Annotated in this window: 111 protein-coding genes and 2 tRNA genes (2 of these 113 only partly in view); 65 read left to right on the top strand and 48 right to left on the bottom strand. The window is 63.3% G+C overall.

The annotated features are described in order from the left end of the window. Positions 1-637: the 5' portion of a TraB/GumN family protein gene (locus ACXYN8_RS07640; protein ID WP_458888761.1), read on the bottom strand. It extends 296 nt beyond the left edge of the window; only the first 637 of its 933 coding nucleotides appear in the window; it begins with the start codon at positions 635-637; the stop codon falls past the left edge of the window. Between the two features lie 152 nt (positions 638-789). On the opposite strand from ACXYN8_RS07640, the gene ACXYN8_RS07635 reads away from it, so the two are divergent. Genes ACXYN8_RS07635 through ppdK form a run of 3 tightly spaced genes read left to right on the top strand, consistent with a single transcriptional unit; the run spans position 790 to position 6,702 of the window. Beyond that, positions 790-1,701: a glycine--tRNA ligase subunit alpha gene (locus tag ACXYN8_RS07635; RefSeq protein WP_458888760.1), complete on the top strand. Its 912-nt coding sequence runs from the start codon at positions 790-792 to the stop codon at positions 1,699-1,701. Continuing rightward, positions 1,698-3,986: a glycine--tRNA ligase subunit beta gene (glyS, locus tag ACXYN8_RS07630; protein WP_458888759.1), complete on the top strand. Its 2,289-nt coding sequence runs from the start codon at positions 1,698-1,700 to the stop codon at positions 3,984-3,986. Before ACXYN8_RS07635 ends, glyS begins: the two co-directional genes overlap by 4 nt. 55 nt (positions 3,987-4,041) lie before the next feature. After that, positions 4,042-6,702, top strand: a complete 2,661-nt coding sequence (ppdK, locus tag ACXYN8_RS07625) for a pyruvate, phosphate dikinase (protein ID WP_458888758.1) — start codon at positions 4,042-4,044, stop codon at positions 6,700-6,702. On the opposite strand, the gene ACXYN8_RS07620 is transcribed toward ppdK, so the two are convergent. After that, positions 6,703-7,452, bottom strand: a complete 750-nt coding sequence (locus ACXYN8_RS07620; protein WP_458888757.1) for a methyltransferase domain-containing protein — start codon at positions 7,450-7,452, stop codon at positions 6,703-6,705. It abuts the gene before it with no gap. Between the two features lie 54 nt (positions 7,453-7,506). On the opposite strand from ACXYN8_RS07620, the gene ACXYN8_RS07615 reads away from it, so the two are divergent. The 4 genes from ACXYN8_RS07615 (at position 7,507) to ACXYN8_RS07600 (ending at position 11,295) form a co-directional block, all read left to right on the top strand. After that, positions 7,507-8,247, top strand: coding sequence for a ComF family protein (locus tag ACXYN8_RS07615; RefSeq protein ID WP_458888756.1), 741 nt, complete (start codon positions 7,507-7,509; stop codon positions 8,245-8,247). A gap of 357 nt (positions 8,248-8,604) precedes the next feature. After that, positions 8,605-8,961: a phosphoribosyl-AMP cyclohydrolase gene (hisI, locus tag ACXYN8_RS07610; protein WP_458888925.1), complete on the top strand. Its 357-nt coding sequence runs from the start codon at positions 8,605-8,607 to the stop codon at positions 8,959-8,961. 41 nt (positions 8,962-9,002) lie between these two features. Then, positions 9,003-9,464, top strand: a complete 462-nt coding sequence (locus tag ACXYN8_RS07605; RefSeq protein WP_458888755.1) for a MerR family transcriptional regulator — start codon at positions 9,003-9,005, stop codon at positions 9,462-9,464. A 28-nt stretch (positions 9,465-9,492) separates the two neighbouring features. Further along, positions 9,493-11,295 (top strand): acyl-CoA dehydrogenase C-terminal domain-containing protein, encoded by a 1,803-nt coding sequence (locus ACXYN8_RS07600; RefSeq protein ID WP_458888754.1) that lies wholly within the window; start codon positions 9,493-9,495, stop codon positions 11,293-11,295. On the opposite strand, the gene ACXYN8_RS07595 is transcribed toward ACXYN8_RS07600, so the two are convergent. From ACXYN8_RS07595 to ACXYN8_RS07570, 6 genes are all read right to left on the bottom strand, one after another. Beyond that, complete coding sequence (locus tag ACXYN8_RS07595) at positions 11,292-11,990, bottom strand: dienelactone hydrolase family protein (protein WP_458888752.1); 699 nt, start codon at positions 11,988-11,990, stop codon at positions 11,292-11,294. The two genes, ACXYN8_RS07600 and ACXYN8_RS07595, sit on opposite strands and share 4 nt — an antisense overlap. A gap of 11 nt (positions 11,991-12,001) precedes the next feature. Then, complete coding sequence (gene cysK / locus ACXYN8_RS07590; protein ID WP_458888751.1) at positions 12,002-12,922, bottom strand: cysteine synthase A; 921 nt, start codon at positions 12,920-12,922, stop codon at positions 12,002-12,004. Next, positions 12,919-14,211 (bottom strand): MFS transporter, encoded by a 1,293-nt coding sequence (locus ACXYN8_RS07585; RefSeq protein WP_458888750.1) that lies wholly within the window; start codon positions 14,209-14,211, stop codon positions 12,919-12,921. Before ACXYN8_RS07585 ends, cysK begins: the two co-directional genes overlap by 4 nt. Positions 14,212-14,291: 80 nt before the next feature. Beyond that, a complete protein-coding gene (locus tag ACXYN8_RS07580) occupies positions 14,292-14,630 on the bottom strand; it encodes a PilZ domain-containing protein (RefSeq protein ID WP_458888749.1) in 339 nt (112 codons plus the stop codon). Between the two features lie 89 nt (positions 14,631-14,719). Further along, on the bottom strand, positions 14,720-15,949 hold the full coding sequence (gene tyrS / locus ACXYN8_RS07575; protein ID WP_458888747.1) for a tyrosine--tRNA ligase: 1,230 nt from the start codon (positions 15,947-15,949) through the stop codon (positions 14,720-14,722). A gap of 46 nt (positions 15,950-15,995) precedes the next feature. Beyond that, the gene (locus tag ACXYN8_RS07570; protein WP_458888746.1) at positions 15,996-16,574 is read right to left on the bottom strand and encodes a hypothetical protein; all 579 of its coding nucleotides are present in this window, start codon (positions 16,572-16,574) and stop codon (positions 15,996-15,998) included. A 97-nt stretch (positions 16,575-16,671) separates the two neighbouring features. On the opposite strand from ACXYN8_RS07570, the gene ACXYN8_RS07565 reads away from it, so the two are divergent. Genes ACXYN8_RS07565 through ACXYN8_RS07555 form a run of 3 tightly spaced genes read left to right on the top strand, consistent with a single transcriptional unit; the run spans position 16,672 to position 19,782 of the window. Then, positions 16,672-17,148 carry a DOMON-like domain-containing protein gene (locus tag ACXYN8_RS07565; RefSeq protein ID WP_458888744.1) on the top strand — a complete coding sequence of 159 codons (477 nt, stop codon included), beginning with the start codon at positions 16,672-16,674 and terminating at the stop codon, positions 17,146-17,148. After that, a complete protein-coding gene (locus ACXYN8_RS07560; protein ID WP_458888743.1) occupies positions 17,145-18,344 on the top strand; it encodes an exo-beta-N-acetylmuramidase NamZ family protein in 1,200 nt (399 codons plus the stop codon). The genes ACXYN8_RS07565 and ACXYN8_RS07560 overlap by 4 nt, the downstream gene beginning before the upstream one ends. Further along, positions 18,337-19,782 carry a sulfotransferase family protein gene (locus tag ACXYN8_RS07555; protein WP_458888742.1) on the top strand — a complete coding sequence of 482 codons (1,446 nt, stop codon included), beginning with the start codon at positions 18,337-18,339 and terminating at the stop codon, positions 19,780-19,782. Before ACXYN8_RS07560 ends, ACXYN8_RS07555 begins: the two co-directional genes overlap by 8 nt. Here ACXYN8_RS07555 and ACXYN8_RS07550 read toward each other — a convergent pair. Beyond that, complete coding sequence (locus ACXYN8_RS07550) at positions 19,779-20,111, bottom strand: hypothetical protein (RefSeq protein ID WP_458888741.1); 333 nt, start codon at positions 20,109-20,111, stop codon at positions 19,779-19,781. The two genes, ACXYN8_RS07555 and ACXYN8_RS07550, sit on opposite strands and share 4 nt — an antisense overlap. Before the next feature lie 63 nt (positions 20,112-20,174). After that, on the bottom strand, positions 20,175-21,359 hold the full coding sequence (locus ACXYN8_RS07545) for a vWA domain-containing protein (RefSeq protein WP_458888740.1): 1,185 nt from the start codon (positions 21,357-21,359) through the stop codon (positions 20,175-20,177). Positions 21,360-21,550: 191 nt separating this feature from the next. Between ACXYN8_RS07545 and ACXYN8_RS07540 the strand changes: the two genes are divergently transcribed. Further along, complete coding sequence (locus ACXYN8_RS07540) at positions 21,551-22,441, top strand: L,D-transpeptidase family protein (RefSeq protein WP_458888738.1); 891 nt, start codon at positions 21,551-21,553, stop codon at positions 22,439-22,441. Positions 22,442-22,447: 6 nt separating this feature from the next. On the opposite strand, the gene ACXYN8_RS07535 is transcribed toward ACXYN8_RS07540, so the two are convergent. The 4 genes from ACXYN8_RS07535 to ACXYN8_RS07520 form a co-directional block, all read right to left on the bottom strand. Then, positions 22,448-23,299: an AAA family ATPase gene (locus ACXYN8_RS07535; RefSeq protein ID WP_458888737.1), complete on the bottom strand. Its 852-nt coding sequence runs from the start codon at positions 23,297-23,299 to the stop codon at positions 22,448-22,450. 123 nt (positions 23,300-23,422) lie between these two features. Further along, positions 23,423-23,752: a PilZ domain-containing protein gene (locus ACXYN8_RS07530; RefSeq protein ID WP_458888736.1), complete on the bottom strand. Its 330-nt coding sequence runs from the start codon at positions 23,750-23,752 to the stop codon at positions 23,423-23,425. Between the two features lie 78 nt (positions 23,753-23,830). After that, positions 23,831-25,828, bottom strand: a complete 1,998-nt coding sequence (parE, locus tag ACXYN8_RS07525; RefSeq protein WP_458888735.1) for a DNA topoisomerase IV subunit B — start codon at positions 25,826-25,828, stop codon at positions 23,831-23,833. 57 nt (positions 25,829-25,885) lie between these two features. Beyond that, entirely contained in the window at positions 25,886-27,031 is a 1,146-nt protein-coding gene (locus tag ACXYN8_RS07520; RefSeq protein WP_458888734.1) for a penicillin-binding protein activator, read from the bottom strand. 40 nt (positions 27,032-27,071) lie between these two features. Between ACXYN8_RS07520 and rsmI the strand changes: the two genes are divergently transcribed. Genes rsmI through ACXYN8_RS07500 form a run of 4 tightly spaced genes read left to right on the top strand, consistent with a single transcriptional unit; the run spans position 27,072 to position 29,842 of the window. Beyond that, positions 27,072-27,905, top strand: a complete 834-nt coding sequence (rsmI, locus tag ACXYN8_RS07515; RefSeq protein ID WP_458888733.1) for a 16S rRNA (cytidine(1402)-2'-O)-methyltransferase — start codon at positions 27,072-27,074, stop codon at positions 27,903-27,905. After that, a complete protein-coding gene (locus tag ACXYN8_RS07510) occupies positions 27,902-28,252 on the top strand; it encodes a YraN family protein (protein ID WP_458888731.1) in 351 nt (116 codons plus the stop codon). The genes rsmI and ACXYN8_RS07510 overlap by 4 nt, the downstream gene beginning before the upstream one ends. A gap of 10 nt (positions 28,253-28,262) precedes the next feature. Continuing rightward, complete coding sequence (gshB, locus tag ACXYN8_RS07505; protein ID WP_458888729.1) at positions 28,263-29,219, top strand: glutathione synthase; 957 nt, start codon at positions 28,263-28,265, stop codon at positions 29,217-29,219. 23 nt (positions 29,220-29,242) lie between these two features. Beyond that, complete coding sequence (locus tag ACXYN8_RS07500; RefSeq protein ID WP_458888727.1) at positions 29,243-29,842, top strand: DedA family protein; 600 nt, start codon at positions 29,243-29,245, stop codon at positions 29,840-29,842. Between the two features lie 3 nt (positions 29,843-29,845). On the opposite strand, the gene ACXYN8_RS07495 is transcribed toward ACXYN8_RS07500, so the two are convergent. Continuing rightward, positions 29,846-30,748, bottom strand: coding sequence for a tyrosine recombinase XerC (locus ACXYN8_RS07495; RefSeq protein ID WP_458888725.1), 903 nt, complete (start codon positions 30,746-30,748; stop codon positions 29,846-29,848). Beyond that, the gene (gene hemW, locus ACXYN8_RS07490) at positions 30,745-31,896 is read right to left on the bottom strand and encodes a radical SAM family heme chaperone HemW (RefSeq protein WP_458888723.1); all 1,152 of its coding nucleotides are present in this window, start codon (positions 31,894-31,896) and stop codon (positions 30,745-30,747) included. Before hemW ends, ACXYN8_RS07495 begins: the two co-directional genes overlap by 4 nt. A 48-nt stretch (positions 31,897-31,944) precedes the next feature. Here hemW and ACXYN8_RS07485 point away from each other — a divergent pair, with 48 nt between their 5' ends. Continuing rightward, entirely contained in the window at positions 31,945-32,481 is a 537-nt protein-coding gene (locus tag ACXYN8_RS07485; protein ID WP_458888721.1) for a CAP domain-containing protein, read from the top strand. Here the strand turns inward: ACXYN8_RS07485 and rdgB are convergent. Together rdgB and rph are read right to left on the bottom strand one after the other, a co-directional pair. Further along, a complete protein-coding gene (rdgB, locus tag ACXYN8_RS07480) occupies positions 32,478-33,101 on the bottom strand; it encodes an RdgB/HAM1 family non-canonical purine NTP pyrophosphatase (RefSeq protein WP_458888719.1) in 624 nt (207 codons plus the stop codon). The two genes, ACXYN8_RS07485 and rdgB, sit on opposite strands and share 4 nt — an antisense overlap. Next, a complete protein-coding gene (gene rph / locus ACXYN8_RS07475; protein ID WP_458888717.1) occupies positions 33,098-33,811 on the bottom strand; it encodes a ribonuclease PH in 714 nt (237 codons plus the stop codon). Before rph ends, rdgB begins: the two co-directional genes overlap by 4 nt. A gap of 77 nt (positions 33,812-33,888) precedes the next feature. Here rph and ACXYN8_RS07470 point away from each other — a divergent pair, with 77 nt between their 5' ends. The 4 genes from ACXYN8_RS07470 to ACXYN8_RS07455 all read left to right on the top strand — a co-directional run bounded on the left by ACXYN8_RS07470 (position 33,889) and on the right by ACXYN8_RS07455 (position 36,488). Next, the gene (locus ACXYN8_RS07470; protein WP_458888716.1) at positions 33,889-34,419 is read left to right on the top strand and encodes a DUF6438 domain-containing protein; all 531 of its coding nucleotides are present in this window, start codon (positions 33,889-33,891) and stop codon (positions 34,417-34,419) included. A gap of 33 nt (positions 34,420-34,452) precedes the next feature. Further along, entirely contained in the window at positions 34,453-35,496 is a 1,044-nt protein-coding gene (gene hrcA, locus ACXYN8_RS07465) for a heat-inducible transcriptional repressor HrcA (RefSeq protein WP_458888715.1), read from the top strand. A 19-nt stretch (positions 35,497-35,515) separates the two neighbouring features. Further along, positions 35,516-36,106, top strand: a complete 591-nt coding sequence (gene grpE / locus ACXYN8_RS07460; RefSeq protein ID WP_458888923.1) for a nucleotide exchange factor GrpE — start codon at positions 35,516-35,518, stop codon at positions 36,104-36,106. A 91-nt stretch (positions 36,107-36,197) separates the two neighbouring features. Continuing rightward, on the top strand, positions 36,198-36,488 hold the full coding sequence (locus ACXYN8_RS07455; RefSeq protein ID WP_458888714.1) for a hypothetical protein: 291 nt from the start codon (positions 36,198-36,200) through the stop codon (positions 36,486-36,488). Positions 36,489-36,509: 21 nt separating this feature from the next. Here ACXYN8_RS07455 and ACXYN8_RS07450 read toward each other — a convergent pair whose 3' ends face one another. The 3 genes from ACXYN8_RS07450 to ACXYN8_RS07440 are packed head-to-tail and all read right to left on the bottom strand — an operon-like array spanning position 36,510 to position 37,989. Next, positions 36,510-36,992 carry a GNAT family N-acetyltransferase gene (locus ACXYN8_RS07450; RefSeq protein ID WP_458888713.1) on the bottom strand — a complete coding sequence of 161 codons (483 nt, stop codon included), beginning with the start codon at positions 36,990-36,992 and terminating at the stop codon, positions 36,510-36,512. Continuing rightward, on the bottom strand, positions 36,989-37,492 hold the full coding sequence (locus ACXYN8_RS07445) for a vgr related protein (RefSeq protein ID WP_458888711.1): 504 nt from the start codon (positions 37,490-37,492) through the stop codon (positions 36,989-36,991). Before ACXYN8_RS07445 ends, ACXYN8_RS07450 begins: the two co-directional genes overlap by 4 nt. Before the next feature lie 8 nt (positions 37,493-37,500). Continuing rightward, complete coding sequence (locus ACXYN8_RS07440) at positions 37,501-37,989, bottom strand: copper chaperone PCu(A)C (protein ID WP_458888709.1); 489 nt, start codon at positions 37,987-37,989, stop codon at positions 37,501-37,503. Between the two features lie 179 nt (positions 37,990-38,168). On the opposite strand from ACXYN8_RS07440, the gene dnaK reads away from it, so the two are divergent. Further along, positions 38,169-40,094, top strand: a complete 1,926-nt coding sequence (dnaK, locus tag ACXYN8_RS07435; RefSeq protein ID WP_458888707.1) for a molecular chaperone DnaK — start codon at positions 38,169-38,171, stop codon at positions 40,092-40,094. Positions 40,095-40,175: 81 nt separating this feature from the next. Beyond that, the gene (gene dnaJ, locus ACXYN8_RS07430; RefSeq protein WP_458888706.1) at positions 40,176-41,300 is read left to right on the top strand and encodes a molecular chaperone DnaJ; all 1,125 of its coding nucleotides are present in this window, start codon (positions 40,176-40,178) and stop codon (positions 41,298-41,300) included. Here dnaJ and ACXYN8_RS07425 read toward each other — a convergent pair. Then, on the bottom strand, positions 41,297-43,618 hold the full coding sequence (locus ACXYN8_RS07425) for a patatin-like protein (protein WP_458888705.1): 2,322 nt from the start codon (positions 43,616-43,618) through the stop codon (positions 41,297-41,299). The two genes, dnaJ and ACXYN8_RS07425, sit on opposite strands and share 4 nt — an antisense overlap. A 71-nt stretch (positions 43,619-43,689) precedes the next feature. On the opposite strand from ACXYN8_RS07425, the gene radA reads away from it, so the two are divergent. The 9 genes from radA to rnr all read left to right on the top strand — a co-directional run bounded on the left by radA (position 43,690) and on the right by rnr (position 54,696). Further along, a complete protein-coding gene (gene radA / locus ACXYN8_RS07420) occupies positions 43,690-45,057 on the top strand; it encodes a DNA repair protein RadA (RefSeq protein WP_458888704.1) in 1,368 nt (455 codons plus the stop codon). A gap of 12 nt (positions 45,058-45,069) precedes the next feature. Beyond that, positions 45,070-45,591, top strand: coding sequence for a CvpA family protein (locus tag ACXYN8_RS07415; RefSeq protein WP_458888703.1), 522 nt, complete (start codon positions 45,070-45,072; stop codon positions 45,589-45,591). Next, complete coding sequence (locus ACXYN8_RS07410) at positions 45,588-46,016, top strand: iron-sulfur cluster assembly scaffold protein (RefSeq protein WP_458888701.1); 429 nt, start codon at positions 45,588-45,590, stop codon at positions 46,014-46,016. The genes ACXYN8_RS07415 and ACXYN8_RS07410 overlap by 4 nt, the downstream gene beginning before the upstream one ends. Before the next feature lie 35 nt (positions 46,017-46,051). After that, positions 46,052-47,668: an MFS transporter gene (locus ACXYN8_RS07405; RefSeq protein WP_458888700.1), complete on the top strand. Its 1,617-nt coding sequence runs from the start codon at positions 46,052-46,054 to the stop codon at positions 47,666-47,668. Next, a complete protein-coding gene (gene alr / locus ACXYN8_RS07400) occupies positions 47,658-48,695 on the top strand; it encodes an alanine racemase (protein ID WP_458888699.1) in 1,038 nt (345 codons plus the stop codon). Before ACXYN8_RS07405 ends, alr begins: the two co-directional genes overlap by 11 nt. Positions 48,696-48,787: 92 nt before the next feature. Next, complete coding sequence (gene phaR, locus ACXYN8_RS07395; protein WP_458888698.1) at positions 48,788-49,336, top strand: polyhydroxyalkanoate synthesis repressor PhaR; 549 nt, start codon at positions 48,788-48,790, stop codon at positions 49,334-49,336. Positions 49,337-49,426: 90 nt separating this feature from the next. Continuing rightward, positions 49,427-50,971 (top strand): aminoacyl--tRNA ligase-related protein, encoded by a 1,545-nt coding sequence (locus tag ACXYN8_RS07390; protein WP_458888697.1) that lies wholly within the window; start codon positions 49,427-49,429, stop codon positions 50,969-50,971. 41 nt (positions 50,972-51,012) lie between these two features. Next, entirely contained in the window at positions 51,013-52,362 is a 1,350-nt protein-coding gene (locus ACXYN8_RS07385; protein ID WP_458888696.1) for a M28 family peptidase, read from the top strand. A gap of 24 nt (positions 52,363-52,386) precedes the next feature. Beyond that, positions 52,387-54,696: a ribonuclease R gene (rnr, locus tag ACXYN8_RS07380; protein ID WP_458888695.1), complete on the top strand. Its 2,310-nt coding sequence runs from the start codon at positions 52,387-52,389 to the stop codon at positions 54,694-54,696. A gap of 15 nt (positions 54,697-54,711) precedes the next feature. On the opposite strand, the gene ACXYN8_RS07375 is transcribed toward rnr, so the two are convergent. Further along, entirely contained in the window at positions 54,712-55,164 is a 453-nt protein-coding gene (locus tag ACXYN8_RS07375) for a universal stress protein (RefSeq protein WP_458888694.1), read from the bottom strand. A gap of 128 nt (positions 55,165-55,292) precedes the next feature. On the opposite strand from ACXYN8_RS07375, the gene ACXYN8_RS07370 reads away from it, so the two are divergent. From ACXYN8_RS07370 to ACXYN8_RS07345, 6 genes are all read left to right on the top strand, one after another. Next, positions 55,293-56,579 (top strand): pyruvate dehydrogenase complex dihydrolipoamide acetyltransferase, encoded by a 1,287-nt coding sequence (locus ACXYN8_RS07370; protein ID WP_458888693.1) that lies wholly within the window; start codon positions 55,293-55,295, stop codon positions 56,577-56,579. A gap of 14 nt (positions 56,580-56,593) precedes the next feature. After that, entirely contained in the window at positions 56,594-56,857 is a 264-nt protein-coding gene (locus ACXYN8_RS07365) for a hypothetical protein (RefSeq protein ID WP_458888692.1), read from the top strand. 81 nt (positions 56,858-56,938) lie between these two features. Next, positions 56,939-57,400, top strand: coding sequence for a hypothetical protein (locus ACXYN8_RS07360; protein ID WP_458888691.1), 462 nt, complete (start codon positions 56,939-56,941; stop codon positions 57,398-57,400). A 3-nt stretch (positions 57,401-57,403) separates the two neighbouring features. Then, the gene (locus tag ACXYN8_RS07355) at positions 57,404-57,793 is read left to right on the top strand and encodes an acyl-CoA thioesterase (protein WP_458888690.1); all 390 of its coding nucleotides are present in this window, start codon (positions 57,404-57,406) and stop codon (positions 57,791-57,793) included. An 8-nt stretch (positions 57,794-57,801) separates the two neighbouring features. Then, positions 57,802-59,217 (top strand): dihydrolipoyl dehydrogenase, encoded by a 1,416-nt coding sequence (lpdA, locus tag ACXYN8_RS07350; protein ID WP_458888689.1) that lies wholly within the window; start codon positions 57,802-57,804, stop codon positions 59,215-59,217. A 23-nt stretch (positions 59,218-59,240) separates the two neighbouring features. Then, positions 59,241-61,097 carry a cation:proton antiporter domain-containing protein gene (locus ACXYN8_RS07345; RefSeq protein WP_458888688.1) on the top strand — a complete coding sequence of 619 codons (1,857 nt, stop codon included), beginning with the start codon at positions 59,241-59,243 and terminating at the stop codon, positions 61,095-61,097. Between the two features lie 9 nt (positions 61,098-61,106). Here the strand turns inward: ACXYN8_RS07345 and ACXYN8_RS07340 are convergent. Then, a tRNA-Ser gene (locus tag ACXYN8_RS07340) sits at positions 61,107-61,196 on the bottom strand. 137 nt (positions 61,197-61,333) lie between these two features. Here ACXYN8_RS07340 and ACXYN8_RS07335 point away from each other — a divergent pair. The 9 genes from ACXYN8_RS07335 to mazG all read left to right on the top strand — a co-directional run bounded on the left by ACXYN8_RS07335 (position 61,334) and on the right by mazG (position 69,415). Beyond that, positions 61,334-62,353 carry a lytic murein transglycosylase gene (locus ACXYN8_RS07335; protein ID WP_458888687.1) on the top strand — a complete coding sequence of 340 codons (1,020 nt, stop codon included), beginning with the start codon at positions 61,334-61,336 and terminating at the stop codon, positions 62,351-62,353. A gap of 143 nt (positions 62,354-62,496) precedes the next feature. Next, a complete protein-coding gene (locus ACXYN8_RS07330; RefSeq protein ID WP_458888686.1) occupies positions 62,497-63,678 on the top strand; it encodes a D-alanyl-D-alanine carboxypeptidase family protein in 1,182 nt (393 codons plus the stop codon). Further along, positions 63,675-64,307 (top strand): dTMP kinase, encoded by a 633-nt coding sequence (gene tmk / locus ACXYN8_RS07325; protein WP_458888685.1) that lies wholly within the window; start codon positions 63,675-63,677, stop codon positions 64,305-64,307. Before ACXYN8_RS07330 ends, tmk begins: the two co-directional genes overlap by 4 nt. After that, on the top strand, positions 64,304-65,251 hold the full coding sequence (locus ACXYN8_RS07320; protein ID WP_458888684.1) for a DNA polymerase III subunit delta': 948 nt from the start codon (positions 64,304-64,306) through the stop codon (positions 65,249-65,251). The genes tmk and ACXYN8_RS07320 overlap by 4 nt, the downstream gene beginning before the upstream one ends. After that, a complete protein-coding gene (gene metG / locus ACXYN8_RS07315) occupies positions 65,244-66,818 on the top strand; it encodes a methionine--tRNA ligase (RefSeq protein ID WP_458888683.1) in 1,575 nt (524 codons plus the stop codon). The genes ACXYN8_RS07320 and metG overlap by 8 nt, the downstream gene beginning before the upstream one ends. Continuing rightward, a complete protein-coding gene (locus tag ACXYN8_RS07310; protein ID WP_458888682.1) occupies positions 66,818-67,594 on the top strand; it encodes a TatD family hydrolase in 777 nt (258 codons plus the stop codon). Before metG ends, ACXYN8_RS07310 begins: the two co-directional genes overlap by 1 nt. Then, positions 67,591-68,358, top strand: a complete 768-nt coding sequence (locus ACXYN8_RS07305) for an MBL fold metallo-hydrolase (RefSeq protein ID WP_458888681.1) — start codon at positions 67,591-67,593, stop codon at positions 68,356-68,358. The genes ACXYN8_RS07310 and ACXYN8_RS07305 overlap by 4 nt, the downstream gene beginning before the upstream one ends. After that, positions 68,355-68,522, top strand: a complete 168-nt coding sequence (locus ACXYN8_RS07300; RefSeq protein ID WP_458888680.1) for a hypothetical protein — start codon at positions 68,355-68,357, stop codon at positions 68,520-68,522. Before ACXYN8_RS07305 ends, ACXYN8_RS07300 begins: the two co-directional genes overlap by 4 nt. Before the next feature lie 116 nt (positions 68,523-68,638). Further along, positions 68,639-69,415, top strand: coding sequence for a nucleoside triphosphate pyrophosphohydrolase (gene mazG, locus ACXYN8_RS07295; RefSeq protein WP_458888679.1), 777 nt, complete (start codon positions 68,639-68,641; stop codon positions 69,413-69,415). Here mazG and hflX read toward each other — a convergent pair. From hflX to dusB, 7 genes are all read right to left on the bottom strand, one after another. Continuing rightward, positions 69,412-70,710: a GTPase HflX gene (hflX, locus tag ACXYN8_RS07290; protein ID WP_458888678.1), complete on the bottom strand. Its 1,299-nt coding sequence runs from the start codon at positions 70,708-70,710 to the stop codon at positions 69,412-69,414. The two genes, mazG and hflX, sit on opposite strands and share 4 nt — an antisense overlap. Positions 70,711-70,736: 26 nt before the next feature. Then, the gene (gene hfq / locus ACXYN8_RS07285) at positions 70,737-71,291 is read right to left on the bottom strand and encodes an RNA chaperone Hfq (RefSeq protein ID WP_458888677.1); all 555 of its coding nucleotides are present in this window, start codon (positions 71,289-71,291) and stop codon (positions 70,737-70,739) included. A 105-nt stretch (positions 71,292-71,396) separates the two neighbouring features. After that, the gene (ntrX, locus tag ACXYN8_RS07280; protein WP_458888676.1) at positions 71,397-72,779 is read right to left on the bottom strand and encodes a nitrogen assimilation response regulator NtrX; all 1,383 of its coding nucleotides are present in this window, start codon (positions 72,777-72,779) and stop codon (positions 71,397-71,399) included. A 36-nt stretch (positions 72,780-72,815) separates the two neighbouring features. Continuing rightward, the gene (locus ACXYN8_RS07275) at positions 72,816-74,954 is read right to left on the bottom strand and encodes a sensor histidine kinase (RefSeq protein WP_458888675.1); all 2,139 of its coding nucleotides are present in this window, start codon (positions 74,952-74,954) and stop codon (positions 72,816-72,818) included. A 133-nt stretch (positions 74,955-75,087) separates the two neighbouring features. Continuing rightward, a complete protein-coding gene (gene ntrC / locus ACXYN8_RS07270) occupies positions 75,088-76,497 on the bottom strand; it encodes a nitrogen regulation protein NR(I) (protein ID WP_458888674.1) in 1,410 nt (469 codons plus the stop codon). Next, the gene (locus tag ACXYN8_RS07265) at positions 76,494-77,573 is read right to left on the bottom strand and encodes a two-component system sensor histidine kinase NtrB (protein WP_458888673.1); all 1,080 of its coding nucleotides are present in this window, start codon (positions 77,571-77,573) and stop codon (positions 76,494-76,496) included. The genes ntrC and ACXYN8_RS07265 overlap by 4 nt, the downstream gene beginning before the upstream one ends. Then, positions 77,570-78,586, bottom strand: a complete 1,017-nt coding sequence (gene dusB, locus ACXYN8_RS07260; protein ID WP_458888672.1) for a tRNA dihydrouridine synthase DusB — start codon at positions 78,584-78,586, stop codon at positions 77,570-77,572. Before dusB ends, ACXYN8_RS07265 begins: the two co-directional genes overlap by 4 nt. A gap of 80 nt (positions 78,587-78,666) precedes the next feature. Between dusB and ACXYN8_RS07255 the strand changes: the two genes are divergently transcribed. The 3 genes from ACXYN8_RS07255 to ACXYN8_RS07245 are packed head-to-tail and all read left to right on the top strand — an operon-like array spanning position 78,667 to position 80,847. Then, positions 78,667-79,809 carry a bifunctional 2-C-methyl-D-erythritol 4-phosphate cytidylyltransferase/2-C-methyl-D-erythritol 2,4-cyclodiphosphate synthase gene (locus ACXYN8_RS07255; protein ID WP_458888671.1) on the top strand — a complete coding sequence of 381 codons (1,143 nt, stop codon included), beginning with the start codon at positions 78,667-78,669 and terminating at the stop codon, positions 79,807-79,809. A 4-nt stretch (positions 79,810-79,813) separates the two neighbouring features. Continuing rightward, complete coding sequence (locus ACXYN8_RS07250) at positions 79,814-80,350, top strand: hypothetical protein (RefSeq protein WP_458888670.1); 537 nt, start codon at positions 79,814-79,816, stop codon at positions 80,348-80,350. Next, positions 80,347-80,847 carry a CinA family protein gene (locus tag ACXYN8_RS07245; protein WP_458888669.1) on the top strand — a complete coding sequence of 167 codons (501 nt, stop codon included), beginning with the start codon at positions 80,347-80,349 and terminating at the stop codon, positions 80,845-80,847. The genes ACXYN8_RS07250 and ACXYN8_RS07245 overlap by 4 nt, the downstream gene beginning before the upstream one ends. Here ACXYN8_RS07245 and ACXYN8_RS07240 read toward each other — a convergent pair. Together ACXYN8_RS07240 and lipA are read right to left on the bottom strand one after the other, a co-directional pair. Next, positions 80,808-81,269 (bottom strand): type II toxin-antitoxin system RatA family toxin, encoded by a 462-nt coding sequence (locus ACXYN8_RS07240; protein WP_458888668.1) that lies wholly within the window; start codon positions 81,267-81,269, stop codon positions 80,808-80,810. The genes ACXYN8_RS07245 and ACXYN8_RS07240 overlap by 40 nt on opposite strands. Further along, positions 81,269-82,207: a lipoyl synthase gene (lipA, locus tag ACXYN8_RS07235; protein WP_458888667.1), complete on the bottom strand. Its 939-nt coding sequence runs from the start codon at positions 82,205-82,207 to the stop codon at positions 81,269-81,271. Before lipA ends, ACXYN8_RS07240 begins: the two co-directional genes overlap by 1 nt. A gap of 59 nt (positions 82,208-82,266) precedes the next feature. On the opposite strand from lipA, the gene ACXYN8_RS07230 reads away from it, so the two are divergent. Together ACXYN8_RS07230 and ACXYN8_RS07225 are read left to right on the top strand one after the other, a co-directional pair. Beyond that, a complete protein-coding gene (locus ACXYN8_RS07230; RefSeq protein ID WP_458888666.1) occupies positions 82,267-82,920 on the top strand; it encodes a carbonic anhydrase in 654 nt (217 codons plus the stop codon). Between the two features lie 37 nt (positions 82,921-82,957). Beyond that, positions 82,958-83,683 carry an NYN domain-containing protein gene (locus ACXYN8_RS07225; protein ID WP_458888665.1) on the top strand — a complete coding sequence of 242 codons (726 nt, stop codon included), beginning with the start codon at positions 82,958-82,960 and terminating at the stop codon, positions 83,681-83,683. An 84-nt stretch (positions 83,684-83,767) separates the two neighbouring features. Here ACXYN8_RS07225 and ACXYN8_RS07220 read toward each other — a convergent pair whose 3' ends face one another. After that, the gene (locus ACXYN8_RS07220; protein WP_458888664.1) at positions 83,768-85,063 is read right to left on the bottom strand and encodes a hypothetical protein; all 1,296 of its coding nucleotides are present in this window, start codon (positions 85,061-85,063) and stop codon (positions 83,768-83,770) included. Positions 85,064-85,355: 292 nt separating this feature from the next. Here ACXYN8_RS07220 and gyrA point away from each other — a divergent pair, with 292 nt between their 5' ends. Next, on the top strand, positions 85,356-88,196 hold the full coding sequence (gyrA, locus tag ACXYN8_RS07215; protein WP_458888663.1) for a DNA gyrase subunit A: 2,841 nt from the start codon (positions 85,356-85,358) through the stop codon (positions 88,194-88,196). Here the strand turns inward: gyrA and ACXYN8_RS07210 are convergent. Continuing rightward, positions 88,193-88,831, bottom strand: coding sequence for a lysoplasmalogenase family protein (locus ACXYN8_RS07210; protein ID WP_458888662.1), 639 nt, complete (start codon positions 88,829-88,831; stop codon positions 88,193-88,195). The genes gyrA and ACXYN8_RS07210 overlap by 4 nt on opposite strands. A gap of 66 nt (positions 88,832-88,897) precedes the next feature. On the opposite strand from ACXYN8_RS07210, the gene trmFO reads away from it, so the two are divergent. Then, complete coding sequence (gene trmFO, locus ACXYN8_RS07205) at positions 88,898-90,280, top strand: methylenetetrahydrofolate--tRNA-(uracil(54)-C(5))-methyltransferase (FADH(2)-oxidizing) TrmFO (RefSeq protein WP_458888661.1); 1,383 nt, start codon at positions 88,898-88,900, stop codon at positions 90,278-90,280. 15 nt (positions 90,281-90,295) lie between these two features. Here trmFO and ACXYN8_RS07200 read toward each other — a convergent pair whose 3' ends face one another. After that, entirely contained in the window at positions 90,296-90,769 is a 474-nt protein-coding gene (locus ACXYN8_RS07200) for an EF-hand domain-containing protein (protein ID WP_458888660.1), read from the bottom strand. A 26-nt stretch (positions 90,770-90,795) separates the two neighbouring features. Continuing rightward, positions 90,796-91,455, bottom strand: coding sequence for a squalene/phytoene synthase family protein (locus ACXYN8_RS07195; protein WP_458888659.1), 660 nt, complete (start codon positions 91,453-91,455; stop codon positions 90,796-90,798). An 89-nt stretch (positions 91,456-91,544) separates the two neighbouring features. Between ACXYN8_RS07195 and ACXYN8_RS07190 the strand changes: the two genes are divergently transcribed. The 3 genes from ACXYN8_RS07190 to ACXYN8_RS07180 are packed head-to-tail and all read left to right on the top strand — an operon-like array spanning position 91,545 to position 94,719. Further along, the gene (locus ACXYN8_RS07190) at positions 91,545-93,458 is read left to right on the top strand and encodes a TadE/TadG family type IV pilus assembly protein (RefSeq protein WP_458888658.1); all 1,914 of its coding nucleotides are present in this window, start codon (positions 91,545-91,547) and stop codon (positions 93,456-93,458) included. Next, positions 93,458-94,039 carry a TadE/TadG family type IV pilus assembly protein gene (locus tag ACXYN8_RS07185; RefSeq protein WP_458888657.1) on the top strand — a complete coding sequence of 194 codons (582 nt, stop codon included), beginning with the start codon at positions 93,458-93,460 and terminating at the stop codon, positions 94,037-94,039. The genes ACXYN8_RS07190 and ACXYN8_RS07185 overlap by 1 nt, the downstream gene beginning before the upstream one ends. Then, positions 94,039-94,719 (top strand): TadE/TadG family type IV pilus assembly protein, encoded by a 681-nt coding sequence (locus tag ACXYN8_RS07180; RefSeq protein WP_458888656.1) that lies wholly within the window; start codon positions 94,039-94,041, stop codon positions 94,717-94,719. The genes ACXYN8_RS07185 and ACXYN8_RS07180 overlap by 1 nt, the downstream gene beginning before the upstream one ends. A 9-nt stretch (positions 94,720-94,728) precedes the next feature. Here ACXYN8_RS07180 and ACXYN8_RS07175 read toward each other — a convergent pair whose 3' ends face one another. The 3 genes from ACXYN8_RS07175 to ACXYN8_RS07165 form a co-directional block, all read right to left on the bottom strand. Further along, positions 94,729-96,114, bottom strand: coding sequence for a pyruvate dehydrogenase complex E1 component subunit beta (locus tag ACXYN8_RS07175; protein WP_458888655.1), 1,386 nt, complete (start codon positions 96,112-96,114; stop codon positions 94,729-94,731). Continuing rightward, entirely contained in the window at positions 96,114-97,181 is a 1,068-nt protein-coding gene (gene pdhA, locus ACXYN8_RS07170) for a pyruvate dehydrogenase (acetyl-transferring) E1 component subunit alpha (protein ID WP_458888654.1), read from the bottom strand. Before pdhA ends, ACXYN8_RS07175 begins: the two co-directional genes overlap by 1 nt. 120 nt (positions 97,182-97,301) lie before the next feature. Next, complete coding sequence (locus ACXYN8_RS07165) at positions 97,302-97,625, bottom strand: FtsB family cell division protein (protein WP_458888653.1); 324 nt, start codon at positions 97,623-97,625, stop codon at positions 97,302-97,304. A gap of 141 nt (positions 97,626-97,766) precedes the next feature. Between ACXYN8_RS07165 and hppD the strand changes: the two genes are divergently transcribed. Beyond that, complete coding sequence (hppD, locus tag ACXYN8_RS07160; protein ID WP_458888652.1) at positions 97,767-98,864, top strand: 4-hydroxyphenylpyruvate dioxygenase; 1,098 nt, start codon at positions 97,767-97,769, stop codon at positions 98,862-98,864. A gap of 12 nt (positions 98,865-98,876) precedes the next feature. Here hppD and ACXYN8_RS07155 read toward each other — a convergent pair whose 3' ends face one another. The 5 genes from ACXYN8_RS07155 to grxC form a co-directional block, all read right to left on the bottom strand. Further along, positions 98,877-99,413, bottom strand: a complete 537-nt coding sequence (locus ACXYN8_RS07155) for a PilZ domain-containing protein (RefSeq protein WP_458888651.1) — start codon at positions 99,411-99,413, stop codon at positions 98,877-98,879. 69 nt (positions 99,414-99,482) lie between these two features. After that, positions 99,483-99,559: transfer RNA gene (locus ACXYN8_RS07150), tRNA-Arg, on the bottom strand. 38 nt (positions 99,560-99,597) lie between these two features. Then, positions 99,598-100,062, bottom strand: coding sequence for a DUF1178 family protein (locus tag ACXYN8_RS07145; protein WP_458888650.1), 465 nt, complete (start codon positions 100,060-100,062; stop codon positions 99,598-99,600). Then, a complete protein-coding gene (locus ACXYN8_RS07140; protein WP_458888649.1) occupies positions 100,059-100,859 on the bottom strand; it encodes a carbon-nitrogen hydrolase family protein in 801 nt (266 codons plus the stop codon). Before ACXYN8_RS07140 ends, ACXYN8_RS07145 begins: the two co-directional genes overlap by 4 nt. A gap of 26 nt (positions 100,860-100,885) precedes the next feature. Next, a complete protein-coding gene (grxC, locus tag ACXYN8_RS07135; protein ID WP_458888648.1) occupies positions 100,886-101,149 on the bottom strand; it encodes a glutaredoxin 3 in 264 nt (87 codons plus the stop codon). Between the two features lie 178 nt (positions 101,150-101,327). Here grxC and ACXYN8_RS07130 point away from each other — a divergent pair, with 178 nt between their 5' ends. Next, positions 101,328-101,816, top strand: a complete 489-nt coding sequence (locus tag ACXYN8_RS07130; protein ID WP_458888647.1) for an Hsp20 family protein — start codon at positions 101,328-101,330, stop codon at positions 101,814-101,816. 210 nt (positions 101,817-102,026) lie between these two features. Here the strand turns inward: ACXYN8_RS07130 and ACXYN8_RS07125 are convergent, their stop codons facing one another. The 3 genes from ACXYN8_RS07125 to tpiA form a co-directional block, all read right to left on the bottom strand. Beyond that, the gene (locus ACXYN8_RS07125) at positions 102,027-103,664 is read right to left on the bottom strand and encodes a CTP synthase (RefSeq protein WP_458888646.1); all 1,638 of its coding nucleotides are present in this window, start codon (positions 103,662-103,664) and stop codon (positions 102,027-102,029) included. A gap of 86 nt (positions 103,665-103,750) precedes the next feature. Beyond that, complete coding sequence (secG, locus tag ACXYN8_RS07120) at positions 103,751-104,137, bottom strand: preprotein translocase subunit SecG (protein WP_458888645.1); 387 nt, start codon at positions 104,135-104,137, stop codon at positions 103,751-103,753. A gap of 72 nt (positions 104,138-104,209) precedes the next feature. Next, positions 104,210-104,965 (bottom strand): triose-phosphate isomerase, encoded by a 756-nt coding sequence (gene tpiA / locus ACXYN8_RS07115; RefSeq protein ID WP_458888644.1) that lies wholly within the window; start codon positions 104,963-104,965, stop codon positions 104,210-104,212. A gap of 219 nt (positions 104,966-105,184) precedes the next feature. Between tpiA and ACXYN8_RS07110 the strand changes: the two genes are divergently transcribed. From ACXYN8_RS07110 to trpC, 7 genes are all read left to right on the top strand, one after another. Continuing rightward, on the top strand, positions 105,185-107,119 hold the full coding sequence (locus ACXYN8_RS07110; protein ID WP_458888643.1) for a peptidylprolyl isomerase: 1,935 nt from the start codon (positions 105,185-105,187) through the stop codon (positions 107,117-107,119). Between the two features lie 76 nt (positions 107,120-107,195). Continuing rightward, entirely contained in the window at positions 107,196-108,641 is a 1,446-nt protein-coding gene (gene trpE, locus ACXYN8_RS07105; RefSeq protein WP_458888922.1) for an anthranilate synthase component I, read from the top strand. Further along, positions 108,638-109,441: a phosphodiester glycosidase family protein gene (locus ACXYN8_RS07100; protein ID WP_458888642.1), complete on the top strand. Its 804-nt coding sequence runs from the start codon at positions 108,638-108,640 to the stop codon at positions 109,439-109,441. Before trpE ends, ACXYN8_RS07100 begins: the two co-directional genes overlap by 4 nt. Beyond that, complete coding sequence (pip, locus tag ACXYN8_RS07095; RefSeq protein ID WP_458888641.1) at positions 109,441-110,406, top strand: prolyl aminopeptidase; 966 nt, start codon at positions 109,441-109,443, stop codon at positions 110,404-110,406. Before ACXYN8_RS07100 ends, pip begins: the two co-directional genes overlap by 1 nt. Continuing rightward, complete coding sequence (locus ACXYN8_RS07090) at positions 110,403-111,002, top strand: anthranilate synthase component II (protein ID WP_458888640.1); 600 nt, start codon at positions 110,403-110,405, stop codon at positions 111,000-111,002. The genes pip and ACXYN8_RS07090 overlap by 4 nt, the downstream gene beginning before the upstream one ends. Beyond that, on the top strand, positions 110,999-111,991 hold the full coding sequence (trpD, locus tag ACXYN8_RS07085) for an anthranilate phosphoribosyltransferase (protein WP_458888639.1): 993 nt from the start codon (positions 110,999-111,001) through the stop codon (positions 111,989-111,991). Before ACXYN8_RS07090 ends, trpD begins: the two co-directional genes overlap by 4 nt. Beyond that, positions 111,988-112,733: the 5' portion of an indole-3-glycerol phosphate synthase TrpC gene (trpC, locus tag ACXYN8_RS07080; RefSeq protein ID WP_458888638.1), read on the top strand. It continues 43 nt past the right edge of the window; the window shows 746 of its 789 coding nt (coding positions 1-746); the start codon lies at positions 111,988-111,990; its stop codon lies beyond the right edge, outside the window. Before trpD ends, trpC begins: the two co-directional genes overlap by 4 nt.

The following is a 112,733-nucleotide window of genomic DNA, read 5'->3' as shown; positions in this document are numbered from 1 at the left end:
TGAGATACGCGATCTGGTCGTCCAGCTCGAGCCCGTCGAACAGGTCGATCTGGTACTGGATGGTCTCCAGTTCCCCGCGGGTCTTCGCCTCGCCAGCCGCACCGCTCAGCACGGCCTCGGCGCCAAGTTCGGGATTGTAGCCGCCCTTCACCAGCGTCAGCATCGAGAGGTTCATCGCGGCGAACCACGGTTCGAACTTGTCGAAGGTCGCGACCGGCAGGCCCAGGTCGGTGACGACGCCTTCATAGGCTTCGCGGTCGCTCTCCGACAGCATCTCGCGCAGGTTCTGGCCTTCCGCCAGAGTGGCGGCAGCGATCATCGTCGGGGCCATCGCGGTGGCCTGAGTCGTGTCGACTTCCGTCACCAGCGTTTCCGATTCTTCCAGCGCCTTGGCGATCGGGCCATTCATCCAGCCGGACCGGCTTTCCGGCAGAACGTGGACGGTGCCGAACAGATAGATCGTCGTATCTTCGTCCGCGACCTTCCACAGTGCGGGGCCAAGCTCCAGCGTATCGGCCTCTACCGCCTCGACCGGCTGGGGCTGCGGAAGCTTCTGTTCCTGCGCGACGGCAGGAGCCGAAAGGACGATGCCGAGACCGGCAAGGGTTCGCGTAATGCGATTGAGAATGGTCTTCATAGCTGTTGGTGCTGCCCGTATCCGGCTTGAGAAATGATGAACGCTAAGTGGGGCGAGGCGGGCGGGAGGTCAACTCGCCTTGGAAACAGCGCGTGGCAAAGGGCGCGCTGCGGCATTGACGCTGCATGGGCCATGCGTCATTTGCGCCTCCCATGCCGACAGTGCCCGACAGAGACCCGACCACCAGCTTTCAGGACATGATCCTGGCGCTCCACGATTTCTGGAGCGCGCAGGGCTGCCTGATCCTGCAACCCTACGACATGCGGATGGGGGCGGGCACGTTCCACACCGCGACGACCCTCCGCGCGCTGGGGCCGGAGCCGTGGAACGCCGCGTTCGTGCAGCCCTGCCGCCGCCCGACCGACGGCCGCTATGGCGAGAACCCCAACCGCCTGCAGCATTACTATCAGTATCAGGTGATCCTGAAGCCGAGCCCGCCCGATATCCAGGACCTCTACCTGAAATCGCTGGAAGTGATCGGCATCGATCCGCTGAAGCACGACATCCGCTTCGTCGAGGACGACTGGGAATCGCCCACGCTGGGCGCGTGGGGCCTCGGCTGGGAAGTCTGGTGCGACGGCATGGAAGTGACGCAGTTCACCTATTTCCAGCAGATGGGCGGTTTCGACTGCAAGCCCGTCGCGGGCGAGCTTACCTACGGGCTGGAGCGTCTGGCGATGTACATTCAGGGCGTCGACAACGTCTACGATCTCGCTTTCAACGGGCGCGGCGTTTCCTACGGCGACGTATTCCTCGAAAACGAGCAGCAGATGTCGAAGTGGAACTTCGAAGTTGCAGACACAGGCGCGCTGTTCGACCTGTTCAACAAGGCGGAAGCCGAGTGCAGGAACGCGCTCGCCAATGAAGTTCCGATTGCTGCCTACGAGCAAGCGGTGGAGGCCAGCCACATCTTCAACCTCTTGCAGGCGCGCGGCGTAATCAGCGTGCAGGAACGTGCCAGCTACATGGGCCGCGTCCGCGACCTCGCGCGCGGATCGTGTGAAGCGCACCTGGCGAAGGAAGCCGCCGTCTGGGCGGAGAAATACCCGGAGTGGTCGAAATGAGCTCCGACTTCCTTCTCGAACTGCGGTCCGAAGAGATCCCCGCCCGGATGCAGGCGGGTGCGCGCGCGGAACTCGAAAAACTGTTCCGCCGGGAGATGGAAGCGGCCGGGATTGCGGTGGGCGAAGTCACCGTCTGGTCGACCCCTCGCCGCCTCGCACTGATCGCGCGCGACCTGCCGGCAGCGACGCAGGCAGTGAGCGAGGAAGCCAAGGGACCGCCAGTCGGTGCGCCCGACGCCGCCATAGACGGCTTCTGCCGCAAGAACGGCGTCACCCGCGACCAGCTCGAGGAGCGCGACGTGAAGGGCCGCGCCACGTGGTTCGCCGTGATCGAGAAGCCGGGCCGCGCCACCAGCGACCTGCTGGCCGAAGCAATACCGGCAATCATCCGCGATTTCAGCTGGCCCAAGTCGATGCGCTGGGGCGAAGCATCGCTCAGCACTGAATCCCTGCGCTGGGTACGCCCGCTGTCGGGCATCGTCGCGTTGCTGGGCGACGAAATCGTCGATTGCGAAGCGCATGGGGTCACCTCTGGCGCCGTCACGCTGGGCCACCGCTTCCATCACAGCGGCGACATTACCATCGGCAATGCCGCAGATTACGCGATCAAGTTGAAGGCCGCCCACGTCATCGTCGATCACGAGGCGCGCGCCGAACTGATCCGCGAAGGCGCGCACGCTGCCGCGGCGGAAGCGGGGTTGTCGCTGGTCGAGGACGAGGGGCTGGTGATCGAGAACGCCGGCCTGACCGAATGGCCGGTCCCGCTGCTCGGCCGCTTCGACGAGACCTTCCTCGATGTGCCGCCCGAAGTCATCCAGCTGACAGCGCGCGTGAACCAGAAGTATTTCGTGTGCGAGGACGAGCGCGGCAAACTCGCCAACGCCTTCGTCTGCACCGCCAATATCGAAGCGGCAGATGGCGGCGCGGCAATTGTCGACGGCAACCGCAAGGTCCTCGCCGCCCGCCTTTCCGACGCGCGCTTCTTCTGGGAGTTGGACCAGAAGACACCGCTCGCCGAGCACGCGAAGAAGCTGGAACGGATCACCTTCCACGAAAAGCTCGGCACCGTCGCCGACAAGGTCGAGCGCGTGGCGAAACTCGCCCGCTGGCTGGTGGAGGAGGGCATCGTCAAGGGGGCCGACCCCGACCTCGCGGAACAGGCTGCGCGCCTCGCCAAGGCCGATCTCGTCACGGAGATGGTCGGCGAATTCCCCGAACTGCAAGGCCTGATGGGCGGCTACTACGCCCGCGCCGAAGGTCTGCCGGATGAAGTCGCCGACGCCATCCGCGATCACTACAAGCCGGTCGGGCAGGGGGACGAAGTGCCGACTGCTCCGGTGACGGTGGCGGTAAGCTTGGCGGACAAGCTGGACACGTTAGTTGGGTTCTATCTAGTCGGAGAGTATCCAACCGGCTCAAAAGATCCGTTCGCCCTTCGCAGGGCAGTTCTTGGTATCAATAGACTCATTCAAAATGGCCTTCGAATGGCGATGCAATCAGCAATCCACAAAGCCATCACACTTCACCTTCCCCCGACGGACTCTGCTGTTGAGGAAGAGTATCGCGCATTGTTCGAAATCTATTCGCGCGACTTTGAATGGAGTGATCGTTTCAAGAGGGAAGCCAGAGAGATTGCAGGCGACACTCGAGGGCAACTCGCCGCGACCCGAGCAAATTGGTATTATGCTCTAGCCGCGCTCCCCGATTTCTTCGCCGACCGCCTAAAAGTCCAGCAGCGCGAGGCCGGTGTCCGTCACGACCTGATCGACGCGGTGTTCGCGCTGGGCGGCGAGGACGATCTCGTCCGCCTGCTCGCCCGCGTTAAGGCGCTTCAGTCCTTCATGGAGAGCGAAGACGGCGCCAACCTCCTCGCCGGATACAAACGCGCGGCCAATATCCTCAAGAAGGAGGACTGGCGCGGCGGGGCCATCCCCCAGACCGGCGACGAAGACCCGCTCGAGAACGTCGATGATCCACGCATGCGCGCCGTCTATGCCGAAGCGGGGAAGGGCTCCGCTCTTTCCTACACGCCCGAACCGGCCGAAAAGGCGCTCATCGACGCGCTCGACGCTGCCGAACCCAAGGCCGAGGCTGCCGTCGCAGCGGAGGAGTTTGCGGGGGCCATGGCGGCGCTCGCCAGTTTGCGCGGTCCGATCGACGATTTCTTCGAAGAAGTGACGGTAAATGACGAGGAAGAAATCAAACGCTCCGCCCGGCTGGACCTGCTTGCACGCTTCCGTGGTGCGGTGCACAAGGTCGCCGATTTCTCTCGCATAGAGGGCTGAATTTTCTGAGCACATGGACCGTGTTCCATGTGTTCCATCGAACCCGAGGACACGCATGACACAGACGGTCTATCCATTCGGCGGCGCGGCCGATCACTCCGATCCGCGGCAGAAGGACAAGACAGTCACCGGCGGCAAGGGTGCGAACCTGGCGGAAATGGCGGCGATCGGCCTGCCGGTACCCCCCGGCTTCACCATCACGACAGAGGAATGCGTCAGCTACCTTCAGGAGGGCGGCGATTTTTCCAGCGGGCTGGAGGCGGCGGTCGCCACCGCGCTCGAACACATCGAAGCTTCGGTCTGCAAGTCTTTCGGAAATCAGGAAAATCCACTTCTCGTATCGGTCCGTTCGGGCGCGCGGGTTTCCATGCCGGGCATGATGGACACGGTCCTCAATCTCGGCCTCAATGACGAGACGGTGGAAGGGCTGGCGCGATCCTCCGGCGACGAACGTTTCGCATGGGACAGCTATCGCCGCTTCATCCAGATGTATTCCGACGTCGTCCTCGGCCTCGATCACGGGTTGTTCGAGGAAGCACTGGAAATTATGAAGGAAGACAACGGCTTCTTCGCGGATACGGAGCTTTCGGCTGAAGACTGGAAGGCGCTCGTCGCCGAGTACAAACAGATCGTTTCCACCGAACATCAACAGGATTTTCCACAGGACGTCCATGTCCAGTTGTGGGGTGCGATACGCGCTGTCTTCGACAGCTGGGACAGCGAGCGCGCGAAGGTCTATCGCCGCCTCAACGACATTCCCGGCGACTGGGGCACGGCGGTGAACGTGCAGGCCATGGTGTTCGGCAACATGGGGGATACCAGTGCCACCGGCGTCGCCTTCACCCGCGATCCGGCTACCGGCGAAAAGGCTTATTACGGCGAGTACCTCATCAATGCGCAGGGCGAGGATGTGGTCGCGGGTATCCGCACGCCGCAATATCTTACCCGCACCGCGCGCGAGGCGGCGGGTGCGGACAAGGCCAGCATGGAAGAAGCCATGCCCGATGCCTACGCCGAACTGGCCAATGTCTTCGACCTGCTGGAGCGGCATTATCGCGATATGCAGGACATCGAGTTCACCGTCGAACGCGGCAAGCTCTGGATGCTCCAGACCCGCAGCGGGAAGCGGACGGCCAAGGCCGCGCTCAAGCTGGCAGTCGACATGGTCGAAGAAGGACTGATCGACGAGAAGACCGCGATCGGCCGTGTCGACCCAATGGCGCTCGACCAGTTGCTGCACCCGACGCTCGATCCAGACGCGCCGCGTGATGTCCTGACCCGCGGTCTCCCGGCCTCTCCAGGCGCGGCGGCGGGCGCGATCGTGCTCGATGCCGACACGGCGGAGAAGTTCGCGGCGCGCGGCGACAAGGTCATCCTCGTTCGCGTGGAGACGAGCCCGGAAGACATTCACGGAATGCACGCCGCGCAAGGCATCCTGACCGCGCGCGGCGGCATGACGTCACACGCTGCCGTCGTGGCGAGAGGCATGGGGCGCCCCTGCGTTTCGGGTGCGAACGGCGTGACGATCGACCTTCCCAACCGCAAGCTCACCATCGGCGGCCGCGAATTGAAGGAAGGCGACTTCCTCACTCTCGACGGCGGCAATGGCGAAGTCATGGCGGGCGAGGTGGCTACCATCGAGCCGGAACTCGTAGGCGATTTCGCCACGCTGATGGAATGGGCCGACAGCCACCGCCGGATGCGCGTTCGCACCAATGCCGAAACGCCCGACGATTGCCGCATGGCCCGCCAGTTCGGTGCGGAGGGCATCGGCCTTTGCCGGACAGAACATATGTTCTTCGATGCCGCGCGTATATCCGCCGTTCGCGAGATGATCCTGGCCGATGACGAGGCGGGGCGGCGCACCGCTCTTGCCAAGCTGCTGCCCGAACAGCGCGCCGACTTCCGCGAAATCTTCGAGGTGATGGCAGCGCTGCCCTGCACGATCCGCCTGCTCGACCCGCCGCTGCACGAATTCCTCCCGCATGGCGAAGACGAGTTTGTCGCTCTCGCGGATGCGACGGGGGTGGGCGTCGACCACTTGCGCCGGCGCGCGGCCGAATTGCACGAATTCAACCCGATGCTCGGTCACCGGGGGTGTCGCCTCGGTATCACCTATCCCGAGATCTACGAGATGCAGGCACGGGCCATTTTCGAAGCCGCCTGCGAAATTGCGGCAAACGGCGAGGCGCCGGTCCCGGAAGTGATGATCCCGCTGGTCGGCACGAAGCGCGAGTTGCAGATCCTGCGCGAGCTTGTGGATCGTGTGGCCAAAGAGGTCTTCGCCGAGCAGGGACGAAGCGTGGACTACCTTGTCGGCACAATGATCGAACTCCCGCGGGCGGCCCTGATGGCTGGCGAGATTGCTGAAGAAGCCCGCTTCTTCTCGTTCGGAACCAATGACTTGACCCAGACAACTCTTGGCGTTTCGAGGGATGATTCAGCGCGTTTCCTGGCGCAGTACGTCGACAAGGGGATTTATCCGCGCGACCCGTTTGTGGGTCTGGACGAAGAGGGCGTCGGCCAGCTCGTCCAGCTTGCGGCGGACCGGGGACGGGCCACGCGCGATGACATCAAGCTGGGTATTTGCGGCGAGCACGGCGGCGATCCGGGCAGCATCGCATTTTGCGAGAAGGTCGGCCTCGATTACGTCAGTGCATCGCCCTACCGCGTCCCGATTGCGCGGCTCGCAGCGGCTCAGGCGTCGCTCAAGTAATCAGCTTTTCCAGCCGGTTAGCGTCACGATTTCGAAGAATTCGGTAACCCGGCCTTCGGTGTCGGCGCGATTCATGAAGGCCGCTCGGGCCGCCGCGCGGCTCTGTCTGGAGAGCGGGGGCGGCGTGTCGGCCAGCTGGTTTGCCAGACCCTGATCGCGCAGATCGGCTATCAGCCGATCAAAATGACGGTAGCGCACTTGCAGCGTCCTGCTGTCCGCCACCTGTCGCCTGAACCCGGCACGCTGGAGCAATTCGGCCCCGCCACGAACGTCGACCATGGGATGGATGCGCGCCGCCGGCCGCTCGCCGTCTGCCGCCAGCAGGGCACTCCGCAAGACCTGCAAAGAGCCGAGCCCGACGAATTGCGCAATCATCAGGCCGCCTTCGGCCAGTGCCGCGCGGTAGTGCACCAGCGCGCCGGGCAGGTCGTTGACCGTTGCCAGCGTGTTCATGCTCACGATCAGGTCGTAGCCGCCGCGGGGGAAGGGGTTCTCTTCGTCGAGCGTGGTCGGGGCCGCCTGTGACAGGTCCGCATCGGGGAAGGCGTCGGTAAGCGCGCCCGTCATATCACCGATGACCAGCACCCGCTGCGGCTCATGGCGCATGAAGCCGAGGCGTTCTTCCACTTCGTCTGCCATATCGCGCGCCAGGAAATTGGCGGCGTCCGGGCCTTGCCGCGCGACGCTGCGCCGCCAAGCCGCTTTTCTGCGTTGCGGAGAGAAGATAAGCGGGGGCGTGGTCGTCTTCATCCGCTCTCCTCTGTCGCGCTTCGTGCGTCCGCGCAACCGCGCTGGAACAGCGGCATGAAAGTGCTCGGCCAATTGAGAGAATCGATCGCGCCGGTGGTCAACCTTGTCTATCCGCCGCGTTGCCCATTGTGCGGCGACGGGATCGAGGCGCAATCGGGCCTCTGCGGCGCGTGCTGGTCAGAGCTGGCAATCCCGTCCTCGCTTGCTTGTGCAGGGTGCCAACGACCGTTGGTCGCCAAGCCCGATCAGCCGCATTTGCAATGCGGTGCATGTTTCTCGGCGCCACCACGGCATGACGGCATTGCGGCGGCGACGTTCTACAACGACGCATCGCGCAAGCTCGTGCTCGCTTTCAAACATGGTGGGCGAATCGCTATGGCCGGTATGCTTGCCCGCCTGATGGCGGCGCGCCTGCCTGCGCTGGAAGAGCCTGCGGTGCTGGTCCCCGTTCCGCTCCATCGGTTGCGCCTCTGGCGGCGCGGCTTCAACCAGTCGGCGCTGCTGGCGCGTGAGCTAGAGAGGCTGGGGCGGGGCAAGCTGATGGTCGACGCGCTGGTGCGTACGAAGGCGACACCCGCGCTGGGTGGCCATGGCAGAAAAGAACGCGCTGCAATTCTCAGCGATGCGATTGTCGCCAACCCGCGCCGCTCAGCCGACCTGCGGGGCCGTGACGTCATCCTCGTCGATGACGTGCTGACCAGCGGAGCGACGAGCGATGCCTGTGTCGCCGCTCTGAAAAGCGGTGGAGCGAATCGCGTGACCATTTCCTGCTTCGCTCGCGTCGTCGATTGGTAGCGCCCAAACGAAAGCGCCCGGAACATCGCTGTTCCGGGCGCCCTTCGTGACGAATGTTCAGGCCATATTCGCGCCGTTTGCGATCCCCCCGAATCACTCCCGGTTGGCCGCGAGGCCTGTCCCTCATGTTGCGGCAGTCGACCCCCTCAGCCCAACTGCCATCCCCCGGTGAACCTGTGCCATCATGGCGGCGATTTGCCGTTCGACGGTCCCCTCAGACCGCAAGCCTGTTCAAGCATCCTGCGCTCGAAACACAAAGCGTCTCGCAATGTCGCGATGGATTTTGCCGTCACCTTGTGGTTATCTGGCAACAATCGGTCGCACCGCCTGCGACGCTCTTTTCACTAGGAATTTCCCATCGACGATCGCGAAACAGGCTCCGTTTTCCAGCCGAAATTCGATGCCGCCGGCCTCCTGACGGCTGTCGTGATCGATGCCGCTTCCAAGGACGTTCGCATGGTCGCGCACATGAATGCCGAAGCCATCGCCGCTACTCGCGAGACCGGGTTCGCGCACTTCTGGTCACGATCGCGGCAGTCGCTCTGGAAGAAGGGCGAAACGTCCGGAAACATGCTCCGGGTCCGCGAGATCCGGGTGGATTGCGACCAGGATGCGCTGCTTGTCATTGCGGATTGCGATGGGCCGAGTTGCCATACCGGCGCCACCAGCTGTTTCTTCCGTAAACTTGGCACCGACGGGTCTCTTGAAGCTTGAGATAATTGACGCTTACGTAAAGGTAAGCTAGAAGGCTCTGCATGGATCAGAGCAGCACCTCCCGGAAAGCCAGCGCGGGATCGCAGGGTCACGGCCGGTCTCACATAGATCGTCCGGACGAGCTTTCGCGCGAGAGCTTCACCATCTCGGACCTCACCAAGGAATTCGACGTCACGGCGCGGGCCCTGCGCTTCTACGAGGACGAGGGGCTGATCGCCCCGCAGCGCGATGGCCTTTCGCGCATCTATTCCAAGCGTGATCGCGCGCGCCTTGCATGGATCATGCGGGCCAAGAACGTGGGCTTCAGCCTCGGCGAAATTCGCGAGCTGATCGACCTGTACGACCTCGGCGACAACCGCAAGACGCAGCGCGCCGTAACGCTGGACCGGTGCCGCGAGAAAATCGCGAAGCTGACCCGCCAGCGCGACGACATCGATTCGTCGATCCAGGAACTCAACGAATTCGTCGAGCAGATCGAACAACTCGATCTCGGCCAGCGTTAGAAAACCCCTCCTTCAAAGGACCCTCAAGATGCCCGTCTACCAAGCCCCCTCCCGCGATCTGCGCTTCGTCGTCAACGAACTGCTGGAACTGGAAAGCTACAACAATCTGCCCGGATTTGAGGCGGTGAGCGCCGATCTGGTCGACACCATTGCCAGCGAAGCGGGGAAGTTCTGCGCCGAGGTGCTGTTCCCCCTGAATGCCGTGGGCGACCGCGAGGGCTGCACACGGCACGAGGACGGCAGCGTGACTACGCCGACCGGCTTCAAGGAAGCCTTTCAGCAATATCGCGAATCGGGTTGGGGCACTCTGAGCGCGCCGGAGGAATTCGGCGGGCAGGGTCTGCCGCACGTGCTGGGCTTCATGGTCGAGGAAATGGCCTCGTCCGCCAATCAGGCGTTCGGGATGTATCCCGGACTTACCAATGGTGCGGTATCCGCGTTGCTCGCCAAGGGATCGGACGAGCAGAAGGCGACCTACGTCCCCAAAATGGTGTCGGGCGAATGGACGGGCACGATGAACCTGACCGAACCGCATTGCGGCACAGATCTCGGCCTCATCCGCACGAAGGCGGAACCGCAGGGCGACGGAAGTTACGCAATCACCGGCACGAAAATCTTCATCTCTTCGGGCGAGCACGACATGAGTGAAAACATCATTCACCTGGTGCTGGCCAAGACGCCGGGTGCGCCGGACAGCTCGAAGGGTATTTCGCTTTTTGTCGTGCCGAAGTTCATCCTCGACGATGCTGGCGATCCGGGCGAGCGCAATGCCGTCTCCTGCGGATCGATCGAGCACAAGATGGGCATTCACGGCAATTCGACCTGCGTGATGAATTACGACGCGGCCAAGGGCTGGATGGTCGGCGAGGAGAACAAGGGGCTCGCCGCCATGTTCATCATGATGAACGCCGCGCGTCTTGGCGTTGGCATCCAGGGTCTCTCGCAGGCCGAAATCGCTTACCAGAACGCCGTCGCCTACGCGAAGGACCGGCGGCAGGGTCGCGCGCTGACGGGCCCGGCGAGCCCGGACGAGAAGGCGGATTCGATTATCGTCCATCCCGACGTGCGCCGGATGCTGATGGATGGAAAGGCCTTCACCGAAGGACAACGCGCGCTGTCTCTGTACGGCGGGCTGTTGGTCGATCTCGTACACGCCGCGCAGACGGAGGAAGAACGGCAGGAAGCCGACGACCTGCTGGGCCTGCTGACCCCAGTTCTGAAAGGCTACGGCACGGACAAGGGCTACGAGGTCGCAACCAATATGCAGCAGGTCTTCGGTGGCCACGGCTACATCGAGGAATGGGGCATGAGCCAGTTCGTCCGCGACGCTCGCATCGCCCAGATCTACGAAGGCACCAATGGCGTGCAGGCGATGGACCTGTGCGGGCGCAAGCTTGCCGCCAATGGCGGTCGCGCGGTGCAGCTGTTCTTCGCCAAGGTCGACGAGGCTTGCGAGGCTGCCAAGGGTGACGAAGCGCTGGCTCCGCTGGCCGAGAAGCTGGCGAAGGCCAATGGCGAGCTGAAGGCGGGAACGATGTGGTTCATGCAGAACGCGATGGCCAACCCCAACAATCTGGGCGCAGGCGCGCATCACTACATGCACATCATGGGCATCGTGGCGCTCGGGTGGATGTGGCTGCGAATGGCGCAGACAGCGACAGCCAAACTCGCTGCCGGAGACGACACGGCGTTCTACGAAGCGAAACTGACCACCGCGCGCTACTTCATGGATCGCTTCACGCCCGACGCAGGTGCCTTGCGCCGCCGTATCGAAAGCGGTGCCGAATCGATGATGGAACTGCCGGTCGAATCCTTCGAGCGAGCTGCTTAACCGAGCACTTCATCGAAGAAGGAATGCATGGAAGCCCAGCTCTGCCGGTCGGCGCTCGCGTCGTAGGCGGAGTTGGGCTTTCCATCGAGGCCAGTGCTGACGGTGAACCCGTGCGCAACACCGCTGTAGGAGTGGAAGAGCCAGTCGGCCTGGACGCTGTCCATTTCCTCCCAGAACGCCATCACCTGCTGGCGGGGCACAAGGGTGTCGGCATCGCCGTGACAGATCAGCATCCGCGTGGCGATGGGCTCGCTGGCGGGCAGATCCGTCGCAAGCAGGCCGTGAAAGCTGACGACGGCGGCAAGGTCCTGCCCGTCGCGCGCCATTTCGAGAGCTGCCAAGCCGCCGAGGCAGAAGCCGATCGCGAGCTGGGGGACGCCCGGCTCCAGCTCCGCCGTCTTGGCAATGGTCGCACGCAGACGTCGCCGGAAGGCCAGCGGATCGCTGCGGACCCGCTGCATGGCGGCGAAGGCTTCGTCCGGCGTCTTGGGTGAATCGGACCCGTAGAAATCACCGATGAAAACGGCGTAGCCCGACTTCGTCAGCAGTTCCGCCTTCGCCTTTACGCCCGGCGTTACGTTCATGAAGCTGGGGAAAATAGCCACCGCCGCGCGCGCCGGACCATCCGGGCGCTCGTGGTGGCCGAGAAGCGCCATGTCGCCATCGACATAAGCGACAGTCGAGAACACGGTCATGGAGCCGTTGCCTACTCGGTCGGCAGGAAATCGGGGACAGAGAGGTAACGTTCGCCCGTGTCGTAATTGAAGCCGAGAACGCGGGTACCAGGCTCCAGCTCTCCAAGCTTCTTGTCGATCGCGGCGAGAGTGGCGCCGCTCGAAATTCCGACCAGCAGCCCTTCTTCGCGCGCGCAACGCAGCGCCATGGCCTTGGCTTTCTCCGCCTCGACCTGGATGGAGCCATCAATTGCCTGCGTGTGAAGGTTCTCCGGGATGAAGCCCGCGCCGATGCCCTGGATGGGATGCGGGCCGGGCTGTCCGCCGCTGATGACCGGGCTCGCTTCCGGTTCGACCGCATAGGCCTTGAGATCGGGCCAGGTTTTCTTCAGCTCCTCCGCGCAGCCAGTCAGGTGTCCGCCGGTGCCCACGCCGGTAATCATTACGGCAGGCGGAGCGTCCGCGAAGTCGGCAAGGATTTCCTGCGCCGTCGTTCGGACGTGCACGGCGACGTTCGCCGGGTTGTCGAACTGGCTGGGCATCCAGGCGCCTTCGGTCTGGGCAACCAGTTCGGTCGCGCGTTCGATTGCGCCCTTCATGCCCTTTTCCTTCGGCGTCAGGTCGAAGCTTGCGCCATAGGCCAGCATCAGCCGCCGCCGTTCCAGCGACATCGATTCAGGCATGACGAGCACCAGCTTGTAGCCCTTGACGGCCGCCACCATGGCGAGACCGATTCCGGTGTTGCCGCTGGTGGGTTCGATGATGGTGCCGCCGGGCTGCAAGTCGCCGGACTTCTCCGCCGCTTCGACCATGGCGAGGCCGATGCGGTCCTTGATCGAGCCGCCGGGGTTGGCCCGCTCGCTCTTTACCCAGACCTCGTGGTCGGGGAACAGGCGCGACAGGCGAATGTGAGGCGTATTGCCGATGGTGGCGAGGACGTTGTCAGCTTTCATGGAATCTTCTCCTGCAATGTCTCTTCGGGGGTGTGCTCCACCAACTCGTCAGGCGGGTCGAAGGTCCGGGTCGTCCTTAGCACGGGGAACACGCGGCTCCACAATCCCACGGTGATGATCGCACCTGCACCGCCGGTCACCACGGCAGCGACCGGGCCGATAAGGAAGGCGAGGCTGCCGGAAAAAAAGTCGCCGAATTCGTTGGAGGCGGAAATGGTCAGCAGCGATACGGCAGACACGCGCCCTCGCTTTTCGTCGGGCGTGTGCAGCTGGATCAGCGACTGCCGGATGTAGACCGAGAACATGTCCGCGCAGCCCACAATGAACAGCATGGCGAGGCTGAACGGCATCCATGTGGAGAAGCCGAAACCGATGGTGGCCAAACCGAACAGGGCGACGGCCAGCAGCATCTTCGGCCCTACATTGGTCTTCAGCGGATTGAAGCTGAACCACAGCGCCGTCAGCGCCGCACCGACGGCCGGGGCCATCGCGAGCTGCGCAAGTCCGGTCTCCCCCACTTTCAGGATGTCGCGCGCGAATACGGGGAACAGCGCGGTCGCCCCGGCGAGGAAGACGGCAAACAGATCCAGCGTGATTGCGCCGAGCACCATCTTGTTACGAACCACGTAATGCAGCCCGTCGACCATCTGGCGCACTGGATGCTGGTTCGCGGCGCGCGGCGGTTGCGGCACCTTTCCTATGAAGGAAAGTGTGATCATCGACATGGCGAACAGACCAGCAGCCGCGACGTAGGGCAGGGGTGGGGAAATGGCGTGGAGATACCCGCCGACCGCCGGCCCGACGATCATGCCGGTCTGCCAGGAAATGCTGGAAAGGGCGATGGCGTTGGGCAGGATCTCCTTTGGCACCAGATTCGGCGCAAGGGCGGAAAGAGCGGGTCCGTTGAAGGCGCGCACGACGCCAAGCGCCACGGCCACGCCGAAAATCGCGGGGATAGAGATCTGCTCCGACCATGTGAGCCAGGCGAGAACTCCGGCGCACAGCAACTGCACCATCACGGTGAGGCGCGCGATATTCCTGCGGTCGAAATTGTCCGCCACCCAGCCGGAAAATGGCGTCAGCACGAAAAGCGGAAGGAACTGCAGCAGCCCGACGATAGCGAGCTGGCCGGAGGCTTCGGCGACGTTCTGCCCGCTGTCACGCGCGAGGTTGTAAACCTGCCAGCCGATGATCAGCATCATCGCGTACTGGCCCAGCGTCATCGACAGCCGGGACAGCCAGTAGGCGCGGAAATTCGGGATCTGGAAGGGGGAGGTCGGCTCTATCACACCCGCGCAATGGCAGGCCGTCGCGACCTAGCCAAGCGTTAGCATCTTGGCGGGGGTAAGCCCGCGCTTCGGAATGCTGCTCAGCGCGTGCGGCGCAATCTGGGATTCGGCTGGAGCGCGTCGATCAGGCGACGGAATTCTTCCAGACGGATGATGCGTTCGAACTGGAAGCCGGCGCGTTCGTCCTTCACCCAGATCACATGGGCTTCGATATGTCCGATTTCCGGAAGGCGGATGGTGACACGCTCGCCTCTGGTCAGCGAGTCGCAATTGTCGATCATGAAACCTTGCGCAGAAACGTTCACGATATGCATCGGCAGATCGCCGCGATCGCGATGTTCGCCGATTACCGGAAACTCGACCGGATGGCGTGCTGCCTGCCGCATGTCCGTTACCGAAAGTTGTGCCCCGTGTGTCACGGCGTGCGCCCCCCTTTGAGCCTAGAAACTCGAACCGCCGTTCTGGCAGCGAAGTTCTGACAAAGGGTAAACGCGGCTATAACTGCGCGTCAGGCCGATCGCAGGACAGCGTGCTTCTTGCGGCCGAGGCTGAGCTTGATTTCCTGCCCGGCTGGCACAGTGACGAGATGACCGGCATCGCCGACGGTTTCCCCATCCAGCTTCACCGCCCCTTCCGCGATCTTGCGCTTCGCTTCGCCATTGGAGGCAGTGAAGCCGAGGTCGGTCAGCACCGCGCCGATGCGGAGCCCGTCCGAAGGAATATCGAGCGAGGGGAGGTCGTCTCCCGCCCCGCCAGCGAAGGTGGTCGAAGCCGTGGCTTCCGCCGCCCTGGCCGCGTCTGCTCCGCGTACCATTTCGGTCACTTTATTAGCCAGCACGACCTTCGCGTGATTGATCTCGGCACCATCGAGCGACTCGAGCCGCGCAATCTCGTCGAGCGGCAGATCCGTAAACAAGCGCAGGAACCTGCCGACGTCGCGGTCGTCCGTGTTGCGCCAGTATTGCCAGAAATCGTAAGCCGGCAGCTGCGCCTCGTTCAGCCAGATCGCGCCGGACACCGACTTGCCCATCTTCTGCCCGTCGGCCCGGGTGATCAGTGGTGCCGTGACGCCGTAAACCTCGGTCCCGTCGATGCGCCGCGCCAGTTCCACGCCATTCACGATGTTGCCCCACTGGTCGCTGCCGCCCAGTTGCAAGCGGCATCCGTGCGAGCGGCTCAACTTCAGGAAGTCGTAGGCCTGCATGATCATGTAATTGAATTCGAGGAAGGTCAGCGGCTGCTCGCGATCGAGCCGCAGCTTCACCGAATCAAAGGTCAGCATACGGTTGATCGTAAAGTGCGGACCGACATCGCGGAGCAGCTCGATGTAGCCGAGCTGGCTCAGCCAGTCGTCATTGTTGATCAGCAGCGCGCCGGTTTCACTGTCGTCGAAACGCAAGATCTGCTCGAAGCTGCCGCGAATGCCGGCGATGTTGCTCGCCAGCACTTCGTCGGTGAGCATAGTGCGCGTTTCGTCCTTGCCCGACGGGTCTCCGACCTTGGCCGTACCGCCGCCCATGATGACGATGGGTCGGTGCCCTGCCTGTTGCAAACGCTTGAGCAGCATGATCGAGGCGAGATTGCCGATGTGAAGCGAAGCCGCCGTGGGATCGAAGCCGACGTATCCCGTGACGATCTCCTTGCTCGCCAGCGCGTCCAGCGCGACGGGGTCGGTGATCTGGTGGATATGGCCACGCTCTTCGAGCAGGCGCAGCAGGTCGGATTTGTAGGCGCTCATGATGCTGGCGCGCGTAGCACGCGAGCGCGTGGGCGCAAGCGCAGGATTACCTGGCCTGCGCGGCAAAGAAGGCTTCGACCACCTGTTTGTGCGTGTCCGATTCGCAGCTCTTCGAGGCTATGGAGACCGCCCAGGCCGCGCTGTCCCGGCGAATGCTGCCGGTGGTGACGCAGCCCCCGGCGGTTCCGGGCGCGACGCGGAACTGCTCGCCGTCGCGCGCGCTCAGGGTTGCCAGCGAGACACCGAGCGGACCGACGATGGCACTGCGGGGGGTGATTTGGCTCTCGTTCGCTTGCGGCAGGTATTGCCCGGCTGCCTGAAAGGTAATTTTCTCGACGGCGGCGAGCGTCTCTTCGTCCATCTCCCGCGACGGCTTATCGCTTTTGAAGTTCATGTAGCTGACGAGAATTTTGGTCCCGCCCTTTTCCATCCGGGTCTCCGAAGCGCCATTCATCATGTCGCGCATGGCCTTCATCTTCATCGCGGGATTGACGATCTGGTCGTGATCCCAGCCTTGGGGAAGCGTGATCTCAACCTCACCGTCGAGGCTGTATCCCATCGCGCCCTGCGCCTGAGCCGGATTGGCAACGAACGAAGCCACGACCACAAGAGCGAGAATTTTCATTGCGACGACCCCCATCGATTCCGTAGTCCGGTCCGACATGGACCTTCATCCGCATTTCGCACGCAAACCGCGTTCCGTCACGAGTATTTCGTGCACCGTGAACGTGCGTGACGCGCACTGGCTGCAACTTCGCTGGCGCATCGAGGGAACGGGTGATCTGATCGTGCCACCACCGGCGGGAAACCGTCGCCGCGACGGGCTATGGCAGACAACCTGTTTCGAGCTGTTCCTGCGACCCGAAAGCGGCTCATCCTATTGCGAGTTCAACTTCTCGCCCTCCGAAGCGTGGGCAGCCTATGATTTCGACGACTGGCGCGAAGGAATGCAGGAGCGGCCCGTCGAGCGCCCTCCGGTGCTGACGATCCGTCGGGGCGGTTCGGTTGCAATCTTCGACGCGGCCATCCCGCGTGCCATCCTGCCGGACGCACCTTGCGCCATGAGCCTGACAGCCGTGATCGAGGAGGCGGGCGGCACCAAGAGCTACTGGGCGCTCGCCCATCCCGATACGCCCACACCCGATTTCCACGCCGCGCCTTGCTTCGCGGCCCGGCTTGAGGCACCGCGCGGAGCATGAAATTCGGGATCGATCGCCTGCTCGCCGAGCCGGAACTGCGCGCACCGCTGGAGGGCAAGCGCGTTGCGCTCGTCGCGCATCCGGCCTCCGTCACGCAAGACCTCACGCATAGCCTCGATGCGCTGATTGCCGCGGGCATCAACGTCACGAGTGCGTTCGGCCCGCAGCACGGGCTGAAGGGCGACAAGCAGGACAATATGGTCGAGACCGCGGACGAGACCGATCCGCAATACGGCATCCCTGTGTTCAGCCTATACGGCGAGGTGCGCCGTCCCACCGGACAAATGATGTCGAGCGCGGACGTCTTCCTGTTCGACCTGCAGGATCTCGGTTGCCGGATCTACACTTTCGTCACCACGCTTCTCTACCTGCTGGAAGAGGGCGCGAAGCACGGCAAGAGCGTGTGGGTGCTCGACCGGCCTAATCCGGCAGGCCGCCCGGTGGAAGGCACTCTGCTGGTGCCGGGACAGGAAAGTTTTGTCGGGGCCGCGCCCATGCCCATGCGCCACGGTCTGACGATGGGCGAAATGGGGCACTGGTTCATCGAGCACTTCGGCCTCGACGTTGATTACCGCGTCATCGAAATGCAGAGCTGGGAGCCGGACGGAGCCGGACACGGTTGGCCCACGGACCGCGTCTGGATCAATCCTTCGCCCAATGCCGCCAACGTCAACATGGCGCGCGCCTATGCCGGTACGGTCATGCTGGAAGGAACGAACCTCAGTGAAGGGCGGGGCACGACGCGGCCGCTGGAAGTGCTGTTCGGGGCGCCGGATGTCGATGCCGCGAAGGTTTGCACCGAAATGGAGCGCTTGGCGCCCGAGTGGCTCGCCGGATGCGCGGTGCGAGAGTGCTTCTTCGAGCCGACCTTCCACAAGCACCGGGGCGAGCTTTGCAGCGCGTTGATGATCCACGCGGAGGGGCCGTTCTACGCGCATCACGCGTTTCGCCCCTGGCGATTGCAGGCGCTGGCCTTCAAGGCCATCCGCAATCTTCACCCGGAATACGATCTCTGGCGCGATTTCCCTTACGAATACGAGCTGGAGCGGCTGGCGATCGACGTTATCAATGGCGGGCCGGCTCTGCGCGAATGGGTCGACGATTTCGCCAGCACGCCGCACGATCTCGACGCGCTCGCCAGCGCTGACGAAGCCAGCTGGGTGGCAAGCGTGCGCGATCACCTGCTCTATGGCTGACAGCGTCGATCAGCTCGCTCGCAAGGCGGCTGCGCTGCTCAATGCCGAACCGGCCGACGATGGCGCAGCGGCGTACCGCGCGCTGCTCGATGCTGATCCCGACCGGCCGGACGACTGGTACAATCTCGGCTTCTGCCTGCGCCGGGCCCATCGCTTCGAGGAGGCGCTGGAGGCCTACGGACAGGCGCTCGACCGGGGCGCGTCGGGGCCGGAGGAGATACGCCTCAACCGCGCGGTGATTTATTCCGATGGCCTGCGACAACCCGATGCTGCGGCGAAGGAACTGGAAGCAGCGCTGGCGATAAGGCCCGATTATGTGCCCGCCTGGCTCAATCTTGGAAACCTGCACGAGGATCGGGGCGCGCGGGAGGAAGCGGAAGCAGCCTATCGCAAGGCGCTGGAAGTGGAGCCGCACAACCCGCTGGCGCTGCTGCGGCTGGCGGAGGTTACGCGGTTCGACACTGCCGATCATCCTCTGCTGACCCGATTGTCCGGGTATCTGCGGGCACCCAACGTGCCACCCATGGCGCGGGCCGACCTGGGGTTCGCGCTGGGTCGGGGGTATGATCAGGCAGGTGCCTACGATCGGGCTTTTGCCGCTTACGATGACGGCAATCGCGGCACGCGGCAGCTGGCAGGCGCGCCCTATGACCCGTCGGCGCAAGAGCATCTCGTCGATCGCATCATTGCATCCTTCAACGAGCCAGCAAGGACCAATGGCGGTCCGGAACCTGTCTTCGTGTGCGGAATGTTCCGTTCCGGCAGCACGCTCGCCGAACGTATCCTCGGCGCGCACAGCGGGCTAACGGCAGGCGGCGAGCTGGAGTTCATTCCAGCGATGGTTCAACGCGAATTGCAGCCTTATCCGGAGAAAGCCGCGAACCTTGGCACCGCGGATGTCACCCGGTTGCGCGAGCGCTATCTCGACGGTCTGGATCGCATCGGCCTGCCCGGCGATCGCTGGATCGACAAGCGGCCCGACAATTTCCTGCACATCGGGTTGATCAAGCTGCTTTTTCCCCGCGCGCGGATCGTCAACACGGTTCGCAATCCGCTCGCCAATTGCTTGTCGGTATTCTTCGCGCATCTCGACGCGCGCATGACCTACGCCCAATCGCTCGACGGGGCGACGCATTGGTATCGGCAATACCAGCGGCTGATGACGCATTGGAGGTCGCTGTACCCTGACGCCATCCACGACTTCGATTACGACGCCATGGTCGCCGACCCGCACCCGAACATCGAAGCGCTACTGGGCTTTCTGGGGCTGGAATGGGAAGCAGCTTGCCTTGAGCCGCACATCGGCTCTGGCGCCGTCCGCACCGCGAGCGCGTGGCAGGTGCGCGAGCCGCTCTACACGCGCTCTTCGGGTCGGTGGCGCAATTACCAAGCGCACATCGCGCCGTTGCTGAAGGAGTTCGGGAGTCCCGCGGTTTAGTCCAGCGGACGAAGAGCGGCCTCTTGCTCGACCTGTGGGAACGCTTGCTCCTTGCTCGTTTCGCCACCTGTCACCAGCATCGGGCAACCATTCTCGCTGCGATCAATTGCAGGAGTAACCTCGGTTTTTGGCCCTTCGTTGACAGGCGCGGGTTTCTCTCCGGCTTTGATAAGCTCGGCACGGATTTCGCGGATTTGTTCTTCACAAAGCTCTTGGTCCGCCTTGCTCAACACATCTTCCCACGGCGCTCCCGGATATTGATAGCCAGGCATATCGAAGGACTGTTGCGGGCTAAGAGCAGCTGCAACCAGCACGAATATCTTGAGCATCGTTATTCCCCTTCGGCGCCGAAGCTCGCGCGGGCGGCTCGAACCTGCGCTTTATGCTCCGAGCTAGTGACCGGCCTTGCGGCTGAGTTCGCGCATGGCATCGTCAAGCCCGTCAAGCGTCAGACTATACATCCGGTTGTCGAGCAGCTGCTTGATCACCTTGGTGCTCTGCGAATAGCCCCATTGCTTTTCCGGGACTGGGTTGAGCCACACGGTCGCGGGGTAGGTGTCGGTTACCCGCTTCAGCCAGATGCCGCCTGCTTCCTCGTTCATGTGCTCTACGCTGCCGCCCTGATGAGTGATCTCATACGGGCTCATCGCCGCATCACCGACGAACACCACCTTGTAGTCGTGGCCGTATTTGTGGAGGATGTCCCAGGTCTTCGTCCGCTCCTGCCAGCGACGTCGGTTGTCCTTCCAAACGCCTTCATAGAGGCAGTTGTGGAAATAGAAGAATTCGAGGTTCTTGAATTCCGCCGTGGCCGCGCTGAACAGTTCTTCGACCAGCTTGATGAAGGGGTCCATCGAACCGCCGACGTCGAGGAACAGCAGCAGTTTGACCGCATTGCGCCGTTCCGGGCGCATATGAATGTCCAGCCATCCTTGTTTGGCTGTTCCGTCTATTGTCGCGTCGAGATCGAGCTGGTCGGCGGAGCCTTCGCGCGCGAAGCGTCGCAGGCGCCGCAACGCCATCTTGATATTTCGCGTGCCAAGTTCGCGCGTGTTGTCGAGATTGGCGAACTCGCGCTTCTCCCAAACCTTGATCGCGCGCTTGTGCTTGCTTTCGCCGCCAATTCTGACTCCTTCGGGATTGTAACCGGAATGCCCGAAGGGCGAGGTGCCACCCGTGCCGATCCACTTGTTGCCGCCTTCGTGGCGTTCCTTCTGTTCCTCGAGTCGCTTCTTCAGCGTCTCCATGATCTCGTCCCAGTCGCCCAGCGACTTGATCGCTTCCATCTCTTCTTCGGAGAGGAATTTCTCGGCGACCGCCTTCAGCCATTCCTCCGGGATTTCGACCGGGTTCTGACCAGTGTCGGAGAGGATGCCCTTGAACACCTTGTTGAACACCTGGTCGAAGCGGTCGATCAGGCCCTCGTCCTTCACGAAAGTCGTGCGGCTGAGGTAGTAGAACGCCTCAGGCGTCTGTTCGATGACGTCGCGGTCCAGCGCTTCGAGGAGGGTAAGGTGTTCCTTGAAGCTGGCGGAAATACCTGCCGCTCGCAATTCGTCGACGAAGTTGAAGAACATTCGGGCCCGCTCCTTTGGTTCGGGGTTAGGAGCTCGTCGCCGGTGGGGCAAGCGCTCGCGCAAGGTCCGGTTTCGGGACTGGTCCCGATTCAACGGTTGAGATGCGCGATGGCACAGTGCAGACCTGTCAGATGGTTAACGGGTTAGCTAACTGGTTGCGCGCTTTAACGGCTTTAAGCGCACCTGCGCTGATGACCATGTCGGCAAGCGGTGCGGCTCTGGATGGCTCAGGAGGTAGCGAACCCGTGGGGCTGGTAGAGATTGCCGAAACCGTGGGACCGGAGATCGTTACGCGGTCCGAACCGGACGCGCCGATGCCGCGAACGGTCGGCGAAGTTCTGGATTCGGGAGTGCTGATCGTGATCAGCAAGCCCTCTCAGCAGATGCACGTCTTCCGCGACGGCGAACTTTGGAACAGTTCGCCCGTGTCGACCGGAAAGCCTGGTCACGCGACGCCGGTGGGCATGTTCCCGATCTTGCAGAAGCGCGTATTCCACCGCTCCAACATCTATTCGAACGCTCCGATGCCGCATATGCAGCGGCTGACGTGGGATGGGATCGCGATCCATGCCGGTTACGTGCCGGGTCGCCCTGCATCCCATGGTTGCATACGCGTGCCGGCGGGGTTTGCCAGGACGCTGTACGGGATCACCGGCTTCGATCGCACAACCGTTGTCGTGAGCGATTATCCCGCCAGATCCGAAGAGAGCGCTCTGGCGATCGCGATGAATATGCCAAGCCCGCGCGCCGGCCCCGGCGGAGCGCTGGTGCAGCGCCCGGAGCCGCTGTTGCCGACGTCAACCGCAGATCCGGAAGCTCTTGCGGACAGAGAGCCGTCTCCGCCAAAAATGCTCAGCGGACAGACGATCCAGCTTGCCGCCGCGACAACATCGGCAGGAGCGGAAGCGCAATGGGGAAAGATAATCGCGCGCCACCCGGAGTTGTCGGAACTCACTCACGCGGTAATCCCGGCGATGGTCGACGCGCAGCAAGTCTACCGGTTGCGCGCAAGTGGGGCCGGGGCGCACCAGGCCTGCCGCGCACTGAAGGCGAGGGGAACAGCCTGCTTCGCGGTTAGCTGAGCGATCCTAACTCTGCCGCCGGGCCATGAAGGCCAGGCGTTCGAACATCATCACGTCCTGCTCGTTCTTGAGCAACGCGCCGTGAAGCGGGGGGATGGCGTTGTTGGGGTTGCGATCCTGCAACGTTTCGAGCGGCATATCCTCGTTCAGCAGCAGCTTCAGCCAGTCGAGCAGCTCGCTGGTGGAAGGCTTTTTCTTGAGGCCCGGAACCTCACGCAGTTCGTAAAAGATATCCATCGCCTTCGTGACGAGCGTCTTCTGGATATTCGGATAATGCACGTCGATGATCGACTGCATCGTCTCGCGATCGGGAAACTTGATGTAGTGGAAGAAGCACCGGCGCAGGAAGGCGTCGGGCAGTTCCTTCTCGTTGTTCGAAGTGATGATCACGATGGGGCGTTCTGCCGCGGTGATGGTCTCGTGCGTTTCGTAGACGTCGAACGACATCCGATCGAGTTCCTGCAACAGATCGTTGGGAAACTCGATGTCGGCCTTGTCGATCTCGTCGATCAGCAAGACGGGAAGTTCGGGCGCGGTGAAGGCTTCCCACAGCTTGCCCTTCTTGATGTAGTTCGAGATGTCGTGGACCCGCTCGTCACCAAGCTGTCCGTCACGCAGGCGCGCGACCGCGTCGTATTCATAGAGGCCTTGCTGCGCCTTCGTGGTCGACTTGACGTTCCATTCGATCAGCGGCGCACCCATCGCCTTGGCGACTTCGGCGGCCAGCACGGTCTTGCCGGTGCCCGGTTCGCCCTTGACCAGCAGCGGACGGCGCAGCGTGACCGCGGCGTTGACGGCGACCTTCAGGTCCTCCGTCGCGACGTAGTTGCTGGTGCCTTCGAAGCGCTGGTCCGTCATGCAAATTTCCTCGAGATCGAAATGAGATTTGCCGATGGAGTAGGTCGCGCACGGAAAAAGGGCAAGCGTGCGGAGCCTGCCGTCGTGCAGAATTGAAAGCGAGGTATGGTCGGGGCGGCGGGACTAACGCGGGTTTTGCGTTGTCACGTGGTTCCACACCGCATCGTGCAGCGGGGGATCGAAGGAAACGCCGACATATCCCTTCTCACGCCAGCGCACCGTCGCAATGATCGGAGCAAGCGAACCCACGCGCAACGATATTTCCTTGCCGGGTTCCAGCTTTCCGAACCGCTCGAAAAAGCGGCAACCGGTGCGCGAGAGATTTTGAAGTTCCACTTCGCGCGCGATGCCGCGACCCGAACGGTAGCGGCCGATCGCGGAGATCGTACGACGTTCCGCCTCGCGCTCTTCGTTCGAGCGTTGCGGCATCTGCGGGTCAAGGGCGCTGTCCATGGAAACACCCCCTACCATCATAGGGTTACCGCATCGTTATTGACGAAAACCCGGACAGTATGGCCGGTTAGCGAGCGGTCAGGCGTCGATCAGGTCCCTGTCGACTTCGCCCGCGCGGTTCTGGATGAACATGAAGCGATGTTCCGGGTTGCGGCCCATCAATTGATCGACGACTTCCTTCACCACGGCCCGCTGCTCGAATTCAGCGGGAAGGGTGATGCGGATCAGGCTCCGGCTGGCGGGGTTCATGGTGGTTTCGCGCAGCTGGCCGGGGTTCATTTCGCCAAGGCCCTTGAAGCGGCTGACCTCGACCTTCTTCCCCTTGAAGCGCGTCGCTTCGAGCTCGGCGCGGTGCGCGTCGTCGCGCGCGTAAGCGCTCTCCTTCCCGGCGGTGAGCTTGTAGAGCGGCGGCTGGGCGAGGAAGAGGTGCCCACGGCGGACGACCTCGGGCATTTCCTGAAAGAAGAAGGTCATCAACAGCGTTGCGATATGCGCGCCGTCGACATCGGCATCGGTCATGATGACAATACGGTCGTAGCGAAGCTGTTCGGGGTCGTTATGCTTGCGAAGGCCGCAGCCGAGCGCGAGGGCGAGGTCGGCGATTTCCTGATTGGCGCGGATCTTGTCTGCGGTAGCGCTGGCGACGTTGAGGATCTTGCCACGGATCGGCAGGATCGCCTGTGTCTTGCGGTCGCGCGCCTGCTTGGCACTGCCACCGGCGGAATCGCCTTCCACGATGAACAGTTCGGTCTCGGCATCGCCTTCGCCGGAACAGTCGGTCAGCTTGCCGGGGAGGCGCAGCTTCTTGGCATTGGTCGCGGTCTTCCGCTTGATCTCGCGTTCCTGCTTGCGCCGCAGCCGCTCGTCCATCCGCTCCATCACTTGGCCCAGCAGCGCCTTGCCGCGGTCCATGTTGTCGGTGAGGAAATGGTCGAAGTGATCGCGCACCGCGTTCTCGACCAGACGCGCCGCTTCGGGGCTGGTGAGGCGATCCTTGGTCTGGCTCTGGAACTGCGGATCGCGGATGAAGACGCTCAGCATGATCTCGCTGCCGGTCACCACGTCGTCGGCGGTGATGTCCTTGGCCTTCTTCTGGCCGACCAGGTCACCGAAGGCGCGAATACCCTTGGTCAGCGCCGCGCGCATACCCTGTTCGTGCGTGCCGCCGTCGGGCGTGGGCACGGTGTTGCAGTACCAGCTGTAGGATCCATCGGAATAGAGCGGCCAGGCCGCGGCCCATTCGACGCTGCCCTGCATCTGGCCTGCGTCATTGGCGGGAAAATCCTGCTTGCCCGAAAAAGGCTGCGCGGTGACGCATTCGCGGTTGCCGATCTGTTCGGCGAGATGGTCGGCCAGGCCGCCGGGAAACTGGAATGTCGCCTCTGCCGGAACGTCCTCGCTCGCCAGAGCGGGCGCGCATTTCCAGCGGATTTCCACCCCTGCGAACAGATAGGCCTTGGACCGGGCCAGCTTGAACAGCCGCTTGGGCGTGAACTGCCGGTCTCCGAAGATCTCCGTATCCGGCACGAATGTCACGCTGGTACCGCGCCGGTTCGGTGTGTCGCCAACCTTCGCAATCGGACCGAGCGGCAGGCCCTTGGAGAATTCCTGCGCGTAGACCTGCTTGTTGCGCGCGACTTCCACGCGCGTCAGGCTGGAAAGCGCGTTGACCACCGACACCCCGACGCCGTGCAGGCCGCCACTGGTGGCATAGGCCTTGCCGGAGAACTTGCCGCCGGAGTGGAGCGTGGTCAGGATGACTTCCAGCGTCGACTTGCCGGGAAACTTGGGATGTTCGTCGATCGGCATCCCGCGCCCGTTGTCGGTGATGGTCAGGCGGTTGCCTTCTTCCAGAAACACCTCGATCCGGTTGGCGTGACCGGCGACCGCTTCGTCCATCGAGTTGTCGAGGACTTCGGCTGCAAGATGGTGGAGCGCGCGGTCGTCCGTTCCGCCGATATACATGCCGGGACGGCGGCGGACGGGCTCCAGCCCCTCCAGCACCTCGATCGATGAAGAATCATAGTCCGAATTGTCGGAACCGGCCGGCGCGCCGCCGAAAAGATCGTCAGTCATGCCATGGGGTATAGGCGCGTGGTTCCAGTGCGAACAAGTCGCGAACCCCCGTTATTCTCAATCCAGCGTGGCGGGGGCGGGGGAGACCACGGAGATTGTCCCGTTTCGGACCGCGCGAACCTCCATCGCCCGCTCCGCCACGCCATCGTCCATGAAGCGGAAGGTGCCGTCGAGGCCGATAAACCCCTGCCTGTCGCGCAGGCGCCGGGTCGGGAAGTTGCTGCCGACCTTCCAGTCTCGCGCGACATTGAGCGTCAGCAGTACCGCGTCATAGCCGATGGTGGCAATGCGATAGGGCGGGGCGCCATAGCGCGAGGCGTAGCTGTCACGAAACTGGCGGTAGCGATTGTCCGAAACGGTCGAGAACCAGGAGCCGCGGAGCGCAGCACTGTTGGCGAGGCCGCTTTCCCCGCTCCACAGCTCGGTCCCGATATACTGCGTGCGGCCATTGTTGAGCGTCCCCGCCGCACGTGCGGTGAGCGGCACACTGTCCGCGAGAAGCACAGTGTCGTAGCCGCCGGTGGACTTGAGCCGTTCAGCGGCGCTGATGATAGACGTGTTGCGGCGGTCGTAATTCTCGGCCGTCACGAAGGTGCCGCCCGATGCCTCCACCGCGCGGCGGTATGCGGCCAGCGCCTGGCTGCCGTAGTCGCCGGTCGGAACCAGCGCGGCGAAGCGGTTCTTGCCCGCCCCGCGCGCGTAGCGCACGCTGCGCGTTATCGATTGCGCGGGGACATGGCCCATCAGGTACACGCCGTCCTGCGCCACGCTGACATCGTTGGAGAAGCTGATCACCGGAACGCCCGCGGGCCGCGCGGCGGCGAGCACGGACTGGATGTTGCCGCCGAGCAGCGGACCGAGGATCAGCTTGTTGCCGTCGCGCATGGCCTGCCGCGCGGCATCTTCCGGCCCGCGATTGGTGTCGTAGCTGGTGATCCTCAGATTGGTGGAGTTGGTGTCCTTCAGCGCCATCGCGGTGGCATTCTCGATCGACTTGCCGACCTGCGCGTTGCGCCCGGTCAGTGGCACGAGCAGGGCTATCGAATGCCGCCCTTCGTCTCGCGGAAGTTGGGATTGAGGGGCGTCCGCCGGTGTCGGGGTTGGCGCCGGGCGGCTGCCGCCGGGAATGACCTGACAGCCCGCAAGCAACAGTCCCAAACTGGCGGAAACAGCCCCGCGCCGCGTCAATTTGTATCGCGTCATGGCTTGCCGCTCCCCACCCAATGCGTCCACAAGGCCCGCCATGAGCGGCGAACCCTTACCCTGCGGTCTCTACATCGTGGCGACCCCGATTGGCAATCTCGGCGACATCACGCTGCGGGCAATCGACGTGCTTAAGCGGTGTGACGGTGTCGCGTGTGAGGATACGCGCGTGACAGGCAAGTTGTTGAAGCATCTCGGCATTTCGCAGCCGCTGTGGCGCTATGACGATCACGCCGGCGAACGGGACCGCGCCCGGCTGGTCGCTTCCATGGCTACGCGCGCCGTGGCGCTGGTCAGCGACGCCGGCACGCCGCTGGTGAGCGATCCGGGCTATGCCCTGGTGCGAGAGGCCCGCGCTGCGGGTGTGGACGTGACCACGATTCCCGGCGCCTGCGCAGTGGTGGCGGGGCTGACGTTGTCAGGCCTGCCCAACGACCGCTTCCTTTTCGCCGGCTTCCTGCCGAACAAGGACAAGGCACGGCGCGATACTCTGGACGAGCTTGCGTCCGTGCGCGCAACCCTGGTGTTTTACGAAACCGGACCGCGGCTGGTCAAAAGCCTTGGCGCCATCGCGGATAGCTACGGTGATCGGCAGGTCGCCGTAGCGCGTGAACTGACCAAGTTGCACGAGGAGTGCCGCAGCGGAACCGCTCAGGAACTGGCCGACTGGTACGGAGCCCATCCCCCGAAGGGCGAAATCGTCCTGCTGATCGGTCCGCCGGGCGACGAAGCCGGGGAATACGACATCGACGCCCTGCTTCGCGACGCACTGGAAACGATGAAGAGTTCACAGGCCGCTGCGGCAGTCGCCAGGTCCACCGGCGCCGATCGCAAGGCTCTGTATGCCCGCGCGATGGAACTGAAAGCGCAGTGAAGCGTCAACTCGCCGAAAGCGCCGGCCGCCATGCAGAGGACCATGCGGCAGACTGGCTGACCGCGAAGGGATGGGAAATCCTGGCGCGGCGCCGCAAGACCCGCGTCGGGGAGATCGACCTGATCGCGCGGCGCGATAGCTGCATTGCTTTCGTCGAGGTCAAATACCGCAGGACCTCCGCCGAGCTCGACCTCGCCATAGACGAATACCGCCTTTCCCGCGTTGCCGCGGCAGTGGAAGCGGTGGCCCATGAATATGCGACGGGCGGCCAAGACATCCGTATCGACGTGCTTCTGCTTGCACCGGGCGCGGAGCCTCGCCACATCGTCAACGCCTGGCAGCCCTGAAGGAATTGGAATGACCCTGCGTGTCGCGGTCCAGATGGACCCTATCGAGACAATCAAGATCGCCGGAGATTCCTCCTTCGCGCTGATGGAGTCCGCGCAGGCGCGCGGTGCCGAATTGTACGAATACCACGTCGAAAGCCTCTCGCTCGACGAGGATGATCGCCTGACCGCGCTTGCCAGTCCGGTGACGGTTCGCCGGGTCGATGGCGATCATTTCGAGAAGGGCGAGGCGCGCCGCATTGACCTTGGCCGTGAAGTCGACGTCGTGCTGATGCGGCAGGATCCCCCTTTTGACATGGGCTACATCACCGCGACGCACCTGCTCGAGCGGATCGAGAGCGAGACTCTGGTCGTCAACAACCCGGTCAGCGTCCGCAATGCGCCGGAAAAAGTGCTGGTGCTCGATTATCGCCGGTTCATGCCGCCGACCCTCGTCACCCGCAGCGTCACGGAGGCCAAGGCCTTCATGCAGCGCCACGGTGCGGTCGTGCTGAAGCCCATTCACGGCAATGGCGGGAAGGCGATCTTCCGCATTCCCGAAAGTGGCGACAATCTTTCCGCGCTTATGGAAGTCTTCAACCAGACCTGGCCGGAACCCCACATGCTTCAGCCCTTCCTTCCCGAGGTTTCCCAAGGCGACAAGCGTATCGTGCTGATCGATGGCGAAGTCGCCGGCGCGATCAACCGCAAACCGGGTGAGGGGGAGTTCCGCTCCAACCTAGCGCAAGGAGGCTATGCCGAGGCGACTTCGCTCACCCTGACCGAGAAAGAGATCTGCGCGGCCATGGGGCCGGAGTTGAAGCGCCTCGGCCTGATTTTCGTCGGCATCGACGTGATCGGCGGAAAATATCTGACCGAGATAAACGTCACCTCGCCCACGGGCATTGTCGCGATCGACAAGTTCAACGGCACCGACACGCCGGGCATGATCTGGGACGCGATCGAAGCGCGGCTGGAGAACCGATAGCGCCGCCGCGCGTTGGCTAGTCCGTGAACCAATTCATTCTCGATACGCTATCGCAGGCGGGTTACTTTGGCGTTTTCCTGCTGATGGCGCTGGAGAACATCTTTCCGCCAGTCCCGTCGGAGATCATCATGGGCTTCGGCGGGGTCCTGGTTGCGCGCGGAGAGCTGGAATTCTGGCCCTTGCTGCTAATCGGCACGCTCGGCACGGTGGCGGGAAACTACTTCTGGTACTGGCTGGGCCACCGATGGAGCGAGGCGCATCTGCGCAGCTTCATCGCGAAGCATGGGCGGTGGCTCACTTTCGAATGGTCCGAATTCGAAAGCGCGCGCGAGAAATTTCGCAAGCACGGCGACTGGATCGTCTTTCTTCTGCGCTTCTCCCCTTTTCTGCGGACAATCATCTCGCTGCCGGCCGGGCTGGCGAAAATGAAGCTCTGGCGGTTCGTGCTGTTCACTTTCCTCGGTTCGCTGGTCTGGAACGGGTTGCTCATTCTCGGGGGGCAGGCACTGTCCGGTTATATCGAGACTTACGAAGCGGTCGCCGAATGGGCGATCATCGCCTTCGTTGGCGGCGGATTGATGTGGTATGGATGGCGGGTGTGGCGCTGGAGTCCCAGCGACTAGACGTCAGTCGCCACGCTCTCGCGGATGCGCGTTGCGATAGGTGTCGAGCATGGTTGCTGCATCCACCTTCGTGTAGATCTGGGTCGAACCGAGCGAAGCGTGGCCCAGCAATTCCTGCAGGCTTCGCAAATCCGCGCCCGCACCGAGTAAATGCGTCGCAAAACTGTGTCGCAAGGCATGGGGCGTCGCCGTGTCAGGCAGGCCGAGCGCATTCCGCGCCCGCGCCACAGCCTTCTGCACCATGCCCTGATTGAGCGGACCGCCCTTAGCACCTCTGAACAGAGGCTCCGACTGCCCTAGCGGCCAGGGGCATTGCGCGGCGTAATCCGCCACCGCGTCGCGCACGATCGGCAGGATGGGAACGACGCGCTGCTTTCCGCCTTTCCCGGTCACAAGCAGTGTTTCGCCGAGAGGGATATCGCGCGCAGTCAAAGATAACGCTTCGGCAATCCGTAGCCCCGCGCCGTAGAGCAACAGCAGCACCGTGCGGTCACGCGCGCCGATCCAGTCTTCGGCGGCGTTGGAATCGACAAGTTCGGCAAGGCCTTGGACATCGTCCGGTGCGATGGGGCGGGGCAGCGGCTTTTTCAGCCGAGGCCCGCGAAGCCGCGGCGTTCCGCCATCGGCCATTCCACATTGTTCGCGGGCGAAAGCGATGAAGGACTTGAGCGCCGACAGTTCGCGTGCGGCGCTGGCATTGCTGAGACCTTCGCTGCGGCGCTGGGCCAGATGACCGCGCAGGGTGCGGGCGTCGGTATTCGCAATTGCAGGCCAGACCGGCGTTTCCATCCCCGTAACGAAGCGCCTGGCCGCAGCCTGATAAGCGCGCACCGTATGCGGGCTGCGGCGGCGGTCCTGCGAAAGGTGCCGTTCCCAGGCGGCAAGCGTTTCGCAATCATCGCTCACGCTTCGACCAGTCCCGCGGGCACAAGTTCGCCAAGCAGCGCGTCGAGTAACGGCATCCCCGCTTCCGTCACGCCGATACGCTCTCCTTCAAATCGGACGAGACCTTGCTGGCGGTAGAATTCGGACCTCTGCCGATCGATCAAAGCGCTCGTTGGCAGACCGAAACGCAGCGACAGTTCGGCCAGGTCGATCCCTTCGCGTAGGCGCAGCCCCATCAGCAGCGCCTCGCTAGCCTGCTCCCGGATGCCGAGTGCGCGCTCTTCCTGCAATCCGTGTTCGTTGCGCGTGACGGCGGAAAGCCAGTTTTCCGGTTTGCGATGCCTCTGCGTCGCAAAGCCGCCGCGCCGCCCATGCGCGCCGGGGCCGATCCCGCAATAGTCGCGGTAACGCCAGTAAGTGAGGTTATGGCGGCTCTCCGCGCCGGGAGCGGCGTGATTGCTGATTTCGTAGGCGGGCAGCCCATGCGCAGCGGTGAGTTCGCGCGTAAGCTGGAAAAGGTCTGCGGCCGCATCGTCATCGAGGGGCGCAAAATCTCCGCGTCGCACATCTGTCGCGAAACGCGTGCCCGGCTCGATCGTCAGCTGGTAGAGCGACAGGTGCGTCGTGCCATAACCGATTGCCCGGCGCAGCTGTTCTTCCCACAGCACGGGCGTCTGGCCGGGCAGGGCGTAGATGAGGTCGAAGCTGACGCGCGAAAAGGCGCCCTGCGCGGTTTCCAGCGCCGCCAATCCCTCCGCCGCGTCGTGGAGCCGCCCGAGGAACCGCAGGGCTGCATCATCCAGCGATTGCAGCCCGAGCGAAACGCGGTTGACCCCTGCTGCTGCCAGCCCTGCGAACTTGCTCGCCTCGACCGACGACGGATTGGCTTCCAGCGTGATCTCGATCTCCGGCGTGAATCCCCAGAGACGCTCTGCCTCCTCCAGTAGCGAGCTTACCAGAGCAGGCGGCATCAGGCTGGGCGTGCCGCCGCCGAAAAATATGCTCTCCAGCTTTTCCCCGCCAGCGATCTTAGCCTCGTGGCGCATGTCCGCCAGCAGCGCCGCGCGCCAGGCATCATGGTCCACGCCGTCGCGCACGTGCGAGTTGAAGTCGCAATAGGGGCATTTCTTCAAGCAGAAAGGCCAGTGGATATAGAGCGCGCGGGCCATGCTGAGGTTTCAGATTCGGTTAAGGCCCCGAAGTCAAGAAGCGAGGCCATGGGACGGGTCAGGAAGAGCATCGCTGCGGGCGGTGCGGCAATCGCGTGTTTGTGGGTTTCGGCGGGCGTGACGGCGCAGGATCGCGGGCGCCCGGTAAACGGTTTTGCCGCCCAACTGCTCGATTTGCACAATGACGCTCGCGGAAGCGCCGGGGTCGGTGAACTTGCGTGGAGCGGACGGCTTGCGGCCGAGGCGCAGCAATGGGCCAACGAACTCGCGCGTCGTGGTCAGATCCAGCACTCCACTCGCGACGCGCGCCGCGGGGCGGGCGAAAACCTGTGGATGGGCAGCGCCGGATATTACGATGCCGACGCGATGATCGGCGCCTTCATCGCGGAGCGGCGCAATTATATGCACGGTACGTTCCCGCAGGTTTCGCGTACCGGGCGCTGGACCGACGTAGGGCATTACACGCAGATCGTCTGGCGTGAGACGCAGGAAGTCGGCTGTGCAGTCGCGCAGGGGCGGCAGAACGACTTTCTCGTCTGCCGCTACTGGCCAGCCGGGAACACCTACGGCAAGAAAGCCTACTAGGCGAACTGCTCCGCGACGAGCTTTGCGAAGGCATCGGCGCGGTGGCTGATGCGGTGCTTTTCCCCTGGCTCCAGTTCCGCGAATGTCTGCTCGCGGCCCTGCGGCACGAACACCGGATCGTAACCGAAGCCCATTTCTCCCCGGGGTGGCCAGGTGAGCATGCCGTCGATGCGCCCTTCGTAAACGGCGCTCTCGCCATCGGGCCAGGCAATCGCGAGAACGCAGCTGAAACACGCGTCGCGCGGGACGTCGCCCCTGGCCTGCAACATCCCTTCAACCTTGCCCATGGCCATGTGCCAGTCGCGGCCCGGATCGCCTTCGAACCACTGCCGTTCGGCCCAGTCGGCGGTGTAGACCCCCGGACGCCCATCGAGCGCCGCGACCGAAAGGCCGCTGTCGTCGGCCAGCGCCTGCATCCCGCTCGCCTCCGCTGCCGCACGCGCCTTGATGAGCGCGTTGGCAACGAAGGTCGTGCCGGTTTCCGGCGGTTCCGGAAGCCCAAGCGATCCGGCAGAGATGCAGTCCACGCCATAAGGCGCGAGCAGGGCTGATATTTCCTTCAGCTTGCCTGCGTTATGCGTTGCGATGACGAGCTTTCCGGGGCCGATGCGGCGGGTCACTTGGTCGCCTTGTCCTGCTCGGCGAAGATGCTGTCACAACCCATCCGCGCAAGGCGCAGGAGGCGAAGCAGCCCTTCCTCGTCATAGGTCGCGCCCTCTGCCGTGGCCTGAACCTCGGCGATCTGACCGCCTTCGATCAGCACGAAATTGGCGTCGGCATCAGCGCTGGAATCCTCGATGTAATCGAGGTCGAGCACCGGCGTGCCCGCGCAGATCCCGCAGGATACCGCGGCCACGCGGCCGGTGATCGGGTCTTCCTTGATCGCGCCTTCCGCCATCAGCTTGTCGATCGCGATGCGCAGCGCGATCCACGCGCCGCTGATGGACGCAGTGCGCGTGCCGCCGTCGGCCTGGATTACGTCGCAATCAAGAGTGATCTGCCGCTCTCCCAGTTTCTTCAGGTCAACCACGGCGCGCAGACTGCGGCCGATAAGCCGCTGGATTTCCTGCGTTCGCCCGCTTTGCTTGCCACGTGCCGCTTCACGGCTTCCGCGCGTGTGCGTGGCACGCGGGAGCATCGAGTATTCGCCCGTAACCCAGCCTTCGCCCTTGCCGCGCAGCCACGGCGGGATCCGTTCTTCGACACTCGCAGTGCACAGCACCTTGGTGTCGCCAAACCCGATCAGGCAACTGCCTTCCGCGTGCTTGGTGTAGCCGGTTTCGATGGTGATGGCGCGCATCTCGTCGGGCGCGCGGCCGGAAGGTCGCATGACAGTCTCCGTTCAGTTCGCGGGTCGCACTATCGCGTATCGCCATTGCAGGCCAGAAGGCCCGAAGGAGAATTCTCGTGATAAATGTTCCGCCTATCCGATTCGCTGCTCTGGCACTGGCCAGCGTGTCGCTTTCCGGCTGCATGGCGACCGCCCCGGAGCCGCAGTCGAGCGCTTCTGGCGAAAGCATTACCTTTTCCGTCTCGCCATGCTTCGGCGCCTGCCCGCAATTTGCCGTTGACGTCTCGAAAGACGGGAATGGCACCTACACAGGCGAACGCTTTGTCGCCGTGACCGGAGAGCGAGACTTTACCGCAACCGCCGTCCAGACGCAGGCGTTCTTCGACCGGCTCGAAAAATTCCGGCCAGAGCGATCGGTGCGATATGACTACGAAAATTGCGAAGGGCCGGTGGCGACGGACAGCCCTTCGGTGAAAGTGACATGGAACGACGCCGACGGCGGAGCCACGACGCTGGACTGGTACATGGGATGTCGCCAGCCGGGTCTCACCGAGGTTTCCAACGCTCTCTATCGCGCCTGGGAAGAACTCCCCCTGGCGGAGCTGGTGGGATCGGATGAAAATCGCTTCAACTACCGCAATGATTGATCGCAGCCGGTTCTGGCGCCATCTAACGGGGCAATGAGCGCTCCCGCCATCACCGAACTGACCGACCGTGCCCGGCAGATCTTTGCCATGGTGGTCGAAGGCTATCTCGACAGCGGGCAACCGGTGGGCAGCAAGGCGCTGGCCGCGCATGGCGGGCTCGACCTTTCGCCGGCGTCGATCCGGTCGGTGCTGGCCGAACTGGAACAACTAGGCCTGCTCGCGGCGCCGCACACCAGCGCGGGGCGGATGCCGACCAATAGCGGCCTGCGGATGTTCGTGGACGGTATCATGCAGGTGGCGGAGCCAAGCGCGGAAGAGCGGGCGGCGATCGAACAGCAACTCTCGCAACCCGGACCGATCGAACGGGCGCTGGAGACGACCAGTGCACTGCTTTCCGACATTTCGGGTGCCGCGGGCATGGTGCTGGTGCCGCAGCGCGAACAGCGTCTGGTGCAGGTCAGCCTGGTGCCGCTCGATGCCGAGCGGGCGCTGGCGGTTCTCGTCGGGCAGGATGGGCACGTCGAGAACCGGGTCATCCCGCTACCGGCCGGGGCTGGGCCGGCGGCCTTGCAGGAAGCGGGGAATTACATTTCGGCGCGGCTTTCGGGTCGCACGCTGGCGGAAGCGGCGCGGCTCATGCGCAGCGAGATCGAAAGCGGTCGTGCAGCGTTAGACAGTGCGAGCCGCGACCTGGTTGAAGCCGGTATCGCCATATGGAGCGAAGATGCTGCCCGCCGTCCGGTGCTGATCGTTCGCGGGCAGGCCAATCTGCTGGACGAAAGCGCGCTCAGCGATATCGAGCGGGTTCGCTCGCTGATGGATGAGCTGGAGAACAAGCAATCGGTCGCCGAACTGCTCGACAACGCACGCGAGGCGGAATCGACCCGCATTTTCATCGGCAGCGAGAACCGGCTGTTCGCGCTTTCCGGCTCTTCGGTGGTCGCATCTCCCTATCGCGATCGCGAGGGCAGGGTGATCGGTGTACTGGGGGTGATCGGCCCCACGCGGTTGAATTACGCGCGCGTCGTCCCCATGGTGGATTTCACGGCCCGATCTCTGGGCAAACTCATCGGATAACCGGACAAGAACACCCGTGATCAACGACGATACCACGAATCAAAATCGCGACCCCGAAGTCGAGAAGGAGCTGGAAGGCGTGCCTGAACAGTTTCTCTCCGATCCGGACGACGACGAAGCAGCAGATGGCGAGAGCGTCGACGACGCCATTGCCGCGCTTCGCAACGATCTCGAAACCGCCAAGCAGGACGTTCTCTACGCCCGCGCGGAAACGCAGAACCTGCGCCGCCGCATGGAGAAAGACGTCGCCGACGCACGCGCTTATGCTGCGACCGGCTTCGCCCGCGATGTCCTGACCGTAGCCGACAACCTTGCCCGCGCGATTCAGGCGGTGCCTGACGAACTGCGCGAAGACAGCAAGTTCAAGGGGCTGGTCACCGGCGTCGAGGCGACCCAGCGCGAACTGGACAAGGTGTTCACGCAGAACGGCATCACCCGTATCGCTGCGATGGGAATGCCGCTCGATCCCAATCAGCATCAGGCGATGATGGAAATCCCCAGCGCCGACAAGGAACCGGGCACCGTCATCCAGGAAATGCAGGCCGGTTACATGATCAAGGATCGCCTGCTGCGCCCTGCCATGGTCGGCGTGGCGAAGAAGCCGGACTGATCGCGGTCGCCAACGCTTCGTCGCGTTTGGCGGAACAAGCCACTGTCTCCGTCCATTGGCCCAGTAACAGGGACATGACGGAGACAAGACCATGAACAACAAGCTTTTCCTCGCACCCGCGCTTGCGCTGTCGACCCTGTCGCTTGGCGCGTGCGCCAACAATTACGCTGCCGAAGGCGCGCTTGGTGGCGCGGCTCTGGGCGCGGCAGGTGCTGCCGTGCTGGGCGGCGACATCGCGACTTACGCGCTGGCAGGCGCCGCTGCGGGCGGACTGGCGGGCTATTTCGTCGACAAGAACGATGGCTGCGATGGGTATAACCGCAACGGCTATCTCGACGACGACTGCTTCGGCACGCGCGGTTATCCTGCCGACCCGCGATAACGCCGAGATGGGAAGGGAGCCCTAGAGCTCCCTGACCATCTGCAGATTGCAGCGCGCGTAGGGAGTGGGCCAGAGCGCATCCTGATCGAGCCTGCGGAACCCGTGGCGCTCGTAAAGGCGCACCGCTGCTGCAAGGCTGCTGTTGGTCTCGAGCCAGATAGCGTCGATGCCCGCCTGCTCCGCTTCGGAAATCAGGAAATCGATAACCTTTGATGCGACCCCCTGGCCCTGCGCGGCGGGGTCGGTCGCCATCTTGACCAGTTCAAGCCATCTGCGCCCGTCGGCGGGCGTCCAGTGAGGCGGCACGAGCCCGGCGGTCCCAACGACCACGCCATCGCTCTCCGCAATTGCGATGGTGCCGCCGGAGGCGAGGATATTGTCCTGCGGGTTTTCGAGTTGCGCCCGATCGCTGTCTTCCACGACGAAGAACTGCTCGATCCAGCGAAGGTTGAGCGCGGCGAACGCATCCTCGTCGCCATCGCGGAATTGACGAACCGTGATCATCGACCTGCCGCTCCCGGAAAATTGACCAGCACGTCGTATGCCGCGACGTCGGCCATGCCTGCCAGCTTCATTCCGTTGCGCAGGAGGAAGGCGTGCTTCACGATTTCGGCCTGCTGTTCGATCCCGTAGCGGTCCAGCGGCCAGCCGGGGCGTAGGGCATAGTCGTACCTTGCCCACGGCATACGCCGGGTGACGAGATACCACTCGCCCCGCCGCTGCGTCTGCCAGACGTGCGTCATCTCGTGGATGAAAAGCGCCTGACGATGAATCGGCTGATCCGAGAAATCATCGCAATAGGCATCCCCCAGCGGGTGGAAGTGGAGATGCCCGCGCGGTGCCATCGTGATGTTGCGCGGCTGGAAGAATGCCCACTTCCTGCGGCGGATACGGACAGGCGCATAGTCTATCGCATCGCCGAACACGCTGCGCGCCAGCGCGACCTCGCCCGGCGTCAGTGCCCGCTCACCGCCGATCGGGCAGGATGGCACGGCGTCGGCCATGGATCAGTTCAGCGGGCCGCGTTGGCGGGCAGGACTTCGGCCGGCACGGTCATCTCCACGCCGCCCGCCGCGATCAGCGTCACGTTCAGCGTGTCGCCCGGCTTCACGTCGTCCGCCAGCCCCGTTGCCATGATATGGGCCTCGCCCGGCGTGAACGACCCGGTGTCGCCCGGTTGCAGGGTCATCTGCATCATTTCGACCATCTGGGTCTGGAAGTCGTATTCGACATATTCGTGAAGCATGGCCATCTCGGCCTTCTCCAAATTGACGCGACGGATCGCGACGCCGCGGTCCTCGTCGGCGGAATAGGCGAGGTCCATATAGACTGCGGCCGGATTTCCAGCCACGGCGGGAAGCACGACGCGCGCGTTCGTGACCGTCAGACCGGGAATGCCTTCCGCTGCAACTTCTTCGACTGGCGCTTCCGATCCGCAGGCTGCGAGAGCGAACGGGCTGGAAAGCAACGCCGCCGCTGCCAAAATCGAACGAAAAGTCATCGAATTCCCCTGACTGAACCGCTTGTGGACAGGTCGCGCGACTAGCCGCGCACATCCCTTGTGCCAAGCGAAAGCACACCTATATCGCGCCTGCAAGTAACGAGCCGCCGAGGTGTTTTGCCGAGCATCGGGAAGCCCACCGCGCGGTGTCCAACCAACGAAGACAGGATAGGGAAGTAATGGCAAAAGTAATCGGTATCGACCTCGGCACCACCAACAGCTGTGTCGCCGTGATGGACGGGGGCAAGCCCAAGGTCGTGGAAAATTCCGAAGGCGCGCGCACCACGCCGTCGATCGTCGCCTTCACGAAGGACAGCGAACGCCTGATCGGCCAGCCGGCGAAGCGCCAGGCGGTGACCAATCCCGACAACACGCTGTTCGCGATCAAGCGCCTGATTGGCCGCCGTTTCGACGATCCGATGACCAAGAAGGACATGGAGCTCGTCCCCTACGACATCGTCAAGGGCAAGAACGGCGACGCATGGGTCGAAGCCGGCGGCGAGGAATACTCCCCCAGCCAGATTTCCGCCTTCATCCTGCAAAAGATGAAGGAAACCGCCGAAAGCTATCTTGGTGAAACCGTGTCGCAGGCGGTCATTACCGTGCCTGCCTACTTCAACGACGCTCAGCGCCAGGCGACCAAGGACGCCGGCCAGATCGCCGGCCTCGAAGTGCTGCGCATCATCAACGAGCCGACGGCAGCGGCGCTCGCCTATGGCATGGACAAGGAAGACGGCAAGACCATCGCCGTCTATGACCTTGGCGGCGGTACCTTCGACGTCTCGATCCTCGAAATCGGGGACGGCGTGTTCGAAGTGAAGTCGACCAATGGCGACACCTTCCTCGGCGGCGAAGACTTCGACAGCGCGATCGTCGAATACCTCGCAGACGAGTTCAAGAAGAAGGAAAATATGGACCTGAAGAGCGACAAGCTCGCTCTGCAGCGCCTGAAGGAAGCCGCCGAGAAGGCCAAGATCGAACTGTCGAGCTCGGCCCAGACAGAGGTCAACCTGCCCTTCATCACCGCCCGCATGGAAGGTGGCAGCTCCACGCCGCTGCACCTCGTGGAAACGATCACCCGGTCCAAGCTGGAACAGCTCGTCGGCGACCTCATCAAGCGCACGCTCGAGCCTTGCAAGAAGGCTCTGGCCGATGCTGGCATTGACAAGGGCAGCGTGGACGAAGTCGTGCTGGTCGGCGGGATGACCCGTATGCCCAAGGTACGCGAAGTGGTCGAAGAATTTTTCGGCAAGAAGCCGCACACCGGCGTGAACCCCGATGAAGTCGTCGCCATGGGCGCGGCTATCCAGGCGGGCGTTCTGCAGGGCGACGTCAAGGACGTGCTGCTGCTCGACGTGACGCCGCTTTCGCTCGGCATCGAGACGCTCGGCGGCGTGTTCACCCGCATGATCGATCGCAACACGACGATCCCGACCAAGAAGACGCAGACCTATTCGACTGCCGATGACAATCAGCAGGCGGTGACGATCCGCGTGTTCCAGGGCGAGCGCGAGATGGCGGCAGACAACAAGCTGCTTGGTCAGTTCGACCTGCTCGGTATCCCACCCGCACCGCGCGGCGTGCCGCAGATCGAGGTCACCTTCGACATCGACGCCAACGGCATCGTCAACGTCAGTGCCAAGGACAAGGGCACCGGCAAGGAACAGCAGATCAAGATCCAGGCGTCTGGCGGTCTCTCCGATGCCGACATCGACCAGATGGTGCAGGATGCGGAGAAGTTCGCGGACGAGGACAAGAAGCGCCGCGAGGCTGCCGAGGTCAAGAACCAGGCCGACAGTCTGGTCCACGCGACCGAAAAGCAGCTTGAAGAGCATGGCGACAAGATCGACGCCGGCCTCAAGTCGGACATCGAGGGCGGCATTGCCGAACTGAAGTCCGCGATCGAAGCCGACGATCTCGACGCGATGAAGGCCAAGACGCAGGCTCTTACCGAGAATGCGATGAAGCTGGGTCAGGCGATCTACGAGCAGGAGCAGGCCAAGGCCGCGCCGACCGGCGATGCGCCTGCCGAGGAAGCTTCGAGCGCCGACGACGACGTTGTCGACGCCGAGTTCTCCGAAGTCGACGAAGACGCGAAGAACTGAGCCTCTGGAATGGAAACGAAGATCGCCACCGGTGCAGACCGCGCCGGTGGCGATCGGTTTTCCGGCGGAGGGAACTGAATTATGTCAGCGATGGACATCGATTATTACGAACTGCTCGGCGTCGAGCGGACGGCGGACGATCGCACGATCAAGACCGCTTACCGCAAGCTCGCGATGCAGTACCACCCGGACCGCAATCCCGGTTGCGACGATTCCGAAGCGCGCTTCAAGGCGATCAGTGCAGCGTACGACTGCCTGAAGGACCCGCAGAAACGCGCCGCCTACGACCGGTTCGGGCATGAAGCTTTCCAGAGCGGAATGGGCAGTGGCGGTGGCGGCGGGCCGCAGGACTTTTCCGACATCGGCGACATCTTCGAGACGATCTTCGGATCGGCCTTCGCCGGTGGCGGCGGACGCCAGCGCGCGCGGCGCGGAGCGGACATGCGCTACGATATGCAAGTCTCGCTCGACGAGGCCTTCCACGGCAAGGAGACGCAGATTGAGGTCGAGGTCTCGACCTCTTGCGACACGTGCGAAGGCACCGGCGCGGAGCCGGGCACCGGCAAGCGCGTCTGCAATCTGTGCGGCGGGCAGGGACGGGTGCGTGCGCAGCAGGGCTTTTTCGCGGTCGAGCGGCCGTGCCCGAATTGCGGCGGCCATGGACAGGTAATCGAGAAACCGTGCCGCGATTGCCGCGGCGAAGGGCGGGTGGACACGATCCAGACGCTCGACGTAACCATCCCGCCGGGCGTCGATAACGGCACCCGCATCCGTCTTTCGGGCAAGGGCGAAGCGGGGCCGATGGGGGCACCTCCGGGCGATCTCTACATCTTCCTTCACGTGAAGGACCACTCGGTCTTCGCGCGCGAAGGAACCACGCTGTTTACCCGCGTGCCGATCAGCTTCACGACTGCCGCCCTTGGTGGTTCGGTCGAAATTCCCGGCCTCGATGGAGAGGTCAGCAAGATCGACATTCCCGCCGGCATCCAGTCGGGCAAGCAGGTCCAGCACCGCGGTGCTGGTATGCCCGTGTTGCAGGGCCGGGGACGCGGCGATCTGGTGGTGGAATTCGCGGTCGAGACGCCGACGAAGCTGTCCTCTCGGCAGAAGGAACTCCTGCGCGAGTTTCAGGAGACCGAGACCGGTGACGAATGTCCCGAAAGCCGCGGTTTCTTCAACCGGCTGAAGGATGTCTTCGGCGGTTAGCCGAGCTGCATGGTCGCGAGCACTTCCTCGCGGATGGTGGGAATGAGACGCGGGTCGGCGGTCAGTCGCTCGCGCTCTTCCTCCAGCACGGCGAGAAACAGGTCCCGCTTCAGTTGCGACAGGACTTCGATGGGAAGCCCGCCGTCGAGCGTTGATGACAGCAGATCGGCCATCCGCTCTGCGCCATGCAGTCGGCCCCACAGATAATCGTTTTCCCGATAGGCGCGGCTGAAGAAAGCGCCGAAATTGTAGAATTCCGTCCCGCGCAAGGTCGCTGCGGTTCCGCCATCGCGAATGGCAGTGGCATCTTCGGGTGAGATGCGGTCGACCTTGATCGGGTCGAATTCGGTCAGCCGGTCGTTGCGCAGCAGCGGCAGGGTTGCGAGGTCGTAGAAAGGAAAGCCGAGGTAGGCGAGCAGCATTCGACGCCGCAGGTTCTTGGGCATGGCTTGCAGTGCTTCGGCGAGTTCGGCCTCCACCACCAGGTCCAGTTCCGGCAAAGCGCGGCGCTGCGCGAACTCTTCGAGAACCCGGCCCGGCTGATCGCCCGCCTCGCGCGCGATGTCCGCGAAATCCGCGCCTAGCGTTGCGGGTGCCTCATGTTCGAAATAGCGCGACAGGCCGCTGAATATCGCGGCCTGCGCGGCATCGCGATCCGACTCCGTCACGCCGGGTTCGTCGACCCATTCGCGCGCCAGCCGCCTTGCGAGCAGGCGCAGGCGGCGGATGCGGAACCCGATGTCGTGAGCCCGGAAAAAGGCAATGGCTTCGCTGCTCGCCCCGCCGCCCCTGGCCGAAAGGCTCTGCAAGCCCCCGCTGCGCGCTGCCTGTTGCAGGCTCGCGGCGATGGCGTGTCGTTGCGCAGGGCCGACGTCCGGGGTCAGGCGCTGCACGGTATCCGCAAGCCGGTCGACGATGCCGTGGAACTTCGCCTCGGCATAGGCATGGTAGGCATAGCCGGCCTGTTCCGCCGCGGCCTGCTGCGCGCTGGAGCGCCACCCTTTCAGTCGGCGTGGTGTCGGCTTGTCGAGAAACAACGTGCGACCGAACATCTTTTCGATCTGCGCTTCGATCTGCGGGCGCATGGAGGAAACGATGCTCGACAGCCGTTCTGCCTCGCGCGATTGGGCGTCGATCAGTTCGAGGTTGTCGCGGATCGGCTGTTCGCGCGGGATCGAGGAGACCGAGCCGAGAATGTTGGCGAAGAAGCCGACGGGCCGGTCGCGCCGCGCATCGTCTTTCGTCAGATCGTCGGGCGTCGGGTCGATATAGACGAAGCGTCGGTCGACCTCGCGCAGCGACGGTCGACCCCGCAGGGCGCCCATCGCCTCGGAAAACGGCGCATTGACCAGCACTGACCCGTCAATCAGCGATGCACTCTCCAGCTTACCGCGTCGCGCGCGCCCCGGCATGATGCGACTGAGGAAACCCTCCCGCGTCGGCCAGCTTATATTGCTCTCCCCGGCCAGCCGGTCGATTTCAGCAACCTGCAACGGCGGGAAAGCGCCCGGGAAGCTGGCGGTCGAGCGCGCGGCGAACACCAGGTCGAGCGGATGCGACAAGGCCGCACCACCTGCGTGCGGGACCTTGCCGGAAAAGCCGATGGGGAGGCGATGTTCGCTTTCCTCGACCACGGCGGGACTGTTGAGGTTGATATATTCGAGATGCCCATGGAAATCGGTGGCGGTCACGAACAGGTCGATGGGGTGGCCGGGGGGAAGCAGCGGGCCGTCGATGGGCTGCTCCGCCATGGCTTCCAGCGCCTCGCGCAGCATTCGCGAAAACCCGATACCGGAAAAGGGCGGCTCGAACCACCGACCCCGGATGAAGCGCGAGAGCTTGGCCCGCACCTCGTCGCGCGTTTCGGGTGCTACGCTTTCCGAAATCGCGTTTCCGGGCCGGCTGAGCACCCATTGCACGATCGGCTGGGCCCAGAACTTGGTTGCGCGGGAAAGCGGGGCAGCCTGAGGGTCGAGCAGCGCGTCGACGTCCGCCTTCTCCAGCCAGAGGTCGGTCAGTGGCTCCAGCGAATGGCCCGCATGGATCGCCTGGGCGAGGAAGACAGCGTTGATCCCGCCAGCGCTCGCTCCCGCCAGAATGTCCGGCATGACGCGCAGGTGCAGGTCCTGGTCCTGGGCGATGTAGCGTAACGCGCGCAGATACACTGCTTCGGTCCCGCTCGTGAAATCCTCACCACCGTGAAACGCGCGGCTTGCGCGGGCGAGCTTCCAAAGCTCCTTCGTGACGCCATGCATGTAAACGGCGAGGCTGACCCCGCCATAGCAGACGAGAGCGATCCGGAGTTCCTTTTGCCGCATTGCGCAACAATGGCGGGAAAGCGCGGCCAAGGCAATTGCGTTCCCGCTTCGTTCCCGCTAGCTGTCCCCGCATGGCGAAACCCAAGAAGCGATATGTCTGCCAGGCGTGCGGCTCCGTCTCCCACCGCTGGCAGGGACAATGCGCCGACTGTGCGGAATGGAACACGCTGGCAGAAGAAGCGCCCGCGACGGTATTCTCGCAGAAGCACGACCTTTCCAGCGGGGGCAGGGCAGTGGTGTTCGATGCGCTCGACGCGCCGTCGGAGCCGCTGGCCAGACGCAGCACCGGCCTGGCGGAGTTCGACCGTCCCCTGGGCGGCGGGCTGGTGCCGGGCAGCGCGATCCTGATGGGGGGCGATCCGGGCATCGGCAAATCGACGCTGCTGTTGCAAGCCGCTGCCAAGATCGCGCGCGATGGAGGCAAGGCCGTCTATATCAGCGGCGAAGAAGCTTCGGCTCAGGTGCGTATGCGCGCCGCGCGGCTCGGGCTGGCAGATGCGCCGGTGAAACTGGGCGCGGCGACCTCCGTGCGCGACATCCTCACCTCGCTCGCCGCGATGGAGCGTCCGGACTTCGTCGTGATCGATTCGATTCAGACGATGCACTCCGACCAGATCGAAGGCGCGCCGGGCACGGTCAGCCAGGTTCGCGCCAGTGCCTTCGAGTTGATCCGCTTCGCCAAGGAAACCGGGGTTGCGATGGTGCTGGTCGGCCACGTGACGAAGGATGGCAATATCGCCGGGCCCCGCGTGCTGGAGCACATGGTCGATGTTGTGATGAGCTTCGAGGGGGAACGGAGCCATCAGTATCGCGTGCTACGCTCTCTCAAGAACCGCTTCGGTGCAGTGGACGAAATCGGCGTTTTCGCGATGGCAGGCGACGGGCTGGAGGAAGTGAGCAACCCTTCGATGCTGTTCCTTTCCGGACGGGACGAACCGTTGGCGGGAAGCGCGGTGTTCCCGGCGCTGGAAGGCACGCGGCCCGTGCTGGTCGAGATACAGGCCCTGATCGTGCGCCTGCAATCGGGCGCCACGCCGCGGCGCGCGGTGGTGGGATGGGACAATGGCCGCATGGCGATGCTACTTGCCGTGCTCGAGGCGCGCTGCGGTCTCAATTTCAGTTCGGCCGAGGTGTATCTCAACGTGGCAGGCGGCTTCCGCCTGAGCGATCCCGCCGCTGATCTCGCCGTCGCCGGAGCGCTGGTGTCGGCACTGGCCGACCGGCCACTGCCAGCGCAGTCGGTGCTCTTCGGTGAAGTATCGCTGGCTGGCGAAATACGCCCCGTTGCGCACGCCAATCTTCGCATGAAGGAAGCCGCGAAACTCGGTTTCACGAGTGCCTATGGGCCAGCCAGCGCGACCGACTCGCCCAAAGGTTTCGCGTTTCGCGGAATGGCGGGACTGCCGAAGCTCGTTGACCATGTGATGACGCCTGCGTAATCCTCCGCGCCCATGACGGGATTCGACTTTATCGTACTGACGATCGTGGCAATCACCGCGGTCGGGGGCTTCCTTCGCGGTTTTGTTCAGGAAATCCTGTCGCTGGCGGCATGGGTGCTGACCATACTCGCGATCTACTCGCTGCACACACCGCTGACCGACCAGCTGATAAGCTTCTTCTCCGGCGACCTGCAAACCGCCTCCATCCTCGCTTTCGTGCTGTTGCTGCTGATACCCTATGCGGCGATGAAGCTGATTGCTCGCCGGCTGGGCGAAGCATCGCGTACGTCCGTGCTTGGCCCGATAGACCGCGTTCTCGGTTTCGGTTTCGGCATGATCAAGGGTGTCATCATCTCGGTGATGGCCTTTTCCCTGCTCGTCCTGGGCTACGACACGGTCTGGGGACCTGCTGGTCGCCCGACCTGGATCACGACGGCGCGGACCTACCCGATGATCGATGCCGCCTCCGATGCGATGGTACAGATGATCGACAATCGCCGCGCGCGGTTGAAAGAGGAACAGGCCGAGGGATGAGCCAGGCGACGCGGCTCTACACGCCGCAACTGCTCGCGTTGGCGGTGGAGCTGGCGGATTATCCCTACGATCCCGAAGCCGAATTGATTGGCGGGGCGCGGTCCCCGACGTGCGGCAGCCGGGTCGAACTGTCCCTGACCGTGGTCGATGACGCGATTGGCGAGGTCGGTATCCGCTGTCAGGCCTGCGCCGTGGGGCAAGCCGCCGCCGCGATCTTTGCCAGCGGAGCGCCCGGTGCGAATGCGACGGCGATCAACGCTGCCCTCGACCAGATTTCGGCATGGACGCAAGGCGGAGCGCTGCCTCGCTGGGCGGGGTTCGAGGTGCTTGCGGCGGCGCAGGATCATCCCGGCCGTCACGGTGCGGTCCTCCTGCCGTGGAAGGCCGCTCGCGCCGCTCTTTGCAGTCGCGCTCCGGCTCGCTAGACCGCTGCGACTTGCCCGCGGGAGGGGATTGCACAATGGCCACTGCCGTCGCGCCCTTGCAGCGCGAACCGACCGACAAGGAAATCCGCCTCGTAATCGCCGCGTCCTCTGCCGGAACGGTGTTCGAATGGTACGATTTCTTCATCTACGGCACGCTCGCAGCCTTGATCGGCGCGGCTTTTTTCCCGAGCGATAACGAGACGCTACAGGTCCTGCTGGTATGGGCGGGCTTCGCAGTGGGCTTCGGTTTTCGTCCGCTCGGTGCCATCCTGTTCGGTTATCTCGGGGACCGGTTGGGCCGCAAATACACCTTCCTCGTCACGGTGACGCTGATGGGCGTCGCGACGGCGGGCGTCGGCCTTATCCCGAGCGCGCAGAGTATCGGCATCGTCGCCCCGATCATCGTCATCGTCCTGCGTATCCTGCAGGGCCTGGCACTGGGCGGAGAGTACGGCGGCGCGGCGATCTATGTCGCTGAGTACGCTCCACCGGAAAAACGCGGGTTCTACACCAGCTTCATCCAGGCGAGCGTCGTTGGCGGTTTCGTCCTGTCGATCATCGTGGTGATCGCCTGCCGCGCTGTCATCCCGCCAGAGGATTTCGCCGCATGGGGCTGGCGCGTACCGTTCCTGCTCTCGATCGTGCTGCTTGGCATCTCGCTGTGGATGCGGCTGAAACTCTCCGAAAGCCCGGTATTCCAGGCGATGAAGGACGCGGGCGAGACCGCCGGCAATCCCTTCGTCGAAAGCTTCACCTATCCCGGAAACGGCAAGCGCATATTCGTCGCGCTGGGCGTGACGGGCGTGCTGACGACGATCTGGTACACGGCGTTTTTTTCCGGCCTGTCGTTCCTTCGCGGACCGATGCGGATGGAGGAGCAACTCGTCGAGATCATCCTGCTCATCGCGGGCGCGCTTTCGATGGGGTTGTACGTTCTGGTGGGCAAATGGTCCGACCGGGTGGGGCGCAAGAAGCCGATCGTCCTCGGCGCGGCAGCAGCGCTCGCGCTGCTCTTTCCGGTGTTCTGGGGTATCGGCTCGCTTGCCAATCCGGGGCTGGAACGAAGCGCGGCCGACGCTCCCGTGGTGGTGAGCGGTGCGGATTGCACCTTCGATGCCTTTGCCGATGTGCAGGAGAGCCCCTGCGGCCGAATCCTGTCGGATCTCACCGCGCTCGGCGTGCCGTACGACATCGCAGCGGGCGGCGGCCAGAGCGTCGCCATCGGAACCGCGCAGTTCGTCTATGCAGACGTACCGGACGATGGGCGCCGGGCGGCGGTGCAGGCGGCGCTGGAACGGCAGGGCTACGACTTTACCCGACAGACCCCTCCGCTGGCTAGCATCGTGGGCATCATCGCCCTGCTGCTCGTGCTAGGCGGCCTCTCGGCGCTGACCTACGGTTCGGTCGCAGCTCTGCTGGCGGAGATGTTCCCGCCCAAGATCCGCTATTCGTCCATGTCGATCCCCTACCATATCGGGGCGGGGTACCTCGGCGGCTTTCTCCCGCTGATTGCCGCCTACATCGTGGCGAGCACGGGCAATGCGTATGCGGGCATCTGGTACACCTGGGTGGTGGTGGCAGTAGGCTTGCTGATAGCCTGGTGGGGCATCCCGAACGGGCCGCCGCGCGATTTCGCCGACGATGCCGGCTGAGCTTCCACCCCCTTCGCTCCGCCTTCGGGTCGATGAGGATGCGTTGCGCGCCAACTGGCGGCTGCTGGACACCATGTCGGGTACGGCCAGCGCTGGCGCTGCGGTAAAGGCGAATGGCTACGGCCTGGGCGTCGATCGCGTCGTTCCGATCCTGCGTGACGCTGGCGCAAGCAGCTTCTTCGTTGCGCATTGGAGCGAGGTGCCTGCCGTCATCGCCTATGTTCCGGCGGATCAAGTCGCGGTGCTCCATGGCCCGCTCAGTGACGCGGATTGCAGGTTCGCGCGGGAGACGGGGGCGCTGCCGGTCATCAATTCGCTCGACCAGGCACGCCGCTGGACGGCAAACGGGGGCGGGTCGTGCCACCTGATGGTGGACACGGGGATAAATCGGCTCGGCCTGTCCATGCACGAGATCGGCGACGAGGCCGTCGCGGCGTTACAGGTCGAAGTGCTGCTGTCGCACCTCGCGTCGGCGGACGAGGACTGCACACTCAACGCGAGACAGCTTGCGCGCTTTCGCGATGCTGCCGCAACGATCGAACATCGCGCGCTGAGTCTTGCGAACAGCGCGGGTATCGCCCTGGGCCACGAGTACGCGTTCGATCTCACCCGGCCCGGACTTTCCCTGTATGGCGGGGTGCCGCGTGACGAGCTTGGCGAAATACGGCAGGTCGCATTCCCGCAGGTATCGCTGATCCAGACGCGCACGATTCAGCCGGGCGAGACGGTGGGCTACAATGCCACGTTCACCGCCGAACGAGAGATGCGCGTCGGGGTCGTGTCACTCGGATACGCCGATGGCTATCTGCGCTGCTGGAGCGGAGTGGGGGCCACGCACCATGACGACACTGCTTTGCCCGTGCTGGGACGGGTCTCGATGGACATGGTCGTGATCGATCTTACCGAAGCGGCAAACCTGCGCGAAGGCGACTGGCTCGACGTGCCATTCGACTTGCCTGACGCTGCCAAGACCTCCGGCCTTTCGCAGTACGAACTTCTCACCACCCTAGGTGCCCGCTTCGGCTAAGCCATTGCGAACCGCAATTTGTTGCGCTGCACATACTGCAACTGCTAATGCAGCATTTTGCAGGCTGACGAACAGCGTGGGGGACAAGGCGCGTGAGCAAGAACGGCGATACGATCATCATCAAGAAATACGCAAACCGGCGCCTCTATAATACCGACACGTCGAGCTACATCACGCTGGACGATATTGCGCGCATGGTACGCGAAGACGTCGACTTCCAGGTGATCGACGCCAAGAGCGGTGACGACATCACGCACTCGATCCTGACCCAGATTATCATGGACGAGGAAAACGGCGACGGCGAACACATGCTGCCGGTCAGTTTCCTGCGCGACCTGATCGCGATGTACGGCAATTCGATGCAATCGCTGATGCCGCATTACCTGAAGGCTTCGATGGAAAACTTTCGTGCCAATCAGGCGAAGATGCGCGGGATGATGGAAAGCAGCCTCGGCCCCAACGCTCTCGCCAAGATTGCGGAAACCAACATGGCGATGTTCCAGGCGGCGGCCAGCGCCTTCCTGCCGGGCGTTGCCAAGCAGTCCGAACCCGCGGCCGAAGCCAAGCCAGGCGACGATATTGCCGCGCTGCGCGACCAGATGGCGCAGATGCAGAAGAAGCTGGACGAACTTACCAAGTAAGCGCTCGCGGTTCACCGCGCTCCATCTCGACAGCAATGCTCCGCCTCGCCTAAGGCGGCGCACCGACAACCCTATCCGCAAAGTATCGCCATGGCCCAGATTCGCCACGCTCTTAACGTCAAACGCGAAGACGATTTCGCCGCCTGGTATCAGGAAGTCATCACCGCCGCCGACATGGCCGAGGAATCGGGTGTGCGTGGCTGCATGGTGATCAAGCCATGGGGTTACGGCATCTGGGAACGGTTCCAGCGCCTGATGGACGACCGCATCAAGGCGGCGGGCGTGCAGAATTGCTACTTCCCGCTGTTCATTCCGCTCGCCAATTTTGAGCGTGAAGCGAGCCATGTCGAAGGGTTCGCCAAGGAAATGGCAGTGGTCACCCACCATCGGCTGATCGCGGACGGGAAGGGCGGCCTCGTGCCCGATCCCGAAGCGAAGCTGGAAGAACCGCTGGTCGTGCGTCCGACGTCCGAAACGATCATCGGCGATGCAATGGCGCGCTGGGTGCAGAGCTGGCGCGACCTCCCGCTGCTTACCAACCAGTGGGCGAACGTCGTGCGCTGGGAAATGCGCACCCGCATGTTCCTGCGCACCAGCGAATTTCTCTGGCAGGAAGGTCACACCGCGCACGAGAACCGCGCGCAGGCGGAGGACGAAACCCGCCGGGCGATCGAGATGTACCGGGCCTGCGCCGAAGACGATCTCGCCCTGCCGGTGGTCGTCGGAGAAAAGCCGGAGAACGAACGTTTCCCCGGTGCAGTCGAAACCTGGTCGATCGAAGCGATGATGCAGGACGGAAAGGCCTTGCAGGCTGGTACGAGCCACTATCTTGGCACCAACTTCGCCGAAGCTGCGGGAATCAAGTATCAGGATCGCGAAGGCGGCGAACAGTTCTGCCACACCACCAGCTGGGGCACTTCGACACGGCTGATCGGCGGCATCATCATGACGCATGGCGACGATGACGGCCTGCGCGTGCCCCCGCGCGTCGCGCCGTTCCAGGTCGTCATTCTGCCCATGTTGCGCGACAAGCCGGAAGACGATGAACTGCTTGCCTATTGCGAGGTCCTGCGCGCCGCGATCGCGCAGCAGAACGCATTGGGCGAGCCGTTGCGCGTTCTGCTCGACAAGCGACCGGGCAAGGCTGCGGCGAAGCGCTGGGACTACGTCCGCAAGGGCGCACCGGTCATCATCGAGGTGGGCAGCCGCGACATGGAAAACGGGGTCGTCAGCCTGCTCCGCCGCGATGCGCTGTGGGACGAGGCCACTGGCAAGCCCGCCTTCCAGAACCCGACCCGCGACGATTGCGCAGGCCAGATGGGCGGAATGCTCGAAGACATCCAGTCGAGCCTTTTCGCTGAAGCCCGCGACCGGCGCGATGCCAACATTCGCCGCGACGTCGGTAATCTTGAAGCGCTGGCCGATCACTTCGCCAACTCCGGCAAGTATCCCGGCTGGGTCGAGGTGCAGTGGGCCAGGCCGACCGGCGCCGAACTGGAGAAGGTCATCGCCAAGCTGAAGGAGCACAAGCTGACCTTCCGCAACGTGCCGCTGGACAGCGCACCGGCAGACGGGCCCTGCATCTTCACCGGCGCACCGGCGGTCGAGCGCATCCTGGTTGCGCGAGCATACTGACACGCTTGAGATTGCGGGCGAAACCCGCAACAAGGGCGGCCATGAGATACGCACTGGTCGCAACCGCACTCGCCATCGCTCCCACTGTCGCTTCGGCCCAGTCGGACCCTGCCAGCGAGGTGTCCGAACAGCGCCTGCGCGCCGATATCGACACGCTGGTGTCTTTCCGCACGCGCCACACGCTCTCGGCACAGGACGATCCGAGGCGCGGCATCGGCGCGGCGGTGGACTGGGGCGCGGCGGAAATGCGCCGTATTTCGGACGCCTGCGGCAATTGTCTGCGCGTCACTTTGCCCGAACGCATGGTGGAGGGGCGCCGCATTCCTCAGCGCACGCGCCTTCGCAACGTCGTCGCGATTCAGACCGGCAGCGAGCGTCCGCGCGAAGCCGTGATCGTGCAGGGCCACATCGACAGCCGGGTGTCGGATGTCGCGGATTTCACCAGCGATGCGCCCGGTGCGAATGACGACGGTTCCGGCACCGTGCTCGTGATCGAGGCCGCGCGCGTCCTTTCGCAGCAGAAATATCCGACCACGATCATCTACGCGCTGCTGAGCGGCGAAGAACAGGGTCTCTACGGCGGCCAGTTGCTCGCCGACTGGGTTGCCGAACAGGGCTACACCGTCAAGGCGGTGCTCAACAACGATATCGTCGGCAACAGCTGCGGCAGCGACGGCTTTTGCGACGACGAACACGTGCGCGTCTTCTCCGAAGGGCCACGCGCCGATCTCGACGATGCAACCCGCGCCGACCAGCGTCGCAATGGCGGTGAGAACGACACGCCGGGCCGCAACCTCTCGCGCTTCATCGGGGAAGTCGCGGAAGGGCACGGTGACGGCCTCAAAGTCCGCCAGATATGGCGAACTGATCGCATGGGCCGGGGCGGGGATCAGATCCCCTTTCTCGAGAAGGGTTATCCGGCGGTTCGGTTCTCCGTCGCGGTGGAGGATTACGACCACCAGCATCAGGACCTGCGCACCGAAGGCGGCACGACTTACGGCGACACGCCGGACGAGATGGATTTCCCCTATCTCGCCCGCGTCACGCAGCTGAACGTGCGCGTGCTGGACCGGCTTGCCCGTTCCACCATGCCGCCTGCACCGACTGCCAATGCGGCGGTGCAGACCTTCACTGACATCGCGTGGGAGCCCGTGCAGGGCGCGGCGGGGTACCGTGTCTATCGGCGCCGCACCGATGCGCCTTATTGGGAGGAGCGGCCCGTCGCTCTCACCGCCGACACGAAGGTCAAGCTGGACGGGGTGCGCGGTGACGACTGGTTGTTCGGTGTCAGCGCCGTGGCTCAGCCGGGCGCCATTGAGAGCCCCATCGCCAGCGCCGTGCCCGCAGGTGCTTTCGCGCCTATCGCCACGCCAAAGAGTGACATCGAGTAGACGCGCCCCCATATACGGGGGCGTATGAACAATCCGAATAAGAAGAAATCTCCCGCCCGCAGACCATCCGGCCTGCCGAGCAGGGAACAGGTGCTGGACTTCATCCAGACCTCCGATAAGCCTGCGGGCAAGCGCGAAATCGCGCGCGAGTTCGGCCTCAAGGGGCAGGAAAAGATCGCGCTCAAGCGCTTGCTCAAGGACATGGCGGAGGACGGCCTGATCGACGGCCGCAAGAGCGCGTTCCATCGCATGGGCGGCGTCCCGAAGGTCACCGTCCTGCGTGTGGTCGAGATCGAGGACGGGGAGCCCTTCGCCATCCCTGAAAGCTGGCAGCCAGACGATGGCACGCCGCCGCCCCGCATCCGCGTGATCGAGCGCAAGAAGGGCGGCGCGCTGCGCAAGGACGACCGCATCCTCGCCCGCACAGAGGAAGCGGGGAAGGGCTGGCGCGCCCATGTGATGAAGAAGCTGCCCGCGCAGCATCTCAGCACGCTTGGCGTCGTCGCGCTCGACGGCAGTGGGCAGGCCTGGCTGGAGCCGGTCGACAAACGCGTGCGTCAGTCCAGCAAGATCAGCGAACTTGGCGGGGCGGAAGCGGGACAGCTTGTGCTGGCCGAGCCGGTCGGACGTTCGGCCAAGGCAGGCGTGAAGGTCACCGAACTGCTCGGCGACCCGCTGGCCCCGCGCGCTTTCAGCCTGATCGCCATTCACAAGTTCGGCATCCCCTTCGATTTCCCGCAGGAAGCGCTCGACGAGGCCGAGGAAGCGGCGCGCCTGCCGCTCAGCGAGGACAAGCGCGAGGATTTGCGCCACGTGCCCATCGTCGCGATCGATCCGGCCGATGCGCGCGACCACGACGATGCCATCTGGGCCAAGCCAGACGGTAACGGCGGGTTCAAAGCCATCGTCGCCATCGCCGATGTCAGCCACTACGTGCGCCCCGGCAGTGCCGTCGACCGCGAGGCGCGGAAACGCGGCAACTCGGTCTACTTCCCCGACCGCGTTGTGCCGATGTTGCCCGAAGCGCTGAGCACCGATGTCTGTTCCCTGCGTGAGGGTGAGGATCGCGCGGCGATGGTGTGCCATATGCGCGTGGGTAAGGGCGGTGCGGTCAGCGACGTGCGCTTTACGCGCGCCATCGTGCGGATCGCGCACAACATCGCTTACGAAGACGCGCAGGCGCAGATCGATGCGGGCGACGCGCCGGAGGAACTGCGGAACCTGTGGGACTGCTGGGGCGCTCTGGCCAAGGCGCGCGCGGGCCGCGACCCGCTCGAACTCGATCTGCCGGAACGCCGCGTGATGCTGGACGAACAGGGAAAGATTGCCGAAATCGCCGTGCGCGAACGGCTCGATGCGCACCGCGTGGTGGAAGATTTCATGATCGCCGCCAATGTCGCCGCGGCGAAGGCCCTCGAAAGCAAGGCTTCGCCCGTCGTGTATCGCATTCACGAGCCGCCGAGCCGCGAGAAGCTGATAGCTTTGAAGGAGTATCTCGACACTTTCGGGCGCAATCTTGCGCTGGGTCAGGTCATCACGCCGGGGCTGTTCAACCGGATGCTGAAGGACGTCGCGGACGACAGCGAAAAAGCGCAGGTGATGGAGGCCGTGTTGCGCAGCCAAACGCAGGCGTATTACGGCCCGCGCAACGCCGGTCATTTTGGCCTGGCGCTCGGCAGCTACGCGCATTTCACCTCGCCGATCCGCCGTTATGCCGATTTGCTGGTGCATCGCGCGCTTGTCGATGCGTTTGGTCTGGAACAGCCCGCGCCCAAGGGCAGCCTGCCGCCGAAATCCGGCCTTTCGGATAAAGACCGCAGCGACCTTTCGAAGATTACCGATGCCATCAGCACGACCGAGCGCCGCGCCATGGAAGCGGAACGCGAGACGGTCGACCGCTACATGGCAGCCTGGCTTGCTGGGCGCGTGGGCGAGGTGTTCGACACGCGCATAACCGGGGTGCAGGGCTTTGGCTTCTTCGCCACGATCGAAGGGTTGGGCGGCGACGGCCTGGTGCCGGTTTCCACGCTCGGTTCGGATTATTTCCGCTACGACGAGGGCGCGCATTCGCTGACCGGCGAACGATCGAAGACCAGCTACACCATCGGCGACAAGCTAAAGCTGAGGCTGGCGGAGGCCAATCCGCTGACGGGTGCGCTCAAATTCGAGCTACCCGAAGGCGGCGGCAGCATCGAACCGCGCGGCGGGCGGCCTGCGGACAAGAAGGGCCAGCACAAGAATCGCGGTCCGAAGAAGGACGCGAAAGGCAAGCATATGGTTGGGAAGCGCGGGCGGCCCGGCAATATCCGGCATCAGGGGCGCGGCAAGAAATAGGGTTTATCGGTCCTCTCAACGCCCTTGGTCGATCTGCTCCTGTGTCAGCGATCCGGGCACGATGATAAGCGGGCAGGGAAGGCCGCCCGCCCGCTGCGAGAAGTGGGTGACGAGCGGGCCAGGATTGTTCTCGTCCGCCGCGCCCAGCACCAGGCCGGTGACTTCCGGATGCTCGTCCAGATAGGCGCGCACGATTTCCTCCGGGTCGCCTTCCTTGACGGTGATGGTCGGCATCCGGCCCAATTCCGCGAAAAGGCTTCCGGCAGCGGAATTGGCAATGACTTCCGCCCGGTCGCGCGCTTCCTGCTCGATGGTTTCCTGCACCGCGCTGAAGGCGCTGAATTGCTGCTTGGGCACCAGCGCGAGAATATGCACCCGGCCCGCGCTGTCGAGCGCGCGCCGCGCGGCAAAGCGCAGTGCGATCTGCGCCTCTTCCGTCTCGTCGATGACAGCCAGATATATCCGCATGGACCCCTCCCATCCCTTGCGCGAATTCGTATCCAACGAATGGTTGGCGCGCGCAAGCGCCTTGCCCGCGAGCTCTAAAGCCGCCATTGCTGGGATGCAAATCTCGCCGAAGGAAAGACGCGCCGCCCATGCCGATCGAACTGAAAATGCCTGCCCTTTCGCCGACCATGGAAGAAGGAACTCTGGCCAGGTGGCTGGTGAAGGAAGGTGACACGATCGGTTCGGGCGACATCATCGCGGAGATCGAAACCGACAAGGCTACGATGGAATTCGAAGCCGTGGACGAAGGCACGGTGGCGAAGATCCTGATCGAGGAAGGCGCGGAAGGCGTGAAGGTCGGCACGGTCATCGCCATGCTGGCCGAAGATGGCGAGGATGTGGGCGATGTGAGCGCGCCGGCAGCAAAGGATGAGACGCCTGCACCGGCGACTGAACCCGCTCCGGATGAAAGTGCGAAACCGAAGGAGGCTCCTGCCCCCGCCGAGACGGAGGAGGCGGCGGCACCTGCGCCCGATGGCGACCGCATCATAGCCTCGCCGCTGGCCAAGCGGATCGCAGAGCAGAAGGGTCTGGATCTCACGTCAGTCACCGGCAGTGGGCCGAATGGTCGTATTGTGAAAGCAGACGTCGAGAACGCGCAAGCTAGCTCGGCTCCTGCAAAGGCTGAGGTCGCGTCTCCTGCCGCCGCGCCGCCAAAGGCCACGGCGCAAGGCAGCGACCTCGACGCGCCCTACGAGGCGACCAAGCTCAACAATGTCCGCAAGGTCATCGCGCGCCGCCTTACGGAGGCAAAGCAGACCATTCCGCATATCTACCTGACCGTGGACGTGCGGCTCGATGCGCTGCTGAAGCTGCGCGGCGAACTCAACAAATCGCTGGAGGCGGACGGCGTGAAGCTGTCGGTCAACGACCTGTTGATCAAGGCGCTTGCCCGCGCGCTCCAGCGTGTGCCGAGCTGCAATGTCAGCTTCCAGGGCGACGAGCTGTTTACCTACACGCGCGAGGACATCTCGGTAGCGGTTGCCGCGCCTTCCGGCCTCATTACCCCGATCATCCGCGATGCGGGCCGCAAAGGCCTCGCACAGATCAGCACCGAGATGAAGGAACTTGCGGGCAAAGCGAAGGAAGGCAAGCTCCAGCCGCACGAGTTTCAGGGCGGCACTGCCTCGCTCTCCAACCTCGGAATGTTCGGCACCAAGCAGTTCGATGCGGTGATCAACCCGCCGCAGGCCATGATCCTCGCCATCGGCGCGGGCGAGCAGCGTCCTTACGTGATCGACGGCGCGCTGGGTGTCGCCACCGTGATGAGCGCCACCGGCAGCTTCGACCACCGCGCCATCGACGGCGCAGACGGCGCGGCGCTGATGCAGGCGTTCCAGCAACTGGTCGAGAACCCGATGGGGCTGGTGGTTTGAATATCAGCCGGAAATTGCTGACAGCTGTGGGTGTCGCCGAGATTCTGCTGGGTATTTCCATTGGCGTAATGGTGTTGGCACTCAATGAAGCGGTGCAGAACCCTGATCCGATGGGGCGCGTCATGGTTTCCGCGATCCCCTCGCTCCTTTTTGCGGTGCCACTCCTTTCTATTTGGCTTCTCCACTCGGACACTAAGTTTCCGAATTGGATGGCACGCTTCGGAATCATCGCGCCAGCAATTCTCATTCTAGCTTATGCCTTGGCGCTTTATGTCTGACCGCCATCTCTGCATTCGCGGTGCGACTTCGCTTACCGCCACGAACCGCTCTGGAGGCTTAATCGTCGGGGGAGCGACGATTTGAGGCATTTTCTCGCTCTTGTCCTAATCGCCAGTCTGCTCGGCTGCACCGATCCGGTCGAGCATGAGGAACGAGACGCATCGAGCGATGAAACACCCGGTCTGCCAGACCGCGGAGCCGTGACTGCTCGTCCTGTGCAGATCGGCTTCGACGGTCCCCGGTTCGACGCTTGCGCCGGATATGGCCGTGTTACCCGGCTCAATCCCAACGGCGACAACTATCTCTCTGTGCGCTCGGCGCCGTCGGGCGGGGCGGAGGAGATCGACCGGCTTGGCCCCGGCGTCGGTGTCTCCATGTGCCAGCAGGTCGGAGACTGGCTGGGCGTCGTTTACGACAACGAGGGTGGGGAAGAGCCGGTCAATTGCGGCACAAGCTCGCCCGTCGCGAGTGTGCGGGAATACAAAGGCCCATGCAGTTCGGGCTGGGTGAACGAAGATTTCATCAAGCTGGTGGCGGGCTGAACCATGGACCAGCGCCAGCCGGCAATCCGCGTCACCGCGATGCCGACCGATCTCAACCCCTATGGCGGGGTGTTCGGCGGGTGGCTGATGAGCCAGATGGCGCTCGGCGCAGGCTCGCTCGCCAGCCGGGTGGGGCAGGGCAAAGCAGTGGTCGTCTCGGCAACCGATTTTGCCTTCCCCGGCGCGATGGAGGTGGGCGACGAACTCTCGGTCTACTGCGACATCGCGGCGACCGGCAACACCTCGCTCACCATCACCGCAGATGCCATCGCCCGCACGCGCAATGGCGAAGCGGAGACCAAGGTAGCGCAGGGAACTTTCAAATTCGTCCTGCTGGATGAAGAAAACAGGCCACGCGCGGTGAATGCCGCCGCGCTTTCGGCAAACAATTAGAGAGACTTATGGCAGACACCAATTACGACGTCATCGTTCTCGGCTCTGGACCCGGCGGCTATGTCGCGGCGATCCGTTGCGCGCAGCTGGGGCTGAAGACCGCCATCGTCGAACGCGAACTGCTCGGCGGCATCTGCCTCAACTGGGGCTGCATCCCGACGAAGGCACTGCTGCGCAGCGCCGAGATCATGCACTATGCCCAGCATGCGAGCGACTACGGGCTCAAGATCGCGGGCAAGATCGAAGCGGACCTCGAAGCGGTGGTGAAGCGGAGCCGCGGCGTGGCCAAACAGCTCAATCAGGGCGTCACGCATCTGATGAAGAAGAACAAGATTGCGGTCCACATGGGAACCGGCACGCTCACCGGCCCGACGAGCCTGACCGTGAAATCGGACAAGGGCGAGGAAAGGCTCACCGCCAAGCACGTCATCGTCGCCACTGGCGCGCGCGCTCGCGACCTGCCGTTCGCTCCGGCGGATGGGAAGCGGGTGTGGACCTACCGCCATGCCATGACGCCAGGGGAGATGCCGACAAAGCTGCTGGTCATCGGCAGCGGTGCGATCGGGATCGAGTTTGCCAGCTTCTACAACGACATGGGCTGCGACGTGACCGTCGTCGAAATGCTCGACCGTATCGTGCCGGTGGAGGACAAGGACGTCTCCGCCTTCCTTGAAAAGAGCCTGACCAAGCAGGGCATGACGATTATGACCGGCGCGGGTGTCGAAGCGCTCGAAGTCTCGGACACGGGCGTGAAGGCCAAGATCAAGGACAAGCAGGGCAAGGTTTCGGAAACCGCGTTCACCCATTGCATCACCGCCATCGGCATCGTCCCGAACACGGAGAACGTCGGCCTGGAAAAGCTGGTCGAGATGGACCGCGGCTTCATCAAGATCGACGGCTATGGTCGCACGAAGTCCAAAGGGCTCTGGGCCATCGGCGACTGTACGCCCGGCCCCTGGCTGGCGCACAAGGCGAGCCACGAAGGGGTTACCTGTGCCGAGGCGATCGCGAAGGAACTGGGCAACAAGGATGTCCACCCGCACCCGCTTGACCGTTCCAACATTCCGGGCTGCACGTACTGCCACCCGCAGATCGCCAGCGTCGGCATGACCGAAGCCAAGGCGAAGGAAGCGGGCCACGAAGTGAAGGCGGGCACTTTCCCCTTCATCGGCAACGGCAAGGCGATTGCGCTGGGCGAGGCGGAAGGCTTCGTGAAGACCGTGTTCGACGCGAAGACCGGCGAACTGCTCGGCGCGCACATGGTCGGGGCCGAAGTCACCGAAATGATCCAGGGCTTCGTCGTCGGCAAGACGCTCGAAACGACGGAGGCGGAGCTGATGAATACCATCTTCCCGCACCCGACGATCAGCGAGTCGATGCATGAGAGCGTGCTGGCCAGCTACGGACGAGCCTTGCACATCTGACGGTTTAGACCAGAAGGGCGGGCATGACCGGATTCCTCCTCCTCGCCTTCATACTCCTGGTAGCCATGATTGCCGCCGTCCCACTGGCGGCGCGTTTCGGCATGGGTTCGGTGCTCGGCTATCTTCTGGCGGGCACATTGCTGGCGCCGCTGCTGCGGACGATCGGCATCAATATCGAGGGTTTGCAGCAATTCGCCGAATTCGGCGTCGTGATGATGCTGTTCCTGATCGGGCTGGAATTGGAGCCGCGAAAGCTCTGGGAAATGCGCGGGCGGCTGATCGGCCTCGGCGGGGGGCAGGTTGTCGTCACCACCGCGCTGTTCGCCGGGATCGGGATGATTGCCGGCTACCCGTGGCAGACCGCGCTGGCGATCGGCATGGTGCTGGCGTTGTCCTCCACCGCCATCGTCCTCCAGACACTGGACGAGAAGGACTGGACCCATACCGAGGGCGGCGAATCCGCGTTTTCGGTGCTGCTGGTGCAGGACATCGCGGTCATTCCCATGCTGGCGTTCATACCCCTGCTCGCGATGCCCGAGCTGGCAGGCGCTGGCGGCGGCGAGGAGGGCGGGGCCCACAGTTCGCCGCTCACCTTCACCGAGGGTATGCCTGCCTGGGCAAAGGCGCTGTTCACTCTTGGCGCCATCGGGATCATCGTCCTGATCGGCCTTTACCTGACCCGCCCGGTGTTCCGCTTCATTGCCGGCGCGAAGCTGCGCGAATTGTTTACGGCGGCCGCGCTGGTGTTCGTCATCGGCATCGCATTGATGATGGAAATGGTCGGCGTATCACCGGCGCTCGGAGCCTTCCTGGCCGGTGTGGTGCTGGCGACGAGCGAATATCGGCACGAGTTCGAAGCCGATATCAGTCCGTTCAAGGGGATCCTCCTCGGCCTGTTCTTCATCACGGTGGGAGCCGGGATCGACTTTGCGCTGGCGATGGAGAACGCAGGAACCGTCCTGGCCTGGACCGCGGTGGTGATTGCCAGCAAGGTGGTGATCCTCTGGGGACTGGCGCGGATGTTCGACCTGTCTGGCGAGCACCGCTGGCTGTTCGCGCTCTCCCTGGCTCAGGCGGGCGAGTTCGGCTTCGTGCTGGCTTCCTTCGCGGTCGGTGCCTCGGTCTTCGGGCGCGAGCTGGCGGACCTGCTGTTGCTGATCATCACCCTGTCGATGTTCATCACCCCGCTGCTCTTCATCCTCTACGACCGCGTCGTGCGGCCGCATTACGAAGGCGCGGCAAACGGTTCGGCGGACAAGATCGAGAAAGCGAGCGAGATCATCCTGGCCGGGCGGGGCCGCGTGGGCGGCATCATCGACCGGATGCTCACGACCGCAGGCTACGATGCGACTGTCATCGACTACAACAGCCGGCAGATCGAGAACATGCGCAAGTTCGGCATGACATCGTATTTCGGTGATGCGACCCGCCCGGACCTGCTGGCATCGGCAGGCATCGCGAGGGCGAAATTGCTGATCGTCGCGCTGGATGAGAAGGACGAGATCAACAAGCTCGTCCGCTATGCGACCGCCAATTTTCCCGATCTTCACGTGATCGCCCGCGCGATCGACCGTGACCACGTGTACAAGCTGTGGTCGATGGGGTGCCGCGATATCATTCGCGAGACTTACGACGCATCGGTCCGCATGGGCCGGTCCGCCTATGTCGCGCTGGGGCACAGCTCCTCGGAAGCGGAGCAGATGGCAGACGCCTGGGAAGAAGCCGACCGTCGCACCATGCGGGAAGTGGCCGATCTCTACGTCGAGGATCTGCCTGCGTGGGAAAACGAGGAGTTGATCGCCCGCGTGAAGGAACTGCGTGCCGAATGGGACCCCAAGCTGCGCGCGCAGATGGACGACATCATCGGACGGGATATCTGAGAGAGGGGTTGGCGGACAGGGTGGGATTCGAACCCACGAAGGGCTTGCACCCTTGCCGGTTTTCAAGACCGGTGCATTCAACCGCTCTGCCACCTGTCCGCTGATTGCGCGCGCTACAAGCGAATGGCGTGGCTGTCACCTGTCCTCTTGCCTGTGCGCGCACACTTTGGCGCTGGGACAGCCCGACCGGCGGATAAGTGTTTGGCGGCGAGGCGAGATTGTGAGAGACAAGCGCGATGAAATTCAAACTTCTGCTCCCCGTCCTCGCCGCCCTGACCGTTCTTGCCCCCGCCGCGCCCGTCGCGGCACAGGACATGTCGTTCGACGCCTATCTCCAGATCCTCGCCGCAAGGGCGCGGGCGGAGGGTGTTTCCGAAGCTACCATCCAGCGCATGACCGCAGGGCTGACGCCGAACAGCCGCGTAATCGAACTCGATCGCGGGCAGCCCGGGTCACCGACCAGCAGCGGCTTCCCGGCGCTTGCCCCCTACATCGCCACCCATGTCGACAGCGCGCGGATCAACGGCGGGCAGCGGGTGTTCGCTTCCGCCCGACCGACACTCGCGCAGATCGAGCAGCAGTATGGCGTCCCTGGTGAAATTCTCGTCGCGATCTGGGGACATGAGACCAATTACGGCAGCTACAAGGGCGATTTCGATCTCTCCCGCTCGCTCGCAACGCTGGCGTGGGAAGGGCGCCGGCGCCAATTGTTTAGTGACGAATGGGTCGCTTTGATGAAGGTTGCGGACAAGGGCTACCCTCGCTCGACGCTGGTGGGCAGCTGGGCAGGTGCGTTCGGGAATCCGCAATTCCTGCCGAGCGTCTATCTGCGCCTTGCCACCGATGGCGATGGCGACGGGCGTGCGGACATCTTCAACAACCGCACCGACACGCTGGCTTCGATCGCCAACTACTTCCGCGATTCCGGCTGGCGGCGCGGACAACCGTGGGGCGTTCGCGCCTATGTTCCGGTGGACCTGAACCGCAGCGGCCTCGACACCGAACTCGCGCCGCCTGTCTGCGATCGCGTGCACGGTCGCCACAGCCGCTGGATGACCGTCGGGGAATGGAAGCGCCGGGGTGTGACGCCCGCCGCGCCGATCGGCGACGATGTGATCGCATCGCTGTTCGAGCCGGATGGCCCGCAGGCGCCCGGCTATCTTCTCACCGGCAATTATCGGGTCATCCTGGAATACAATTGCTCGAACTATTACGCGATGAGCGTCGGCCTGCTGGCCGACGCGATCGCCCGTTGAGGCAATCTCGCAAGGATGGTGGACAAGCCGTTGCGGCGCTCGCCAATACGGAAAGAGTGACCTAGTCACGCGCCCATGTCGCAGATTATCGGAACAATTCGCGGCCCGCAGCCCGCGTTAGGTGGGGTCGAGCGGTGAGGTACTTGCAGATCGGCGCCGCGCTGGCGTTCGCATTGTTGGCAGGGACTGCACCGGCACAGGTGGTGGCTCCGCAAGCGCGCGCGAACGAAACCTCGAGTGACGCGCTGGCGCCGCCCGATGCGGCCAGCGCACCGATCGCGCTGATGGTCGACATGGCCAGCGGGCAGGTACTCCACAGCCGGGAGGCGGACCGCCGCTTCGTGCCCGCTTCGATTACCAAGGTGATGACGATGTTCCTCGCCTTCGAACTGCTGGAAGATGGCCGCATCGACTTGCGCCAGAGAATGCCGGTGCGCGACGAGACCTATCTCGAATGGTCGGGCACCGGATCCTCCATGGGCATCGGACGGGGGGAGCAGATCTCCGTTCACGATCTTCTGCGCGGTATCTCCACCGTGTCCGCCAATGACGGCGCGGTTGTGCTGGCCGAGGGTACGGCCGGCTCGACCGACGAATGGGTCGCGATGATGAACGCTAAGGCCCGCGAGATCGGGATGCACGACAGCCATTTCGGTACGCCCAACGGCTGGCCGGACGAAGGGGCGACCTTCGTTACCGCGCGCGACCTCGCGACCTTGGCGCGCGCGATGATCCTGCGGCATCCGGAGCGCTACCGCGCCTATTTCGGCCACCGCAGCTTCACCTACCGCGAAGTCACGCAGAACAACCACGACCCGATCACCGGGGTCGTTGCAGGCGCCGACGGCATCAAGACAGGATACACGCGGCAGGCCGGCTACGGCTTCCTCGGTTCGGCCGAACGCGATGGTCAGCGGTTAATCATGGTGGTCGGAGCCGTTCCGAACATTCCGGCGCGCAACCGTGCGGCGCGCGGCTACATGGAATGGGGCTTCGCCAATTTCGACCGCGACCGACTTTTCGGCGCAGGCGACGTCATTGGCGAGGGGCGGGTGCGCGGCGGTGCGCAAGGCAGCGTGCCGCTTGCCCTGCAGATACCCGTCACTGTCGCAAGGCGGGCGGAGGCTGACCCCCAGGTCGGGCTGCAATTGGTATACGACGGTCCCATTCCAGCGCCGATAGCTGCCGGGGACCGGGTGGCGTCCCTGCGAATGACCATCGATGGCCAGAGCGTCAGTGATGTGCCGCTTGTCGCCACGCAGGATGTCCCGCGTGGCGGAACGCTCGACCGGCTGCGCGACGGCTTCTACAACCTGCTGCAATGAGTCGCGGCAAGTTCATCAGTTTCGAAGGCGGCGAAGGGGTCGGTAAGTCGACGCAGGTTCGCCTGCTGGCCGAAGCGCTGGAGCAGCGTGGAATTGCCGCTGTCGTCACGAGGGAGCCGGGCGGAACACCGGGGGCGGAGAGCATTCGCGGCCTTCTCCTCGGCAAGGAAGTAGACTGGAACCCGCGCGCCGAAGCCTTGCTGTTTGCCGCAGCCCGTTCGGATCATTGCCAGCAGCGAATCGAACCGGCCCTGGCTTCGGGCCAGTGGGTTCTCTGCGATCGCTTCATCGATTCCACCCGCGCTTATCAGGGCGGGGAAGGGGAACTCAGCGATGCGGACATTCTGAGCCTTCATCGTGTTGGGAGCGGCGGGCTTATGCCCGATCTCACCGTGTTGCTTTCCGTACCTGAACACGTCGCGCACGAACGCCTGAGGCAGCGGGACGGCGCGACGACGGATCGCATCGGCGGTCGGGACAGTGCCTTCCACCAGCGCGTCGCTGCGCGGTTTCGCGAGATCGCGGATGCAGAACCGGGGCGCTTCGTTTCGATCGACGGCGCGGGCGATCCTGCTATCGTCCATGACGCCATTCTTCGGGCGATCGACGGGGCGGAACTTACGCGGTGACACAGCAACACGCCTCTCAATTCGCGGCATTCGGTGCGGCGATGGACAGCGGAAAGATGCATCACGCATGGCTGCTTGTGGGCAAGCACGGGCTCGGCAAGGGCCAGTTCGCGCATGTCGCGGCGCGCAGCTATGTCGGCACCGCATCCACGGCCGCCCATCCCGATATCCTTACCCTGACGCATCTGCCCAAGGATGCGAAGGAGGAAAAGAAGCGCGATGAGGGCAAGCCCTTCGAGGTCAAGCGCAACATATCGGTCGACCAGATCCGCGCAATGCAGTCGCGGCTGACGACGCGGCCCACGCTGGGCGACCGCCGAGCGATAATCATCGAACCGGCGGACGACATGGAAAAGAGCGCGTCAAACGCCTTGCTCAAGAGCCTTGAGGAACCGCCGCAAGGCACGCTTTTCCTGCTCGTGACGCATCGCCCGGGACGACTGCTCCCCACGATACGCTCGCGTTGCCGCGTGCTGCGCTTCGCAGCGATGAACGACGCAGAGATTGCGGCCGCCCTGCGCGACGAGTTCGCGGATGCCGGTGAAGGGGAACTAGCCGATGCCGTTGCATTCAGCGGCGGCTCGCTTGGCGTGGCGCGACAGTTTCTCGAGATGAAGCTGCAACCGGTGGGCAATGCAATGGCGGAGCTCGCGCTGCACGGCGACCGTGGCATGGACCTTCGCGGAAGGCTGGTCACCGCGCTGGGGCCGCGTCCTGCGCGCGAGCGACAGGCTGCGGCAATCGACCTCGCCAGGACGGTACTGGCCAATCGCATGGGCGAAGCCGCACCGCGAGACATCCCCGCGCTGACCAACGCCCATGCGGAGCTTTCGCGGCTTTCCGGGCAGGTCGCGACCTATAACTTCGACCCCGGACTGCTTGCCCTGCAAATCGGCACCTTGCTTGCCGCCGCCGCCCCCGCTAGCGAGCGCAGCCGTGTCTGACCCATTCTATATCACCACCGCAATCAGCTATCCCAATGGGCGGCCGCACATCGGCCATGCCTATGAGGCGATAGCTGCCGATGTGATCGCCCGGTTCGAACGGATGCGCGGCCGCGACGTGCGGTTCCAGACCGGCACGGACGAACATGGCTTGAAAATGGCACGCAAAGCCGAGGAGCAGGGCCGGACGCCTCGCGAATTGGCCGACGAAATGTCATCGTATTTCAGGGCGATGTGCGATGCATTGAACGTCAGTTATGATCGTTTCATCCGGACGGTGGATGACGATCACCACAGGGCCAGCCAGGCGATTTGGCAGGCGATGGAGGCTAAAGGCGATCTTTATTTGGACCGTTACGAAGGCTGGTACTCGGTCCGTGACGAAGCGTTCTACGACGAGAAGGAACTGATCGACGGCGAGGGCGGTCAGCGTCTTTCGCCCCAGGGGACACCGGTCGAATGGACGACCGAAGAAAGCTGGTTCTTCCGCCTGTCGAAATATCAGCAGCCGCTGCTGGACCTGTTGCGTGGCACGCCGGACTTCCTCCAGCCGGCCCGCAGTCGCAACGAGATGATTGCCTTTCTTGAAGGCGGGCTGCGCGATCTCTCCGTCAGTCGCACCAGCTTCGACTGGGGCGTCAAGGTGCCGGCGGGCGAGGGTGGTGACCGCGAGCACGTGATGTACGTCTGGGTCGACGCTCTCACCAATTACATCACCGGCCTCGGATACCCCGATGGCGGCGAATTGTGGGACAAGTTCTGGCCTGCGAACCTCCACCTGATCGGCAAGGATATCGTGCGCTTCCACACGATTTACTGGCCCGCATTCCTGATGAGCGCGGACTTGCCGCTGCCGCATAAGGTGTTTGCCCACGGCTTCCTGCTCAACGATGGCAAAAAGGAATCGAAGTCGCTGGGCAATGTGACCGATCCGATGGAACTGGCCGAGCGGTACGGCGTGGACACGCTTCGATATTTCCTGATGCGCGAAGTGCCGTTCGGATCGGACGGAAACTGGTCGCACGAAGCCTTGGTCAACCGTGCAAATGCGGAGCTCGCAAATAGCTTCGGCAATTTGGTTCAGCGCACATTGTCCATGATTAACAAGAATATGGACGGCGCTCTTGAGCAATTCGTGAAAGCTGACGCGGATCACGAACTTCTTGGCTTGGTCCGGGAAGCTTGCGCGATTACCTTGCCGGAGCAGTTCGAACAGCAGGCGTTCTCTGTCGGGATCGAGGCCTGGCTGAAAGCTGTGTTCGCCTGCAATCAATATGTCGATGAGCAAGCCCCCTGGACACTCCGCAAGACCGATGAAGCGCGAATGAAGGCAGTTTTGCAGACCTTGCTGGTCGCCATCCGCGACCTCGCAATCGCATTACAGCCCGTGGCGCCGGAGAAGACCGCTGTCGTCCTCGATCAACTTGGGGTTGCAACGGTTGAGCGTGATTTCGCGTCTCTCGCTGACGACGGCTGGTTCGAGCGCTTGCTTGCCTCCGGCCACACCATCGGCAAGCCCGTGCCCGCCTTCCCGCGCCTCGAACTGCCAGAGGCTGAGCCAGCCTGATGCTGATCGACAGCCACTGCCACCTGGAATATGAAGGTCTGATCGAGGACCAAGGCGGCGTGCTCGATCGTGCGCGCGAAGCCGGGGTCGCTGGTTTCCTCAACATCTCCACCCGCAAGTCCGAATGGGGCAGGGTGGTAGGCACCGCCGAGCGCGAAAGCGACGTATGGGCGAGTGTCGGCATTCACCCGCATGAAGCCGACAATCACGCGGAACTCGATGTCGCTGCCTTGCGCGAAGCGACGGACAACGGTCGCGTGATCGGCATTGGTGAGACCGGACTCGATTATTACTACGACAATTCCGATAGGGACACTCAGCGCGATCTGTTTCGCCTGCACATCGGCGTTGCCCGCGAGACGGGTCTGCCGCTCATCATCCATACGCGTGACGCGGAAGACGACACGATTGCCATCATCGAAGATGAGAAGGCAAATGGCGAATTTCCGGCGTTGATCCACTGTTTTACGGCTTCCGCCGCGTTCGGGAAGCGTATGCTGGAGCTCGGCCTCAGCATATCGATTTCGGGCATCGTGACGTTCAAGAATGCAAAGGACCTCCAGGCGGCTGCAGCCGAGATCCCGGCGGATCGGCTCTTGATCGAGACCGACAGCCCGTTCCTGGCACCGGTGCCACACCGCGGCAGGCCTTGCGAGCCAGCCTTCGTCGCCGACACGGCACAGTTTCTGGCGGATTTGCGTGGCGTGACACGCGAGGAACTTGGGGCGCAAACCAGCCGCAATTTCTTCGATCTGTTCGAGAAAGCCGCGCTTTGAAGCTCATCATGCTCGGTTCCGGTACGTCGACCGGCGTCCCGCGCATCGGCAACGACTGGGGCGATTGCGACCCACGGCAACCGAGAAATCGGCGCACCCGCGTCTCTATAATCGTCGAAAACAACGCCGGCTCGCGGCTCTTGGTCGATACGTCTCCGGACCTGCGCCAGCAGCTGCTCGACAACGCGATTGACCGCGTGGATGGCGTATTCTGGACGCATGATCACGCCGACCACTGCCATGGGATCGATGATCTCAGGCCGCTGCGCTATGGTCGCAAGGCGCCAATTCCCGGATATGGGACGGACGAGACCGTGCGCCGACTGCGGGCCCGCTTCTCCTATGTATTCGCCGGAGAGTTCGGTTATCCGACAATCGTGAACATTGCGACGATGGAGAATCTGCGAATGCTCGCAGGTTTCGGTGTCGGACATTGCCGAATGCCGCACGGACCGGCAAAATCCACGGCTTATCGGTTCGATTGTGACGCAAAATCAATAGGTTACGCGACGGACTTCAGCGAAATAACCCAAGAAATGGTAACCTTATTTTCCGGCTGTGATCTCGTCATTTCCGATTGTCTGCGCCGGGATGCGCATCCGACACATGCAAATCTCGACATGGCGCTCGATCTCATTCGTCGAGCCAAGGCCAAACACGGGATCCTCACGCATCTCGACAAGAGCATGGACTACGAAACGCTATGCGCTGAATTGCCCAAGAATATTCAGCCGGGATACGATGGACTGGAGGTCGTTCTTTGAGTTCGATCGGATGGGCGAACGTTGCTCTCGTCGCCGCAGCGTTGATTTTGCCGATCAGTGCGCTCGCAGCGCACCGGATGAATTGGAAGACAGGGCTGAAATACGCGCTGATCTGGGCCTCGGTCTTTGCTGCGGTGACGCTGCTGATCCGGGCGATAAGCTGATCGAACGCCGTAGCCCTGTGCGATGGATTTAACATAATATATATTATCGTTCTCACGGACCTTACAGACGCGCGTTCCTAGTTTTGGCCCTGCTTGACCTACGAAGGATTGATTTCATGAGCACGTCCGCGCCCGGAACGTCACAGATCGAACGTTTGCTGGCCGTCATGGCGCGGTTGCGGGATCCGGTTTCGGGATGCGAATGGGATCTGGCGCAGGACTTCGCTTCGATCGCGCCATATACGATCGAGGAAGCCTACGAAGTCGCTGACGCCATCGAGCGACAGGACTGGTCCGAACTCCGTGAAGAACTCGGCGATCTCCTCCTCCAGGTCGCTTTTCACGCGCGGATGGCAGAAGAAACAAATCTTTTTGCATTCGAGGATGTTGCAAGAACTATCTCCGACAAGATGGAAGCCCGTCATCCGCATATCTTCGGCGATCAGGCCGGCCAGATGGACACGGCTCGCTGGGAACAACTCAAGGAGACGGAGCGCCACGCAAAAGGAGCTTCAAGTGCGCTTGATGGCGTGGCGCAGGCGCTCCCGGCTTTGATGCGGGCTGAAAAGTTGCAGAAGCGCGCCGCGCGTGTCGGTTTTGACTGGGGCGATACGGAAGGCCCGGCGGACAAGCTGCGCGAGGAAATGTCCGAACTGGCCGAGGCAGGCGAAAACGACCGAGCCGAAGAAGCCGGCGACCTGCTTTTCGCTGCGGTCAATCTGGTGCGTGCGCACGGAATTGCTCCGGAAGAAGCGCTCAGGAAAGCCAACGGCAAGTTCGAGCGGCGTTTTCGCGCGATGGAGGCGATTGCCGAGGGAGAGTTTCCACGCCTTTCGCTCGAAGAGCAGGAAGCCCTCTGGCAGCGCGTGAAGGCCACCGAAAAGGAGCGTTAGATCTGGAGCGCCGCGAACCGTCCGGCTTCCTTGGGCTTCAGGCGAACCTCGATTGCGATCTGCGGAGCGCCGGCATCGGCCGATGATGTCGTCTCGGAGATCACCTCGCCGTGTGCATGAAGCCAGGCAAGACGCGCGCCGTCCGACACGTCTAGGTCGAACTGATACAACTTGGCCTCGCGCGTCAGCACCGCGTCGATTGCATCGAGCAACCTGTCGACCCCCTCCCCCGTCCCCGCCGAGATCGCGACTGCGTTATCTACGTGGGCCGCCTTCTCGAACATCTCGTCCCGTACGTCGGGAGACATAAGATCGATCTTGTTCCACGCCTCAATGATCGGAATCGCCTCGTCAGCGCGGTCGGGATCGATCACGCCGAGGTCGGTGAGGATGCGCTCCACTTCTTCCTTCTGCTCGGCATTGCCGGGGTTGGCTATGTCGCGCACATGGACGATCACGTCGGCCCCGGTCACCTCTTCCAGCGTCGCCCGGAAGGCCGCGACCAGTTGCGTCGGCAGGTCGGAAATGAAGCCCACCGTGTCCGACAGGATCGCCTTCTCAACCCCGGGCAGTCGGATTGCCCGCATGGTGGGGTCGAGCGTTGCGAAGAGAAGGTCTTCCGCCATGACGTCGCCATCTGTCAGCCGATTGAAAAGCGTTGATTTTCCGGCGTTGGTGTAGCCAACCAACGCAATTACCGGCCATGGAGCCTTTTCACGCCGCTTGCGGTGCTGCGCTCGAGTCTTCCTGACCTGCTCCAGGTCCTTTCGGAGCCGCGCCATGCGTGTGCGGATCATTCGGCGGTCAGCTTCGATCTGCGTTTCGCCGGGACCGCCGAGGAAGCCGAAGCCGCCACGCTGCCGCTCGAGGTGGGTCCAGCTTCGCACAAGGCGGCTCTGCTGATAATCGAGGTGCGCGAGTTCGACTTGCAGGCGGCCTTCGGCTGTCGCAGCACGCTCCCCGAAGATTTCAAGGATGAGGCCGGTACGGTCGATCACCTTGCGCGCCAACCGGTCTTCCAGATTGCGCTGCTGGATCGGCGTGAGTGCGCCATCGACGACAACGAGATCGATCTCGTCCTGTTCGCAGGCGATCCGCACGCGTTCGACCTGCCCCTCACCGAACAGCAGGTTCGGGCGGATCTGGCGAACCGGGACGGTCTCCACCGTCAGGACTTCCAGCCCGATGGCAAGGGCGAGCCCCCTCGCCTCCTCCTCGCGTTCGGCTGCGGAGAAGGTGGTCGGATGCCCGCGAATGTCGGGGCACAGCAGGTAGGTGCGCGCGCCGCGCGTCACCTCATCCCGTTCGTCGTCGAGAAAACTCAGCTATCGTCGCCTTCGAAGCCGCCTTCGGTCAGGTCGACCGGATGGGCGGGCTGGATGGTAGACACGGCATGCTTGTACGCAAGCTGCACATAACCTTCCCGCTCCAGCAGAGTGCAGAAAAGGTCGTAGGCCGCGATCCGGCCCTGCAGCATAACGCCGTTCACCAGGAACATGGTCACCTGCACGTATTCCCTGCGAACGCTGGATAGGAACACGTCCTGCAACTGGCGCTTCTTCTTGCCGCCCGTATCGTCTGTGCCGAACTGGTCGGCATCCATCGGCGTGCTCGGCATGATGGTGCTGATCGCGTGCTTGTAGACGAGCTGCGATTGGCCGTCGCGGCGAAGCAAGATCGAGAAGTTGTCGAACCAGGTGACGATGCCCTGCAGCTTCACGCCTTTGACGAGAAACATCGTCACCGGCGTCTTGTTTTTCCGCAGCAGGTTCAGGAAACCGTCCTGGAGGTTCCGGTTTATCGCATCAGCCGCGACGGGCTTTTCAGTTGCTGCGGGCTTCGGCGTCGGGCGGGCGCGCAGGGTACCTTCGGGCATGACAAGCTCCTGTTCTTGTTGGCGAAAGGCGATGAAGCCTGTCGCGGTCTGGCCGGATTTTGCCGACCGTTGTCGTGCCAGTCGCGCGGAGTCCCGCTCGGCCAGCTAGTCCTTACTATCGCGCGAACGCTCTCCCATGCCAAGGAGTTTTAATTTCCGGTGCAATGCCGAACGTTCCATGCCGACGAATTTTGCGGTCTGCGAAATATTGCCGGAGAAACGGCGGATCTGAATACTGAGATACTCCCGCTCGAAGGATTCGCGCGCCTCGCGCAGCGGCACCCCCATCAGGGAAGCCATGCCGATATCCCCCGAAGTCGCTTCACCGCTGACTTCGGCAGGAAGCATATCCGCCTCGATCCGGGAAATCTTCTCCCGCGGGGCGAGGATGATGGTGCGCTCGATCACGTTGCGAAGCTGCCGGACGTTTCCGGGCCATTCGTATGCCTGCAGCGCGGCCATGACTTCCGGTGCGATTTCCGGCGGGGAAACCCCCTGTTCCAGCGCGTGACGTGAGAAGAAGTGTTCTGCCAGCGCGGGGATATCCTCGCGGCGCTGCGACAGCGGCGGTATTTCCACCGGCACGACATTGAGGCGGTAATAGAGGTCTTCGCGGAATCGCTTCTGTGCGATTTCCTCTTCCAGATCGCGCGAGCTGGACGAAACGACACGCACATCGACGCCGATTTCGCGGTTTCCCCCGACGCGCACGAAGCTCTGGTCTGTCAGGACACGCAGGATGCGGGCCTGTGTCGCTTCGGGCATATCCGCAACCTCGTCGAGAAACAGCGTGCCGCCATTGGCCGACTCCAGCATCCCTTGCTGGACCAGTTTGCCGTCCTCTTCCTTGCCGAAAAGTTCCAGCTCGAAATGTTCGCCGGAAATGCGCGCGGTGTTGACGGGCACGAAGGCCTGTTCGGCGCGATTGCTCCAGGCGTGCAGCAGGCGGGCGGCGACTTCCTTGCCCGATCCGGCGGGACCGTGGATCAGCACGCGGCTGCCGGTGGCCGCTACACGTTTCAATGTGGCCCGCACGTTATTGATAGCGGCAGAGTTGCCGGTGAAGCTTTCCGCCTGGGATTGGCCTTCGCGCAATTGCGCGTTCTCACGCCGCAGCCGCTCCGTTTCAGTCGCGCGATCGACGAGGTGGAGCAAGCGCTCCGCCTCGAACGGTTTTTCGATGAAGTCCATGGCGCCGCGACCCACGGCCGAGACGGCGGTGTCGATATTACCATGACCGGAGAATACGACCACCGGCAGCTTCGGCTCGCGCGCCTTGATGGCGTCGAGAACTTCGAGGCCATCCATCTTGCTGCCGTGCAACCAGACGTCGAGCAGCACCATGCTGGGCCGCCGTTCGTCGACCATCCGAAGCGCGGTCTCGCTGTCCCCTGCAGTGCGGCAGGTGTAGCCTTCGTCACTCAGCACGCCGGCGACCAGTTCGCGGATGTCCTGCTCATCGTCGACGACAAGGATTTCGAGCGCCATCAGCGTTTCTCCAACTTTCTTATGCCTGTCATTGCGTCAGCCTGCTCTTCCCGCCGGAGCAGTGTTCGACGGATCGCGATCGACGGTAAGAGTGACGATCGTGCCGCCGCCTTCCCGCGCTGCGAACGTCATTTCCCCGCCGTGTTCCTCGACGATCTTCTTCACGATCGCGAGGCCGAGCCCCGTGCCCTTCTCGCGCGTAGTTACATAGGGCTCGACCAGCCGCTCGCGATCCTGCGGCAGCCCGATACCGTTGTCTTCCACGATGATCCGTGCGTGATCTCCGGCGGTCTCGACCCGCAGACTGATCTTCCCCCGATAATCGATCCCGCTCTTTTGCGCCTGTGCTTCAACAGCTTCGGTGGCGTTCTTGAGTATATTCGTGAGCGCCTGTCCGATCTGGTGCCGATCGCAGGCGATCATCAGCGAGCCGTGATCGGTGGAAAAGCCGAACCCGATTTCCGACCGCGCGACTTCCTGCAGGAAGAGAGCCTGCTTGGCGAGGTCGACGAGGTCTTCGCTGCGGAACACTGGTTTTGGCAGGCGCGCAAAAGATGAGAATTCGTCCACCATCTTGCGCAGGTCGCGAACCTGCCGGATGATCGTGCTGGTCAGTTCCTCGAACAGTTCGCGGTCGTTTTCGATCTGCTTGGCGTAACGGCGGTTGAGCCGTTCCGTGGCGAGTTGGATTGGCGTCAGCGGGTTCTTGATCTCGTGCGCAATACGGCGCGCGACATCGGACCAGGCGGCCTGCCGCTGGTCGATGATCTGCCGGGTAATATCCTCGAAGGTAATGACGTTACCTTCGGCCGAAGGCGCGATCTTCACTGCGAGCGTTTTGAGGTCGCCGTCGCGCCCGTACTGGACGATATTGCTGGTTTCCCCGCTGCCGAGCATCTGGCCGATCGCGGGCGCGAGCGTATTCAGGTCGCCGCCGACCGCCCCGCCGTCCGGCGCATCGAGCAAGAGTTCCTGCGCCTTGCCGTTCATCAGCAGGATTTGTCCGTCGCGATCGGTGGTGATGATGCCGGAAGATACCGATTCCAGCACGGCTTCGATGAAATTGCGCCGTTCGTCGAGCTGACGGTTTGCACCGATAAGGTCGGAGGTCTGCTGCTCGATCCGTCCGGCCATGCGGTTGAAGGCACGGTTGACCAAGCCGATCTCGTCCGCCCCGGTACGTCCTTCCACCCGCATGGCAAAGTTGCCCGATCCGACTTGCCGTGCCGCGGAGACGAGCTCTGTCAGCGGTCGGACCTGCCGATCGGCAAAACGCAAGGCGAACCAGACCGCTGCGGCCACGAGGGCGAGCGCGGCGAAAAGCATTCCGAGGTTGAGCCGGAGCTGCATGACGCGCGCGCGTTCGATCAGGCTGTCGTATTCCTGCACGACCGTTCGCGCACGGTCGTACTGGCTGAGAGCGAGCGCATCGGAATTGCGCGCAGCGTAGAGAAACAGTCCGGCGTCCCGATCAATCGGCGTGATTGCCTCCAGCCGTTCCGCCGAGGAGGTGATGACGACGGTCGTCCCGCGGTCGATCTTCGCCACGTCGTCCAGCGTCATGCGCGGACGCTCGATATCCTCGTCTGGATCGACGATCGCCGCGACGGAAAGCGCCCCGTTCGGTTCGAGCCGGATGATGGCGGATTCGTTCATCTCGCGGCCCAGTACCTGGAGGGAATAACCCTCGGCGAACTGGTCGCTCAGAATGGTATCCTGCTCCAGATAATAGCGCAGGTCACCCGCCATCGCGAGGACCTGGTTCTGGATATCACGCTGATTTTCTTCGTAATACCCCCGTGCAAGCTGGTTCGCGTTTTCCATCAGGCTGCGGGAACGGTCGGAAAACCAGAACTCAATCGCGGACTGGAACAGGAATGATGCGAAGATGGCTACGATCACGGTCGGTATCGCGGCGACGAGCGAGAAGAAGAACACCAGTCGCACGTGGAGCCGCGCCGTGCTGCCCGCCGCCCGGCGGAGCGCAATGCGGCGTCCGATCAACACGATGAGCGTCAGCGCGGGCAACAACGTCCCGACGAGCAAGGTGGCTGCACGTTCCGCCGGAAACAGCCGGTTGCTTTCCGTCTGGCCTGAGAAGGCGGTGATCGTGAGGACGATCATGACGCATAACGAGATCGTGGCGATGAGCTCAAGCAGGAGGTAGACGTTCATCCGGCGTGAGCCGACGACCACACGTCGCCACCAGCGCGGGGTCGAACCCCTTACCCGATATACCTCACTCGCCATTCTGTTGCGATAAGACGACACTGTTGCAGATTTGCAAGGGGGATTGCGGTGTTTTGCGCTAGATTCGCTCCGGCTCGATGCCGAGGTCAGTCAGCCGCTTACGCAAGGTGTTGCGATTGATGCCCAGCCGCCGCGCCGCCTGTAGCTGGTTGCCGCCGGTTTCCTGCAGGATCGCTTCGAAAAGCGGGCGCTCGAATTCGGCCAAAGCCGAGTGGTAGATCGCACCGGGGGCAGGCTCGGCCTGTCTCAGCCAGCTGGTGACTGCCTGCCGCATATCCGCCCAGCCCTCTGGCTGGCCGACGGAACCCGCACCATCGTCCCGTGTCAGCGCCTCGTCCACCGCTTCACTCGCGATGGTTTCGTCGCGAGCCATGACGGCCAGGCGATAGACGACGTTCTTCAGCTCTCGCACGTTCCCGCGCCAGGCGCCTGCCGACAGCTTTGCTATGGCGGCGTCGGAAAAGCGCCGGGCCGGTAGCCCCTCTCCCGCGGCGAGGGCCAGGAAGTGGCGCGCAAGGGCCGGAATATCCTCCCGCCGTTCGCGCAGCGGAGGCAACAGTATGGGAACGACATTCAGCCGGTAGAACAGGTCTTCGCGGAAACGCCCCTCCGCGATCATCGGCAGCAAATCCTTGTTGGTTGCCGCCACGATACGGACATCGACGGCAATCTCGCTCGTTCCGCCGACGCGCCGTATCTTGCCCGATTGCAGGGTTCGCAGCAGGCGTGTCTGTGCTTCCATCGGCATGTCGCCGATTTCGTCGAGGAAAAGCGTCCCACCGCTCGCCAATTCGAACTTCCCGATGCTGCGGCTGACAGCTCCGGTGAAAGCGCCTTTTTCGTGTCCGAAGAGCTCGCTCTCAATGAGGTCGGCTGGAATGGCTGCCGTGTTGACGGCCACGAAGGGGCCGGACTTGCGATGGCCGAGCTGGTGTATCGCCTCGGCTACCAGTTCCTTCCCCGTACCCGATTCTCCCAAGACAAGCACGGTCAGGTCGTTGGCGAGCACGCGCGCGATCAGGCGGAATACGCCTTGCATGGCCTGGCTGCGGCCGACCAGCGGCATTGCATCGGTTTGCTCGGCTGACGAGGCGGTGACAGACGTCTTGCGCGCTGCGGCCTGCCGGGTCGCCGACACCAGTTCGTCGAGATCGAACGGCTTCGGGAAATATTCGAAGGCGCCCGTTTCGCTGGCGCGTACCGCCGTATCGAGCGTATTTTGTGCCGACAGAATGATGATCGGCAGGTCCGGATGATCGCGAACGAGCTGGGGCAAGGTCGCGATGCCATCGCCGTCCTTCAGGACGACATCTGTCAGCAGAACGTCGTAGCTGTTGATGGCCACCAGTTCGTCGCGGCCCGCGGTCGTGTCGCACTGGTCGATGGAGTACCCTTCCTCCTCCAGTGCCGCGGTGATGACGGTGGCGATCGAGGCGTCATCTTCTACCAGCAGGATTCTTGCGCTCACGCTGTGACTTTCTCGATCGGGGCCATCGGGAGATGGACGTGAAAATGGGTAAGGCCGTGCGACTTGTCGCGCTGGCAAGTGATGCGGCCTTCCATGTCGAGCACCAGTTTGCGCACCAGGGCGAGGCCAAGGCCCTGCCCCTGCGACTTCGTGCTGACGAAGGGTTCGAAGATGCGTTCCTGCAGGTGCGTTGGAATGCCCGGCCCGTTGTCGCTCACGATGAGTTCTATGGGCAGGCGGACGTTTCGCCCCGGACGGATGGCATTGAAAAATCGCCCGCTGACGAAGCGCGTGGTTACGGTGATGGCCGCATCGTCGCGGTCCTGCAGAACGTCGCGCGCATTGGAAAGGAGGTTGATCAGCACCTGCTCCAATGCCTCGCGATTGCCCATGACGTCGGGCAGCGACGGGTCGAACTCTTCCGCCACAGGGGGAAAGGGCGCCTCCCCGTGCTGCAACGTGGTCAGCGCATTTCGCACGGCCTCGTGCAGGTTGAAGGCTTCGCGCGGGGCGCTCGTCGCGCTGCCGAGCGTCTGCATTCGGTCGATGAGTGAGGCGATACGGTCCGCTTCCCCACTGATGAGCTGGGCGAGATCCTTCTCCTTGTCCTCGCAGCGGCGGGCCAGGAGCTGCGCTGCGCCTTTTATCGCCGCAAGCGGGTTCTTGATCTCGTGGGCGAGGATTGCCGGAGCGCCTGCCGAATGCGCTTCGTCATGTTGCGAAGCCATGCTCTCCTGCCCAGCGTCCGAAAGCGTGATTACGCGCCAGCCGCCGAATTGCGTCAGGGGAGAGACGGTCATGTTCACGCGCCCGTCGCCCTCGCCAAGCCGCAGCGTGAGGCCACGTGCGACGATCGGGGTGGCGGCATCGTCGAGCAATCGCAGAACGCGCTCGTCCTCCACCCGCACCACGTCGGTCAGGGATCGCCCGACCATCCGTTTGGCGCTGAAACCGAGCATATTCTCCGCCGCTGCATTCGCCTCATGGACCTCGCCCGCCGGATCGACGAGCAACGCGGCAAAGACCAGCCCCGCGATCTGCGCTCTCGCATCCGGGGCCGACATGATCTCGCTCACGCTGCCGAGCGGTGGAGAAACGGGGTGTAGAAGCGCTCGATCTCGCCCAGCACCTGCTTCGGATCGTCGATGAAATTGGCGTGATTGCGGAACTCGGCGGAGCCGTGCATTCCCTTGGTATACCAGCCGAGGTGCTTGCGGGCGATCTTCACGCCGACATTCTCGCCGTAATGGTCGAGCATGGACGCATAGTGTTCGACAAGGACGTCGTACTGTTCGTCGAAACCGGGGCTGGCAAACATTTGCCCCGTGCGCCACCAGTGCATCACCTGGCCGAGCAGCCACGGCTTGCCGTAGGCGCCGCGCCCGATCATCAGCCCATCCGCGCCCGATTGATCAAGCGCATTCGCCGCATCCTCGATAGTGCAGATGTCGCCATTGACGATCACCGGGATCGAGACCGCATCCTTGACCTTGCGGACGAAGCGCCAGTCGGCGCTGCCCTTGTACATCTGGTTGCGCGTGCGAGCGTGAACGGTGACCAGCTTGACGCCGAGATCTTCTGCAATGCGGGCGAGCTCGGGTGCGTTGAGGTCGCCGTGGTCCCAACCCATCCGCATCTTCACCGTGACCGGCACCTTCACGGCCTTCACCGTGGCCTCCATAAGCCTTGTCGCGAGCGGCACTTCGCGCATGAGGGCGGAGCCGGCAAGCTGGCCGACGACCTTGCGGACTGGACAGCCGAAATTGATGTCGATGATCGCTGCGCCGTTGCCCTCCTGCAACTTCGCCGCTTCCGCCATCGAAACAGGGTCGCAGCCGACGAGTTGCATCGAGACCGGCTCTTCGATCGGATCCCACGCCGCCTTCTGGATCGACTGGCGCGTGTCGCGGATCGCAGCTTCGCTGGCGATCATCTCCGTCACGTTGAGGCCCGACCCGTAACGACGGACCAGCCGCCGGAACGGCAGGTCGGTAACGCCTGTCATCGGCGCAAGCACGACCGGGCAGGCGATGTTGACATCGCCGACCTGGATGGGAGCCACAGGCGGTGGAGGAGGAAGTTCGGACATATCTGCTGGACTGCTTAAAATTTGGGCAGCCTGTAGTGGATTGCGAGCGCGCCCGCAAGCGGCTAGCCGCGCGGGAGTTTATGTCCGCCCCCGCCCTTCTCTCTCCGTTTTGCGTTGTCGTGGTTGCCGCAGGGGCAGGCCTTCGCGCGGGTCAAGCTGTGCCGAAGCAATTTGCGTCCTATCGTGGGCAACCGCTCGTCAGGCATAGCGTCGCTGCATTCGAGCGGTTGGGGGCGGAGAGGATCGTGGTTGTCATTCCCTCCGGTGCGCAAACGGAAGCGGCAGATGCGCTCGCGGGGATTGCGAACGTGACTTTCGTAACCGGCGGGCCGACACGGCAGTCCTCGGTCGCCAATGGACTTGCGGCGCTGGGCGAGGCCAAATTCGTCCTCATCCACGACGCAGCGCGGCCGGTCGTTACGGCAGAAGTGGTCGAGCGTTTGCTTGGTGCCCTGGCGGACGCGGATGGGGCGATCCCCGCCCTTCCCCTCGTCGACAGCATCGCGGTCGCAGACGGCACGCGAATGGCCGGTCAGGCGGATCGCGACAACCTGAAGCGTGTGCAGACGCCGCAGGCCTTTCGTTACGACGCCATCCTCGCCGCGCACGAGGCCTGGCAAGGCGAGCTCACAGCGGCCGACGATGCGCAGGTTCTCATGGCGAACGGCGGGACGGTAACCCTGGTACCCGGCGATGAAAGCATGGCGAAAGTTACATTCGCGGAGGATTTTGTGAACGCGTCACCATTCCGGGTCGGGACCGGCCACGATGTCCACCGCCTTGCCGATGGCGAGGAACTGTGGCTCTGCGGCGTGAAGATCGAACATGACCGCGGTCTGGCAGGCCACAGCGATGCCGATGTCGGCCTCCATGCTGTGGTGGACGCGATCCTCGGCGCAGCGGCACTGGGCGATATCGGACAGCATTTTCCGCCAAGCGATGCGCGCTGGAAGGGCGCAGCGTCCGGCCAGTTCGTAGAGCACGCCGTGAAGCTCGCCGACGAAGCCGGTTATGCTGTCGGTAATGTTGACCTCACTATCGTATGCGAAGCGCCGAAGATCGGTCCGCACCGCGATGCGATGCGCGAACGGCTCGCGGGACTGCTTGGAGTGGATGTCTCGCGCGTCAGCGTGAAGGCGACCACGACCGAGCGGCTCGGCTTCATCGGGCGCGGCGAAGGAATAGAAGCACGGGCCGTGGCCCTGCTTCAGGCAAAGGATTGAGCATTTGACCCGTCGAACGAAAATTGCCGCCGCGACCGCTGCGCTGGTCGCCATGACCGCCGCCAACACGGCCGCCGCACAGAGCAACTGCCTGACCGAGCGCGAAGTCGCGCACTCGATGATCTACGCAGCGCCTTCCGCCATCGAAGCGGCGCAGAACACTTGCGCGCCCCGACTGTCGAAATCCGGATTTCTCGCCACCGGCGCCAATAGCATGAAGAGCCGCTACGCTGACCTCACGGAAGAAGTTTGGCCAAATGCAAAAGCCGCGATGCTGAAGCTCGGAAGCAAGCGAAGCGAGGGCCAGCAGATTGCCGGCATGATGTCGCAAATGCCCGACGAGGCCGTTCGCCCCTTCGTCGATGCCATGCTGCTTCAGATGATCGCCAAGGAAATCCAGCCGAATCATTGCGCCAATATCGAGCGTGGCCTGTCGCTGGTGAACAAGCTCCAGCCGCGCGACGCGGGCGCCCTAATCGGTTTCGTGTTCAATATCGCGGGCACGCGCGGTCAGGCAATCTGTGCTACCGAGACCAAATGACTCGCGATCTCCTGCCTCCTGAAATCATCGACCTCGCCAGGTGCGTGGTGGAAGAAAACCGCGCCGCCGGGCGCAAGATCGTGCTTGCGGAGAGCTGCACCGGCGGCCTCGTCGCGGCTGCGCTGACGGAGATTGCGGGCAGTTCGGCCGTGCTAGATCGCGGTTTCGTGACCTATTCCAACAGTGCCAAGCGCGACGAACTCGGGGTGAAGGATGACATCATCGACACGTTCGGTGCGGTCTCCATCGCGTGCGTTTACGCCATGGCGCAGGGCGCGCTGAAACAGGCTCCCGATGCCGATGTGGCGGTGGCGATCAGCGGCGTGGCCGGTCCGGATGGCGGGACGGACCAGAAGCCGGTCGGCACGGTCGTATTTGCGAAAGCCGTTCGCGGCGAGGAAGAGCCGTTGGCGGAACTCAAGCTGTTCGAGGAGAACGACCGCGCGGGCGTCCGGTTTCAGGCGACGCTCTGCGCGCTCGAACTGCTGTTGCCGTAAAGCTCTGCCGCGCGAGCCTCGAAGGCGCTCATCATCTTGCGGAAGGCGCGGTCGAAATACTGGCCGGCGAGCGCTTCGAACATCCTGTTGCGGAAGGTGAAGTCGACGCGAAAGTCGATCTCGCAACCGCCGTCGTCCAGAGGACGAAACTCCCAGACATTGTCGAGATCACGCATCGGGCCATCGACATACTGGACTTCGATGAATTCCGGTCGCCGCTTGATGACGCGCGAAGTGAACTTTTCCCGGATCGCCTTGAACCCGACCAGCATGTCGGCGGTCATTTCCGTGTCGCTGTCTTCGCGCACCCGCGTGGCGATGACCCACGGCAGAAACTCGCCATAGCTGTCGACGTCAGCGACGAGGTCGAACATCTGCTCGCAGCTGTAGGGCAGCTGACGGGTCTCGTGAATTCCGGGCATCAGGCGTTCTGGCGGGCCAGCTTCACTTCGCGCGCGGCGCGCATTTGCGCGAAGTCGTCTCCAGCGTGATAGCTGGATCGGGTAAGCGGGCTGGAGGCGACTTGCAGGAAGCCCTTGGCCCGCGCGATGGCCCCGTAGGCGTCGAATGCCTTGGGGGTGACGAATTCATCCACCTTCGCGTGCCTCTGCGTCGGCTGGAGATACTGGCCCATCGTGATGAAATCGACGTCGGCGCAGCGCATGTCGTCCATCACCTGGTGAACTTCCAGCCGCTGCTCTCCCAGGCCCAGCATGATGCCAGACTTGGTGAAGATCATCGGGTTGTGGCGCTTGACCTCTTCCAGCAACCGCAGCGAGGCATAATAGCGCGCGCCGGGGCGAATGGTGGGATAAAGACGCGGCACGGTTTCCAGGTTGTGATTGTAGACGTCCGGCCCCGCCGCGACGATCGCTTCGACCGCCGGGCGCATCTTGCCCCGGAAGTCGGGCGTGAGAATCTCGATGGTGGTGTTCGGCGTGTTGCGGCGCAGCGCCTCGATCACCTTTACGAACTGCCCCGCCCCGCCGTCGGGAAGATCGTCCCGATCGACGCTGGTGATGACGATGTGTTCCAGCCCCATCTTGGCGGCGGCGACGGCGGTATTCTCCGGCTCCATCGGGTCGACCATGCGCGGCATCCCCGTCTTCACGTTGCAGAACGCGCAGGCGCGGGTGCAGACGTCGCCGAGGATCATCACGGTTGCGTGTTTCTTGGTCCAGCACTCTCCGATATTCGGACAGGCCGCCTCTTCGCACACCGTATTGAGGTTGAGATCGCGCATCAGCCGGCGCGTTTCGGCATAGCCTTCGCTGGTCGGCGCTTTCACGCGGATCCAGTCGGGCTTCTTGAGCCGCTGAGGACGTTCGCCTTCGGTCGCAATAGCCGTCATGTCATTCATGCCGCTCCACTTAGTGACAGGGCTTGCCAGACGCAATGCCGCGCGGCATCTGCCCGCGCATGGCAAACACACCCACGATCGATCTCGCCCGCCTCGTCGAAGGTTACCGCCGGTTCCGTAATCAGGACTGGGACATGCGGCGCGAACGCTGGGCTGCGCTGGGTACGGGGCAAGAACCGCGGGTGATGGTCATTTCCTGCTCGGACAGCCGTGTCGATCCTGCACAGATCTTCGACGCCGATCCCGGCGAGCTGTTCGTGGTCCGGAATGTCGCAGCCATGGTTCCGCCCTACGAAACGACGCCCGGCCTTCACGGTGTGTCTGCCGCGTTGGAATTTGCTGTGCAATTCCTGAGAGTGCGCGAAATCATCGTGATGGGTCATGGCCTGTGCGGCGGCTGCAAGGCTGCGTTGACGCAGGATTTGCACGGACAGGCGCCGGGCGAAGGCGGCTTTGTCGCCAGCTGGATCGGGATGCTCGACCATGTGCGCGATCCGATCGCAGCTGAATTCGGCACGCAGGGGCGCGAAGCCGAGCGCGCGATGGAACAGGCCGCCGTGCGCGAAAGCCTGAAGAACCTTCGGTCATTTCCCTATGTGCAGGAGAAGGAGTCGCTCGGCGAACTCAAGCTGCGCGGCTCGTTCTTCGCGATCTCGGACGGCGTGCTCCACTTGCTCGACGAGGAAAGCGACGACTTCCTGCCGGTCGAGTGACTTGCGCCCCCGCACCAACGCGACCATGTAGCGGCACATGCCCGAAGCCGAACTCAAGAACATCGCCCTGCTGATTGACGCGGACAACACCTCTCCCAAGGGGATCGACCCCGTGCTGACGGTCATGGCCGAACTGGGGCAGGTGAACATCAAGCGCGCCTACGGGAACTTTGCGAAGAACAACCTCGCGCGCTGGGACACCATCACTCACAAGTACGGCATTCGTCCGCAGCAGCAGTTCGACCTTACCGCGGGCAAGAATGCAACCGACATGGCAATGACGATCGATGCCATTGACCTGCTTTATCAGGGCAAGGTCGATGGGTTCGGCATCATGTCGTCGGACAGCGACTTCACCCCGCTGGTCACCCGGCTACGGCAGGACGGGCTCATCGTCTACGGCTTCGGCAGCACGTCCAAGACCCCGGCAGCGTTCAAGAGCGCCTGCACCCGTTTCATCGACATCGACGCGCTGATCAAGGGTGCGTCTGACGATGCGGATACGCCAAGCAAGTCGAGCGCGAACGGCAAGGGCGCGATCGATGAGGAATTGGTCGAATTGCTCGGCACCGCATGGAAAGCGGCGAAGCGCGACGATGATGGATACGCGCAGATGGGCGAAGTCGGCCAGATTGCGGGCAACCGTTCCAGCTTCGATATTCGCAACTACGGCTTCAAGCGCCTGATCGACCTGTTCGACGCGATCGACCAGTTCAAGGTCGAACGGCGCGACAATACGATCTGGGTCAAGCGCCTGCGCTGATAAACGTTACGAGCTGATGCGCAACGAAAAGGGCGCGGACAGCTTTCGCCATCCGCGCCCCGAATTTTCGCTTAAGTTGAAGGCTTACGAACCAGCCTGCTGTGCTGCGTAAACGCCCCACAGTCGGGCGATCGCTTGCCGTGCACCTTCAACCTTCGCAAAGGTCGCAGCCGCTTCGGTGGTCTTGCCCTGCGCCTGCTGCGTAATGCCGAGGCGGGTCAGCGCCGTCGCGGTGTTCACGCCCGGCATGCCCAGCGCCTTGCTGTAAAGCGCTTCGGCCTTGGCGTACTGTCCGTAGTTCAGGAACGCGTCGCCTGCCGCCATGACTGTGCGAAGCTGCGCCGAACCGCCCATCGCATCGCGTTCGAGCGACGGGAGGTCGGCCTTGTCCGCTGCGATCTGGCGTTCTGCCATCGCGCGGTTTTCCTTCACGTAAGGGTCCGTGCGGTCGAGTTCGCCCGAGGCGTACCCTTCGTCGATGATCGCCAGAACTTCGCCAGGCATCCGGCGCGCGTCCGCCGATTCGATGTATTCCATGTAGGTCGGCTTCTTGAGCACCTTCGTAGCGCGAGCGAGACGCAGGAGGTCCAGAACTTCGGCCGGTTCGTACTTGTTGGTGTTCAGCGCGATGGCGATCGCGTCGTTCCAGCTTTCGGCACCGGGCTGATTTTCCACATACATGGTGGCGTACTTGTTCGCGTAGGTCGGCTGATTGTTGGTGTAGGCAATGGCGAGTCCGCGCTTGATCCAGTCGATCTTGACCGGCTGGCCGGCAGCGACACGCGTCGCGATTGCCTTGTCCAGATAGTCGAGGCCGGCCGCGTGCTGCCCTTCCTTGAAGTAGCTTTCCGCGATCAGGGCTTCCGGATCGTTTTCGGAATAGCCAGCGGCGATGGCCGATTCCATGCGGGTCCGCGCTGCGGCGTAATCGCCGGCATTGTAGGCGAGTTGCCCCGCAATCGCCGTCAGCCGGGCGAGATCGGCTGCCGCCACCTTGCCGCTGTCGAGCATCATGTCGAGGCCCTGCCTCTGCAAGGCGGCGTCGTTGTTCTTGTTGCCGACCTGCAGGATGAAATTGCCGGTAGCCATCTTGTCGTCGGCCGTGCTGGATGCAGCAACCAGGCCGGGGATGGCGGCCTTCAGCGCTGCCTGATCGGCACCTTCCACGCCCAGCTGGTCTGACAGAGGCTTGTACGCAGTGATGAACGCTTCGGAATAGTCAGCCTTCGGCGCCTTATCGTTCTTTTTCTTCTGCGCGAAAGCAGGCGCTTCAAGCGCAGTCGCGCCGAGCACGGTGCCGCTGGCAAGCGCAATGGCAAGCGCCAGCTTGCTGCCGATCAGGCGACGCTTGACGGGCGAGGTAGTGGTAGCTGCAGCCATTGGGGAAACTCTCCTGTTATGTCGGTATAATAAGCGCTGCGAGATTGCTGTCACTCATGCGCGAGCGCCCTTCGATTTGCAAATCGGTTATGGGGATTCGCGGCTTAATGCGCTTTGAATGGGACCATCAGCTTGCGCTCAGCCACGCAGCCACCCTCACGGGTTAGATGTGTGGAAAACCGGGCGAAACGGGGCCATCCATCCTCGGGAAAACTGGCGGTTCCCGCCCCCCTGCCCTAGGGTTCCCGCTCGCGGAATTACTGATCGCGAAAGCTGACCGGCGAAAACCTAAGTGACCGACGAAACATACCCGCTTGATCCCCCCGTCCCCTCGGGCGACGTCGAACGCATCGACATCGTCGACGAGATGAAGGCGAGCTACCTCGATTACGCGATGAGCGTGATCGTCAGTCGCGCGCTGCCCGACGTGCGCGACGGGCTGAAGCCGGTTCACCGCCGTATTCTTTATGCCAGCCAGGAAGGCGGTTTCGTCGCCGGGCGCCCGTATCGCAAGAGCGCCAAGATCGTCGGCGACGTCATGGGTAACTATCACCCGCATGGCGATTCCGCGATCTACGACGCGCTCGCCCGCATGACGCAGGACTGGTCGCTGCGCGTGCCGCTTATCGACGGTCAGGGCAACTTCGGTTCGATGGACCCCGATCCGCCAGCCTCGATGCGCTACACCGAAGCGCGTCTGGCGAAAGTCGCCAACAGCCTGCTCGACGATCTCGACAAAGATACGGTCGACTTCACCGAAAACTACGACGGTTCGCGCAAGGAACCGACGGTCCTGCCCGCGCGGTTCCCCAACCTGCTGGTCAATGGCGCAGGCGGAATCGCGGTCGGGATGGCGACGAACATTCCGCCGCACAATCTGGGTGAAGTGATCGACGGCTGTCTTGCCTATCTGGACGATCCGACGATCACTTCGGAAGACCTGTTCGAGATCATACCCGGCCCGGATTTTCCCACCGCACCGCTGATCCTCGGCAAATCGGGCGCGAAAGCAGCCTACACCACCGGTCGCGGCTCCATCCTGATGCGCGCGCGGCACGAAGTCGAAACCGGTCGCAACGATCGAAAGTCGATCGTTTTCACATCGATCCCCTATCAGGTCGGCAAGTCCGGCCTGGTCGAGAAGATTGCCGATGCCGCGAAGGAAAAGCGGATCGAAGGCGTCGCCGACATCCGCGACGAATCGAGCCGCGAAGGCGTGCGCGTTGTCGTCGACCTGAAACGCGATGCGACCCCGGAAGTGGTTCTCAACCAGATCTGGCGCCACACGCCCGCGCAGGCGAGCTTCCCTGCCAATATGCTCGCGATCCGCGGTGGCCGCCCTGAGGTGCTGACCCTTCGCGACATCATCCAGGCGTTCGTCAGATTCCGCGAGCAGGTGATTACCCGCCGCACCAAGTTCGAACTGAACAAGGCGCGCGACAGGGCGCACATCTTGCTCGGCCTCGTCGTCGCTGTGTCCAACCTCGACGAAGTCGTCGCGATGATCCGCGGCTCTTCCAATCCGCAGATCGCGCGCGAGAAGCTGCGCACGAAGCAGTGGCCGATCGGCGACATCGCGCAATACATCGCCTTGGTCGAAGCCATCGAGCCAAGCGAGGAACAGGAGGGCGGCACCTATCGCCTGTCCGAACGACAGGTGAAGGCGATCCTCGCCCTGCGCCTGCAGAGCCTTACGGCAATGGGCCGCGACGAGATCGGCGACGAACTGAAGGAACTGGCCGACGCTATCGCCGAATATCTTTCCATCCTCGCGGACCGCGCGAAGCTCTATGGCGTCATGCGTGACGAGCTTATCGAAATCCGCGAGCAGTACGCGACGCCCCGCATTTCCGAGATCGCGCCCGCATGGGACGGGATCGATGACGAGGATCTGATCGAACGCGACGAAATGGTCGTGACGGTGACCCACGGCGGCTACATCAAGCGCACCCCGCTCGGCACGTTCCGCGCGCAGGCCCGCGGCGGCAAGGGCCGCAGCGGCATGGCGACGAAGGACGAGGATGCCGTGGTGGAGATGTTCGTCACCTCCACCCACAATCCGGTGCTGTTCTTCACCAACACCGGTCGCGTCTATCGTCTGAAGGTGTGGAAGCTGCCCGAAGGCGGCCCGCAGACCAAGGGGCGCCCGATGGTGAACCTCCTGCCGCTTGGCGAAGACGAACGGGTGACCAACGTCCTCGCTCTGCCGGAAGACGAGAACGACTGGGCTTCGCTCAATATCGTCTTCGCGACCGAACAGGGCATGGTCCGCCGCAATTCGATGGACGCTTTCACGAACGTGCCGACTGCGGGCAAGTACGCGATGGGTTTCGTCGAAGGGTCGGGAGACAGACTGATCGGCGTCGAACTGCTGAATGAGGATCAGGAAATCTTCCTCGCATCCGATTCAGGCAAGGCCATTCGCTTCGCCGCCACGGACGCGCGCGAAACCAAGAGCCGAACCGGCATCGGCGTTCGCGGCATGACGCTGAAGGACGGGGCGAAGGTCGTCTCCATGGCCGTGCTCGATGCGGGCGAACGCGACACCGAGGTGCGCGACGCTTACCTGCGCGCCGCCGACTGGAAGAACAACGATGCCGAAGGCACGCTGGACGACGAGAAGGCGGCGGAAATGGCGGATGGCGAGGAATTCATCCTCACGCTGACTGCGAACGGTTACGGCAAGATATCGTCGGCCTACGAATATCGCACCATCGGGCGCGGCGGCCAGGGGCTGACCAATATCGGCGAGCCCACGAGCAATCCCGACCGCAACGGCCCTGTGGTGGCGAGCTTCCCGGTCCGGCACGGTTCGCAGCTGATGCTGGTGACCGACCAGGCCAAGCTGATCCGCCTGCCGATCAACTTCCGTCACCTCGTGCCCGGCGGGTTCGAAATGCATGAAGGATACTCCGTGTCGGGTCGCACATCCTCAGGTGTGCGCATCTTTAACGTCGGCAAGGGCGAGCATATCGTCGGTGCCGCGTTGATCGACGAAACCGAGGAACCGGAGAACGAGGCGGAAGAAATGGTCGCCGACGAAATCGCCTCGCACGGCGGCAGCGTCAATCCGACCGCTCCGCACACGACGATGCACAGCGGCCGCAATATCGAGGATGAGCCGGGCGGCTAGGCCCGTCGCCGCAGCGTCTGAATGACGCCGGTCGCGATCAGGAACTGGCCGCCGTAATACAGCGGCCAGACCAGCCAGTTTGCGATGATTTCGACCTGGCCGCCCAGGCGGGCGAAGATCAGGATATCGGACGCGACGAACAGGACTGCCCCTACGCCGACCCGGTAGCGGGGAAAACGGCTCAGCCACGCTGCGCACGCCATTCCGCCCAGCGCCAGCGCGTAAACGGCGGTGGATGCTTCATTGGTGAAAAGCCAGCCACTGACTGGCGTGCCGATCAACAGGGCCACGCCGGCCGACTTCTGGCTTCCTGTGAGCACATCGCGGTGGTTCCGCAGATAGAGCGAAATGGCGGCGAGGTGGGATGCGAAGAAGAACGCACCGCCCGCGGTCGTGAAGAATTCCAGCGTCATGTCGCCCACAGCGGAAAGTGCCATGACCAGCGCCAGCAGGCGCGCATCGGCACTGCCATGCCGTGCCAATGCGTACACAGCGAGGAGGCCGACCGGAAAGAGCTTCAAAGCGGCGACGTAGAGCTCCGGAACCTTGCTGCCGGACAGGACATAGAACAGGATTGCCGTGGCGAGGCTCGCCAGCAACCAGGGCCGATGCTCGGCCAGCGCAAGTTTCGGCATCTTTGCCCCTTTCGTGCACGAGCTTGGCCTTGAACACTACCGGGCGCAAGCGGTAGGTGCGCGCTCATGAACAGCGATACGAAGACCCACGACGTCCACATCATCGGCGGCGGCCTCGGCGGAAGCGAGGCGGCGTGGCAGCTCGCCCGGCGCGGCGTGAAAGTCCGCCTGTCGGAGATGCGGGGCAGCGGCGAGATGACCCCTGCCCACCAGACGGACGGTCTGGCGGAACTGGTCTGCTCCAACAGCTTCCGCTCCGATGATGACGAACGCAATGCGGTTGGTTTGCTGCACCACGAAATGCGGCGTTGCGATTCCATCGTCATGGCGGCGGCAGCGAAAGCCCAGGTGCCGGCAGGCTCCGCACTTGCCGTAGATCGGGACGTGTTCTCCGCAGAGGTCCAGCGGCGGCTGGACGAACATCCCAATCTTACCGTCGTGCGCGAAAAGGTGGACAGGTTGCCCGACAGCGGCCTGACAATCGTCGCCACCGGCCCTCTGACAGCGCAATCGTTGGCCGAAAGCATCGTGGGCGCAACGGGTCAGGACCGCCTCGCTTTCTTCGATGCGATCGCCCCGATCATCCACCGCGACAGCATCGACATGACCAAATGCTGGGTGCAGTCGCGCTGGAACAAGCGCACCGAAGCCTCGAACGAAGACGGCGATTACATCAACTGCCCGATGACGAAGGACCAGTATCTCGCCTTTCACCAGGGTCTGATGGATGGCGAGAAGACAGAGTTTCGCGAGTGGGAGAAGGACACGCCTTACTTCGATGGCTGCATGCCGATCGAGGTCATGGCGTCGCGCGGGGTCGAGACCTTGCGCTACGGCCCGATGAAGGGCGTCGGGCTCGACAATCCCTATGACACCACGGAGGAGCATCCGCAGGGTCGCTGGCCCTATGCCGTGGTCCAGCTGCGGCAGGACAACGCCATCGGCACATTGTGGAACATGGTCGGCTTTCAGACCAAGCTGAAATATGCCGCGCAGGTAGAGCTGTTCCGCACGATACCCGGCCTGGAGAATGCGGAGTTCGCGCGGCTCGGCGGGCTGCACCGCAACACCTTCATCAACTCTCCCACGCTGCTGGACCGTCAATTGCGCCTGCAGAGCGCGCCGCATATCCGCTTCGCCGGGCAGATTACCGGCTGCGAGGGTTATGTCGAAAGCGCAGCTGTCGGCTTGCTGGCCGGAATGATGACGGCAAGCGAACTGGCGGGCGAGGATTGGAGCAACCCGCCCCGCTCAACCGCGATGGGCGCACTGCTGGCACACATCACCGGCGATGCCGAGGCGGAGAACTTCCAGCCGATGAATGTCAATTTCGGCCTGTTCGACCCGCTTCACGAGGTGAAGAAGAAGGCCCGCAAGGAAGCCTATACAAGCCGAGGGAAGGCCGACTTCGGGGCGTGGCTCGACCAGCGCGAAGCTGTGCCCGCCTGAGCGGGGGTTCGGCAGTCAGCAGCGGCAGGCCGGCTTGCGAGGCGAAGGCTTGGGCGCAGTCGCCGCGAATTCGCGCTGGGTCAGCTCACGATCGCGATTGGCGTCAGCGCCTTCGAACTTGTCCACCGTCGTAACTGCCCATTCCTCGAAGGTCAGCAGGTTGTTGCCATCCTTGTCGAGCTTGCGGAAGGCAGCGCTGCGAGTGGACAGCATCTCGTTGCGCGTGATCCGCAAATCCCGGTTGCGGTCGTAGCGGAAGAAGCGCCGTTGTTCCTTGGTGAGTTCGGTCGCCTCGGGTGGCGCTGGCCCTTCACCGAGCAGATCGGCATCGCTGGCTTGGGGTAGCGTATCGGGATCGACGGGGTTGTCGGGAGCGGTTTGCGGAGGTGGCGGAGCGCTCTCTTCCACCTGCGCGACGCCTTGCCACCAGAACATTCCGATGCCCGCAGCAAATAGCGCGAGGATCGCTCCGAGCAGGATGCGGTTCATTTGGTCATGCTGTCCATCGCAGCACCCTAGCGACCGAGTAGTGACATTCGCAAGACGGCAAGCGCGTCGCCGCGGGTGCTCATTGGCACGTCGCCTCCACGGGCAAGGGCGCGACGTCCCAACTCCCCCAGGATAGCGATACCGCGAAGCCTTTTCGGCAGCAGCATGGGAGAAGGTCTGGCCTTGCCGGATGCCAAGACGGTTCGCTTTTCTTCGCCCTCGCCAAGGTGGGCAGCAAGATCGGCACACGACCAAAGTGAAATACAGGCCGCTGCGTCACCCGCGTGCGCGTCCAGCCCCGCAGCATGGCACCACTGTCGAACTGGTGCTGCCCTGCCCTCGCAATATTCCGCGACTTCGACGGGAGAGAGCTGATCTGCCAGCAACATTTCCCAGGCTTCGACCATGGCGATAAATCCTGCTTCCAACCCCGACCAGCGCGACAGGGAATCGAGAACAACATCGCCTTTCGGGCGCACGGACACCGGCTCGGCCAACCGTTCACGCCACCACGCGAGGCGGATTTGGGATAGCGCCGGCTCGCTCGTGCCTCCGACGATCCGCGCGCACCGTCGGTCCAGGGCGAAGACCGGTGCCAGCATTCGCGCAACGTCTGCCGGCGAATGGGCGAGCGCAACCTGCTGCGCAGCGGTCAGATCTTCGTCTTCGGGGATCGTATTCACCATTCCGCCCTAGGCCAGAAGCACCAAACATTGTGAACAAATTAACCATCTTGCGAAGGCAAGCCCTTACCCCGTGCCGGTAAGGCAAGACCATGATCGATGGGTCCTCCGACTGTCGCCGTGGCGGCTTTCTGCGCAATCTTGCGCGCGACACGGGCGGCAATACGATCATGCTGGTCGCGGCAGCGCTGCTGCCTTTGATCGCAATGATCGGCGGCGGCGTCGACATCAGCCGCGGTTACCTCGCCGAATCGCGCTTGCAGCAGGCGTGCGATGCCGGCGTTCTCGCGGCACGCAAGGAACTGGGCTCCGACGTCGTGGTGACCGGCGACGTGCCAGGTTCCGTCGTGACGGTCGGGCAGAGCTTCTTCGATCTCAACTTTCGCGATGGCATCTACGGCACCACCAGTGACAGCTTCCAGATGACGCTTGAGGATAATTACGCTATCTCCGGGACCGCAAGCGCCGATCTGCCGACGACGCTGATGGGCATATTCGGCTACGACAACATGCCGATCGCGGTCGCCTGCCAGGCGCAGCTGAATTTCACCAACATGGACCTGATGATGGTGCTCGACGTCACGGGGTCGATGCGCCACACGAACGCTGGCGACAGCCAGTCGCGGCTCGACTCCCTGCGCTTCGTCGTTCGTAACTTTCACGCTCAGATCGATGGTTCGAAGAGCCCGGGCACGCGGGTGCGATACGGCTTCGTCCCCTATTCGACCAATGTGAACATCGGCCACCTGTTGCAGGACGACTGGGTTGTCGATGAATGGACCTATCAGTCCCGCACCGATGCCGGCACGAAGCCCGCTCCGCCGGGAAGCAAATACACTCGCAACTGGAAATTCGTTTCCGGCACGCGAACCGACTGGGTGACGTCGACCTCTTATCCCGCGACCTGGAACGAGCCTGCCAGTTCCGACCAGCAGGGCTACTACTCCTGCAATCAGCCTCTGCCCGCGGGGAGCTGGGTGACGAGCACCGCTCCGACCGGGAGAACCTGGCAGGAGCAGCGGTCGGATCCGCCTGCGGTCCTTTATATCACGGAATTCCACAAGACCCACAACGGCACTCGATGGCGTGCGATCGTTACCGGGACGACGTGCGAAGTGCAGAGCTCCACCGATACAAATTATGTCCAGTCCTACGAAGAGGTCGAGCCGATCCCGGAGGTTATCCGGCAGTGGCGGTACCAGCCGGTTACACGGGACGTATCCAATTGGCGCGCAGAGACTGGCGGATGCATGGAGGAACGCGGCAGCACCTTCATCTCCGACTATTCGGCCGTCGATCTTGCCGACAATCCCGATCTCGACATCAATCTCGTTCCTACCCCGACCGACAGCGCAACGCAGTGGCGGCCGCGCTATCCGGGGATGATTTACGCGCGGGCGTTCGACTGGTGGTCCAACGGTTCGTGGTCCGTGAAGCCGGTAGTTACCACGGATCAGTATCTCGACACCGGGAATGTCTGGTGGTCGGCCTGCCCAGCCCCCGCGCGTAATCTGGCCGAAATGAGCGCGACAGATATCGACAGCTACCTCGCGACGCTTTCGCCGGTCGGCGCGACCTATCACGATGTGGGTATGTTGTGGGGCGCCCGGCTGATTTCGCCCAATGGTCTGTTCGCTGAAGAGAACGCGGACGAACCGGCGCGCCCCACCAGCCGGCACCTGATTTTCCTTACCGATGGCCAGACTGAGCCCTACGACCTGTCCTACTCCGCTTATGGCGTCGAACCGCTCGATCAGCGTCGCTGGACGACGGGCGCATCGATGTCGCTGAAGCAGACCGTGAACGAACGGTTCCTGTTCGCCTGCAAGGAAGCGAAGAAGCAGAACGTCACCGTGTGGGTCATCGCGTTCGGCACGTTGGTGAACAGCTACATGACCGAATGTGCCGGGCCCGGGCGCTATTTCGAAGCGCGAAACTCGGCCGAGCTGTCCAATGTCTTTACCGACATTGCGAAGACACTCGGCGACTTGCGGATCTCCAACTGATGGCCGCACGCCTCGGAAGCCTGCTGCGCGATGAGCGCGGCGTGACCATTACGGAGTTCGCGCTGATCGCGCCCGTGCTCCTCATCATGCTGATGGGCATCTTCGACCTCGGCTACAACATGTACGCCAAATCGGTTCTGCAGGGAGCGATGCAGCAGGCGGCGCGCGATGCAACGATCGAGGGAGCGACCGCGCTGGCGCTCGATAACCGCGTGCGCGGCCAGGTTCATTCGATCGTTCCGCGCGCGAACGTCACCTTCACGCGCCGCTCCTACGGCAGCTTCATCGACGTCGCACGGGCCGAAGATTACGACGACGTCAACGGCAACGGTTCCTGCGACGATGGCGAACCGTTCGAAGATGCCAACGGCAATGGCTATTGGGATGACGATCGCGGTACAGCGGGCAATGGCGACGCACGGGAGGCCGTGCTCTATACCGCCAGCATGAGCTACGCGCGGGCCTTCCCGCTGGCAGGGCTCATCGGGATTTCGCCCGAGTTCTCAACCTCGGCAACCACCGTGCTTCGCAACCAGCCGTTCACGCTCCAGCCCGACCGGGCCACCACCGGGAACTGCTGATGCTGAGCGCGCTTCGCAGGCTCTGGAGCGACACGCGCGCGGTCGCGATGACGGAGTTCGCGCTGTCAGCGCCATTCGTGCTCGTCGCCGGGCTCTACGGGTTGGAGACGGCCAACATGGCGGTGGTCAAGATGCGGATGAGCCAGGCCGCTATGCAGGCGGCGGACAATGCCTCGCGCATCGGCGACACCTCCACCTTGCAGAACCGCAGAATCTACGAATCCGACCTCAACGATCTGCTCTACGGTGCGCATCTCCACGCGGGCGCCTCGCTCGAATTGTACAAGCATGGGCGCGTTATCGTCAGCAGCCTGGAAGTCGTTCCCGGCACGGATGACCAGCAGTGGATACACTGGCAGCGCTGCGCCGGTAAGCTGTCGTGGACGTCGAGCTACGGCCTAGAAGGCGACGGCTACGGCAGCGGGATTGCCGGCATGGGGCCGGCAGGAGAGGAAGTCCGCGCGCCCAAAGGCGGCGCAGTCGTATTCGTCGAGGTTGCCTACGAATACCAGCCGCTGATCACCGACGTATTCATGACGAGCAAGACCATGCATGCCAATTCGGCTTTTATGGTCCGTGACGATCGTGACCTGTCCGGCATCATGCAGCGCGCCCCCGGAAATCCCGATCCGGTGGCCGGCTGTTCCCAGTTCGAAGGTATCGGCCCGATAGCGGGCTGAGCCGTAGGCTCAGTCCCGGTAACAGACCTTCTTCGCTGCGGCGACGATGCGAGCGCTGTCGATCAGCGCGAGCTTTTCGAGGTTTGCCGCATAGGGCAGCGGAACGTCCTCATCGCAGACGCGAAGAACCGGGGCGTCGAGGTGGTCGAAGCCATCTTCCATACAGATCGCCATCACTTCCGACGCGATCGAGCAGGTCGGCCAGCCCTCTTCCGCAATGATGAGGCGGTTTGTCTTGGCGAGACTGTCGAGAATAGCTTGCTTGTCGAGCGGGCGCAGCGTGCGAAGATCGATAACTTCGGCATCGATACCCTCGCCTGCCAGTTCCTCGGCAGCTTCCAGCGCAAGTCCGACTGCGATCGAGTAGGCGACGATGGTGACATCGCTGCCTTCGCGCATGATCCGCGCCTTGCCGATCGGCAGAACGTGGTCGTCGAGCTGCGCGACTTCGAAGCTGCGTCCGTAGACCAGCTCGTTCTCGAGGAAGACAACAGGATCTTCGCAACGGATGGCGGCTTTCATGAGGCCCTTGGCATCCTGCGCATCGTAGGGCGCGATCACGATCAGCCCGGGGACGCTGGCGTACCACGGGCCATAGTTCTGGCTGTGCTGCGCGCCGACGCGGCTGGCTGCGCCGTTGGGACCGCGGAATACGACCGGGCAACGCATCTGGCCGCCGCTCATGTAATTCGTCTTCGCCGCCGAGTTGATGATGTGGTCGATCGCCTGCATGGCGAAATTGAACGTCATGAATTCGACGATCGGGCGCAGGCCGCCCATCGCGGCGCCCGCACCGATACCGGCAAATCCGTATTCGGTGATCGGCGTATCAATGACGCGCTTGGGCCCGAATTCGTCAAGCAGGCCTTGGGTCACCTTGTAGGCGCCCTGATACTCGGCAACTTCTTCGCCCATCACGAAGACGCGGTCGTCGCGCCGCATTTCTTCGGCCATGCCGTCGCGCAGCGCCTCGCGCACGGTCAGGTTGACCATGTTGGTGCCAACGGGGATTTCCGGATCCTGCCGGGGCTCCACCTTCGCCGGCTTGGTGATCTGCGCCTCACTCTGGTCGCGTCCCACATCCTTGCCTTCGCCCGGCGTGTCTTCGACGTCCTTGGTGGCGGCCGGTGTCTTGATCGCGGAGGCATCTTCGCCCTCGCCCGCCAGCATCGCGATGACGGTCCCGACCTTCACGCCCTCGGTCCCTTCCGGGATCAGGATCTTGCCAAGCGTGCCTTCATCGACCGCCTCGAATTCCATCGTCGCCTTGTCGGTCTCGATCTCCGCGATGATGTCGCCGGCAACGATTTCGTCGCCTTCCTGCTTCAGCCACTTGGCGAGCGTACCTTCCTCCATGGTGGGAGAAAGTGCGGGCATCTTCAGTTCGACAGCCATCAGTAGCTCTCCACCAGAATGTCGGTGTGGAGTTCGCTGGCCTCTGGCTCCGGCGAATTCTCGGCAAAATCGGCCGCTTCGGAAACCTGTGCGCGGATGCGCTTGTCGATGGCTTTCAGATCGTCCTCGCTCCGGCCACGTTCGACCAGTTCGTTCTTTGCGCGTTCGATGGGATCGTTATGCTCCCGCTGGTCCTGCACTTCCTCGCGTGTGCGATATTTCGCCGGGTCGGACATGGAGTGTCCGCGATAGCGATAGGTGTTGCATTCCATCAGCACCGGCCCGTTGCCGCCCCGCACATGCTCGAGCGCGATTTCGGTCGCTTGGCGCACTTCGAGAACGTCCATGCCGTTCACTTCCATGCCGGGGATACGGAACGCGGTGCCGCGCCGGTAGAAGCGGGTCTCCGCGCTCGACCGCTTGGTGGCGGTGCCCATGGCGTACTGGTTGTCCTCGACCACGAAGATGATCGGCAGGTTCCAGAGCGAGGCCATGTTGAAGGTCTCGTAGACCTGCCCCTGGTTGGCTGCGCCATCGCCGAAATAGGCAATGCACACGCCGCCGTCGCCGCGATACTGGTGTGCAAGCGCGAGGCCACCGCCGAGCGCCACCTGCGCGCCGACGATACCGTGGCCGCCGTAGAAAGCGTGTTCGGTCGAGAACATGTGCATCGAACCGCCCTTGCCCTTGGAAATCCCCGCCTGGCGACCGGTCAGCTCCGCCATGATGACCTTCGGATCGATTCCATAGGCGAGCATGTGGCCGTGGTCGCGATAGCCGGTGATGACGCTGTCCTTGCCCTCTTCGAGAGCGGATTGGATTCCGACGGCGACGGCCTCCTGACCGATGTAGAGGTGGCAGAAGCCGCCGATCAGGCCGAGACCGTAAAGCTGGCCTGCACGTTCTTCGAACCGGCGGATGAGTAGCATCTGTTCATAGAAGTCGAGCAACTGGTCGTCCGACGCGTCGAAGCGCCGTTTTTGTTCCAGGGCATCCTGCAGGCTGCTGAGGACGAAATCATCCTCATTCTCGGGAGTTGTGGCAGGTACTTGCGGCTTTTTCGCCAAGACGAAATCCTCTCGCGCGTGCGTTTGAGCAGGGCTCTTGATGATCCTCGCACTAGGACGCGCAGGCGACCCGCGCAAGGCGCATAGCTATGCAATGGCCGGAGTTGGGAATGGTGCCGCCTACTTGGTCGCAGGCTTGACCGGAACGACAATCTCGTCCGGGTGCGCGACGTTCAGATTGCGCCGCAGCAGTTCCCCGACCAGGTCAGGGTCCGCGCCGTCCGGATCGAGCCGATCGACCAGGTTGGCAAGATCGTTCCGCTCGCTCTGCAACTTCGCGATCTGGACTTCGTACCGTTCGAGCTGCCCGACATTTTCGCTCCACGCGAGCAGGCCAGACGGACCAGCAAGAGCCAGCCCCGCCATAAGCAGCAGACCCGCCAGCGCACCCGTCTGGGCGAGCTGTTCGCGCGATTTTCCGAAAATGAATGAGCCCCGTGCCACAAAGCCACAGAATCACAGTTGAATTCCCGATTCAAGCGGTTTGTGTGACAGCGGCCTGTTTGTGCGGCGAAAACTTTGCATTTTCCCGCTTCGGCCGCTATGTAGTTGCAAATGAAACCAGCTTCTGCGGAGATCGCCCCGATGACCACCGACCTTTTCGAAAATCCCGCCGGCCTCGACGGATTCGAATTCGTCGAATTCTGCGCACCTGAAAAGGGTCAGTTGGAACCGGTGTTCGAAGCCATGGGCTTCACCCACGTGGCGACGCACCGGAGCAAGGATGTGCACCTCTGGCGCCAAGGCGGGATCAATCTGATCGCCAACTACCAACCGCGCAGCGCCGCATGGTACTTCGCCCGCGAGCATGGCCCCTCAGCCTGCGGCATGGCTTTTCGCGTGCGGAACGCATCGGCGGCCTGGGACCATCTGATGGATCAGGGGGCAGAGCCGGTGCAGGTCGAGACCGGACCGATGGAACTCGCCATTCCCGCCATCCGCGGCATCGGCGGCGCGATCCTCTATCTTGTCGACCGGTACGAAGACGAGAACGGCGATGGCTTGTCGATCTACGACATCGATTTCGAATATCTCCCGGGTGTCGAGAAACATCCGGAAGGTGCTGGCTTCAAGCTGATCGATCACCTCACGCACAACGTCTATGCCGGGCGCATGAAGTACTGGGCCGATTATTACGAAACGCTCTTCAATTTTCGCGAAATCCGGTTCTTCGACATCAAGGGCGAATACACCGGCCTCACCTCCAAGGCGCTGACTGCGCCTGACGGCAAGATTCGCATCCCGCTCAACGAAGAAGGCGAAGGCGGCAAGGGACAGATCGAGGAGTTCCTGCGGGAATTCAACGGCGAGGGGATCCAGCACATCGCCCTGATCTGCGACGACCTGCTGGCCTGCTGGGACCGGCTCAAGGAGTTCGGCGTCCCCTTCATGACCGCCCCGCCCGCAGCCTATTATGAAATGCTGCCCGAGCGACTGCCCGGCCACGGAGAGAATCCCGAGGAATTGCAGATGCGCGGCATCCTGCTCGACGGAACGACCGAGGGCGGCCAGCCGCGTCTGCTGCTACAGATATTCGCGAAGGCACAGGTCGGGCCGGTGTTCTTCGAATTCATCCAGCGCAAGGGCGATGACGGCTTCGGAGAAGGCAACTTCAAGGCCCTGTTCGAAAGCATGGAGCGCGACCAGATTCAGCGCGGCGTGCTCGAGGTCGATCCGGCGTAAGACGCTGCGGCTTCAGTCGCGCAGGTTCGCCTGCGCCAGATTGGCGGAGGACAGCGTCGCCGTGACCTGGTCCATGGGCTTCGCCAGCGTTTCGTAGGCGAAGTGCGCGGCGGCCATGCCGAGCATCACGGTCGCGCTTGCCATGAATGCGAAGTCCAGCGCGCGGCTGATGCGCCTGCTTGATTCCGCGGCCTCGGCGAACGAGCGCCGCGTGGGCGCACCGTATTTCTCGACGCCGCGTGCGGTGCGGCGACGGTCTCCGTCGGGCCGCTTCGCGATGCGGCCCGGCTCCTTCAGTTCGTTCAGATCGATGGTGTCCTGGCTGACGATGCCGAAGCGATCGTCGCCCGACCACGCGACCCGACCGACGATAACCATCGGCCCGCGCCGGATCTCGACGTAGTCTCCACGCCGTGGTGGTGTTGGCGTGTGGGCCATCAGACCGCGGGACGAAACGTTGCGGATGTGAACGTCGGTCCAGTCGGCACCGAAGTTGAGGCGTGCGGAAACCGACACCGGAACCCTCGCCTCTCGCTGCTTGTGCGTCATGCGGAGCATTGTCCGCGGCACCGGTCAACAAGGCGCGGCCACGCGCTTCCGTAGGAACACTTACTTTGTTGGTGCGCCCGACAGGATTCGAACCTGTGGCCCCCAGATTAGGAATCTGGTGCTCTATCCTGCTGAGCTACGGGCGCGCCGAAGGCGGACTAGGCAATCCCCGTGCCGCTGGCAATCAGTTGATGTCTTCCGGCGGGGCGAAGGGCGTGAGAAGCGGGAGGACGGAAATCCCCTCTTCGATCAGGTCGCGCGCCTCTTCGGCGCTCGCCCTGCCGTGAATGGCGGCGCCATCTCGTTCCCCGTAGTGAATGGCGCGCGATTCCTCCGCGAATCGTTCGCCGACGTACTCCGAGGTCTTGAGCGCTTCGGCCTGCGCCTTCGCGAGGGCGCTAAGAGCTTCCTTGATTTGAGCGGGCAACACGCCGCCAGCCAACCCGGTGCTGTCCTGCGAAGCGACCGTCGCTCTTGAATTGGATTTCGCCGGCACTGCGGGGGCCATCGGCGCTTTGCCGACCTGCGTGTCGCCGCAAGTCGGACAGGACACCATGTTGGCTTCCAGCTGGCTTTCGAAGTCGGACGATGAGCCGAACCAGCCCTCGAACCGATGGCCGTGCGGACATTGCAGGTCGAAGATAATCATGGGCGGGCGGATTTAGGCACTTCGCGCCGGTTCGCAAGGCTGGGCAATTGTCGGCGCACTTCGTCGATACGGTCGAGATCGAGTTCGCAGAACGCCAGCCCTGCCTTTTCGCCCCCCATGTCGAGCAGGACTTCGCCCCACGGGTCCACGACCAGCGAATGGCCGTAGGTTCTACGCCCGTCTTCGTGCTCGCCCACCTGGGCGGCAGCGATGACAAAGGCGCTCGCCTCCACCGCGCGGGCGCGCAGCATCAGGTGCCAATGTGCCTTGCCGGTCAGAACGGTAAAAGCGGCCGGGACCGCAATGGCGTCACATCTGGCCCGTCCCAGCTCTTCGAACAGCGCCGGAAAGCGTACGTCGTAACATATGGCGAGGCCCAATTTCCCAAGTGGGGTCTGCGCGGTAACGACGTCCTTCCCAGCGGTATAGGCTGCCGATTCCCGCCAGCTTTCTCCGTTGGCGAGCGAGACGTCGAACATGTGGATCTTGTCGTAGCGGGCCGTGATTTCTCCGCCGGGCCCAATCAGGAAGCTGCGGTTGGCCCATCCGCCATCGCTTGCAATTGCGAGCGATCCAAGCGCGACCGTGATGCCAGCGGCTGCGGCTGCCGATCGCGCGGCCGCGAGCACCACGTCCTCGTCTTCGGAGACGATGCGGCTTGCGGCCCTGCCCCTGTCCCGGTCGAGCAGCCCAGACATCTCCGGCGTGAACAGTATCTCCGCCCCGCCCTCTGCCGCAGCCGCGATGGCATCGGCAATCGTGCGCGCGTTTGCCTGCGGGTCGGTCCCGGACGTCATCTGAAGCAGCGCAATACGCATGGTGTTTACTGCCCGAGCATCGCGTCGAGCTTTCCAGCACGCTCCAGCGCGGCAAGATCGTCGGAACCGCCTACCAGCGTGTCATCGATGAAGATCTGCGGAACGGTGCGCGCGTTGGGGTTGCGCGAGAGCATCTCTTCGCGCTTCGGGCCGCCCATCGTGATGTCGTATTCCTCGTAAGTCACGCCCTTGCCGTCAAGCAGCGCCTTGGCCCGGAAGCAGAAGCCGCAGCCGAATTTGGTGTAGATTTCGATCTTGGGTTCGGTCACGTTTTATCCCGTTATTTCAGTTGCAGAGGCGCAATATGCACCCTCTTGAATTGCCATGTGGCTAACATATCTAGGTGGCGACGTCATGCGCCGAAAGGTTCGGGCAAGATGTCACCGCCGGACGCCGGAACGACCGGGTCCGATATGTACCAAATTGCTCAGCAGAGGATTTGCTCCGATGAATCGTTTTGATTTCACTCCCTACCGTCGCTCCACCGTCGGCTTCGATCGCCTGTTCGACCTGCTCGAAACATCGGCGCGCCAGAATGGCGGCGACAATTACCCCCCCTTCAATATCGAGCGTTTCGGCGAAGACAGCTACCGCATCACGCTGGCGGTTGCAGGCTTCACCTCCGCCGATCTCGACATCACGGCGCAGCAGAACCTGCTCACCGTGCAGGGTCGCAAGCGCGATGATAGCGCCGAGGGCGAAATGCTCCACGTCGGCATCGCCAACCGCGGGTTCGAGCGTCGTTTCGAACTGGCCGACTATGTGCGGGTCGAGAAGGCTGACCTGCGCGATGGCTTGCTGGTGATCGACCTGCTCCGCGAAATTCCCGATGCGATGAAGCCGAAGAAGATCGGCATCAACGGTCAGCAGACCGTCGAGCTGTCGCACAGGAACGACGCTGAGAGCGATGGCGAGGCTGCGACGAAGGCGGCCTGAGCCAGGCCAATGTTCTGAAAATTTGGGGGCGGTCCCGTTCTAGGATGGGGCCGCCCCCCGGTGCATGAAGCACCGTTTTCCCCGAAAATGGTGATCTGGGTCGCAGTAGACCACCGTCCCCGGAGAAAACCGTTGGCGGCTACCTAGCTGATAAATGTTAGGAGTGCGACCGTCTTTGCGTCGGACGCCCGCAATCCGATAAACCTGGCCTCAGACCAGACGCGATTGTTCCAGCGCAGCGGCTATGAACCCGGCGAAGAGCGGGTGCGGTTCGAACGGCTTGCTCTTGAGTTCGGGATGGAACTGCACGCCGACGAACCAGGGGTGATCCGGCCGCTCGACGATTTCCGGCAGCAGGCCGTCCGGCGACATTCCCGAGAACACCAGTCCGCCTTTTTCCAAAGGTGCGATGTAGGCCGAGTTCACTTCGTAACGGTGACGGTGACGTTCCGAAATACTCTCCGCCCCACCATAGATGCGCGAGACGTGGCTATTGCCCGCGAGCTTTGCTTCATAGGAGCCCAATCGCATGGTGCCGCCAAGATCGGTCTCGGCCGAGCGCTGCTGCAAGCCTTCCTTGCTCATCCATTCGGTGATGATGCCCACGACAGGCTCGTCGGTGTGGCCGAATTCGGTCGAGGACGCGCCGGAGATCGCAGCGGTGTTTCGTGCGCCTTCGATGCAGGCCATCTGCATCCCCAAGCAGATGCCGAGAAACGGCACCTTGCGCTCGCGAGCGAAGCGGACGCTGGCAATCTTGCCTTCGGAACCGCGTTCCCCGAAGCCGCCGGGCACGAGAATGGCGTGCATCGGTTCGAGCTTGGCGGCGATGCTGTCATCATCTTCTTCGAACAGTTCGGCGTCGATCCAGCGGATATTGACCTTCACCCGGTTCGCCATGCCGCCATGGACCAGCGCTTCGTTCAGCGACTTGTAGGCGTCCGGCAGGCCGACGTACTTGCCGACGACGCCGATCGTGACCTCGCCTTCGTAGTTCTCCTTGCGGTCGACGATGTCGTACCAGCGGGAGAGATCGGGTTCGGCAGCATCATGGATCCCGAAGGCAGCCAGCACCTGCCGGTCCAGACCCTCGCCATGATATTGCAGCGGTACGGAGTAGATCGATTTCGCGTCGAGCGCGGGAATGACGGCCTCTGTCCGCACGTTGCAGAACTGTGCGATCTTGCGCCGGTCGCTCTCCGGCAGAGGGTGCTCGCACCGGCACAGCAGCACGTCCGGCTTGATGCCGAGCGCAGCAAGTTCGCGTACCGAGTGCTGGGTCGGCTTGGTCTTCAGTTCGCCCGCGGCCGCGATGTATGGCACCAAAGTGACGTGGACGCTGACCGTCTGGTCGGGATCAAGCTCGTTACGGAGCTGGCGGATCGCCTCCATGAACGGCAATGATTCGATGTCGCCGACCGTCCCGCCGATCTCGCACAGGATGAAATCGTGATCGCCCTGGTCGGCCAGCGCGAATTCCTTGATCGCATCCGTCACGTGGGGGATCACCTGGACCGTCGCGCCGAGGTAGTCGCCGCGGCGCTCCTTCGCGATAATCTGCTGGTAGACCCGTCCGCTGGTGATGTTGTCGCCCTGATGCGCCGAGACGCCGGTAAAGCGTTCGTAATGGCCGAGATCGAGGTCGGTCTCCGCCCCGTCGTCGGTGACATAGACCTCGCCGTGCTGGTACGGGCTCATCGTGCCTGGATCGACATTCAGGTAGGGATCGAACTTGCGAATGCGGACCTTGAAGCCGCGTGCCTGCAGCAGAGCGCCGAGGCTCGCCGCCATGAGACCTTTTCCGAGCGAGGAGACCACGCCGCCGGTGATAAAAATGAACCGCGCCATGGGAGTCGGGCCTTAAGCGTCGCGATGGATTCGGCGCAAGCGGAATGCGGCGCGACGTCGCGCACAATCCACAGCCGTGCGGTGAATTACTCGGCTGCGCCCGCGAGCGGGTCAGCGTTTTCGGCAGCTTCCTGTGTCGGGTCGACCGGCGGATCGCCGTCGAGCCCTTCGCCCGCGAGAGGATCGACCGGGGCCTGGGTGGCAACCGAACGGTCGAGCGTGTCGTCGATGTCGCGGCCGCCCGCGACATTCGTCGCGAGACCTGCCAGCAGGATGCTGAGCCCGACGAACAGGACCGCGAGAATGGTCGTCATCCGAGTCAGGAAGTCCGCTGCACCGCGGGCAGAGAGCATGCCGGACGGGCTGCCACCCATTCCGAGGCCGCCGCCTTCCGAACGCTGCATCAGGACGACGCCGACCAGCGCTGCGGCGACGATCGCCTGAATGACGGTGAGGAACAGGAACAGGTTCATTGCTATACTCTATTGATCGCGAATTGGCCGCGCATCTAGGCGCTGGCAGTCCGAAACACAAGCTGGCGCCGCTTATTCGCCCAGCCCGGCTGCGGCCATGATGATCGCCCCGAAGCTCTCGTTCGAGAGGCTGGCGCCGCCCACAAGAGCGCCGCCGACCTTGTTGGCGGAAAGCAGTTCGGCGGCATTCTCGGCATTGACCGAGCCGCCGTAGAGAATGCGAATCCCCTGGCTCGCCTCGCCATAGAGTTCGCTGAGCTTGGCAGCGATGGCTTCATGCATCTCGCTGATGTCCTCGACCGAGGGGACGCGCCCGGTTCCGATCGCCCAGATCGGTTCGTAAGCTATGGAAAGTTTCTCGGCGGCATTTTCGATCTGCGGAGCAGAGGCGGTCAGCTGCTCGGTAACGAACTCCACTGCTCTTCCGCAGTCTCGCACCGTCTCGCTCTCGCCGACGCACAGTATCACGCCGAGACCAGCGCTGCGTGCCGCTTCGCACTTGCGACGCACCCACTCGTCGCTTTCGACATGGTATTCCCGGCGCTCGCTGTGGCCCACAATCACGAAATCGGCGCCCGCGTCGGCCAGCATGGACGGGGAAATATCGCCGGTGAAGGCGCCGGTTTCCTCGAAATGGCAATCCTGCGCGCCCACCCGGATGCTTTCCACCGCGTCGCGGGTAGCGTGAACCAGCGTGAACGGCGGGGCGAGGCCGACTTCGACCTTGAGAAAACGCGATGCCACGCGGTCGATCGCGCGCGCTTCGGCGAGCGAGGCGCGCATGCCGTTCATTTTCCAGTTGCCGACAATGAAAGGACGCACGTCCATGACCGTGTTCGAGCCTCGCTGACGCTAAATGATGGGATGCCGTTTGCCGGCCGAGCCGCGCTGCTAGGTTTAGCGCGCCCTCTTGTCAAAAGCAGATTGGCTATACCGACATAAATGGCCGCTGTGGTGTTGCGGGTTTCAGACAGGCTGGATAAAGCACGCCGCGACCATATCGGCGCCACCCGCGCGCTGCGCACAGACACGGATTGTTCAAGTTCCATGATCGGTTTTTTCCGCAGTTTTTTCCAGTCGAAGATCGGCATCTTCGTCACGCTCGCGTTTCTCGGCCTGATCGCATTTGCGTTTGCCAGTAGCGACGTTGCCAACACCAACGCGGTTGGCGGGCTCGCCGGCGGGGATCAGGTTGCCGTCGTCGGTGATACGAAGATCAGCGCAAGCGAACTTGATCAGGCCGCGCGCAATGCGCTGCGACAGGCCCAGCAGCAGAATCCGACGCTGACGATGGAAGCGTTCGTGGCCGATGGCGGGCTGGAGCAGGTCCTCGAAGGTTTGATAGAGCGCGCGGCCATTGCCGAGTTTGCGCGTGAGAACGGTTTTCGCGCAGGCGACCGGCTGATCGACAGCGAAATCGTCAACATCCCCGCGTTCCGTGGCCCCGACGGGCGTTTTGATCAGGACATGTTCCGCAGCGCCCTTGCCCAGCAGCGCATTCAGGAAAGCGACCTGCGCCGCGATCTCGGCCTGCAACTTCTGTCCAGCCAGGTGAGCGTTCCGGCCAACTTCGGCGGATATATGCCGGAAAAGCTGGCGCGGCGGTACGCGGCGCTGTTCAAGGAACGTCGCTCCGGTGAGCTCGGGCTGCTGCCGAGCGCGGCCTTCGCGCCGAAAGCCGACCCCACCGCCCAACAGCTGACAGGTTTCTACACGGAGAACCGCGCGAACTATGTCCGCCCGGAACGCCGTGTGATCCGTTATGCGACATTCGGCGCCGACGCGGTCAAGAACCTGCGCGCCCCGACCGATGCGGAAATCCAGGCGCGCTACAACGAGAACAAGGCGCAGTATGCGGCGTCCGAAGAGCGTTCCTTCACCCAGCTCGTCGTCCCGACCGAGGGGGCGGCGCGTGCCATTCTGGACCAGGTCGCACAGGGAACCACGCTCGACGCGGCTGCTCGCGCGCAAGGTTTGCAGACCAGCGAGGTGGAACTTCTGTCGCGCAACGAACTCGCCAGCGCCGCGTCGTCCGCTGTCGCGTCGGCGGCATTCTCGGCGCGAGAGGGAACGCTTGCCAGCCCGGCACGAGGTTCGCTGGGTTGGTACGTATTGCGCGTCGATAACGTCGAACGCACGCCCGCCCGCTCGCTGGCGCAGGTTCGCGGCGAGATCTCGGAAGCCATTGCGGCCGAACAGAAGCGCGAAGCCTTGGCGCAGCTGACGGAATCCATCGAGGAACGCTTCGCATCCGGGGAAACCTTGACGGAAGTCGCGAAAAGCCTTGGCGCGCAGGTTCAGTCCACCAAGCCGCTTCTTGCCGATGGCCGCGTGTTCGGTAGCGCTGACGAGATGGTGCCCGAGGTTCTGCAACGCGCCCTGCCGCCGGCATTTGCGATGGACGAGAATCAGCCGGAGCTCGGCCAGTTGCAGCCAGGTCAGCAGTTCCTGCTGTTCGACGTGTCGGAGATTACACCCGCCGAAGCGGCGCCGCTCGGCGAAATTCGCGATCAGGTCGTTGCGGAGTGGAAGCGCAGTCGCGGACTGGAAGATGCGCGCAAGGCCGCCGACCGAGTGATGAAGCGCGTGCGCGACGGCGCGACCCTTTCCGAGGCGATGACAGCCGAAAAGGTTTCGCTTCCGCCGACGGAAAGCCTGCGCTTCTCGCGCGAACAGCTCGCCCAGATGGGCGACCGGGTGCCTCCGCCCGTGGTGCTGTTCTTCAGCATGGCCGCTGACACCGTGAAGCGCCTCGAAGCGCCGCAGGAGCAAGGCTGGTTCCTCGTGTCGCTCGACACCATAGAGCCTGGCGAACTGGCACAGAACGATCCGTTGATCGCAGGCGCTCAGCAGCAGCTCGGTACCGCCGTCAGCAACGAAACCGTCGATCTCCTGCGCAAGGCGATCCTCGCGGAAGTCGGCGTCGAGCGGAACGAGCAGGCAATCGCTGCGGCAAAAGCCCGCCTCCTTGGCGGCAACTGAGGCGGTCTTGCCGCCAGGCGGACTCCACAACCGCGCAAATGCGGCGGCTGCGCTGGGGCGCGGCGAACACTCGCTGGTGTGGCGGCGGGTGGTGTCCGACACCATCACCGCCGTAGGCGCGGCAACGCGGCTGATCGAGGAAGGGCGCGGCGACTTCCTGCTGGAATCTGTCGAGGGCGGCGAGACGCGTGCGCGTTACAGCCTGCTCGGCCTCGATCCCGATCTGGTCTTCAGGGCAGAAGCGACAGGCTGTTTCGTCAATCGCGCCTGGCAAGTTGATCGCGACGCGTTCGTTCCTTGCAACGGCGGCTCGCTTGAAGAACTGCGCGCGCTCGCCGAGGAATGCCGCATCGATGTGCCGGATGGCCTGCCGCCCGCGCTGGCGTTCCTCGTGGGCTATTTCGGTTACGAGACGATCGGGCTGGTCGAAAAGCTCGAACGCGCTGCGCCCTCCCCGCTCGAGCTGCCCGACATGCTGTTCGTGCGGCCATCCGTGCTGCTGGTGTTTGACCAGCTAAAGGACGAACTGTTTCTTATCGCGCCCATCTGGGCCAGCGATGCAGCGCCTGATCAGGCCGTTGACAAGGCGAGCGACGCACTGGACCGCGTGCTCCGCGTTCTGGATGCCGACCCATCGCATGGTGCGCCGCCGGTCGACCTCCCGGAACCCGACTTCACTGCGCAGGTTCCGGCAGAGAAATATCGCGAAATGGTCCTTCGGGCGAAGGACTACATAACCGCGGGCGACATCTTCCAGGTCGTGCTTGCCCAGCGTTTTACCGCGAAGTTTTCCCTGCCGCCGCTCTCGCTCTACCGTGCGCTGCGGCGGGTCAATCCCTCCCCGTTCCTGTACTTCCTCGATCTGCCCGGTTTTGCCGTGGTCGGATCAAGCCCGGAAATCCTCGTGCGCGTGCGTGATGGTGAAGTCACCATCCGCCCCATCGCCGGCACTCGCCCGCGCGGCGCAACGCCAGCCGAGGATCGCGAGAACGAGGCCAGCCTGCTCGCTGACCCGAAAGAGCGCGCGGAGCACCTCATGCTGCTCGATCTCGGGCGGAACGATGTGGGCCGTGTCGCGTCCGCCGGGACCGTGGAGGTGACCGACAGCTACACGATCGAGCGCTACAGCCACGTGATGCACATCGTCAGCAATGTCGTGGGCCAGCTGGATCCGAGCAAGGACGCACTCGACGCCCTGTTCGCAGGCTTTCCCGCAGGAACCGTCAGCGGTGCGCCCAAAGTGCGAGCGTGCCAGGTCATCGCCGAGCTCGAGCCGGAAACCCGCGGCGCCTATGCTGGCGGCGTCGGATATTTCGCGCCCGACGGCTCGCTGGACAGCTGCATCGTTCTGCGGACTGCCGTGGTGAAGGACGGCACGATGCACGTGCAGGCGGGCGCCGGTATCGTGGCAGACAGCGACCCCGATTACGAGCTGGCGGAATGCCGTGCGAAGGCCGGCGCGCTTCTGGCGGCGGCTCGAGAAGCCGTGCGGATCGCCGGTGAACCGGGCTTCGGGCAGTGAGGTTCCTAACTGCTGCCCCGCTTCTCGCACTCGCCGCGTGCAATCTGGCGAACCCGGACCCCGGCGGCACTGAGGATGAGGCCGAAACCGAAGCGTCTGCAGCCCCCAGTACCCCGTCGGATTGCCAGCGGGAAACATTCGAAGGCTCGGTGCTCACCCGCTGCGTTGCCGATCCCGAGATGCATCGCATCGTTCTCGCGCTCAAGGATAATGATGGTCGCGTCTTCCGGACCATGCCCGATTATGCCGCGCGTCGGCCCGCCGATGCCGCGCCAGTAGCGTTCGCCATGAATGCCGGGATGTACGATGAAGTCGGCGAGCCGATCGGCTACTACGTCGAGAACGGAGAGCGCATCCACGAGCTCAACCGAAACGAAGGCCCCGGAAACTTCCATCTCAAGCCCAACGGCGTTTTCTACGTCGCTGCACCCGGCGAATGGCGCATTCGCACGACATCGGAATTCTACGAAAAGGTCATGGACCGACCGCTGTTCGGCACCCAAAGTGGCCCGATGCTGGTGATAGACGGCGCGATCCATCCGGAGTTCTCCGAGGATGGCGACAGCCGCAAGACCCGCAACGGTGTTGGCATCGATGCGAGCGGGCGCGCGCATTTCGTAATCAGCGAAGGGCCGATTTCCTTCGGCAAGTTCGCGCGCTACTACCGTGACGAAGTGCAGGCCGAGGACGCGCTGTTCCTCGACGGCTCGGTTTCGTCGTTGTGGGATCCGGCGAACGACCGGCTCGATATCGGGCCGGAGCTGGGGCCACTTGTGGTCGTCGAAAGAAAGGCCGGATAATGGCAGAATATCGCGGGCTCTATCCCGAGATCGAACCCTATGAGAGCGGAATGCTCGACGTCGGCGAGGGGCACTCGCTCTATTACGAACGGGTCGGAACGCCCGGCGGAAAGCCGGCGGTGTTCCTTCACGGCGGTCCCGGCGGCGGAATGAGCCCATCGCACCGGCGGCAGTGGGATCCCGCGATCTACGATGTGCTGCTGTTCGACCAGCGCGGCTGTGGCAAATCACTCCCCTTCGCGGAAATTGTCCATAACGACACATGGCGCATCGTCGCCGATATCGAACGTTTGCGCGAAATGTGCGGGCATGAAAGCTGGCAGGTATTCGGCGGAAGCTGGGGTGCGACGCTGGCGCTGGCTTATGCCCAGACCCATCCCGAACGGACCAGCGAGATTGTGCTGCGCGGCGTCTTCCTTGCCCGGCAAAAGGAAAAAGACTGGCTCTACAGCTACGGCGCCAGCGAGATCATGGCCGAGCAATGGGACGATTTCTCCGGTCTCATTCCCGAAGCAGAGCGCGACAATCTGGTACAGGCCTATTACGACCGGCTGACTAGCGACGACGAAGCGACGCGTAATGCCGCGGCGAAGGAATGGTCGCTTTGGGAGGGTTCGGTCGCGACCCTGCTGCCTGACGAGGACCTGCTCGACAGTTTCGCCGACCCGGCCAAAGCGATCCCATTCGCCCGCATATGTGCGCAGTTCTTCCTCGAAGACTTCTTCCTCGAAGAAGCGCAGCTGCTGCGCGACGTGGGGCGGATCAAGCATATCCCCGGTATCATCGTGCAAGGTCGCCACGACATCTGTACCCCGCCGACTTCGGCCTGGGCGCTGAAGAAGGCATGGCCCGAAGCCGAACTGTGGATCGTGCACGACGCTGGCCACAGCGCGAGCGAGCCGGGCATCATCGACGGTCTGGTGCGCGCCACCGACAAACTGGCCGGAAAGAGCATTGCGCCGTGATCCTCGTCCTCGACAATTACGACAGCTTTACGTTTAACGTCGTCCATTACCTGATGGAAATGGGGGCGCAGGTCGATGTCGTCCGCAACGATGCGATAACCGCTGAGGAAGCAATTGCGCGTGACTGCGCGGGCTATCTGATCTCGCCCGGGCCCTGCACGCCCGACGATGCCGGGCAGAGCCTCGCACTGGTCGCGGCCTGCGAGAAGGCACGCAAGCCGCTGCTCGGCGTGTGTCTGGGCCATCAGGCGATCGGCCAGCACTTCGGTGCGACGGTTTCGCGCGGCGGATTGATGCACGGCAAGACTTCGCCGGTCGAACACGACGCGAGCGGGGTGTTCGCCGGTCTGCCCTCCCCCTTCAATGCAACGCGCTACCACTCGCTCATCGTCGAGAATATCCCCGATGCGCTTGTCGTGAATGCATGGAGCGAGACGCCCGGTCTCGACGGGACCAGCGTGATGGGCTTCCGCCATCGCGAATTGCCGATTCACGGGGTTCAGTTCCACCCGGAAAGCATTGCGACCGAACACGGCCACGCCTTGCTGGCCAATTTTCTCGCCTCGTGCGGAATCAATCCCAAGGTGCCGGCATGAAGACGCTGCCCGGCGCCGAAACCCACCTGACCGAGGCCGAGGCCGAAGAAGCCTTCGGATGGGTGCTCGACGGTGAGACGAGCGATGAGGATATCGCGCGGTTCCTGGTCGCCCTGTCCGACCGTGGCGAAACCGCGGACGAGATCGCCGGAGCGGCGCGGGCCCTGCGCGCGCGACTCATTCCGATCGAAGCGCCGGACGGTGCGATCGATGTGTGCGGCACAGGCGGAGACGGACATCACACGCTCAACGTGTCGACGGCCGTTGGTCTGGTGGTCGCAGCCTGCGGCGTGCCGGTGGCGCGCCACGGCAACCGCGCGGTGTCTTCGCTCGCAGGGGTCGCAGATACGCTCGAAGTGCTCGGGCTCGATATGGAGGCGGCTGGCCGTACGGCGGAAAAGACGCTGAACGACATCGGCATCTGCTTCCTGTTCGCGCCGAACCATCACCCGGCAATGCGGCGCATTCAGCCGATCCGCAAACAACTGGCGCGGCGCACAATCTTTAACCTGATGGGCCCGCTGTCGAACCCTGCATGCGTGCGTCGGCAGCTGATCGGGATCGCCCGGCCAGCCTACGTACCCATCTACGCTGGCGCGCTGGCGCGGCTGGGAACGGAGCGGACGCTGATCGTGTCGGGCGACGAAGGTCTCGACGAACTCAGCCTCGCTGGCGGGAACGAGGTAGCCGACGTCATCGGCCGCGATTTCGAGATGCAGCGGGTGAACGCTGCCGAAGCGGGTCTGGTCAACGCTCCGGTCGAAGCGATCCGTGGGGGCGATGCGGTGCATAACGCCAAAGCGCTCGAAGCGCTGCTGATGGGCGCGCCGGGCCCTTACCGCGATGCCGTGCTATTCAACTCTGCCGCCGCGCTGATGGTGGCGGGTGAAGTCGAAAGCTATGCCGAGGGTGTCGAGGAAGCTGGCGAGGCAATCGACAAGGGGCTTGCCAAAGGCCTGCTCGACTGCTGGATCGCAGCAGCGAAATGAGCGACAAGCTGACAGAAATCTGCGCCACGAAGCGCCAAGAGGTCGGCCGTCGCCGGGCCGAACGCTCGGCCACTGCGCTCGACCACGCTGCCGCCTCGCAGACCGCACCGCGCGGGTTCGAAGCGGCCTTGCGAACGAAGTCACAGTCGGGTTTCGCGCTGATTGCTGAAATCAAGAAGGCATCGCCGTCAAAGGGCCTGATCCGGGAGGATTTTCGGCCAGCAGATCATGCCCGCGCATATGAGGCTGGCGGCGCCGCCTGTCTTTCCGTCCTCACCGACGCGCCTTATTTTCAGGGGCACGAAGACTATCTGGTTGCGGCGCGCGAGGCATGCACACTGCCCGTCCTGCGCAAGGATTTCATGGTCGATCCGTGGCAAGTTGCCGAAGCACGGGCAATCGGTGCCGATGCCATTCTGATTATAGTCGCGGCGCTGGAAGACGGGGCCATGCGTGATATCGAGGCAGCAGCCATCGAACGCGGCATGGACGTGCTGGTCGAGGTGCATGACGAAGCGGAACTGGAGCGTGCCCTTGCCCTCCACTCTTGCCTGATCGGCGTGAACAACCGCGACCTCCGAACTTTCACCACAGACCTCGCCACGACCGAGCGCCTGGCACGGCTCGCGCCTGCTGATGCGCTGCTGGTCGGTGAGAGCGGGATCAATTCGCACGAGGATTGCTTGCGACTGTCCGAAAGCGGCGTCCGGACGTTTCTCGTCGGCGAAAGCCTCATGCGCGA

The sequence above is a fragment of the Altererythrobacter sp. CAU 1778 genome (assembly GCF_054482795.1).
The sequence above is the reverse complement of the archived record's forward strand: the minus strand, read 5'-3'. Positions and strand labels throughout refer to the sequence as shown.

Coding starts and splice junctions, on each gene's coding strand:
- ACXYN8_RS07130 (WP_458888647.1), top strand. CDS start 101,328: ATGAATCGTTTTGATTTCACTCCCTACCGTCGCTCCACCGTCGGCTTC.
- ACXYN8_RS07385 (WP_458888696.1), top strand. CDS start 51,013: ATGAGATACGCACTGGTCGCAACCGCACTCGCCATCGCTCCCACTGTC.
- tpiA (WP_458888644.1), bottom strand. CDS start 104,965: ATGGACGTGCGTCCTTTCATTGTCGGCAACTGGAAAATGAACGGCATG.
- ACXYN8_RS07200 (WP_458888660.1), bottom strand. CDS start 90,769: ATGAACCGCATCCTGCTCGGAGCGATCCTCGCGCTATTTGCTGCGGGC.
- alr (WP_458888699.1), top strand. CDS start 47,658: ATGCCGGCTGAGCTTCCACCCCCTTCGCTCCGCCTTCGGGTCGATGAG.
- ACXYN8_RS07455 (WP_458888714.1), top strand. CDS start 36,198: ATGAACAACAAGCTTTTCCTCGCACCCGCGCTTGCGCTGTCGACCCTG.
- ACXYN8_RS07110 (WP_458888643.1), top strand. CDS start 105,185: ATGATCGGTTTTTTCCGCAGTTTTTTCCAGTCGAAGATCGGCATCTTC.
- ACXYN8_RS07240 (WP_458888668.1), bottom strand. CDS start 81,269: ATGCCCGGAATTCACGAGACCCGTCAGCTGCCCTACAGCTGCGAGCAG.
- secG (WP_458888645.1), bottom strand. CDS start 104,137: ATGAACCTGTTCCTGTTCCTCACCGTCATTCAGGCGATCGTCGCCGCA.
- ACXYN8_RS07145 (WP_458888650.1), bottom strand. CDS start 100,062: ATGATTATCTTCGACCTGCAATGTCCGCACGGCCATCGGTTCGAGGGC.
- glyS (WP_458888759.1), top strand. CDS start 1,698: ATGAGCTCCGACTTCCTTCTCGAACTGCGGTCCGAAGAGATCCCCGCC.
- ACXYN8_RS07375 (WP_458888694.1), bottom strand. CDS start 55,164: ATGCGGATATATCTGGCTGTCATCGACGAGACGGAAGAGGCGCAGATC.
- hemW (WP_458888723.1), bottom strand. CDS start 31,896: ATGGCCCGCGCGCTCTATATCCACTGGCCTTTCTGCTTGAAGAAATGC.
- ACXYN8_RS07445 (WP_458888711.1), bottom strand. CDS start 37,492: ATGGCCGACGCCGTGCCATCCTGCCCGATCGGCGGTGAGCGGGCACTG.
- ACXYN8_RS07390 (WP_458888697.1), top strand. CDS start 49,427: ATGGCCCAGATTCGCCACGCTCTTAACGTCAAACGCGAAGACGATTTC.
- pip (WP_458888641.1), top strand. CDS start 109,441: ATGGCAGAATATCGCGGGCTCTATCCCGAGATCGAACCCTATGAGAGC.
- ACXYN8_RS07550 (WP_458888741.1), bottom strand. CDS start 20,111: ATGCTCAAGATATTCGTGCTGGTTGCAGCTGCTCTTAGCCCGCAACAG.
- ACXYN8_RS07345 (WP_458888688.1), top strand. CDS start 59,241: ATGACCGGATTCCTCCTCCTCGCCTTCATACTCCTGGTAGCCATGATT.
- rph (WP_458888717.1), bottom strand. CDS start 33,811: ATGCGACCTTCCGGCCGCGCGCCCGACGAGATGCGCGCCATCACCATC.
- ACXYN8_RS07405 (WP_458888700.1), top strand. CDS start 46,052: ATGGCCACTGCCGTCGCGCCCTTGCAGCGCGAACCGACCGACAAGGAA.
- trmFO (WP_458888661.1), top strand. CDS start 88,898: ATGAACAGCGATACGAAGACCCACGACGTCCACATCATCGGCGGCGGC.
- tmk (WP_458888685.1), top strand. CDS start 63,675: ATGAGTCGCGGCAAGTTCATCAGTTTCGAAGGCGGCGAAGGGGTCGGT.
- parE (WP_458888735.1), bottom strand. CDS start 25,828: ATGACTGACGATCTTTTCGGCGGCGCGCCGGCCGGTTCCGACAATTCG.
- ntrX (WP_458888676.1), bottom strand. CDS start 72,779: ATGGCGCTCGAAATCCTTGTCGTCGACGATGAGCAGGACATCCGCGAA.
- dusB (WP_458888672.1), bottom strand. CDS start 78,586: ATGTCCGAACTTCCTCCTCCACCGCCTGTGGCTCCCATCCAGGTCGGC.
- lpdA (WP_458888689.1), top strand. CDS start 57,802: ATGGCAGACACCAATTACGACGTCATCGTTCTCGGCTCTGGACCCGGC.
- trpD (WP_458888639.1), top strand. CDS start 110,999: ATGAAGACGCTGCCCGGCGCCGAAACCCACCTGACCGAGGCCGAGGCC.
- radA (WP_458888704.1), top strand. CDS start 43,690: ATGGCGAAACCCAAGAAGCGATATGTCTGCCAGGCGTGCGGCTCCGTC.
- dnaJ (WP_458888706.1), top strand. CDS start 40,176: ATGTCAGCGATGGACATCGATTATTACGAACTGCTCGGCGTCGAGCGG.
- ACXYN8_RS07555 (WP_458888742.1), top strand. CDS start 18,337: ATGGCTGACAGCGTCGATCAGCTCGCTCGCAAGGCGGCTGCGCTGCTC.
- ACXYN8_RS07530 (WP_458888736.1), bottom strand. CDS start 23,752: ATGGACAGCGCCCTTGACCCGCAGATGCCGCAACGCTCGAACGAAGAG.
- ACXYN8_RS07450 (WP_458888713.1), bottom strand. CDS start 36,992: ATGATCACGGTTCGTCAATTCCGCGATGGCGACGAGGATGCGTTCGCC.
- dnaK (WP_458888707.1), top strand. CDS start 38,169: ATGGCAAAAGTAATCGGTATCGACCTCGGCACCACCAACAGCTGTGTC.
- ACXYN8_RS07540 (WP_458888738.1), top strand. CDS start 21,551: ATGACCATGTCGGCAAGCGGTGCGGCTCTGGATGGCTCAGGAGGTAGC.
- hfq (WP_458888677.1), bottom strand. CDS start 71,291: ATGCCCGAAGGTACCCTGCGCGCCCGCCCGACGCCGAAGCCCGCAGCA.
- ACXYN8_RS07425 (WP_458888705.1), bottom strand. CDS start 43,618: ATGCGGCAAAAGGAACTCCGGATCGCTCTCGTCTGCTATGGCGGGGTC.
- ppdK (WP_458888758.1), top strand. CDS start 4,042: ATGACACAGACGGTCTATCCATTCGGCGGCGCGGCCGATCACTCCGAT.
- ACXYN8_RS07125 (WP_458888646.1), bottom strand. CDS start 103,664: ATGGCGCGGTTCATTTTTATCACCGGCGGCGTGGTCTCCTCGCTCGGA.
- ACXYN8_RS07175 (WP_458888655.1), bottom strand. CDS start 96,114: ATGGCTGTCGAACTGAAGATGCCCGCACTTTCTCCCACCATGGAGGAA.
- ACXYN8_RS07255 (WP_458888671.1), top strand. CDS start 78,667: ATGTCCGCCCCCGCCCTTCTCTCTCCGTTTTGCGTTGTCGTGGTTGCC.
- ACXYN8_RS07225 (WP_458888665.1), top strand. CDS start 82,958: ATGCCCGAAGCCGAACTCAAGAACATCGCCCTGCTGATTGACGCGGAC.
- ACXYN8_RS07415 (WP_458888703.1), top strand. CDS start 45,070: ATGACGGGATTCGACTTTATCGTACTGACGATCGTGGCAATCACCGCG.
- ACXYN8_RS07605 (WP_458888755.1), top strand. CDS start 9,003: ATGGATCAGAGCAGCACCTCCCGGAAAGCCAGCGCGGGATCGCAGGGT.
- hrcA (WP_458888715.1), top strand. CDS start 34,453: ATGAGCGCTCCCGCCATCACCGAACTGACCGACCGTGCCCGGCAGATC.
- ACXYN8_RS07410 (WP_458888701.1), top strand. CDS start 45,588: ATGAGCCAGGCGACGCGGCTCTACACGCCGCAACTGCTCGCGTTGGCG.
- hppD (WP_458888652.1), top strand. CDS start 97,767: ATGACCACCGACCTTTTCGAAAATCCCGCCGGCCTCGACGGATTCGAA.
- ACXYN8_RS07355 (WP_458888690.1), top strand. CDS start 57,404: ATGGACCAGCGCCAGCCGGCAATCCGCGTCACCGCGATGCCGACCGAT.
- ACXYN8_RS07210 (WP_458888662.1), bottom strand. CDS start 88,831: ATGCCGAAACTTGCGCTGGCCGAGCATCGGCCCTGGTTGCTGGCGAGC.
- mazG (WP_458888679.1), top strand. CDS start 68,639: ATGAGCACGTCCGCGCCCGGAACGTCACAGATCGAACGTTTGCTGGCC.
- ACXYN8_RS07545 (WP_458888740.1), bottom strand. CDS start 21,359: ATGTTCTTCAACTTCGTCGACGAATTGCGAGCGGCAGGTATTTCCGCC.
- gshB (WP_458888729.1), top strand. CDS start 28,263: ATGACCCTGCGTGTCGCGGTCCAGATGGACCCTATCGAGACAATCAAG.
- ACXYN8_RS07195 (WP_458888659.1), bottom strand. CDS start 91,455: ATGGTGAATACGATCCCCGAAGACGAAGATCTGACCGCTGCGCAGCAG.
- ACXYN8_RS07190 (WP_458888658.1), top strand. CDS start 91,545: ATGATCGATGGGTCCTCCGACTGTCGCCGTGGCGGCTTTCTGCGCAAT.
- ACXYN8_RS07185 (WP_458888657.1), top strand. CDS start 93,458: ATGGCCGCACGCCTCGGAAGCCTGCTGCGCGATGAGCGCGGCGTGACC.
- tyrS (WP_458888747.1), bottom strand. CDS start 15,949: ATGAGCGCCTACAAATCCGACCTGCTGCGCCTGCTCGAAGAGCGTGGC.
- ACXYN8_RS07220 (WP_458888664.1), bottom strand. CDS start 85,063: ATGGCTGCAGCTACCACTACCTCGCCCGTCAAGCGTCGCCTGATCGGC.
- ACXYN8_RS07370 (WP_458888693.1), top strand. CDS start 55,293: ATGCCGATCGAACTGAAAATGCCTGCCCTTTCGCCGACCATGGAAGAA.
- rnr (WP_458888695.1), top strand. CDS start 52,387: ATGAACAATCCGAATAAGAAGAAATCTCCCGCCCGCAGACCATCCGGC.
- ACXYN8_RS07310 (WP_458888682.1), top strand. CDS start 66,818: ATGCTGATCGACAGCCACTGCCACCTGGAATATGAAGGTCTGATCGAG.
- ACXYN8_RS07245 (WP_458888669.1), top strand. CDS start 80,347: ATGACTCGCGATCTCCTGCCTCCTGAAATCATCGACCTCGCCAGGTGC.
- ACXYN8_RS07620 (WP_458888757.1), bottom strand. CDS start 7,452: ATGAAGACGACCACGCCCCCGCTTATCTTCTCTCCGCAACGCAGAAAA.
- ACXYN8_RS07275 (WP_458888675.1), bottom strand. CDS start 74,954: ATGAACGTCTACCTCCTGCTTGAGCTCATCGCCACGATCTCGTTATGC.
- ACXYN8_RS07595 (WP_458888752.1), bottom strand. CDS start 11,990: ATGACCGTGTTCTCGACTGTCGCTTATGTCGATGGCGACATGGCGCTT.
- ACXYN8_RS07635 (WP_458888760.1), top strand. CDS start 790: ATGCCGACAGTGCCCGACAGAGACCCGACCACCAGCTTTCAGGACATG.
- lipA (WP_458888667.1), bottom strand. CDS start 82,207: ATGAATGACATGACGGCTATTGCGACCGAAGGCGAACGTCCTCAGCGG.
- ACXYN8_RS07600 (WP_458888754.1), top strand. CDS start 9,493: ATGCCCGTCTACCAAGCCCCCTCCCGCGATCTGCGCTTCGTCGTCAAC.
- ACXYN8_RS07230 (WP_458888666.1), top strand. CDS start 82,267: ATGGCAAACACACCCACGATCGATCTCGCCCGCCTCGTCGAAGGTTAC.
- ACXYN8_RS07155 (WP_458888651.1), bottom strand. CDS start 99,413: ATGACGCACAAGCAGCGAGAGGCGAGGGTTCCGGTGTCGGTTTCCGCA.
- ACXYN8_RS07180 (WP_458888656.1), top strand. CDS start 94,039: ATGCTGAGCGCGCTTCGCAGGCTCTGGAGCGACACGCGCGCGGTCGCG.
- cysK (WP_458888751.1), bottom strand. CDS start 12,922: ATGAAAGCTGACAACGTCCTCGCCACCATCGGCAATACGCCTCACATT.
- ACXYN8_RS07440 (WP_458888709.1), bottom strand. CDS start 37,989: ATGACTTTTCGTTCGATTTTGGCAGCGGCGGCGTTGCTTTCCAGCCCG.
- ACXYN8_RS07140 (WP_458888649.1), bottom strand. CDS start 100,859: ATGACGTCCGGGACCGACCCGCAGGCAAACGCGCGCACGATTGCCGAT.
- rsmI (WP_458888733.1), top strand. CDS start 27,072: ATGAGCGGCGAACCCTTACCCTGCGGTCTCTACATCGTGGCGACCCCG.
- ACXYN8_RS07560 (WP_458888743.1), top strand. CDS start 17,145: ATGAAATTCGGGATCGATCGCCTGCTCGCCGAGCCGGAACTGCGCGCA.
- ACXYN8_RS07535 (WP_458888737.1), bottom strand. CDS start 23,299: ATGACGGACCAGCGCTTCGAAGGCACCAGCAACTACGTCGCGACGGAG.
- ACXYN8_RS07615 (WP_458888756.1), top strand. CDS start 7,507: ATGAAAGTGCTCGGCCAATTGAGAGAATCGATCGCGCCGGTGGTCAAC.
- ACXYN8_RS07520 (WP_458888734.1), bottom strand. CDS start 27,031: ATGACGCGATACAAATTGACGCGGCGCGGGGCTGTTTCCGCCAGTTTG.
- ACXYN8_RS07570 (WP_458888746.1), bottom strand. CDS start 16,574: ATGAAAATTCTCGCTCTTGTGGTCGTGGCTTCGTTCGTTGCCAATCCG.
- ACXYN8_RS07335 (WP_458888687.1), top strand. CDS start 61,334: ATGAAATTCAAACTTCTGCTCCCCGTCCTCGCCGCCCTGACCGTTCTT.
- ACXYN8_RS07485 (WP_458888721.1), top strand. CDS start 31,945: ATGGGACGGGTCAGGAAGAGCATCGCTGCGGGCGGTGCGGCAATCGCG.